General features: G+C 68.1%; 110 protein-coding genes, 2 tRNA genes and 1 pseudogene (1 of these 113 running past the window's edge). 77 read left to right on the forward strand and 36 right to left on the reverse strand.

Annotated features, from left to right (window positions below; translation table 11 throughout):
• Positions 1-1030, forward strand: the 3' portion of a protein-coding gene (locus JNX00_RS04600; RefSeq protein WP_204744251.1) for a porin. 17 nt of this gene lie to the left of the window's left edge; 1030 of the gene's 1047 nt are visible here — the last part of the coding sequence; the start codon falls outside the window, past its left edge; the stop codon is at positions 1028-1030.
• Between the two features lie 80 nt (positions 1031-1110).
• Here the strand turns inward: JNX00_RS04600 and JNX00_RS04605 are convergent, their stop codons facing one another.
• Entirely contained in the window at positions 1111-1413 is a 303-nt protein-coding gene (locus tag JNX00_RS04605; protein ID WP_070399191.1) for a helix-hairpin-helix domain-containing protein, read from the reverse strand.
• A 284-nt stretch (positions 1414-1697) separates the two neighbouring features.
• On the opposite strand from JNX00_RS04605, the gene JNX00_RS04610 reads away from it, so the two are divergent.
• The 7 genes from JNX00_RS04610 (at position 1698) to JNX00_RS04640 (ending at position 10195) form a co-directional block, all read left to right on the forward strand.
• Positions 1698-3266: an ABC transporter substrate-binding protein gene (locus JNX00_RS04610; protein WP_239478318.1), complete on the forward strand. Its 1569-nt coding sequence runs from the start codon at positions 1698-1700 to the stop codon at positions 3264-3266.
• Positions 3267-3330: 64 nt separating this feature from the next.
• On the forward strand, positions 3331-4311 hold the full coding sequence (locus tag JNX00_RS04615) for an ABC transporter permease (protein ID WP_070399189.1): 981 nt from the start codon (positions 3331-3333) through the stop codon (positions 4309-4311).
• Between the two features lies 1 nt (position 4312).
• Positions 4313-5602, forward strand: coding sequence for a M20 aminoacylase family protein (locus tag JNX00_RS04620; protein WP_204744252.1), 1290 nt, complete (start codon positions 4313-4315; stop codon positions 5600-5602).
• Positions 5599-7173 (forward strand): ABC transporter substrate-binding protein, encoded by a 1575-nt coding sequence (locus JNX00_RS04625; protein ID WP_204744253.1) that lies wholly within the window; start codon positions 5599-5601, stop codon positions 7171-7173. The genes JNX00_RS04620 and JNX00_RS04625 overlap by 4 nt, the downstream gene beginning before the upstream one ends.
• Positions 7174-7293: 120 nt before the next feature.
• A complete protein-coding gene (locus JNX00_RS04630; RefSeq protein WP_070399186.1) occupies positions 7294-8205 on the forward strand; it encodes an ABC transporter permease in 912 nt (303 codons plus the stop codon).
• Positions 8206-8207: 2 nt separating this feature from the next.
• Complete coding sequence (locus JNX00_RS04635) at positions 8208-9179, forward strand: ABC transporter ATP-binding protein (RefSeq protein ID WP_204744254.1); 972 nt, start codon at positions 8208-8210, stop codon at positions 9177-9179.
• Positions 9176-10195: a dipeptide ABC transporter ATP-binding protein gene (locus JNX00_RS04640; RefSeq protein ID WP_204744255.1), complete on the forward strand. Its 1020-nt coding sequence runs from the start codon at positions 9176-9178 to the stop codon at positions 10193-10195. Before JNX00_RS04635 ends, JNX00_RS04640 begins: the two co-directional genes overlap by 4 nt.
• 3 nt (positions 10196-10198) lie before the next feature.
• Here JNX00_RS04640 and JNX00_RS04645 read toward each other — a convergent pair whose 3' ends face one another.
• Positions 10199-11047, reverse strand: a complete 849-nt coding sequence (locus tag JNX00_RS04645) for an SIS domain-containing protein (RefSeq protein ID WP_070399183.1) — start codon at positions 11045-11047, stop codon at positions 10199-10201.
• A gap of 63 nt (positions 11048-11110) precedes the next feature.
• On the opposite strand from JNX00_RS04645, the gene tal reads away from it, so the two are divergent.
• Positions 11111-12052, forward strand: a complete 942-nt coding sequence (tal, locus tag JNX00_RS04650; RefSeq protein WP_070399182.1) for a transaldolase — start codon at positions 11111-11113, stop codon at positions 12050-12052.
• Positions 12053-12250: 198 nt separating this feature from the next.
• Here the strand turns inward: tal and groL are convergent, their stop codons facing one another.
• Positions 12251-13897 (reverse strand): chaperonin GroEL, encoded by a 1647-nt coding sequence (gene groL, locus JNX00_RS04655; RefSeq protein ID WP_070399181.1) that lies wholly within the window; start codon positions 13895-13897, stop codon positions 12251-12253.
• Positions 13898-13934: 37 nt separating this feature from the next.
• Complete coding sequence (gene groES, locus JNX00_RS04660) at positions 13935-14225, reverse strand: co-chaperone GroES (RefSeq protein WP_070399180.1); 291 nt, start codon at positions 14223-14225, stop codon at positions 13935-13937.
• A 524-nt stretch (positions 14226-14749) separates the two neighbouring features.
• On the opposite strand from groES, the gene JNX00_RS04665 reads away from it, so the two are divergent.
• Together JNX00_RS04665 and JNX00_RS04670 are read left to right on the forward strand one after the other, a co-directional pair.
• Complete coding sequence (locus tag JNX00_RS04665; RefSeq protein ID WP_204744256.1) at positions 14750-16120, forward strand: beta-propeller fold lactonase family protein; 1371 nt, start codon at positions 14750-14752, stop codon at positions 16118-16120.
• Between the two features lie 422 nt (positions 16121-16542).
• Positions 16543-18024, forward strand: a complete 1482-nt coding sequence (locus tag JNX00_RS04670; protein WP_204744257.1) for a SulP family inorganic anion transporter — start codon at positions 16543-16545, stop codon at positions 18022-18024.
• Between the two features lie 192 nt (positions 18025-18216).
• On the opposite strand, the gene JNX00_RS04675 is transcribed toward JNX00_RS04670, so the two are convergent.
• Positions 18217-19764, reverse strand: a complete 1548-nt coding sequence (locus JNX00_RS04675) for a PAS domain-containing sensor histidine kinase (RefSeq protein ID WP_175442835.1) — start codon at positions 19762-19764, stop codon at positions 18217-18219.
• 215 nt (positions 19765-19979) lie between these two features.
• Between JNX00_RS04675 and JNX00_RS04680 the strand changes: the two genes are divergently transcribed.
• A complete protein-coding gene (locus JNX00_RS04680) occupies positions 19980-20702 on the forward strand; it encodes a Crp/Fnr family transcriptional regulator (RefSeq protein ID WP_139147045.1) in 723 nt (240 codons plus the stop codon).
• Here JNX00_RS04680 and JNX00_RS04685 read toward each other — a convergent pair.
• The 4 genes from JNX00_RS04685 to metK form a co-directional block, all read right to left on the reverse strand.
• Positions 20699-22243, reverse strand: coding sequence for a PAS domain-containing methyl-accepting chemotaxis protein (locus JNX00_RS04685; protein WP_070399177.1), 1545 nt, complete (start codon positions 22241-22243; stop codon positions 20699-20701). The genes JNX00_RS04680 and JNX00_RS04685 overlap by 4 nt on opposite strands.
• Positions 22244-22393: 150 nt before the next feature.
• Positions 22394-23158 (reverse strand): SDR family oxidoreductase, encoded by a 765-nt coding sequence (locus JNX00_RS04690; protein WP_204744258.1) that lies wholly within the window; start codon positions 23156-23158, stop codon positions 22394-22396.
• A gap of 41 nt (positions 23159-23199) precedes the next feature.
• Positions 23200-25221 (reverse strand): PAS domain S-box protein, encoded by a 2022-nt coding sequence (locus JNX00_RS04695; protein WP_204744259.1) that lies wholly within the window; start codon positions 25219-25221, stop codon positions 23200-23202.
• A 230-nt stretch (positions 25222-25451) separates the two neighbouring features.
• Positions 25452-26636: a methionine adenosyltransferase gene (gene metK / locus JNX00_RS04700; RefSeq protein WP_204744260.1), complete on the reverse strand. Its 1185-nt coding sequence runs from the start codon at positions 26634-26636 to the stop codon at positions 25452-25454.
• 149 nt (positions 26637-26785) lie between these two features.
• Between metK and JNX00_RS04705 the strand changes: the two genes are divergently transcribed.
• Together JNX00_RS04705 and JNX00_RS04710 are read left to right on the forward strand one after the other, a co-directional pair.
• Positions 26786-27616: a lysophospholipid acyltransferase family protein gene (locus JNX00_RS04705; protein WP_204744261.1), complete on the forward strand. Its 831-nt coding sequence runs from the start codon at positions 26786-26788 to the stop codon at positions 27614-27616.
• The gene (locus JNX00_RS04710; protein WP_083293154.1) at positions 27616-28545 is read left to right on the forward strand and encodes a lipid A biosynthesis acyltransferase; all 930 of its coding nucleotides are present in this window, start codon (positions 27616-27618) and stop codon (positions 28543-28545) included. Before JNX00_RS04705 ends, JNX00_RS04710 begins: the two co-directional genes overlap by 1 nt.
• A 9-nt stretch (positions 28546-28554) precedes the next feature.
• Here JNX00_RS04710 and yihA read toward each other — a convergent pair whose 3' ends face one another.
• A complete protein-coding gene (gene yihA / locus JNX00_RS04715) occupies positions 28555-29259 on the reverse strand; it encodes a ribosome biogenesis GTP-binding protein YihA/YsxC (RefSeq protein WP_204744262.1) in 705 nt (234 codons plus the stop codon).
• 110 nt (positions 29260-29369) lie between these two features.
• Here yihA and JNX00_RS04720 point away from each other — a divergent pair, with 110 nt between their 5' ends.
• The 5 genes from JNX00_RS04720 (at position 29370) to JNX00_RS04740 (ending at position 35498) form a co-directional block, all read left to right on the forward strand.
• Positions 29370-29984: a c-type cytochrome gene (locus JNX00_RS04720; RefSeq protein WP_070399172.1), complete on the forward strand. Its 615-nt coding sequence runs from the start codon at positions 29370-29372 to the stop codon at positions 29982-29984.
• A gap of 181 nt (positions 29985-30165) precedes the next feature.
• Positions 30166-32340, forward strand: coding sequence for a cytochrome c biogenesis protein ResB (locus tag JNX00_RS04725; protein WP_204744263.1), 2175 nt, complete (start codon positions 30166-30168; stop codon positions 32338-32340).
• A gap of 4 nt (positions 32341-32344) precedes the next feature.
• A complete protein-coding gene (gene ccsB / locus JNX00_RS04730) occupies positions 32345-33712 on the forward strand; it encodes a c-type cytochrome biogenesis protein CcsB (protein ID WP_070399170.1) in 1368 nt (455 codons plus the stop codon).
• Between the two features lie 93 nt (positions 33713-33805).
• Positions 33806-34795, forward strand: coding sequence for a protein-methionine-sulfoxide reductase catalytic subunit MsrP (gene msrP / locus JNX00_RS04735; protein ID WP_070399169.1), 990 nt, complete (start codon positions 33806-33808; stop codon positions 34793-34795).
• 61 nt (positions 34796-34856) lie between these two features.
• Positions 34857-35498, forward strand: a complete 642-nt coding sequence (locus JNX00_RS04740; protein ID WP_204744997.1) for a protein-methionine-sulfoxide reductase heme-binding subunit MsrQ — start codon at positions 34857-34859, stop codon at positions 35496-35498.
• On the opposite strand, the gene lysA is transcribed toward JNX00_RS04740, so the two are convergent.
• Complete coding sequence (lysA, locus tag JNX00_RS04745) at positions 35468-36748, reverse strand: diaminopimelate decarboxylase (protein WP_204744264.1); 1281 nt, start codon at positions 36746-36748, stop codon at positions 35468-35470. The two genes, JNX00_RS04740 and lysA, sit on opposite strands and share 31 nt — an antisense overlap.
• Positions 36702-36905: a lipoprotein gene (locus JNX00_RS04750; RefSeq protein ID WP_083293166.1), complete on the reverse strand. Its 204-nt coding sequence runs from the start codon at positions 36903-36905 to the stop codon at positions 36702-36704. Before JNX00_RS04750 ends, lysA begins: the two co-directional genes overlap by 47 nt.
• 11 nt (positions 36906-36916) lie before the next feature.
• Between JNX00_RS04750 and cyaY the strand changes: the two genes are divergently transcribed.
• Entirely contained in the window at positions 36917-37246 is a 330-nt protein-coding gene (gene cyaY, locus JNX00_RS04755) for an iron donor protein CyaY (RefSeq protein WP_070399167.1), read from the forward strand.
• Here the strand turns inward: cyaY and JNX00_RS04760 are convergent.
• Positions 37236-39662, reverse strand: coding sequence for a penicillin-binding protein 1A (locus JNX00_RS04760; protein ID WP_070399166.1), 2427 nt, complete (start codon positions 39660-39662; stop codon positions 37236-37238). The genes cyaY and JNX00_RS04760 overlap by 11 nt on opposite strands.
• A gap of 267 nt (positions 39663-39929) precedes the next feature.
• On the opposite strand from JNX00_RS04760, the gene JNX00_RS04765 reads away from it, so the two are divergent.
• Genes JNX00_RS04765 through JNX00_RS04805 form a run of 9 tightly spaced genes read left to right on the forward strand, consistent with a single transcriptional unit; the run spans position 39930 to position 48786 of the window.
• Positions 39930-41009 carry a pilus assembly protein PilM gene (locus JNX00_RS04765; RefSeq protein WP_070399237.1) on the forward strand — a complete coding sequence of 360 codons (1080 nt, stop codon included), beginning with the start codon at positions 39930-39932 and terminating at the stop codon, positions 41007-41009.
• Positions 41006-41620, forward strand: coding sequence for a PilN domain-containing protein (locus JNX00_RS04770; protein ID WP_070399165.1), 615 nt, complete (start codon positions 41006-41008; stop codon positions 41618-41620). The genes JNX00_RS04765 and JNX00_RS04770 overlap by 4 nt, the downstream gene beginning before the upstream one ends.
• Before the next feature lie 14 nt (positions 41621-41634).
• Complete coding sequence (locus JNX00_RS04775) at positions 41635-42306, forward strand: type 4a pilus biogenesis protein PilO (protein ID WP_204744265.1); 672 nt, start codon at positions 41635-41637, stop codon at positions 42304-42306.
• The gene (locus JNX00_RS04780) at positions 42303-42845 is read left to right on the forward strand and encodes a pilus assembly protein PilP (protein ID WP_070399163.1); all 543 of its coding nucleotides are present in this window, start codon (positions 42303-42305) and stop codon (positions 42843-42845) included. Before JNX00_RS04775 ends, JNX00_RS04780 begins: the two co-directional genes overlap by 4 nt.
• 44 nt (positions 42846-42889) lie before the next feature.
• A complete protein-coding gene (locus JNX00_RS04785; RefSeq protein WP_239478320.1) occupies positions 42890-44971 on the forward strand; it encodes a type IV pilus secretin PilQ in 2082 nt (693 codons plus the stop codon).
• Positions 44972-45538, forward strand: coding sequence for a shikimate kinase (locus JNX00_RS04790; RefSeq protein ID WP_070399161.1), 567 nt, complete (start codon positions 44972-44974; stop codon positions 45536-45538).
• Between the two features lie 40 nt (positions 45539-45578).
• Complete coding sequence (gene aroB / locus JNX00_RS04795) at positions 45579-46703, forward strand: 3-dehydroquinate synthase (RefSeq protein WP_083293153.1); 1125 nt, start codon at positions 45579-45581, stop codon at positions 46701-46703.
• Entirely contained in the window at positions 46700-47857 is a 1158-nt protein-coding gene (locus JNX00_RS04800; RefSeq protein ID WP_204744267.1) for a deoxyguanosinetriphosphate triphosphohydrolase, read from the forward strand. The genes aroB and JNX00_RS04800 overlap by 4 nt, the downstream gene beginning before the upstream one ends.
• Entirely contained in the window at positions 47854-48786 is a 933-nt protein-coding gene (locus tag JNX00_RS04805; RefSeq protein WP_239478258.1) for an MFS transporter, read from the forward strand. Before JNX00_RS04800 ends, JNX00_RS04805 begins: the two co-directional genes overlap by 4 nt.
• 3 nt (positions 48787-48789) lie before the next feature.
• On the opposite strand, the gene JNX00_RS04810 is transcribed toward JNX00_RS04805, so the two are convergent.
• A protein-coding gene (locus tag JNX00_RS04810) for an IS3 family transposase (protein ID WP_239478259.1) occupies positions 48790-50012 on the reverse strand; the annotation gives its coding sequence in 2 pieces (ribosomal slippage) (positions 48790-49754 and positions 49754-50012; 1224 coding nt in all).
• Between the two features lie 66 nt (positions 50013-50078).
• Between JNX00_RS04810 and JNX00_RS04815 the strand changes: the two are divergent.
• The 28 genes and pseudogenes from JNX00_RS04815 to tatC all read left to right on the forward strand — a co-directional run.
• Positions 50079-50369: pseudogene (locus JNX00_RS04815) on the forward strand (MFS transporter); the annotation flags it as partial.
• A gap of 75 nt (positions 50370-50444) precedes the next feature.
• The gene (locus JNX00_RS04820; RefSeq protein ID WP_204744269.1) at positions 50445-51152 is read left to right on the forward strand and encodes a transposase; all 708 of its coding nucleotides are present in this window, start codon (positions 50445-50447) and stop codon (positions 51150-51152) included.
• 179 nt (positions 51153-51331) lie between these two features.
• Positions 51332-56110, forward strand: coding sequence for a glutamate synthase-related protein (locus tag JNX00_RS04825; protein WP_204744270.1), 4779 nt, complete (start codon positions 51332-51334; stop codon positions 56108-56110).
• Positions 56111-56149: 39 nt separating this feature from the next.
• Positions 56150-57616 (forward strand): glutamate synthase subunit beta, encoded by a 1467-nt coding sequence (locus JNX00_RS04830; RefSeq protein WP_204744271.1) that lies wholly within the window; start codon positions 56150-56152, stop codon positions 57614-57616.
• A 154-nt stretch (positions 57617-57770) separates the two neighbouring features.
• Positions 57771-58586 carry an ABC transporter ATP-binding protein gene (locus JNX00_RS04835; protein ID WP_204744272.1) on the forward strand — a complete coding sequence of 272 codons (816 nt, stop codon included), beginning with the start codon at positions 57771-57773 and terminating at the stop codon, positions 58584-58586.
• A complete protein-coding gene (gene mlaE, locus JNX00_RS04840) occupies positions 58586-59371 on the forward strand; it encodes a lipid asymmetry maintenance ABC transporter permease subunit MlaE (RefSeq protein ID WP_070399153.1) in 786 nt (261 codons plus the stop codon). Before JNX00_RS04835 ends, mlaE begins: the two co-directional genes overlap by 1 nt.
• A gap of 20 nt (positions 59372-59391) precedes the next feature.
• Positions 59392-59880: an outer membrane lipid asymmetry maintenance protein MlaD gene (gene mlaD, locus JNX00_RS04845; protein WP_116958372.1), complete on the forward strand. Its 489-nt coding sequence runs from the start codon at positions 59392-59394 to the stop codon at positions 59878-59880.
• Between the two features lie 30 nt (positions 59881-59910).
• Positions 59911-60636: a VacJ family lipoprotein gene (locus JNX00_RS04850; RefSeq protein WP_204744273.1), complete on the forward strand. Its 726-nt coding sequence runs from the start codon at positions 59911-59913 to the stop codon at positions 60634-60636.
• A gap of 123 nt (positions 60637-60759) precedes the next feature.
• Positions 60760-61392 carry an ABC transporter substrate-binding protein gene (locus tag JNX00_RS04855; RefSeq protein ID WP_070399150.1) on the forward strand — a complete coding sequence of 211 codons (633 nt, stop codon included), beginning with the start codon at positions 60760-60762 and terminating at the stop codon, positions 61390-61392.
• Entirely contained in the window at positions 61392-61664 is a 273-nt protein-coding gene (locus JNX00_RS04860) for an STAS domain-containing protein (RefSeq protein WP_070399149.1), read from the forward strand. Before JNX00_RS04855 ends, JNX00_RS04860 begins: the two co-directional genes overlap by 1 nt.
• A gap of 114 nt (positions 61665-61778) precedes the next feature.
• On the forward strand, positions 61779-62726 hold the full coding sequence (locus JNX00_RS04865) for an ABC transporter ATP-binding protein (protein WP_070399148.1): 948 nt from the start codon (positions 61779-61781) through the stop codon (positions 62724-62726).
• Positions 62723-63478 (forward strand): ABC transporter permease, encoded by a 756-nt coding sequence (locus JNX00_RS04870; protein ID WP_070399147.1) that lies wholly within the window; start codon positions 62723-62725, stop codon positions 63476-63478. Before JNX00_RS04865 ends, JNX00_RS04870 begins: the two co-directional genes overlap by 4 nt.
• 4 nt (positions 63479-63482) lie before the next feature.
• Positions 63483-63722 carry a BolA/IbaG family iron-sulfur metabolism protein gene (locus JNX00_RS04875; RefSeq protein WP_070399146.1) on the forward strand — a complete coding sequence of 80 codons (240 nt, stop codon included), beginning with the start codon at positions 63483-63485 and terminating at the stop codon, positions 63720-63722.
• Positions 63723-63726: 4 nt separating this feature from the next.
• Positions 63727-65007, forward strand: coding sequence for a UDP-N-acetylglucosamine 1-carboxyvinyltransferase (gene murA, locus JNX00_RS04880; protein ID WP_070399145.1), 1281 nt, complete (start codon positions 63727-63729; stop codon positions 65005-65007).
• Complete coding sequence (gene hisG, locus JNX00_RS04885; RefSeq protein ID WP_070399144.1) at positions 65004-65660, forward strand: ATP phosphoribosyltransferase; 657 nt, start codon at positions 65004-65006, stop codon at positions 65658-65660. The genes murA and hisG overlap by 4 nt, the downstream gene beginning before the upstream one ends.
• Entirely contained in the window at positions 65657-67063 is a 1407-nt protein-coding gene (gene hisD / locus JNX00_RS04890; protein WP_204744274.1) for a histidinol dehydrogenase, read from the forward strand. The genes hisG and hisD overlap by 4 nt, the downstream gene beginning before the upstream one ends.
• Positions 67060-68160, forward strand: coding sequence for a histidinol-phosphate transaminase (gene hisC, locus JNX00_RS04895; protein WP_204744275.1), 1101 nt, complete (start codon positions 67060-67062; stop codon positions 68158-68160). Before hisD ends, hisC begins: the two co-directional genes overlap by 4 nt.
• Positions 68157-68786: an imidazoleglycerol-phosphate dehydratase HisB gene (gene hisB / locus JNX00_RS04900; RefSeq protein WP_070399141.1), complete on the forward strand. Its 630-nt coding sequence runs from the start codon at positions 68157-68159 to the stop codon at positions 68784-68786. Before hisC ends, hisB begins: the two co-directional genes overlap by 4 nt.
• 19 nt (positions 68787-68805) lie before the next feature.
• Positions 68806-69465 carry an imidazole glycerol phosphate synthase subunit HisH gene (gene hisH, locus JNX00_RS04905; RefSeq protein WP_204744276.1) on the forward strand — a complete coding sequence of 220 codons (660 nt, stop codon included), beginning with the start codon at positions 68806-68808 and terminating at the stop codon, positions 69463-69465.
• Between the two features lie 27 nt (positions 69466-69492).
• Positions 69493-70233, forward strand: a complete 741-nt coding sequence (gene hisA / locus JNX00_RS04910; RefSeq protein ID WP_070399139.1) for a 1-(5-phosphoribosyl)-5-[(5-phosphoribosylamino)methylideneamino]imidazole-4-carboxamide isomerase — start codon at positions 69493-69495, stop codon at positions 70231-70233.
• Positions 70234-70239: 6 nt separating this feature from the next.
• Positions 70240-71001 (forward strand): imidazole glycerol phosphate synthase subunit HisF, encoded by a 762-nt coding sequence (hisF, locus tag JNX00_RS04915; protein WP_070399138.1) that lies wholly within the window; start codon positions 70240-70242, stop codon positions 70999-71001.
• Positions 71001-71390, forward strand: coding sequence for a phosphoribosyl-AMP cyclohydrolase (hisI, locus tag JNX00_RS04920; protein ID WP_204744277.1), 390 nt, complete (start codon positions 71001-71003; stop codon positions 71388-71390). Before hisF ends, hisI begins: the two co-directional genes overlap by 1 nt.
• Before the next feature lie 65 nt (positions 71391-71455).
• Entirely contained in the window at positions 71456-71824 is a 369-nt protein-coding gene (locus tag JNX00_RS04925; protein ID WP_175442834.1) for a phosphoribosyl-ATP diphosphatase, read from the forward strand.
• Between the two features lie 4 nt (positions 71825-71828).
• Positions 71829-72218, forward strand: a complete 390-nt coding sequence (locus JNX00_RS04930; RefSeq protein ID WP_070399136.1) for a hypothetical protein — start codon at positions 71829-71831, stop codon at positions 72216-72218.
• A 12-nt stretch (positions 72219-72230) separates the two neighbouring features.
• Positions 72231-72593 carry a histidine triad nucleotide-binding protein gene (locus JNX00_RS04935; protein ID WP_204744278.1) on the forward strand — a complete coding sequence of 121 codons (363 nt, stop codon included), beginning with the start codon at positions 72231-72233 and terminating at the stop codon, positions 72591-72593.
• 106 nt (positions 72594-72699) lie between these two features.
• On the forward strand, positions 72700-72942 hold the full coding sequence (tatA, locus tag JNX00_RS04940) for a Sec-independent protein translocase subunit TatA (RefSeq protein WP_070399134.1): 243 nt from the start codon (positions 72700-72702) through the stop codon (positions 72940-72942).
• A 79-nt stretch (positions 72943-73021) separates the two neighbouring features.
• The gene (gene tatB, locus JNX00_RS04945) at positions 73022-73522 is read left to right on the forward strand and encodes a Sec-independent protein translocase protein TatB (RefSeq protein ID WP_204744279.1); all 501 of its coding nucleotides are present in this window, start codon (positions 73022-73024) and stop codon (positions 73520-73522) included.
• Entirely contained in the window at positions 73522-74319 is a 798-nt protein-coding gene (gene tatC, locus JNX00_RS04950; RefSeq protein ID WP_204744280.1) for a twin-arginine translocase subunit TatC, read from the forward strand. Before tatB ends, tatC begins: the two co-directional genes overlap by 1 nt.
• A 27-nt stretch (positions 74320-74346) precedes the next feature.
• On the opposite strand, the gene JNX00_RS04955 is transcribed toward tatC, so the two are convergent.
• Positions 74347-75501: a Do family serine endopeptidase gene (locus JNX00_RS04955; protein ID WP_204744281.1), complete on the reverse strand. Its 1155-nt coding sequence runs from the start codon at positions 75499-75501 to the stop codon at positions 74347-74349.
• A 103-nt stretch (positions 75502-75604) separates the two neighbouring features.
• Between JNX00_RS04955 and JNX00_RS04960 the strand changes: the two genes are divergently transcribed.
• A complete protein-coding gene (locus JNX00_RS04960; RefSeq protein ID WP_204744282.1) occupies positions 75605-76360 on the forward strand; it encodes a Nif3-like dinuclear metal center hexameric protein in 756 nt (251 codons plus the stop codon).
• Positions 76360-77406, forward strand: a complete 1047-nt coding sequence (pdxA, locus tag JNX00_RS04965; RefSeq protein WP_204744283.1) for a 4-hydroxythreonine-4-phosphate dehydrogenase PdxA — start codon at positions 76360-76362, stop codon at positions 77404-77406. The genes JNX00_RS04960 and pdxA overlap by 1 nt, the downstream gene beginning before the upstream one ends.
• Here pdxA and mscL read toward each other — a convergent pair.
• Positions 77396-77827, reverse strand: coding sequence for a large conductance mechanosensitive channel protein MscL (gene mscL / locus JNX00_RS04970; protein WP_070399130.1), 432 nt, complete (start codon positions 77825-77827; stop codon positions 77396-77398). The genes pdxA and mscL overlap by 11 nt on opposite strands.
• A 162-nt stretch (positions 77828-77989) precedes the next feature.
• Here mscL and petA point away from each other — a divergent pair, with 162 nt between their 5' ends.
• The 6 genes from petA (at position 77990) to JNX00_RS05000 (ending at position 82154) form a co-directional block, all read left to right on the forward strand.
• Entirely contained in the window at positions 77990-78607 is a 618-nt protein-coding gene (petA, locus tag JNX00_RS04975; protein ID WP_070399129.1) for a ubiquinol-cytochrome c reductase iron-sulfur subunit, read from the forward strand.
• Between the two features lie 50 nt (positions 78608-78657).
• Entirely contained in the window at positions 78658-80058 is a 1401-nt protein-coding gene (locus tag JNX00_RS04980) for a cytochrome bc complex cytochrome b subunit (protein WP_204744284.1), read from the forward strand.
• Positions 80059-80090: 32 nt separating this feature from the next.
• Complete coding sequence (locus JNX00_RS04985; RefSeq protein WP_070399127.1) at positions 80091-80846, forward strand: cytochrome c1; 756 nt, start codon at positions 80091-80093, stop codon at positions 80844-80846.
• Positions 80847-80951: 105 nt separating this feature from the next.
• Positions 80952-81563 carry a glutathione S-transferase N-terminal domain-containing protein gene (locus JNX00_RS04990; RefSeq protein ID WP_070399126.1) on the forward strand — a complete coding sequence of 204 codons (612 nt, stop codon included), beginning with the start codon at positions 80952-80954 and terminating at the stop codon, positions 81561-81563.
• Positions 81564-81588: 25 nt separating this feature from the next.
• The gene (locus JNX00_RS04995) at positions 81589-82059 is read left to right on the forward strand and encodes a ClpXP protease specificity-enhancing factor (RefSeq protein WP_070399125.1); all 471 of its coding nucleotides are present in this window, start codon (positions 81589-81591) and stop codon (positions 82057-82059) included.
• 19 nt (positions 82060-82078) lie between these two features.
• A tRNA-Thr gene (locus JNX00_RS05000) sits at positions 82079-82154 on the forward strand.
• A gap of 22 nt (positions 82155-82176) precedes the next feature.
• On the opposite strand, the gene JNX00_RS05005 is transcribed toward JNX00_RS05000, so the two are convergent.
• Complete coding sequence (locus JNX00_RS05005; RefSeq protein WP_070399124.1) at positions 82177-82491, reverse strand: DciA family protein; 315 nt, start codon at positions 82489-82491, stop codon at positions 82177-82179.
• A gap of 64 nt (positions 82492-82555) precedes the next feature.
• Here JNX00_RS05005 and JNX00_RS05010 point away from each other — a divergent pair, with 64 nt between their 5' ends.
• From JNX00_RS05010 to JNX00_RS05030, 5 genes are all read left to right on the forward strand, one after another.
• Positions 82556-83509: a M23 family metallopeptidase gene (locus tag JNX00_RS05010; protein ID WP_204744285.1), complete on the forward strand. Its 954-nt coding sequence runs from the start codon at positions 82556-82558 to the stop codon at positions 83507-83509.
• A 175-nt stretch (positions 83510-83684) separates the two neighbouring features.
• Positions 83685-86438: a preprotein translocase subunit SecA gene (gene secA, locus JNX00_RS05015; protein ID WP_204744286.1), complete on the forward strand. Its 2754-nt coding sequence runs from the start codon at positions 83685-83687 to the stop codon at positions 86436-86438.
• 50 nt (positions 86439-86488) lie between these two features.
• Positions 86489-87736, forward strand: coding sequence for a bifunctional glutamate N-acetyltransferase/amino-acid acetyltransferase ArgJ (gene argJ, locus JNX00_RS05020; protein WP_204744287.1), 1248 nt, complete (start codon positions 86489-86491; stop codon positions 87734-87736).
• Entirely contained in the window at positions 87733-88617 is an 885-nt protein-coding gene (locus JNX00_RS05025) for an ATP-binding protein (protein ID WP_070399120.1), read from the forward strand. The genes argJ and JNX00_RS05025 overlap by 4 nt, the downstream gene beginning before the upstream one ends.
• Complete coding sequence (locus JNX00_RS05030) at positions 88614-89063, forward strand: (deoxy)nucleoside triphosphate pyrophosphohydrolase (protein ID WP_204744288.1); 450 nt, start codon at positions 88614-88616, stop codon at positions 89061-89063. Before JNX00_RS05025 ends, JNX00_RS05030 begins: the two co-directional genes overlap by 4 nt.
• Positions 89064-89076: 13 nt before the next feature.
• Here the strand turns inward: JNX00_RS05030 and JNX00_RS05035 are convergent, their stop codons facing one another.
• The 8 genes from JNX00_RS05035 to JNX00_RS05070 all read right to left on the reverse strand — a co-directional run bounded on the left by JNX00_RS05035 (position 89077) and on the right by JNX00_RS05070 (position 95755).
• Positions 89077-89277, reverse strand: coding sequence for a DNA gyrase inhibitor YacG (locus JNX00_RS05035; protein WP_204744289.1), 201 nt, complete (start codon positions 89275-89277; stop codon positions 89077-89079).
• Positions 89278-89281: 4 nt separating this feature from the next.
• Entirely contained in the window at positions 89282-90037 is a 756-nt protein-coding gene (gene zapD, locus JNX00_RS05040) for a cell division protein ZapD (RefSeq protein ID WP_070399233.1), read from the reverse strand.
• A 43-nt stretch (positions 90038-90080) separates the two neighbouring features.
• Positions 90081-90689, reverse strand: coding sequence for a dephospho-CoA kinase (gene coaE, locus JNX00_RS05045; RefSeq protein WP_204744290.1), 609 nt, complete (start codon positions 90687-90689; stop codon positions 90081-90083).
• On the reverse strand, positions 90686-91543 hold the full coding sequence (locus JNX00_RS05050; protein WP_204744291.1) for an A24 family peptidase: 858 nt from the start codon (positions 91541-91543) through the stop codon (positions 90686-90688). The genes coaE and JNX00_RS05050 overlap by 4 nt, the downstream gene beginning before the upstream one ends.
• Entirely contained in the window at positions 91543-92760 is a 1218-nt protein-coding gene (locus JNX00_RS05055; RefSeq protein WP_070399115.1) for a type II secretion system F family protein, read from the reverse strand. Before JNX00_RS05055 ends, JNX00_RS05050 begins: the two co-directional genes overlap by 1 nt.
• A gap of 34 nt (positions 92761-92794) precedes the next feature.
• Positions 92795-94525 carry a type IV-A pilus assembly ATPase PilB gene (pilB, locus tag JNX00_RS05060; RefSeq protein WP_070399114.1) on the reverse strand — a complete coding sequence of 577 codons (1731 nt, stop codon included), beginning with the start codon at positions 94523-94525 and terminating at the stop codon, positions 92795-92797.
• Between the two features lie 174 nt (positions 94526-94699).
• Positions 94700-94776 (reverse strand) — tRNA-Pro (locus tag JNX00_RS05065).
• 49 nt (positions 94777-94825) lie between these two features.
• Positions 94826-95755 carry a polyprenyl synthetase family protein gene (locus tag JNX00_RS05070; protein ID WP_083293165.1) on the reverse strand — a complete coding sequence of 310 codons (930 nt, stop codon included), beginning with the start codon at positions 95753-95755 and terminating at the stop codon, positions 94826-94828.
• Positions 95756-96034: 279 nt separating this feature from the next.
• Here JNX00_RS05070 and rplU point away from each other — a divergent pair, with 279 nt between their 5' ends.
• From rplU to proB, 4 genes are all read left to right on the forward strand, one after another.
• Entirely contained in the window at positions 96035-96346 is a 312-nt protein-coding gene (gene rplU, locus JNX00_RS05075; protein WP_070399112.1) for a 50S ribosomal protein L21, read from the forward strand.
• A gap of 12 nt (positions 96347-96358) precedes the next feature.
• Positions 96359-96616, forward strand: coding sequence for a 50S ribosomal protein L27 (gene rpmA, locus JNX00_RS05080; protein WP_070399111.1), 258 nt, complete (start codon positions 96359-96361; stop codon positions 96614-96616).
• 80 nt (positions 96617-96696) lie between these two features.
• A complete protein-coding gene (cgtA, locus tag JNX00_RS05085) occupies positions 96697-97791 on the forward strand; it encodes an Obg family GTPase CgtA (protein WP_204744292.1) in 1095 nt (364 codons plus the stop codon).
• On the forward strand, positions 97788-98945 hold the full coding sequence (gene proB / locus JNX00_RS05090) for a glutamate 5-kinase (protein WP_204744293.1): 1158 nt from the start codon (positions 97788-97790) through the stop codon (positions 98943-98945). The genes cgtA and proB overlap by 4 nt, the downstream gene beginning before the upstream one ends.
• A gap of 6 nt (positions 98946-98951) precedes the next feature.
• Here proB and JNX00_RS05095 read toward each other — a convergent pair whose 3' ends face one another.
• Positions 98952-99470 carry a CNP1-like family protein gene (locus tag JNX00_RS05095; RefSeq protein WP_204744294.1) on the reverse strand — a complete coding sequence of 173 codons (519 nt, stop codon included), beginning with the start codon at positions 99468-99470 and terminating at the stop codon, positions 98952-98954.
• Positions 99467-100108, reverse strand: a complete 642-nt coding sequence (locus JNX00_RS05100; protein WP_070399107.1) for an RNA pyrophosphohydrolase — start codon at positions 100106-100108, stop codon at positions 99467-99469. The genes JNX00_RS05095 and JNX00_RS05100 overlap by 4 nt, the downstream gene beginning before the upstream one ends.
• A gap of 168 nt (positions 100109-100276) precedes the next feature.
• Here JNX00_RS05100 and JNX00_RS05105 point away from each other — a divergent pair, with 168 nt between their 5' ends.
• Positions 100277-102022: a proline--tRNA ligase gene (locus JNX00_RS05105; RefSeq protein ID WP_070399106.1), complete on the forward strand. Its 1746-nt coding sequence runs from the start codon at positions 100277-100279 to the stop codon at positions 102020-102022.
• Positions 102019-102648: a lytic transglycosylase domain-containing protein gene (locus tag JNX00_RS05110; protein ID WP_204744295.1), complete on the forward strand. Its 630-nt coding sequence runs from the start codon at positions 102019-102021 to the stop codon at positions 102646-102648. Before JNX00_RS05105 ends, JNX00_RS05110 begins: the two co-directional genes overlap by 4 nt.
• 6 nt (positions 102649-102654) lie before the next feature.
• On the opposite strand, the gene JNX00_RS05115 is transcribed toward JNX00_RS05110, so the two are convergent.
• The 5 genes from JNX00_RS05115 to hemA all read right to left on the reverse strand — a co-directional run bounded on the left by JNX00_RS05115 (position 102655) and on the right by hemA (position 107465).
• Positions 102655-103662 carry an AAA family ATPase gene (locus tag JNX00_RS05115; RefSeq protein WP_204744296.1) on the reverse strand — a complete coding sequence of 336 codons (1008 nt, stop codon included), beginning with the start codon at positions 103660-103662 and terminating at the stop codon, positions 102655-102657.
• Between the two features lie 166 nt (positions 103663-103828).
• On the reverse strand, positions 103829-104152 hold the full coding sequence (grxD, locus tag JNX00_RS05120; RefSeq protein WP_070399103.1) for a Grx4 family monothiol glutaredoxin: 324 nt from the start codon (positions 104150-104152) through the stop codon (positions 103829-103831).
• A 42-nt stretch (positions 104153-104194) separates the two neighbouring features.
• Complete coding sequence (gene prmC / locus JNX00_RS05125) at positions 104195-105028, reverse strand: peptide chain release factor N(5)-glutamine methyltransferase (RefSeq protein ID WP_204744297.1); 834 nt, start codon at positions 105026-105028, stop codon at positions 104195-104197.
• Positions 105025-106110 (reverse strand): peptide chain release factor 1, encoded by a 1086-nt coding sequence (prfA, locus tag JNX00_RS05130; protein ID WP_070399101.1) that lies wholly within the window; start codon positions 106108-106110, stop codon positions 105025-105027. Before prfA ends, prmC begins: the two co-directional genes overlap by 4 nt.
• 62 nt (positions 106111-106172) lie before the next feature.
• Entirely contained in the window at positions 106173-107465 is a 1293-nt protein-coding gene (gene hemA / locus JNX00_RS05135) for a glutamyl-tRNA reductase (protein ID WP_204744298.1), read from the reverse strand.
• 61 nt (positions 107466-107526) lie between these two features.
• On the opposite strand from hemA, the gene JNX00_RS05140 reads away from it, so the two are divergent.
• Positions 107527-107775 (forward strand): hypothetical protein, encoded by a 249-nt coding sequence (locus JNX00_RS05140; RefSeq protein WP_139147043.1) that lies wholly within the window; start codon positions 107527-107529, stop codon positions 107773-107775.
• Between the two features lie 4 nt (positions 107776-107779).
• On the opposite strand, the gene ugpQ is transcribed toward JNX00_RS05140, so the two are convergent.
• From ugpQ to ugpA, 4 genes are read right to left on the reverse strand one after another with little or no spacing between them, the layout of a single operon-like run.
• Entirely contained in the window at positions 107780-108529 is a 750-nt protein-coding gene (ugpQ, locus tag JNX00_RS05145; protein ID WP_204744998.1) for a glycerophosphodiester phosphodiesterase, read from the reverse strand.
• A complete protein-coding gene (locus JNX00_RS05150; protein ID WP_204744299.1) occupies positions 108526-109536 on the reverse strand; it encodes a sn-glycerol-3-phosphate import ATP-binding protein UgpC in 1011 nt (336 codons plus the stop codon). Before JNX00_RS05150 ends, ugpQ begins: the two co-directional genes overlap by 4 nt.
• Before the next feature lie 11 nt (positions 109537-109547).
• The gene (ugpE, locus tag JNX00_RS05155; protein ID WP_070399232.1) at positions 109548-110402 is read right to left on the reverse strand and encodes a sn-glycerol-3-phosphate ABC transporter permease UgpE; all 855 of its coding nucleotides are present in this window, start codon (positions 110400-110402) and stop codon (positions 109548-109550) included.
• Between the two features lie 13 nt (positions 110403-110415).
• Positions 110416-111297: a sn-glycerol-3-phosphate ABC transporter permease UgpA gene (gene ugpA, locus JNX00_RS05160; protein WP_070399096.1), complete on the reverse strand. Its 882-nt coding sequence runs from the start codon at positions 111295-111297 to the stop codon at positions 110416-110418.
• Between the last annotated feature and the right edge of the window lie 74 nt (positions 111298-111371).

Genomic DNA, 111371 nt, shown 5'->3' on the forward strand with positions numbered 1-111371 from the left:
CGCTCTTGCCGTTCTGGGCACCTGCGGCGCCGCGATGGCTCAGTCGAGCGTGTCGCTCTACGGTATGGCCGATGTGTGGGTGGGCCGTGTCAAGACGGACATCACCGGTGTCGGTTCCGCCAGTGAGACCGTGCTGGAAAGCGGTGGCTTCAACACCAGCCGCCTGGGCTTCAAGGGCTCCGAGGATCTGGGTGGTGGTCTGAAGGCCAACTTCAACCTGGAAGGCGCGCTGGCCATGGACAACGGCACCGCCGGTGGCCTGAGCTTCAACCGCCAATCGTGGGTCGGTCTGTCGGGTGGCTTCGGTGAAGTCCAGCTGGGCAAGCCCTGGACGCCGTACGACGACACCCGCTCGATGGCCAACGACACCTTCAACGCGAACTTCGCGTCGTCGTGGACCACCTGGCTCGGCTACGAAGACAACCCGAACAACACCATCCGCTACAACTCGCCCAACTTCGGCGGTTTCTCGGGTGCTTTCGCCTACTCGCTGGGTGAAGACCGCGCCAGCTCGCCGAACAACAAGGCCAGCAACCTGGTGTCGTTCAGCCTGAACTACGCCAACGGCCCGATCGTGGCTGGCTTCGCTCACCAGAGCCAGAAAGTCGAAGGCCTGAACGGCATCGACAGCACCGGCATCCTGACCGGCCTGGCCGCCACCGGCAAGACCACCTACAACCTGCTGAACGGCTCCTACGACTTCGGCGTCGTGAAGCTGGTCGGTGGCGTGAACCAGGCCAAAGTGCAGCCGGACGGCTTTGCTGACGTGAAAGCCAACGAGTTCAACATCGGTGTGGACGTGCCCCTGGGCGCCGGCTTCGACATCGGTGTTGGCGTGGCCCGTTCCAAGCTGGAGTCTGGCGGTACGGATCTGAGCAAGACCACCGGTTTCAGCATCGGCGCCAAGTACGCGCTGTCCAAGCGCACCTTCACGTACGCTGCCTTCAACCGCACCAAAGCCGAAATCATCGGTACCGGCGCGGAAGTCAAGAACACCCTGTTCGGCGTGGGCATCCAGCACAACTTCTGATCTTCAGAAGCGCTTCGCTCAAGCAAAAACCGCCCGGCATGCCGGGCGGTTTTTTTTATGGGCGGTTCAGTGGCCGGTGTTCACTGCTTCGGTTTGGCGCCCGCTGGCGCGCTGGTCGCCTTGAAGGCCTCGCCATTGACCGTCAGGCCTTCGTGCGACAACTTCGCGGCGCGTTTGTCCCCGATGCCGGGGACCCGCGCGATGAAGTCGTTCCAGTTCTTGAAGGGGGCGGCCTTGCGCTGTTCGAGGATCTTGCCCGTGGTGCTGGGGCCAATGCCTTTGATGCTGTCGAGATCGGCTTGCGAGGCCTTGTTGACGTCGACGGCGGCGAAGCCGGTGGCGGCGCTCAGGGCAAACAAGGCGGCGACGAGGAGCTTCTTCATAGGGGACCTTCCTGATGGTTTTGGGGTTGAAATGCCTAAGTAAATGACCAATAGGCGAGCCAAATATAGCGATAAAGAATTATTTGAAATGACGGAGGAATAAAGCTTCGAGTGGTGTCCGGAAATGGCCTGTTCCGGCCGAACCGGTGGGGGGCGCGCGGTGTCGATCCGGGTGCTCATACTCGGTACGGGTAAGTCCCGTCGCTGGCGCGGGAACGCTTGTTGCATAGTCCCGGCACCTTCATTTAATTCAGGTGTCAACGATGAAATCGTTCTCCGTGCCCATGCAGGCGGTCGTGCTGGGGGCAGCCTTGGCTGTCACGACCGGCGGTCTTCAAGCGAAGACCTTCAAGTGGACGAGTGCCAGCGACATCCCGACCTGGGACATCCATTCCCAGAACAACGCGTTGGCCAATGGCATCCATGCCTCGGTCTATGAGTCGTTGGTGTACTACAACAGCCGCACCTTCAAGCCCGAGCCGCTGCTGGCCACCGGCTGGAACCAGGTCTCGCCCACTCAGCTGCGGCTGACGCTGCGGACCGGGGTGAAATTCCACGACGGGTCCGACTTCACCGCCGATGACGCCGTGTTTTCGCTGCAGCGCGCAATGGCGCCGACCTCGAACTTCACGCCCTATATCCAGGGCATCGACCGCATCGTCAAGGTCAACAACAACACCATTGACATCTTCACCAAGGGCCCCAACCCGGTGCTAGTGAACCAGCTCACCGAGCTGCGCATGATGAGCAAGGCCTGGGCGGAGAAGAACAACTCCACCGCGCCCAAGGACATCAAGACCCAGGACGAGAACTTCGCCCACCGCAATGCCATGGGCACGGGGCCCTTCGTCCTCAAGGAGTGGGCGCCCGACCAGAAGATGGTGCTCACGCGCAACCCCAACTGGTGGGGCAAGGGCGCCGAGACCAACGTCACCGAGATCGTCTACACGCCGGTGAAGGCCACGGCCACGCGCATGGCCGCGCTGCTCTCGGGCGAGGTGGATTTCGTGCTGGATCCGAGCCCGCAGGACCTGCCGCGCCTGCGCCAGGACGGCAACCTCAAGGTCATGGACGGGGTCGAGAACCGCACCATCTTCTTCGGCATGGACCAGCACCGCGACGAGCTCGTGGGCAGCAACGTCAAGGGCAAGAACCCGCTGAAGGACGTGCGCGTGCGCAAGGCGCTGTACCAGGCGATCGACATGAACGCGATCGCGCGCGTCACGCTGCGCGGCCTGGGCCAGCCCACGGGGGCGCTCATCGCGCCGCAGGTGACGGGCTGGACGGAGGGCGTGCACCAGCGCTACCCATTCGACGTGGCCGCCGCGCAGAAGCTGCTCGCGGACGCCGGCTACAAGGACGGTTTCGAGGTCGACTTCGCCTGTCCCAACAACCGCTACATCAACGACGAGGCGATCTGCCAGGCCGTGACCGCCATGTGGGCGCGCATCGGCGTCAAGGCCAAGCTGCGCACGCTGCCGCTGGCCACCTACTTCCCGATGATCCAGCGCTACGAGGCCAGCATCTACATGCTGGGCTGGGGCGTGCCCACCTTCGACGCGATGTACAGCCTGCAGTCGCTGGTGCGCAGCGTGGGGCAGGGCGGTGACGGCAACTACAACGTGGGCCGCTACAGCAACCCCAAGATGGACCAGATCATCGACCGTGCCAAGACGGAGACCGACCTGCTGATCCGCAACCGCCTGCTGACCGAGGCGCTGGAGCTGTCGAACGCCGACGTGTCGCACCTGCCGCTGCACAACCAGGTCATTCCCTGGGCGATGAAGAAGAGCATCAACGTGGTTCACCGCGCCGACAACCGCCTGGATTGGCGGCTCATCACGGTAAACTGAATCGGGTACTGACCAAAGAGGGTCGCCTCCTTCCGGGCGCGACCCTCTCTTGCTTTTTTCATCGATGTTCGCATTCATCCTCCGACGGCTCGCCCAGGCGGTGATCGTCATGGTCAGCGTGGCGCTGATCGCATTCATGCTGTTCCAGTACGTCGGGGATCCGGTGGTCTTCCTGCTCGGTCAGGACGCCACGCCGGAGCAGGTGCGCGCCCTGCGCGCCGACCTGGGCCTGGACCAGCCCTTCTTCGTCCAGTTCTGGCACTTCCTGGTCAACGCCGCGCAGGGCGAGTTCGGCCTGAGCCTGCGCCAGGGCGCCAAGGTCTCGCGCCTCATCGCCGAGCGTTTCCCGGCCACGCTGGAGCTGTCCATGGTGGCGGCGGTGCTCGCGCTGCTCGTGGGCATTCCCATGGGTGTGTACGCGGCGCTCAAGCGCGGCACCTTCCTCAGCCAGGTCTTCATGACGATCTCGCTGCTGGGGGTGTCGCTGCCCACCTTCCTGATCGGCATCCTGCTGATCCTGGTGTTCGCGGTGCACCTGGGCTGGTTCCCCAGCTTCGGCCGCGGCGATGTGGTCTCGCTGGGCTGGTGGAGCACCGGCCTGCTGACGACCAAGGGCTGGATCCACATCACCCTGCCCGCGATCACGCTGGCCATCTTCCAGCTCACCCTGATCATGCGGCTGGTGCGCGCCGAGATGCTGGAGGTGCTGCGCACCGACTACATCAAGTTCGCGCGCGCCCGCGGGCTCACCAACCGCGCGGTGCATTTCGGCCACGCGCTGAAGAACACGCTGGTGCCGGTGATGACCATCACCGGCCTGCAGCTCGGCGGCCTCATCGCCTTTGCCATCATCACCGAGACGGTGTTCCAGTGGCCGGGCATGGGCCTGCTGTTCATCCAAGCCGTGACCTTCGCCGACATCCCCGTGATGGCCGCCTACCTGTGCCTGATCGCGCTGATCTTTGTGGTGATCAACCTCATCGTCGATCTGTTGTACTTTGTGGTTGATCCGCGCCTGCGCGTGGAGAAGGCCGGAGGGCATTGACATGAGCAAGTCCCGCTACAAGGTGCATGGCCCGGCGTTCGCGCACATCGCGGCCTTTCACCCCGAACTCACGGCGTTGCGCCGCGACCTGCACGCCCACCCCGAACTCGGTTTCGAGGAGGTCTACACCGCCAAGCGCGTGGTGGAGTCGCTCAAGGTCTGCGGGGTGGACGAGGTCCACACCGGCATTGGCAAGACCGGTGTGGTGGCGGTCATCCGCGGCCGCCAGACCGGCAGCGGCCGCATGATCGGCCTGCGCGCCGACATGGACGCGTTGCCCATGACCGAGCACAACGACTTCGCCTGGAAGTCGAGCAAGCCGGGCATGATGCACGGCTGCGGCCACGACGGCCACACGGCCATGCTGGTGGGCGCGGCGCGCTACCTGGCCGAGACGCGGCAGTTCGACGGCACGGCCGTGCTCATCTTCCAACCCGGTGAGGAAGGCTTTGCCGGCGCCAAGGCCATGATCGAGGACGGACTGTTCGAGCGCTTTCCCGTGAACTCGGTGTTCGCGATGCACAACTGGCCGCAGATGCGCCCAGGCACCGTGGGCGTGAACCCGGGGCCCATGATGGCCTCGGCCGACCGCATCACCATCGAAGTCACCGGCAAGGGCGGCCATGGCGCGCACCCCTACGCCACGGTCGACCCGGTGCTGGTGGCGGCCCACATCATCACGGCGGTGCAGAGCATCGTCTCGCGCAACGTGCGCGCGATCGACAGCGCCGTGATCAGCCTGTGCTCCATGCAGGCCGGCGACCCGGGCGCCTTCAGCGTGATCCCGGGCACGGCCCGCCTGATCGGCACCGTGCGCACCTTCAACCCCGAGGTGCAGGCCATGGTCGAGAAGCGCCTGCACGAGGTGTGCTCGGGCGTGGCCTTGGGCCTGGGTGCCTCGGCCCACCTGAACTACGAACGCATCTACCCCGCCACCATCAACACGCGCGACGAGGCCCGCTTCGCGATGGAAGTGGCGCAAAAGCTGGTGGGCCACGATCACGTGGACCGCAACATGGACCCGAGCATGGGCGCGGAGGATTTCTCCTTCATGCTGCAGGTCAAGCCTGGCGCCTACCTGCGCCTGGGGCAGGGTGCCGACAACGGGCAGGGCGCCTGCTTCCTGCACAACAGCCGCTACGACTTCAACGACGAGGTGCTGCCTTTGGGCGCCGCCTTGCACGCCAGCCTCATCGAACAAGGCATGCCATTGGCCAGCGAGCCCACCACGCCGCGCCAGACCCTTTCCCAGTCCACCCCCTCACCCACCCCCGCAAGGAGCGACGCATGAACCTCAAAAAATCCTCGGCTGCCCTGCTCGTGGCCGCAGCCCTGGCGGCTGGTGCCGCCAGCGCCCAGACGGTGCGCATCGGCAACCAGGGTGATGCCCTGTCGATGGACCCGCACTCGCTCAACGAGTCGCTGCAGCTCACCGTGACGGGCAACGTCTACGAGCCGCTGGTGGCGCGCGACCGCAACCTCAAGCTGGTGCCCGGCCTGGCCACGAGCTGGAAGCAGACCTCGCCCACCGTCTGGCGCTTCGAGCTGCGCAAGGGCGTTGAATTCCACGACGGCACGCCCTTCACCGCCGACGACGTGCTGTTCACCTTCGCGCGCGCCGCCGGCGAAGGCTCGGACATGAAGAGCTACGTGAACGACGTGAAAGAGGTGCGCAAGGTCAACTCGCACACGGTCGACGTCGAAACCAAGGGCCCGTTTCCCATCCTGCCCGATGTGCTGTCGCTGCTGTACATCATGAGCAAGAAGTGGTGCGAGGACAACCAGGCCACGCGCCCGGTGGATCGCCGCAAGGGCATCGAGAACGCGGCCTCCTTCCGAGCCAACGGCACCGGCCCGTTCCGCCTGCGCGAGCGCCAGCCCAACGTGAAGACCACCTTCCAGCGCAACGGCAACTACTGGGGCAAGATCGAAGGCAACGTCGCCAACGTCGAGTACACGCCCATCGGCAACGACGCCACGCGCGTGGCCGCGCTGCTGTCGGGCCAGGTGGACGTGATCGAGCCCGTGCCGCTGCAGGACGTGGCCCGCATCAACGCCAGCGGCAAGTCCAAGGTGATGCAGGGCCCCGAGCTGCGCACCATCTTCCTGGGCATGGACCAGAAGCGCGACGAGCTGCTCTACTCCAACGTGAAGGGCAAAAACCCCTTCAAGGACAAGCGCGTGCGCCAGGCCTTCTACCAGGCCATCGACATCCAGGGCATCCAGCGCACGGTGATGCGCGGCGCCTCGGCGCCTACGGCGCTGATGGTCGGCCCTGGCATCAATGGCTTCGACCCCGCCATGAACACCCGCCTGCCCTTCGACGCCGAGGCCTCCAAAAAGCTGCTGGCCGAGGCCGGTTACCCGAATGGCTTCGAGGTGACCCTGAACTGCCCGAACGACCGCTACGTCAACGACGGCAACATCTGCCAGGCGGTGGCCGCCAACCTGGCGCGCGTGGGCGTCAAGATCAATCTGCAGGCCGAGACCAAGGGCACCTACTTCCCGAAAATCCTGCGCCGCGACACCAGCTTCTACATGCTGGGCTGGACGCCGGGCACCTACGACTCGCACAACGCGCTCAACGCGCTCATGCGCTGCGTGGACGATTCGGGGTCGGGCCAGTTCAACCTGGGCTCCTATTGCAACCCCAAGGTGGATGAGCTGACCAAGCAGATCCAGTCGGAGACCGACAAGGCCAAGCGCGACGCCATGATCCGCGAAGCCTTCAAGATCCATTCCGACGACGTCGGCCACCTGCCGCTGCACCAGCAGGCCCTGGCCTGGGGCGTGGCCAACAACGTCTCGCTGGCCCAGCTGGCGGACAACTTCATGCCGTTCCGCTACATGTCGGTGAAATGAGGCCACCCCCCGCGCCGCCTGCGGCGTCTCCCCCCAGGGGGGGCGCCAGCAGCGGCCCGGCGCAGCCGGCTCCGCGCTGGCCCTGACCTTCCGATCCGCATCTTCTTTCGGGACATTTCCTTGATCGCCCTCATTCGCCGCGCGCTCGACAGCGACGTCGGGTACAGCTTTCGCACCTCGCCCACGGCCATCGTGGCGGCGGTGATCGCGCTCATCTGCGTCGTCTGCGCGGTCTTCGCTCCGTGGATCGCGCCCCACAACCCCTTCGACCTGGCCACGCTGGACCTGATGAACGCGCGCCTGCCGCCCGTGTGGCAGGAGGGCGGCAATTCGCAGTTCTTGCTGGGCACCGACGACCAGGGCCGCGACATCCTCTCCGCGCTCATGTACGGCGCGCGCATCTCGCTCGCGGTGGGCCTGGCTTCGGTGGTGCTGTCGGTGCTCATCGGCGTGACCCTGGGCCTGCTGGCCGGCTTCGTGGGCGGCTGGCTGGATGGCTTCCTGATGCGCCTGTGCGACGTGATGCTGTCGTTCCCGCCCATCCTCATCGCGCTGCTGATCGCCGGCGTGGGCCGCGCGCTGTTCCCCAACGCGCACGAGACGCTGGCCTTCGGCGTGCTCATCATCTCCATCACCCTGGCCGGCTGGGTGCAGTACGCCCGCACGGTGCGCGGCTCCACGCTGGTGGAGCGCAGCAAGGAATACGTGCAGGCCGCGCGCGTGACCGGCGTGGCGCCGCTGCGCATCATGGGCCGCCACGTGCTGCCCAACGTCATGGGCCCGGTGCTGGTGCTGGCCACCATCCAGGTGGCCACGGCCATCATCACCGAGGCCACGCTGTCCTTCCTGGGCGTGGGTGCGCCACCCACCTCGCCCTCGCTGGGCACGCTCATCCGCGTGGGCAACGACTACCTCTTCTCCGGCGAGTGGTGGATCACCATCTTCCCCGGCCTCATGCTCATCCTCATCGCGCTCAGCGTGAACCTGCTGGGCGACTGGCTGCGCGACGCTCTCAACCCAAGGCTGCGCTGACCATGAGCCTGCTGCAAGTCAAGAACCTGGTCGTCGAGTTCCCCACGCGCCGCGGCACCCTGCGCGCGCTCGACGACATCTCCTTCGACATCGCGCCCGGCGAGATCCTGGGCGTGGTGGGCGAGTCCGGCGCGGGCAAGTCGCTCACCGGTGCGTCCATCATTGGCCTGCTGGAGCCGCCCGGGCGCATCGCCTCGGGCCAGGTCCTGCTCGAAGGCCAGCGCATCGACAACCTGCCGCACGAAAAGATGCGGCGCATCCGCGGGCGCAAGATCGGCGCCATCTTCCAGGACCCGCTGACCTCGCTGAACCCGCTGTACTCGGTGGGCCGCCAGCTGATCGAAACCATCACCACCCACCTGCCGGTGAACGCGGCCGAGGCTCGCGAGCGCGCGATCCAGCTGCTCCGGGACACCGGCATTCCGGCGGCCGAGCAGCGCATCGACCACTACCCGCACCAGTTCAGCGGCGGCATGCGCCAGCGCGTGGTCATCGCGCTGGCGCTGGCGGCCGAGCCCCAGCTCATCGTCGCCGACGAGCCCACGACCGCGCTGGACGTGTCCATCCAGGCGCAGATCATCACGTTGCTCAAGAGCATCTGCAAACAGCGCGGCGCCGCCGTCATGCTGATCACGCACGACATGGGCGTGATCGCCGAAACCTGCGACCGCGTGGCCGTGATGTATGCCGGGCGCATCGCCGAGATCGGCCCCGTGCACGAGGTGATCAACCAGCCGGCCCACCCCTATACCCGTGGCCTGATGGCCTGCATCCCCGACATGAGCCAGGAACGCGAGCGGCTGCACCAGATCGACGGCGCCATGCCGCGCCTCAACGCCATTCCCAAGGGCTGCGCCTACAACCCGCGCTGCGAGCGCGTGTTCGACCGCTGCCATGTCGAGCGTCCCGACCTCATGGACGCGGGCGCCACGCGCGCGGCCTGCTGGCTGCAGGCCTCGGGAGCCGCGGCATGAGCAGCACCGCCGTGACCACCGATGCCACCGCGCTGGTGCGCGCCACCGACCTGGCCAAGACCTTCGACGTCTCGCCACCCTGGCTCAACCGCGTGCTGGAGCGCAAGCCGCGCCAGCTGCTGCGCGCCGTCGACGGCGTGAGCTTCGACATCCCGCGCGGCCAGACGCTGGCGCTGGTGGGCGAATCCGGCTGCGGCAAGAGCACCGTGGCGCGCCTGCTGGTGGGCCTGTACGAGCCCACGCGCGGGGGCTTCCAGTTCGACAACCAGGACGCGCACGCCGCTTTCAAGACGCCCGCCGGGCGCGTGCTGCGCCGGCGCATCCAGATGATCTTCCAGGACCCGTACGCCAGCCTGAACCCGCGCTGGCGCGTGCAGGACATCATCGCCGAGCCCTTGCGCGAGCACCAGATCGAAACCGATCCGGCGACACTGCGCGACCGCGTCGATGAGCTGCTGCGCTCCGTGGGCCTGAGCCCTCACGACAGCCTGAAGTACCCGCACCAGTTCAGCGGCGGCCAGCGCCAGCGCATTTCCATCGCGCGCGCCCTGGCCACGCAGCCGGACTTCCTGGTCTGCGACGAGCCCACCAGCGCGCTGGACGTGTCGGTGCAGGCGCAGGTGCTCAACATCATGAAGGACCTGCAGCGCGAGCGCGGCCTCACCTACCTGTTCATCAGCCACAACTTGGCCGTGGTGCGCCATGTGAGCGACCAGGTGGGCGTGATGTACCTGGGCCGCCTGGTGGAGCTGGCGCCCAAGCACACGCTGTTCGAGAGCCCGCGCCACCCCTACACGCGCATGCTGCTCGACGCCATCCCCAAGATGCACGACACCGGCAAGGCGCGCACGCCGGTGCAGGGCGAGGTGCCCAACCCGCTGAACCCACCGAGCGGCTGCGCCTTCAACCCGCGCTGCCCGCACGCCAACGACCGCTGCCGCCACGAGCGCCCGGTGCTGAAGGACATCGGCGGCATCCGCATCGCCTGCCACGCGGTGGAGGAGGGGCGGATCTGACGCTCAGGCGTAGCGCTTGTTGCGCAGGTTGTTCTTCATCTCGCGCAACAGCGGCTGCAGCTTGGCGCCGCCGATGCGCAGCGCGAGGCAGGTGGCCATGATGTCGATCACCATCAGGTGCATCAGCCGCGAGGTCATGGGGCTGTAGCGGTCGTATCCCTCGGGGTGGTCGGCCGCCAGGTGGATGTGTCCGGCCTGCGCCAGGGGTGAGCCGCTGGTGGTGATGGTGATCACCGTGGCGCCGTGGCGGCGCGCGATGTCGGCCGCGTCCATCAGGTCGCGCGTGCGGCCCGAGTTCGACACGATCACCAGGCAGTCGCCCGGCCCCAGCAGCGAGGCGCCCATCACCTGCATGTGGCCGTCGCTGTAGGCCACGGCGTTGATGCCCAGGCGGAAGAACTTGTGCTGCGCGTCCTGCGCGACGATGCCCGAGTTGCCCGCGCCGTAGAACTCGATGCGCCCGCGCGCCTTGCCCGTGGCCACGAGCGCATCCACGGCGCGCTCGATCGCGTGGTGCGAGGCGTCGTTGCGGTACTTGAGAAAGGCCGCCACGGTGTTGTCGATGAGCTTGACCATCACGTCGCTGGTCTTGTCGTCGGCGTCCACGCTGCGGTGGATGAAGGGCACGCCCTCGCTCACGGTGCCTGCCAGCTTCAGCTTGAAATCCGACAGGCCGTCGTAGCCCATGCTGCGGCAGAAGCGCACCACCGTGGGCTTGCTCACGTGCGCGCGCTCGGCCAGCTCGCTCACCGGCAGGCTGGCGAAACTGCGCGGGTCTTGCAGCACGAGCTTGGCCACGCGCTGTTCGGCCGGGGCGAGCGAGGGCATCGAGGCCTTGATGCGGTCGAGCATGGCGTGTTACCAGGTGGTCCGAATGGCTGAAATTTTATTACCTGGCGGCGCCATAATCCGCCCATGAACCAGCTCGACGCCCTCAAACAGTTCACCACCGTGGTCGCCGACACCGGCGACTTTCGGCAACTGGCGGCCTACGCCCCGCGCGACGCCACCACCAACCCCTCGCTCGTACTGAAGGCGGTGCAAAAGCCCGAGTACGCGCCGCTGCTGGCCGAGGCCATTGCGCGCCACGGCGCGGCCGACAAGGTGGAGCTGATGAACCGGCTGCTGGTGCGCTTCGGCGTCGAGATCCTCCAGCTCATTCCCGGCCGCGTGTCCACCGAGGTCGATGCGCGCCTGAGCTTCGACACCGCCGCCACGCTTGAGCGCGCGCGTCGGCTGATCGCCCTGTACCGCGCCGAGGGCGTGGACAGCGAACGCGTGCTGATCAAGATCGCCGCCACCTGGGAAGGCATCCGCGCGGCCGAGCAACTGGAGCGCGAAGGCATCCACACCAACCTCACGCTGCTGTTCTCCTTCCCGCAGGCCGTGGCCTGCGGCCAGGCCGGCGTGCGCCTGATCTCGCCCTTCGTGGGCCGCATCTACGACTGGTACAAGAAACAGGCCGGCGCCCAATGGGACGAGGCCGCCAACGCCGGCGCCAACGATCCCGGCGTGCGCTCGGTGCGCCGCATCTTCGAGTTCTACAAGCGCCACGGCGTGGCCACGGAAGTGATGGGTGCGAGCTTTCGCAACGTGGGCCAGATCACTGCGCTGGCGGGTTGCGACCTGCTCACCATCAGCCCCGAGCTGCTGGCCCAGCTCGCGGCCAGCGAGGCGCCGCTGTCGCGCGCGCTCGACGCCGAGGCGGCGAAGCGCCTGGACATCGCGCCCGTGCGCTACGACGAGGCGGGCTTCCGCTACGCGCTCAACGAAGACGCCATGGCCACCGAAAAACTCGCCGAAGGCATCCGCGCCTTCGCGGCCGACACGGTCAAGCTCGAAGCCTTGATGGTCTGAGCCCCGCACCAAGCGGCGGCCCCAAAAGAAAAACCCCGCGATCGCTCGCGGGGTTTTTTTTGGCCGGCTGCTTCGAGGAACGCCAAAACGCTCCAACGACGCAGCCTGAGGGAGCAGGGCAAGGCGCAGCCGCGCTGACGGTGGCAGAGCCACGGCAAGCGGCTGCAACGCCGCCATGCGCCCTCAGGCAAGGAGCAATTACATGCCCATGCCGCCCATGTCGCCCATGCCACCCATGCCGCCACCGGGCATGGCCGGCGCGTCTTCCTTCGGCGCCTCGGCGACCATGCACTCGGTCGTGAGCATCAGCGAAGCGACGGACGCGGCGTTCTGCAGCGCGGTGCGGGTCACCTTGGTCGGGTCCAGGATGCCCATCTCGATCATGTCGCCGTAGGTGTCGTTGGCGGCGTTGAAGCCGTAGTTACCTTTGCCACCCAGCACGGCGTTGATCACCACGCTCGGCTCGCCGCCGGCGTTGGCCACGATCTCGCGCAGCGGGGCTTCGATGGCCTTGAGGATCAGCTTGATGCCGGCGTCCTGGTCGGCGTTGTCGCCCTTGATGGCGCCAGCGGCCTGGCGGGCGCGCAGCAGTGCCACGCCGCCACCGGCCACGATGCCTTCTTCCACGGCGGCACGGGTGGCGTGCAGCGCGTCTTCCACGCGGGCCTTTTTCTCCTTCATCTCGACCTCGGTGGCAGCGCCGACCTTGATCACGGCCACGCCGCCGGCCAGCTTGGCCACGCGCTCTTGCAGCTTCTCGCGGTCGTAGTCGCTGGTGGCTTCCTCGATCTGGATGCGGATCTGCTTGACGCGGGCCTCGATGTCGGCCGCGGCGCCGGCGCCGTCGATGATGGTGGTGTTTTCCTTGCCCACTTCGATGCGCTTGGCCTGGCCCAGGTCGGCCAGGGTCACCTTCTCGAGCGTCAGGCCCACTTCTTCAGCGATGACCTTGCCGCCGGTGAGGATGGCGATGTCTTCCAGCATGGCCTTGCGGCGGTCGCCGAAGCCCGGCGCCTTGACGGCCACAACCTTCAGGATGCCGCGGATGGTGTTGACCACCAGGGTCGCCAGGGCTTCGCCCTCGACTTCCTCGGCGATGATCAGCAGCGGACGGCCGGCCTTGGCGACTTGCTCCAGCACGGGCAGCAGGTCGCGGATGTTGCTGATCTTCTTGTCGAAGAGCAGAACGAAGGGGTTGTCCAGCAGGGCGGCCTGCTTCTCGGGGTTGTTGATGAAGTAGGGCGACAGGTAGCCGCGGTCGAACTGCATGCCTTCGACGACGTCGAGTTCGTTGTCCAGCGACTTGCCGTCTTCCACGGTGATCACGCCTTCCTTGCCGACCTTGTCCATGGCGTCGGCAATGATCTTGCCGATGGACTCGTCGGAGTTGGCGGAGATGGCGCCGACCTGGGCGATTTCCTTGCTGGTGGTGGTGGCCTTGGAGGCCTTCTTCAGCTGCTCGGTCAGGGCCACGACGGCCTTGTCGATGCCGCGCTTGAGGTCCATGGGGTTCATGCCGGCGGCCACGTACTTCATGCCTTCGCGCACGATGGCCTGGGCCAGCACGGTGGCGGTGGTGGTGCCGTCACCGGCGTTGTCGCTGGTCTTGGAAGCGACTTCCTTGACCATCTGCGCGCCCATGTTCTGGAGCTTGTCTTTCAGTTCGATCTCTTTGGCGACCGAGACACCGTCCTTGGTGACGGTGGGGGCGCCGAACGAGCGCTCGAGCACCACGTTGCGGCCTTTGGGGCCCAGGGTCACTTTGACGGCGTTGGCCAGGATGTTCACACCCTCGACCATGCGCGCACGGGCGTCACCGCCGAAAACCACGTCTTTTGCTGCCATGTTTGGCTCCTTCAGTACGAATCAGGGGGGAGGGGAATTACTTCACGACGACCGCGAACAGGTCGTCTTCCTTCATGACGAGCAGCTCGTCGCCGTCGACCTTGACGGTCTGGCCGCTGTACTTGCCGAACAGCACGCGGTCGCCCACCTTGACGGTCAGGGCGCGGACTTTGCCGTCGTCACCGGTCTTGCCCGGGCCCACGGCCAGGACTTCGCCCTGATCGGGCTTCTCGGCAGCGGCGTCGGGGATGACGATGCCCGAGGCGGTCTTGGTTTCGCTGTCGACGCGCTTGACGACCACGCGGTCGCCGAGAGGCTGAAGTTTCATTGCATCTCCTGAATGGAAAAGAGGGCTAGGGGAAAAAGGGGGCCCCGGCTTGGAACCGGGACACGGGCGCGGATGTTAGCACTCGGCGCCAGCGAGTGCTAATGATAAGGGCGGGCGTGACGGTTTCAAGAACCGTCCGCGCCGCCCGGGCGGCTGCGGAAACGTCACTTCGCCGCGAAGAATGACCCACGCGAGGTGCGGGCCGATCCGGGCCGACTGGACGATTCGACCCCGGTGCCAGGCTGGCGTCGACACCGCGCCTGGGCAAGGCGAGGTTCACGGACTGGGTGGCAGCACAGGCAGCGGCCTGAGCCGGGCGTTCCGAACGCGCCTACGCATCCGGCTGCGTTGCCCCGACCGCACACCTGTGCGCCGCATGGGTGCCCCCCGCTCTGACCAACGCCCTTGCCCCGCAGGGGCTTCCCGGCGATTCAAGCCCTTACACTTTGTATCTTTCTTTAGGCAAGTCGTTTCTGCGCAGGCATTAAGCGGCTCGTTCGTCCGCCCCGTCGCCGGAAACTTCAATGCCCTCACCCTCTGTCCTTTCTGGCGGCGCGCTGCCTGCGCGCGCGCCTTGGATGCCACCGTTTGCTGTGGCCATGCTGGCGCTTGCGCTCACGGCATGTGGTGGCGACAGCCGCACACCGTACCCCGCTGCGGCGCCACAGACGGTCAGGGTACAAGTGCAGGGCTTGAAAGGTTCGGGTCTCACGCTGCAGAACAACCTGGGCGATGACCTTGTCATTTCGGCAGACGGCACCACCTCGTTCTCCACGGCCGTGGCCGTGGGCGCGTCCTATCAGGTCAGCGTCAAAGCGCCGCCGGAGATGCCTCCACAGACGTGTACCGTGAGCGGCGGTGCAGGCCAGGTGGCTGATGGGGTATCGCCCACCGTTTCCGTGACGTGCAACCGGCCGCCGCACTTCGCCTTTGCCACTTTCTTGTCGGCGACCAAGGTTCTCACGGTCGATGATGTGACGGGGGATCTGACCCTGACCGGCTTTTCGGTCTCGCAAGGCGGCATATTCGGCGGCACTCTCGCACCGAGCGGTCGATTCCTTTACCTGGCGGATGTGGTCACCAATACCGTGCGCTCATACGCCATCGACATGGATACGGGCGAGCTGACGCCGTTGCCTGGCTCTCCCACCGCAACCGGGCAGTCTCAGCCTCAAGCCATGGCCATGTCGCGGAATGGGAAATATCTCTATGCGGCCAATCGAGCAAGCAACACCCTCAGCGTCTTGGCAGTGAACACCGCTACGGGCGCGCTCACGCTGCAAGGCACAGTGCCAACAGGCACGTACCCCTTGGCTGTGCAGATGACGCCGGATGGCCAGTTCATGTACGTGGCCAACTACATTGCCGGCTCCATCAGCATCTACTCGCTGAACGCCACGACCGGCGCGGCCACAGCGTTGGGGGAGACCCCTACCGTGGTCAACACCCGGTTTCTCGCCATGGATCCGTCGGGCCGCTTCCTGTACATCACGACCGGCGGCAACCAGATCAACGGCTTCGTCGTCGACCCGGCGACAGGCAATCTGACCGCCATGGCTGGGGCGCCTTTTCCGGCCGGCACCACGGCGCAAAACATGGTGATCGACGCCAGCGGCAAGTCGCTGTACGTGACCAACGAAACCAGCGCAACCGTCGGGTCTTACAGCATTGACCAAACGACGGGCGCATTGACTCTCCTCGGACAGCTCGCCACAGGCGGCTTGCCGGAAGGCATCAACACCGATCCGGTATCTGGCGCGGTGTATGTGGCCCAGCAAAGCACCAATGCTTTGGCCGTTCACACGCCAGACCCGCTAACGGGCAATCTGACCGCGCAGAGAAACGTGCCTGTGGGCGGGGCACCCGTCGGCATTACCGTGCTGGGCTTCCGGTAAATCGCGCGACCGTCGGCCCGGCATCGGCCGGGCCGTGTCTTTGCGGCGCGGCAGCGTCCGAGCCAAGGTCGAGCATGTGTTCCAAGTGATGCGGCGGCAGTTCGGATTCACGAAGGTGCGCTGTGGCGGCTGGCCGATTCGAGCGGGCGGCTGAGACCGCGCCACGCAGCGGTAGCCAGCACCGCCAATGTGGCGGATGAGGATCAAACTTATAATGTTGCGGTGCAACATGTAACACTGGTGAGCTTGGCCTCACCTGTCTTTCCGGGCTCCGGCTTGCCGCGCGGCCACTTCCGCTCCGTCAGCCCACCCTGAGGTTCCCAGCGACCGCGCCGTCGCGGCCTTCGCCGACCTGCACAGCGCAGGTCATCCCTTTCCTCCCCTCGTTCTCTGCCCCCAAACCATCGCGGGGCGGCATTGTCATGTCCCTCCAATCCTTGCGCAGCGCGTGGTTCTCCAACACGCGCAATGACTTGTTGGCCGGCCTCGTGGTGGCGCTGGCGCTCATCCCCGAAGCCATCGCCTTCTCGATCATCGCGGGCGTCGACCCGAAGGTGGGTCTCTACGCCTCGTTCTCCATCGCCACCATCATCGCGTTCGCGGGTGGACGACCGGGGATGATCTCGGCCGCCACCGGCGCAATGGCGCTTGTCATGGTCAGCCTGGTGAAAAACCACGGCTTGGACTACCTGTTGGCGGCCACCGTCCTGACGGGTGTGCTTCAGGTTTTGGCCGGCTGGGCGCGACTGGGGGCGCTGATGCGCTTTGTCTCCCGCTCGGTCGTCACCGGTTTCGTGAACGCCCTGGCCATCCTCATCTTCCTTGCCCAGCTTCCTGAGCTCATCAACGTGACGTGGCACGTCTACGCGATGACGGCGGCGGGTCTGCTCATCATCTATGGCCTGCCCTACTTCACCCGGGCGGTACCGTCCCCGCTCGTCACCATCGTCGTCCTCACGGCGGCCTCCATCGCACTGGGCCTGGACATCCGCACGGTGGGCGACATGGGCGCCTTGCCTGACAGCCTGCCGTCGTTCTTCGTTCCTGACATCCCGTGGACCTTGGAGACCTTGACCATCATCCTGCCCTACTCGCTGACGCTCATGGTGGTGGGGCTGCTGGAGTCGCTGATGACCGCCACCATCGTGGACGACATGACCGACACGCGAAGCGACAAGAACCGCGAGTGCGTGGGACAGGGCGTGGCCAACATCGCCACCGGCTTCATCGGCGGGATGGCGGGCTGCGCCATGATCGGTCAGTCCGTCATCAACGTGAAGTCCGGAGGACGCGGTCGCCTGTCCACCCTCACCGCGGGGGTCGTGCTGCTCATCCTGGTTGTGTTTCTGGGCGATTGGGTGGCGCGCATCCCGATGGCGGCATTGGTCGCGGTGATGATCATGGTGTCCATCGGTACCTTCAACTGGTCCTCGTTCAGGAACCTGCGGGATCACCCGAAGAGCTCGAGCGTCGTGATGCTGGCTACCGTGGCGGTGACCGTCTACACACACGACCTGGCGAAGGGAGTGCTGACAGGCGTGTTGCTGTCAGGCTTCTTCTTCGCGCACAAGGTCGGTCAAATCCTTCTCATCCAGGTCACTCAGGACGACGCGGGAGAGCGGCGCACATACAGCATCTACGGACAAGTGTTCTTCGCGTCCGCCGACCGATTTGTGGATGCATTCGACTTCGATGCACTACAGAAGCAGGTACGCATCGACCTAAGTCACGCGCACTTCTGGGACATCACCGCCGTGAGCGCGCTGGACAAGGTTGTCTTCAAGCTGCGCCGAAAGGGCGTGGCGGTCGAGGTTCTTGGCTTGAACGAGGCGAGCGCCACGCTGGTGGACAAGTTTGGCGTTCACGACAAGCAGTTGGCCGATGACATGCTCAAGGGTCACTGAAAGCCTCCCCAAATGCCCGCGGCTGGCCGTTGACCGCCATGCCAGCTCAGCCACGACTGCCCCTGTGAGGGGACTGCGCCAACGGCCCCGGGAGACCTGTTGACAAGGTCTTCCCTCAATGAAATCAACCAGCATTCAGCCTGGGGGAATGCCAAGAGACTTGCCGCACGGGCGGCTGTCCCGGCGCCCGGTTCAGGGTGCGGCGGGCTTGGGCAGCCAGACGTGGAAGGTCGCGCCCTCGCCCGGCGCGGATGCGCCCCACAGCCGCCCGCCGTGGCTGTCGACGATCTGCTGGGTGAGCGCCAGGCCGATGCCGTCGCCCGCGATCTCGGGGTCTTCGCAGGCGCGGCCGAACATCTGCAGGATGCGCTCGTGCTGGCTGGGGTCGAAGCCGCGCCCGTTGTCCTGGATCCAGACGTCCCAGCCCGCGGCCTCCTCGCGACAGCCGAAGGCGATGCGCGCGGGATCGCGCTGGGCGGAGTACTTCACGGCGTTGTCGATCAGATTGACCCAGACCTCGTGGATCAGCACTGGGTCGGCCATCACCACGGGCAGGCTGTCCAGGCCGCTGAACTCGATGCGCCGCCCGGGGTGCGTGGCCAGGGCCTCCGCCACCAGCGGTTCGATCGTCTGGCGCAGGGCCAGGGGCTGCTTGTCCACCGCGTGGCGGCCCAGGCGCGAGAAGCGCAGCAGCGCCTCCACCAGGGTCTGCAGGTGGCGGCCGGCGGCGCGCACCTTCTCGCCGTACAGCCGGGCCTGCTCCAGGTCGCCGGCGTCCAGCATGCTCTGCAGGATCTCGGCGAAGCTCACCATGTGGCGGATCGGCTTCTTCAAGTCGTGCGAGATGGCGTGCGAGAAGTCGGTGAGCGTGCGGTTGGCCTCCTCGAGCTGGCGCGTGCGCTCGCCGACCACGCGGTTCAAGGTTTCGTTGGTGCGCTGGCGCTCCTCCAATAGCTCGTAGTAGACGGTCACGTCCTGCACCGTCCAGGTGGCCGGCAGGCGGTAGCCCTCACCGGTGAAGTCCGGGATGCCGCGGCAGCGCACCCAGCGCCGCTGTCCCTGGGCGCTGAGCAGCGGGAACTCCTCGTCGAAGGCCTCGCCGGTGCGCAGCGATTGCGCGAGCTTGTGGCGCAGGCCCTCGCGCCGCTCAGGGGGCACGGCCTCCATCAGCTCGGCGAAGTCGTGCGGCGCGTCGTCGGGCGCGCGGTCCAGCAGCTCGAAAACCTCGTTCGACCAGCGCGTGCGCGCGCTCTCGTGGTCGTACTCCACGCGACCCAGGCGCGCGAGCTTCTGCGCCGCGTCCAGGTGGCGCTGCAGGCTGGCGTTGGCCAGCTCCAGGCGCTTGCGCTCGCTGATGTCGGTCTGGATCGAGAAGAAGGCCGCCACGTTGCCATGCCCGTCGTGGATGGGCTCGATGTTGAGCAGCACCGTGTAGGCCTGGCCGTCCCTGCGGTAGTTCACCAGTTCGACGCCCGACACCGCGCGCCCGCCCGACAGCGCGGTCTTGAGCTGCGCGGTGGCGCGCTGGCTGGTCAGCGGACCGTGCAGGAACTCGCTGGCGCGCTTGCCCTGCACCTCGTCGAGTGGCCAGCCGGTGACGGCCGAGTAGGCGCGGTTGACCCAGCGGATGCGCTGATCGCGGTCGGTGATGACGACCATGTTGGCGCTGTGTTCGACGATGCGCTGCAGCACCTGCAGCCACGAACCGAGATTCTCAAAGCCGATGTCTGATGCAAGCATGGCACCGTCCCCGCCGGGACGCCAGGTGGGCCCTCGCGGGCGGAAACCCGGCCGCGCCGCCGGCGTCAGGCCGGGTCGGCACGACCTTCCCCGGACCATCATGGCGCCAGCGGCGGCATTCATGGGGGCGATCCCGCTGCCTTAGTGATCGAACGCACACCGGGGTGCCACAAAAGTCGTAGCGCGCGTGCCGGGCCGAGTCAACAATCGCGGCCATGTCTGCCCACGCCATGACCAAGGCCGCCGCGTCCGCCGGTGGCCGCTGCGACCTTTGCTCGACGCGCCAGCGCTGCATCGTCTCCAGCCTGCCGGCCGAGCGCATCGCCGCCTTGCAAGGTCAGATCGTCGAGCGCGCCGTGCCCCTGGGCGGGCAGATCGAGGAGCAGGGCTTGCGCTCGCTCAGCGTAAAAGTGGTCAAGCTGGGCCTGTTCCAGGGCCTGCGGCGCGCGGCGCGCGGCGAGAAGCGGCCGGTCTGCCTGCTGGGCAAGGGCCATGTGGCCGGGCTCAACAACCTGTACCGCCAGCCCGCCGCGCTCACGCTGGTGGCCATCACGCCGGCGCGGGTCTGCGAGATCCCGGTGCGGCTGGTCGATGAGATCGCCATGGGCGACCGGGCTTTCCGCCGCTGCCTGTTCCAGGCCCTGGCGCGCTACGTCGACAACCTGGCCGACTGGTCGCGCGTGCCACGCGGCGGCAACGTCACGGCCCAGCTCGGCGAGGCGCTGCGCCTCATCGCGCACGAGGAAGGCCGCGCGGCCTTCCGCATCCCCAGCCACACCGAGCTGGCGCGCATGCTGGGCACGCGGCGCGAGACCATCGCGCGGCACATCGGCCTGCTGATCGAAGGCGGGCAGTTCGTGAAGATCGATCGCTGGCATGGCCGCCTGCTCGGGCCGGGCGGGCCCGAGGGGGCGGACACCCAGGCCGGCACGGCCTAGGCAAACACGCCCACGGCCGCGTCCAGGCGGCTGGCCTCGCCGCGCAGGCTGTGCGCGGCGGCCAGCAGCTCTTCCACCAGGGCGGCGTTGCGCGCGGTCAGCTGATCGAGTTCGGCCATGGCCTGGCCGACCTCGGCCACGCGGCTGGCCTGGTGCGTGGCGGCGGCGCCCATCTCGTCGATCAGCGCGTGGGCGTCGCTCACGCGCCCGCTGGTGCGCGAGATGGTCTCGCCCGCGGCGTCGACCTTGCGTACGCCCGCCTCCACCGTGTCGATGGCCTGCGCGATCAGGGCGCGGATCTCGTGCGCGGCATCGGCGCTGCGCTGGGCCAGGCCGCGCACCTCGGCGGCCACCACGGCGAAGCCGCGGCCCTGCTCGCCCGCGCGCGCCGCCTCCACGGCGGCGTTGAGCGCCAGGATGTTGGTCTGGAAGGCGATGGCGTCGATCACGCCGATGATCTCGCCCATGCGCTGGCTCGAGCGGGCGATGCCGTCCATGGTGCCGACCACGTCCTTGACCGCGTGGCCGCCCGCCAGGGCGACCTCGGACGCTTCGTGCACGCGCGCCGCGGCGAGCTGCGCGGCCCGCGTGTTGCGCTGGATGCTGTCCGAGAGCTCGTCCATGGAGGCCGCCGTCTGCCGCAGCGAGGCCGCGGCCTGGTCGGTTCGGTGGTTGAGGTCGTCGTTGCCGGTGGCGATCTGCTGGCTGGCCGCGGCCACGCGCGCGGCGCGGATGCCGACGTCGTCGACCAGGGCCTTCATGTTCTGCGCCGCCTGGTTCAGCGAGCGCTGCAGCCGGCCGATGGCGTCCAGGCGCCGCGCCGTGTGGGGCGGTGGCATCTGACCGCAGGACAGGGCCTGGGCGTACTCGCCCAGCTCGCGCAGCGGGCGCCCGAACTGCGCGCGGTACCAGGCCAGGCCCAGCGCCAGCGCACTGGCCTGCGCGGCCAGCAGGGCCAGCGCGCCCGCGCCGGCGGGGACGCCGGCCAGCAGCGGCGCCCAGCCCGCGGCGGCGCACAGCGCCAGCGGCAGCGCGGCGCGCGTGCCGGTGCCCAGCGTGCGGTCCCAGTCCAGCCAGGCCAGCGGGCCGGTGCGCACCAGCAGGCCTTGGCGAAAGCCGTGGCCCGCGGCCCGGCCCTCGCGAAAGCGGGCGTACCAGTGCTCGGCCTCGTCGATCTCGGCGCGCGAGGGCGTGGTGCGCACCGAGAGGTAACCGCTGAGCCGGCCGTCTCGGTGCAGCGGCGTGACGTTGGCGCGCACCCAGTAGTGGTCGCCGTCCTTGCGGCGGTTCTTCACCAGCGCCGACCAGGCCTGGCCCCGCCGCAGCGTGCGCCACATGTCCTCGAAGGCCTGCACCGGCATGTCGGGGTGGCGCACCAGGTTGTGCGGCTGGCCCAGCAGCTCGTCGCGCGTGAAGCCGCTGACGGTGACGAAGGCCTCGTTGACGTAGGTGATGCGGCTGTCGGTGTCGGTGGTGGACAGCAGCGTCATCCGTTCGGCGAGTGGGTACTCGCGCTGCGACACGGGGAGATTCACACGCATGGCGGCTCCTGGAAATGAAGGGAACTGTGCTGCGGAGAATCGGCCGCCGTCGAAGGGGGTGAAGGCCGGAAACGGGGGGTGGATGGCGCTGCGCGACGCCTTGGTGATCGAACGCGCGGCGCGCGTGGCGGGGCCGCCACGCGGCGGCGCTCAGAAGTGCGCGAGGTAGCCGCCGTCCACGGCCACCACCTGGCCGGTGACGTAGCTGGCGGCGTCGCAAGCCAGGAACACCGCGGCGGCGGCGATCTCCTCGGGCCGGCCCCAGCGGCCGACGGAGGTGCGCTGGCGCAGCCAGTCGGCCACGCCCGGGTCGTTCACCATGGCCGCGTTGGTTTCGGTGGCGAAGTAACCCGGGGCGATGGCGTTGGCCGTGATGCCATGCGGCCCCAGTTCGGCCGCCAGCGCGCGCGTCATGGCCTCCAGGCCGCCTTTGCTGGTGGTGTAGGCCGCGTCGCCGGCGCGCGCCAGCGGGCCGGCGATGGAGGTGATGTTGATCAGCCGCCCGTGGCCCTGCCGCCGCATGGGCTCGGCGGCCTCGCGGCACAGGTGCCAGGCGGCCACCAGGTTGGACTCGAGCATGTCGCGCAGGGCCTGGGCGGGCAAGGCCTGCAGCGGTTCGCGGCGGCGCTGGCCCACGGCGTTGACCACGATGTCCAGGCGGCCGGATTCGGCCAGCACGCGCGCCACGGCGGCGCTGGCGGCCGCGTGGTCGGACACGTCGAAGGGCAGGGCGCGGGCGTTCGGGCCGATGGCCTCGGCCGCCGCGGTCAGGGCGGCCGCGTCGCGCCCGCCCAGCCACACGCGCGCGCCGTGCGCGGCCAGGGCGCCGGCGATGGCGCGGCCCAGGCCACGCGCGGCGCCGGTGACGAGGGCCGTGCGCGCGCCGAGGTCGAACAGGGAGGGGGAAGCGGGCATGGCCGGGGATTATCCCGGCCGCTGCCCGTGGGGGCAGGCGCTCAGGCCGCCAGCGCGGCCATGGCCGAGACGGTGAACGCCGGGGCGGGCTCCGCGCCGTCGAAGGGCAGGGTGAAGTAGAAGGTGCAGCCGCGGCCCGGCGCGGTCTCGCACCAGATGCGGCCGTCGTGGCGCTCGATGATGCGCTGCGTCAATGCCAGTCCGGTGCCGTTGCCCTCGAAATCCATCGAGTGGTGCTGGCGCTGGAACATCACGAACAGGTTGTGCGCCTTTTCCAGGTCGAAGCCGGCGCCGTTGTCGCTGACGTAGAACATGTGCCCGCCCACCGGGTTGACCTTGCAGCCCACCTCGATGCGCGCTTTGGGGTGCTTGCGCGTGTACTTCACCGCGTTGTCCAGCAGGTTGCCCCAGGCCTGGGCCAGCAGCATGGCGTCGCCGCGCACCATGGGCAGATCGGGGTCGATGACCCACTCGATCTGGCGCTGCGCGTTCTCCTGGCGCAGGTGCGCCACCACGCCGTGCAGCAGCGGGCTCAGCGGCACGGGCTGCGACTCGATGGCGACGCGGCCCAGGCGCGCGTACTCCAGCAGGCCCTCGATCATCTGGCTCATGCGCTTGGTCGACTTGCCGATGGACTGCAGGCACTGCTGGACCATGGGCTCGTCGGACTCGCCGAGCTGCTCGTTGAGCAGGCTGGTGAAGCTGCTGATGTGTCGCAGCGGCGCGCGCAGGTCGTGCGAGACCATGTGCGAGAAGACGTCGAGGTCCTTGTTGGCGGCCACCAGCTGGCGCGTGCGCTCGGCCACGCGCTTTTCCAGTTCGCGGTTGAGGTCGTTCATCACGTCCTCGAGGTTCTTGGCCGCGGTCATGTCGCGCGTGATGCACGACAGGCCGCGCAGCTCGCCCTGCTGGTTGCGCAGCGCGGTGACCACGGTGTGTGCCCAGAAGCGCGAGCCGTCCGAGCGCAGCCGCCAGCCGCGCGACTCCCATTGGCCGTGCGACTTGGCCAGGCGCAGCACCTGGCCCGCGTCGACCTCGTCCTCGCCCGCGTTGTCGCTGCTCATCAGCGTGTCAAAGCGCTGGCCCAGGATCTGCGGGCGCGGGTGGCCGTGCAGGCGCTGCGCGCTTTCGGTCCATTCGGTGATGCGGCCGGCGTCGTCGATGAAGTAGATGCAGTAGTCCTGCAGCGCATCGACCATCAGGCGGTAGCGCTGCTCGCTTTCGTAGAGCTCGGTGGTGCGCTCGCGCACGCGGTCCTCGAGGTCGCGGTTGGCGTGGAGCACCAGCTCCTCGGTGCGGCGGCGCTCGCTGATGTCGTGCAGCTCGATCAGCAGGCCCTTGACCTCGTCGCCCTGCTGGTCGGGGATGTAGTGAATCTCGAAGTAGCAGCGCTGGCCGGCGGCGTCCAGGCGCTCGGCCTCGAAGCTCTGGCGTTCACCGCTGAGGGCGGCGGCCACGCGCGGCAGGATCTCGGGCAGCAGATCGGGGCGCACCACCTCGCTCAGATGCGAGCCCACCACCTGCTCGGGTCGCTTGCCATAGCGCGCCGCGTGCGCCAGGTTGGCGAAGCGGCAGATCAGGTCCTTGTCGTAGTAGGCCAGGCGCGCGGGAACGCGGTCGATGACGCCGCGCAACAGCGCCTCGGCGGGCGAGGCGGCGGCCGCGGGCGCCACGGGTTCGGGCGCGGGCATCACCAGGCTGCTGCTGTGCAGGAAATGGCCATCGGCGTCGCGCACGGCCGTGGAGCTGAGGCGGGCGCGGAACACGCTGCCGTCGGCGCGGCGCAGGCTCACGTCCAGCGTCTGCGGCTCACCCGTCTGGCGCAGCAGGTCCAGGTGCAGGCGCGCCTGCTGCTGGCTGCCGTGGTCGGCCGGTTCGAACAGCCCCGCCAGGGCCTGCGCGGGCGCGTCGGCATGGCCGAGCCAGCGCAGCAGGGTGCCATTGGCGCGCAGGCACTGCAGCTCGGCGTCCAGCGCGACGAGGCCGCACGGCGCCTGGTCGAACAGGCACTGGGCGCTGGCGCTGTCGCCGGCGGGGCCGGTGAGGGGCAGGTCGATCTCCATGAAGGCTCCGGTACGGTTGGCTCGGAAAAAAGGGGTCCTTGCCGGTGGATATCGGACGCCGAACGGAAAAATTCAGCCAGCCCGCCGAGCAATAGCGGGGTGTTTCCAGCGCATTTCCGCACGAAAAAGCCCCGCGGGCTCTCGCCGGCGGGGCTTCATATGAGGCGTTTTGGCTTACTTCAGGCCGCCGCTTCGGGGTTTTTGCTCACACCGCTGCGCGATCGCCGGGCTCACTTGAGCCCAGCCGCGGCGCGCAGCGTGGCGGCCTTGTCGGTTTTTTCCCAGGTGAACTCCGGCTCCTCGCGGCCGAAGTGACCGTAGGCGGCGGTCTTGGCGTAGATGGGGCGCAGCAGATCCAGCATCTGGATGATGCCCTTCGGGCGCAGGTCGAAATGCTCCTGCACCAGCTGGGCGATCTGCTCGTCGGGGATGACGCCGGTGCCTTCGGTGTAGACGGTCACGTTCATGGGGCGCGCCACGCCGATGGCGTAGGCGACCTGGATCTGGCACTGCTTGGCCAGGCCCGCGGCCACGATGTTCTTGGCCACGTAGCGTGCGGCGTAGGCGGCCGAGCGGTCCACCTTGGACGGGTCCTTGCCGGAGAACGCGCCACCGCCGTGCGGGCAGGCGCCGCCGTAGGTGTCGACGATGATCTTGCGGCCGGTCAGGCCGCAATCGCCCTGCGGGCCGCCGATGACGAAGCGGCCGGTGGGGTTGATCAGGTACTTGGTGTCCTTGAGCCACTCCTTGGGCAACACCGGCTTGATGATCTCCTCGATGATGGCTTCGTTGAAGCTGGCCTTCATCTTGGTGGGCGTCTCGCTCTGGTCGGGCGAGTGCTGGGTGGACAGCACCACGGTGTCGATGCTGTGCGGCTTGCCGTCCACGTAGCGCATGGTCACCTGGCTCTTGGCGTCCGGACGCAGGAAGGGCAGGCGGCCGTCCTTGCGCAGCTGCGCCTGGCGCTCGACCAGGCGGTGCGCGTAGTAGATCGGCGCGGGCATGAGCTCGGGCGTCTCGTCGCAGGCGTAGCCGAACATCAGGCCCTGGTCGCCGGCACCGATGTTGAGGTGGTCGTCGGAGGCGTGGTCCACGCCCTGGGCGATGTCGTTGGACTGCTTGTCGTAGGCCACGAGCACCGCGCAGCCCTTGTAGTCGATGCCGTATTCGGTGTTGTCGTAGCCGATGCGCTTGATGGTGTCGCGCGCGACCTGGATGTAGTCGACGTGGGCGTTGGTGGTGATCTCGCCGGCCAGCACCACGAGACCGGTGTTGGTCAGGGTCTCCGCGGCCACGCGGCTGCGCGGGTCCTGTTCGAAGATCGCGTCGAGGATGGCGTCGGAGATCTGGTCCGCCACCTTGTCGGGGTGGCCTTCGGACACGGATTCGGACGTGAAGAGGAAGTCGCTCGCCATTTAAACTCCTGAGGTTGTCGGATCGGCGTTTGCCGGTCTGTCAGAAGTCGGCGAACGCTTTAGCGGTATTTGTGAATCGCCCCGCAATCAGTTCATCAACTCGGCGATCCGGCGATTCTAGTTCAGCCGGCCCCGCTGGCGTCCCCCACTTGGTCACGCTGATCCGTCTTTTGTTTGCCTTGGGCAGCCGCCTGCCCCTGCCCCTGTTGCACGGCGCGGGGGTGGTCCTGGGCTGGCTGAGCTTCCTGCTGTCGCCGCGCTACCGCCGGCGGCTGCTGGCCAACGCCCGACAGGCGGGCATGCCGCCGGGCGTGGCGTGGCGCTCGGTGGCCGAGGCCGGCAAGCTGGTCGCCGAACTGCCCCGGCTGTGGCTGGGCGCGCCGGCGCCGGTGCGCTGGGACGGCGCCGAGCACATCGAGGCCGCGTCGGCCGCCGGGCGCGGCCTGCTGTTCCTCACCCCCCACCTGGGCTGCTTCGAGATCACCGCCCAGGCCTACGCTGCGCGCTTCGGCGCCCGCCGGCCCATGACCGTGCTGTTCCGTCCCGCGCGCCAACCCTGGCTGCGCGCGCTGGTGGACCACTCGCGCGAGCGCCCCGGCCTGCGCACGGCGCCCACCACCCTGTCGGGGGTGCGCCAGCTGGTGCAGGCGCTGAAGTCGGGCGAGGCCGTGGGCCTGTTGCCAGACCAGGTGCCGCCCAAGGGCCTGGGCACATGGGCACCGTTTTTCGGGCGCGAGGCCTACACCATGACCCTGTCGGCCCGGCTGGCGCGCTCGGGCGACACCCAGGTGCTGCTGAGCTGGGGCGAGCGCCTGCCCTGGGGCCAGGGCTACGTGGTGCACGTGCGGCCGCTGGCCGAGCCGCTGCCGGCCGACCCGCAGGCCGCGGCCGCCGCCGTCAACGCGGCCATGGAATCCCTGGTGCGAGAATCGCCCGCCCAGTACCTGTGGTCGTACGACCGCTACAAGCCACCGCGCTGATGCCGACCTCCACCCCGTCCCCCGCGCCCGCCCCCGACACCGGACCGCCGGCGCGGCTGAGCAACCGGCTGGGCCTGGGCCTCATGCGCCTGCTGGCGCGCCTGCCGCTGCACTGGGTGCGTGCCCTGGGCTGGGCGCTGGGCAGCGTGCTGCACGTGGTGGCCACGCGGCGGCGGCGCATCGCCCGCACCAACTGGGCCGCCTGCTTCCCGGACCATTCCGAGGCCGAGCGCGACGCCGCCATCCGGCGCCATTTCGTGTTCTTCGCCCAGGCCTGGCTGGACCGCGGCTGGCTGTGGGAAGCACCCGGCCACGTGGTCAAGCGCCGCCTGCTGCTGCGCGGCGACCTCGAGGCCCTGGAGGGTCAGGCGCCCACGGTGATCTTCGCGCCCCATTTCGTGGGCATGGACGCCGGCTGGACGGCACTGACCGCGCACCTGTCGCGCCGCTTCTGCGGCCTGTACGCCGAGCAGCTCAACGCCGACGTGGACCGCTGGATGGCCGAGGGCCGGCAGCGTTTCGGCAACCCGCACGTGGTGGGCAAGCGCCAGGGCCTGCGCGCCCTGGCCACGGCCCTGCGCGAGGGCCTACCGCTGTACCTGCTGCCCGACATGGACCATGGCGAGCGCGACGCGGTCTTCGTGCCCTTCTTCGGCGTGCCGGCGGCCACGCTCACCTCGCTGCCGCGTCTGGCGCGCCTGGGCGGCGCGCAGGTGGTGCCCGTGACGGCGCGGCTGGTGCCCGATGGCTACGAGGTCACGGTGCATTCGCCCTGGGCCGACTATCCCACGGGCGACGTGACCGCCGACACCGCCGAGATGAACCGCCGGCTCGAAGGCTTCATCGCCGAGGCGCCCGAGCAGTACTACTGGGTGCACAAGCGGTTCAAGACGCGCCCGCCGGGCGCGCCACCCTTCTATCTGTTCTAGTCGCGGCCTTCAGGCCACCTCGTCCGGCTCGTCGGTGTCGGCCTCGGGGGCGGCGCCGCTGGGCGGCTCATGCGTCCAGCGCCACAGCAGCATGGCCACCTCGTCCAGGCCCTGCTTCTTCAGCGCGGAGAACAGCCGCGCTTCGCCGCCGGCCGACTGCAGCTTGGCGATCGACAAGGCCTTGTTGGCCTCGGTGCGCGTGAGCTTGTCGGCCTTGGTGAGCAGCAGCAGGAACTTCAGGCCCTGCTCCACGCGCGGGCGGATGGCCTCCAGCAGGGCCTCGTCGAGTTCGGTCAGGCCCAGGCGCGGGTCCACCAGCAGCACCACCGCCACCAGGTTGGGGCGGGTGAGCAGGTAGTTGGCCATCACGCGCTGCCAGCGGATCTTGGCCTCGCGCGGCACGGCGGCGTAGCCGTAGCCGGGCAGGTCGGCCAGCACGGCGTCGGTGGCGCCCTGCTTGCCCAGGGAGAACAGGTTGATGCTCTGCGTGCGCCCAGGCGTCTTGGAGGCGAAAGCCAGGCGCTTTTGCTGGGTGAGGGTGTTGATGGCGGTGGACTTGCCCGCGTTCGAGCGCCCGACGAAGGCGATCTCCGGCACCTCGAGGGCCGGCAGATGCTCCAGTTGGGGGGCGGTGGTAAGGAAGCGGGCGGTGTGCAGCCAGCCGTTCGCCAGTCGTGGGTCGCGGCCGGGGTCCGCAGTGAGGTCGTGGGTCATTGGGAGCCAGTTTGGGAGCGCATTGTAAAATCCGCGGGTTTTGTCCAGCCGAGCGCCCCGAACGGGGTCCAGGCGCCCCACGTATTCGTCGACCGCACCGACAGCCCGACATGAAATTGCATGCCTCCCTCCTGGTCGCTGCCGCGGCCGCCGCCCTGTCCCTGAGCGCGCACGCGCAGTCGGCCAAGCCCGACCTCGCCAAGGGCTCCGCCTCTTATGGCGCCGTGTGCGTGGCCTGCCACGCGGCGGACGGCAATTCCACCACGCCGGCCAATCCCAAGCTTGCGCAGCAGCATCCCGAGTACCTCATCAAGCAGCTGCAGGAATACAAGTCCGGCAAGCGCAAGAACGCGATCATGCAGGGCATGGCGGCCTCGCTGTCCGACGACGACATGCGCAACATCGCCTATTGGCTGGCCTCGCAGAAAGCCAAGGAGGGCTTTGCCTCCGATGCCGAACTGGTGAAGCTGGGTGAGCGCATCTACCGCGGCGGCCTGGCCGACCGCGGCATCGCCGCCTGCGCGGGCTGCCACAGCCCGAACGGCGCGGGCATTCCCTCGCAGTTCCCGCACATCGCCGGCCAGCACGCCGAATACACCGAAACGCAGCTGCGCCACTTCCGCGACGGCTCGCGCGCCAACAACCCGCAAATGGCCGGCGTGGCCGCCAAGATGACCGACCGCGAGATCAAGGCGGTGTCCGACTACATCGCTGGTCTGCGCTGAAGCGCGTGGCGCGGCCCCGGCCGCGCCCCTTCGGCCCGCCTGGGATATAAGCACCAAGTGATGTTTGGCCCCACAATGCGGCCCCGTCGCTCGATGAATTGAACCGCCGGCCATGAAAGCCATCTGATAGGGCGCTGTCCGTACGGGACGCGCCTTTTTTTCTGCCCCACGTGTTTCTCCCATGACCGTCTCCACCCAAGGCCTGGAATTGCGCTCCGCCCCGCGGCGCCTGAGCGACTGGGTCGAGCTGCTGTCGTCGATGCGCTTTGCCGTGTCGCTGCTGACGGTGATCTGCATCGCCTCGGTCATCGGCACGGTGGTCAAGCAGAACGAGCCCTACAACAACTACGTCAACCAGTTCGGCCCCTTCTGGGCCGACGTGTTCGCGGCGGCCAACCTCTACACCGTCTACAGCGCCTGGTGGTTCCTGCTGATCCTGGCCTTCCTGGTGGTCAGTACCAGCCTGTGCATTGCGCGCAACACGCCCAAGATCCTGGCCGACCTCAAGGCCTACAAGGAAAACATCCGCGAGCAAAGCCTCAAGGCCTTCCCGCACAAGGCGCAGGGCGAGCTGGCCGAGGCGCCCGAGGCCGCCGCCAACCGCATGGGCCAGGCGCTGCTGGGCTCGGGCTGGAAGGTGAAACTGCAGTCGCGCGAGACGCCCCAGGGCACCGGCTGGATGCTGGCGGCCAAGGCCGGCGCCGCGAACAAGTGGGGCTACATCGCGGCGCACAGCGCCATCGTGATGGTGTGCATCGGCGGCCTGCTGGACGGTGACCTGATGGTGCGCGCCCAGACCTGGTTCAACGGCAAGCAGATCTACCAGGGCGGCGGCCTGATCGCCGACGTGCCCGAGCAGTACCGGCTGTCCACCGCCAACCCCACCTTCCGCGGCAATCTGCTGGTGACCGAAGGCACCGCGTCCAGCACGGCCATCCTCACGCAGCCCGGCGGCGTGCTGCTGCAGGAGCTGCCGTTCTCGGTGGAACTCAAGAAGTTCATCGTCGAGTACTACGAGACCGGCATGCCGCGGCTGTTCGCCAGCGAGATCGTGATCCACGACCGCGAGACCGGTGAACAGAAGAACGCCCGCGTGGAGGTGAACCACCCGGCCTTCCACCGCGGCGTGGCGATCTACCAGTCCAGCTTCGACGACGGCGGCTCTCGCGTGAAGCTCAAGGCCGTGCCCATCAATGGCCCGGGCAAACCCTTCGAGGTCGAAGGCACCATCGGCGGATCCACCGAACTGAGCAACGGCGATCAGAAGCTCTCGCTGGAGTTCACCAGCCTGCGCGTCATCAACGTGGAGAACTTCGCCGCCACCGGCAGCGGGGCCGACGTGCGCAAGGTCGACCTGCGCGAGTCCATCGAAAGCCGCCTCGGCGCCGCGCACAAGACCGTGACCGAGAAGACCCTGCGCAACGTGGGCCCCAGCGTGACCTACAAGCTGCGCGACGCGGCGGGCCAGGCGGTGGAATACCACAACTACATGCTGCCGATGGAGCTCGATGGCCAGCGCGTTTACCTGCTGGGCCTGCGCGAAACACCACAGGACAGCTTCCGCTACCTGCGCGTGCCGGCCGACGAGAACGACAGCCTGGATGGCTTCGTGCGGCTGCGCGCCGCGCTGAGCGACCCGGCGCTGCGCGCCGAGGCCGTGCGCCGCTACGCCGCGCAGTCGGTGGAGCCGGGCCGCGCGGACCTGGAGCAGGCCCTGGTGGCCTCGGCCTCGCGCGCGCTGGCGCTGTTTTCGGGCGCGGAACGCGTCACGCCGGTGGCGGACGCGGTGGCGGCGAATGGCCCGAACGGCGCGAGCGCCATGAAGGGCGCCGACGGCAGTGCCCCCCGCGAGGCGAGCGGCGGCCTGCAGGCCGTGGCCGCTTTCCTGCAGGCCAACGTGCCCGAGGCCGAGCGCGAGCGCGCCAGCGACGTGCTGGTGCGCATCCTCAACGGCACCCTGTTCGAGCTGCTGCAGCTCAGCCGCGAAAAGGCCGGCCTGGCGCCGCTGGCGCGCGACGAACCCGCCCAGCGCTTCATGACGCAGGCGGTGATCAGCCTGTCCGACACCTTTTTCTACCCGGCGCCCATGGCCTTCGAGCTGACGGACTTCACCCATGTGCAGGCCAGTGTCTTCCAGGTGGCCCGCGCCCCGGGTCAGACCGTCGTCTACCTGGGCTGCCTGTTGCTCATCATCGGCGTCTTTGCCATGCTCTACGTCCGCGAGCGCCGCCTGTGGGTCTGGCTGACGCCGAGCGGACAGGGTGCGCAGGCCAGCATGGCCCTGTCCACCAACCGCAAGACGCTGGACGCCGACCGCGAGTTCGAACAGCTCAAGACCCAATTGCTTTCCAGGTGACCGCATGAACACCACCACCGCCACGCAAACCATCACGCTCAAGAAGTCCTCGGGCGGCGCCGAACTGGCCCCTGGCTATTTCGCCCGCCGCAACCGCTGGGACTGGCTGTTCGCCGCGTTCGTGCTGGCCGGCGCCGTGCTGGCCTTCCTGCGCTATGGCGGCGCCATGGACATCTACGAGAAGTGGATCCTTGCCGGCACCGTGCCCAGCATGGTCGCCCTGGGCTGGTTCTGGCGCCCGCTGCAGAAGCTGGCGGCGGTGGTCGCGGCCTTCGCCTTGCTGGCCATCTGGCTGTACCAGGCCCCAGGCGGCGGCGCCGACCTGGCGCGCGGCGATCAGGTCTTCCTGCTCAAGTACTTCATTTCCAGCCAGTCGGCCATCCTGTGGATGAGCGTGCTGTTTTTCATGAGCACCGCCTTCTACTGGCTGGGCATGTTCACGCGCGCGGGCGATGCCCTGGAGGCGCTGGGCTCGCGCCTGGCCTGGGTGGCGGTGGGCCTGGCGCTCATCGGCTCGCTGGTGCGCTGGTACGAAAGCCACCAGATCGGCCCGGGCATCGGCCACATCCCGGTGAGCAACCTGTATGAGGTGTTCGTGCTGTTCTGCTGGATGACGGCGGCCTTCTACCTTTACTACGAGCAGCAGTACGGCACGCGCCGCATGGGTGCCTTCGCCATGCTGATCGTGAGCGCGGCCGTGGGCTTCCTGCTCTGGTACACGGTGGTGCGCGAGGCGCACGAGATCCAGCCCCTGGTGCCCGCGCTGCAGAGCTGGTGGATGAAACTGCACGTGCCGGCCAACTTCATCGGCTACGGTACCTTCGCCATCGCGGCCATGCTGGCCTTCGCCTACCTCATCAAGCAGAGCGCCGGCGAGACCCGCTGGTACAAGCTGGCGCCCCTGTGGGTGCTGGGCGTGGTGCTGTGCTTCGAACCGCTGGTGTTCCGCCAGGGCGCCACCGACAAAGGCGGCGTCTATTGGTTCATCTACTTCGGCGTGTCGGCGTTTATTGTGGGCGGCATCCTGTCGGTGCGCGGCCGCATCGCCGAGCGCCTGCCCTCGTTCGAGGTGCTGGACGACGTGATGTACAAGGCCATCGCGGTCGGCTTCGCCTTCTTTACCATCGCCACCGTGCTGGGCGCCCTGTGGGCCGCCGAGGCCTGGGGCGGCTACTGGAGCTGGGACCCGAAGGAGACCTGGGCCCTGATCGTCTGGCTCAACTACGCGGCCTGGCTGCACATGCGGCTGATGAAAGGCTTGCGCGGCACCGTGGCCGCCTGGTGGGCGCTGGTGGGCCTGGCCATCACCACCTTCGCCTTCATCGGCGTCAACATGTTCCTCTCGGGTTTGCACAGCTACGGCACCCTCTGAGCCCGGAACCGCGTAAGGTTTCGGCGGATCACACGACAGACGGGTTGGCGGGCGCGGCATTCCTCGCGTCCGCGCGCCACTGAGGACACGGCCATGATCATCCGAACCGACCGCGACGGTTTCGTCCATCCGCGCAGCAGCGAAATCACCCCGCGCCACGCCTACCTGGGGCGCCGCCAATGGCTGGCCGGCCTGGCCGCGGCGGGCGTGGCCTGGGCTTCGCGCGATGCCTGGGCCCAGGCGTCGCCGGCGCGCCCCGGCAAACTGGCCGCTCTGCCGGGCAAGATGTCCTCGGTGGCCGGGGCCACCACGGTGGAAAAGCCCACCAGCTACGAGGATGCCACCAGCTACAACAATTTCTACGAGTTCGGCACCGACAAGAGCGACCCGCTGCAGTACGCGGGCAAGCTCAGGACCCGTCCCTGGACGGTGGAGGTTGAGGGCCTGGTGAACAAGCCCGGCCGCTTCGACCTCGACGCCCTGCTCAAGCTGGCGCCCATGGAAGAGCGCCTCTACCGCCTGCGCTGCGTCGAGGGCTGGTCGATGGTGCTGCCCTGGCAAGGCTATTCGCTGGCCGAGCTCATCAAGCGCGTGGAGCCGCAGGGCAGCGCGAAGTACGTGGAGTTCGTGACGCTGGCCGACAGGCAGCAGATGCCCGGCCTGCGCGCCAACGTGCTGGAGTGGCCCTATGTGGAAGGCTTGCGCCTGGACGAGGCGCAGCACCCGCTCACGCTGCTGGCCTTCGGTCTGTACGGCGAGGTGCTGCCCAACCAGAACGGCGCGCCCGTGCGCTTGGTGGTGCCCTGGAAGTACGGCTTCAAAAGCGGCAAGTCGCTGGTGAAGATCCGCTTCGTCGAGAAGGAGCCGCGCACCTCCTGGAATCTGGCGGCGCCGCAGGAGTACGGTTTCTTCTCCAACGTGAATCCGCAGGTGGCGCACCCGCGCTGGAGCCAGGCGACCGAGCGGCGCATTGGCGAAGGCGGTGGGCTGTTCGCCAAGCGCCGCCCGACGCTGATGTTCAACGGCTACGAAGCGCAGGTGGGCCAGCTCTACGCCGGCATGGACCTGCGCAAGTTCTACTGAGGCCATGGGCTCCGCCCGGCCGCCCGAAGGGGCCCGTACCGCGTTGCCCGCGGGGCGTTGGCTGAACCGCGCCGCGGTCCAGCGGGCGCTGCTGCACCCGCTGGCCAAACCCCTGGTATTTGCCGTGTGGCTCCTGCCTTTCGCCTGGCTGTTCTGGGCCGCGGCGGCCGACCGCCTGGGCGCCAACCCCGCCGAGGCGCTGATCCGATCCCTGGGCGACTGGACCTTGCGCGCCCTGGTGCTGGTGCTGCTGGTGACGCCGCTGCGCGTCACCCTAAGCTGGCCGGCGCTGGCGCGCTTTCGGCGCATGCTGGGGCTGTTCGTGTTCTTCTACGCCACGCTGCACTGGCTGGCCTACGCCTGGTTCGACATGGGCTTCGACTGGGCCGAGGTGGTCGCCGACATCCCCAAGCGCCCCTTCATCCTCGTGGGCACGCTGGCCTGGCTGCTGCTGCTCGCGCTGGCGGCCACGTCCTTCAACCGCGCCATCCGCGCGCTGGGGGCGCCGCGCTGGCAGGCCCTGCACCGGCTGGTCTATGCGGTGGCGGCGCTGGCGGTGCTGCACTTCTTCTGGATGCGCGCGGGCAAGCACGACTTCAACGAAGTCGCGGTCTACGCGATGCTCTTTGCCGCGCTGCTGGGCTGGCGCGCCTGGCGGCGCTGGGGGGCCCCTCAGGGCAGGGGCGTTTCCAGCCGCATCTGATCGGCGGCGGTTTCGCGCTGGCGGATCACGGTGGCCCGGTTGCCATCGACCAGCACCTCGGCGGCGCGGCCGCGCGTGTTGTAGTTGCTGGCCATGCTCATGCAGTAGGCGCCGGCCGACAGCACCGCCAGCCGATCGCCGGCCTGCACCGCCAGCTCGCGGTCACGGCCCAGCCAATCGCCGCTTTCGCAGACAGGGCCGACCACGTCCCAAGTGAGCGGGGCGGTGTCGGTGCGCGCGCGCAGTGGTTCGATGCGGTGGTAGGCCTGGTACATCGCGGGGCGCGGCAAATCGTTCATGGCCGCGTCCACGATGAGGAAGTTCTTGTGCTCTCCCGGCTTGAGGTAGAGCACCTCGGTCAGGCAGACACCGGCGTTGCCCACGATGGAGCGGCCCGGCTCGATCAGGATCTGGCGGTCGCCGAAGCCGCGCGCGTCCAGGCGCTGCAGCAACTGCGCCCACAGCGCGTCGGCGGCGGGAGGCGCATCGCCGCGGTAGTCGATGCCCAGGCCACCGCCGAAGTCGATGTGGTGCAGGCGCAGGCCCAAACCGAGGCCTTCGATGGCGGCGACCAGGTCCAGCACGCGCTCCAGCGCGTCGAGGTAGGGCGCCGCTTGCGTGATCTGCGAGCCGATGTGGCAGTCGATGCCGACCACCTCAAGGCCGCTGCAGGCCGCAGCCTGCCGGTAGGTGTCCAGCACCTCGTCGTGCGCGATGCCGAACTTGTTGTCCTTCAGGCCGGTGGAGATGTAAGGGTGCGTTTGCGCGTCCACGTCGGGGTTGACGCGCACGCTCACGCGCGCGCGCCGCCCGGCGGCGCGCGCGACCTCATCGAGCACGGTCAGCTCGGCGCGGCTCTCGACGTTGAAGCAGCCGATGCCGACATCGAGCGCGCGGCGCATCTCGGCGCGGGTCTTGCCCACACCCGAAAAGATGATGCGTTCGGGCGCGCAGCCAGCGGCCAGCGCACGCTCCAGCTCACCGCCCGAGACGATGTCCAGCCCGCAGCCCGCGCGCACCAGCGTCTGCAGGATGGCCAACGAGGAGTTGGCCTTCATCGCATAGCAGATGAGGTGCGAGCGCCCGGCGAGGCCGCGCTGGTACGCGCCCAGGGCCTGCAGCATGGCGGCCTGGCTGTAGACGAAGAGTGGGGTGCCGTGGGCCCGGGCCAGGCTGTCGAGGCTCAGGTCCTCGACGTGCAGTTCACCGTGACGTTGCGTCAGGAAGGCGGGCAGGGGCGACAGGGGCATTGTTGGCGGGCTTGGGCGTGGTCTCGGGGCTCTTGGGGGGCGGCAGGTAGAGCGGACCCTTCTGGCCGCAAGCCGCCAAGCCCGACAGCAGCAGCGACAAGGCCATGACCCGAGCGGGGCCTGAACAGCGACCTAGAATGCGCAGCCACCCAAACATTCGCGCATTGTATGACCGACCTCGAATACCAGGATCGCGCCGAGGCCCTGTTGCGCGCCATCGAACTGAACTGCGACCGCATCAACGAAGACAGCGATGCGGACATCGACAACCAGCGCGTGGGCGGCATGATCACACTCACCTTTGCCAACCGCAGCCAGATCGTGATCAACCTGCAGAAGCCGCTGCACGAGGTGTGGATGGCCGCACGCGCCGGCGGCTTTCACTACAAGCACGATGGCCGCGCCTGGCAAGACACGAAGGGCAACGGCGAGTTCTTCGAGAACCTGTCGCGTTACGCGAGCGAGCAGTCGGGCGAGGCGCTGCGCTTCAGTTCCTGAACAGATCCAGGATGCTGCGCCGGTTCTCCACCGGCGGCTGCGGCGGCGGTGGCGCGATCGGCACGCCATTGGCATCGACCGCCGCGCCGGCGGGCGCGCCAGGCCAGGGGTCCGCCAGGCCCAGGCCATGCACGCCATTGCCCGGGCCGTATTCTTCGTAGTACCACTCGCCGCCGATGTTGACCACGCCGGGCGGTGCGCTATAGGTAGCCACGGGCACGTTCTTCAGCATCTCCTGCATGAAGGAAATCCAGATCGGCAGCGCCAGGCCACCGCCGGTTTCGCGGCTCCCCAGGTTGCGCGGCGTGTCGTAGCCCACCCAGGCCGCGGCGGCCAGCGTGGGCTGGTAGCCGACAAACCAGGCGTCCACCGCGTCGTTGGTGGTGCCGGTCTTGCCATACAGGTCGGGCCGCTTGAGGGTGGCCTGCGCGCGCGCCGCGGTGCCTGAGCGGGTGATCTCCTGCAGCAGGCTGTTCATGATGAAGGCGTTGCGCGGCTCGATCGCCTGCGGCGCGTTGTCCAGCGTGGTCTGGGGCGCCTCGAACAGCACGCGCCCGCGCGCGTCCGTCACGCGGGTGATCAGCAGGGGCGTCACGCGGTGGCCGCCGTTGGCGAACACCGAATAGGCCGTGACCATCTGCAGCGGCGTGACCGAACCGGCGCCCAGCGCCATGGTGAGGTAGGGCGGGTGCTTGTCGGCCTCGAAGCCGAAGCGCGTGACCCAGTTCTGCGCGTTCTGCGTGCCCACCAGCTGCAGCACGCGAATGGACACCATGTTCTTGGACTTGGCCAGCGCGCGGCGCACCGACATCGGGCCTTCGAACTGGCCGTCGTAGTTCTTCGGCTCCCAGGGCTTGCCGCCCGTATCAGCGGCGGAATAGAACAGCGGCGCGTCGTTCACCACCGTCATTGGCGTCAGGCCCTTTTCCAGCGCGGCGGAATAGATGAAGGGCTTGAAGCTGGACCCCGGCTGGCGCCAGGCCTGGGTGGCGTGGTTGAACTTGTTCTTGTTGAAGTCGAAGCCGCCGATGACGGCCGCGATGCGGCCATTGCGCGGGTCCAGCGCAATGAAGGCGGACTCGACCTCGGGCAATTGCGTCACGCGCCAGGATTTGTCGCCCACCTTGACGATGCGCACGACGGCGCCCGGGCGCAGCTTGATGTTCGGCCCGGCCTTGTCCGACAGGCCGCTTTGCACCGGCTTGAGGCCTTCACCGGTGATCTCGATCGGGTCGCCGTCCTGACGCACCACCACCACCTTGCGTGGGTCGGCCTGGAGCACCACGGCCGACAGCAGGTCCCCGTTGTCGGGGCGTTCCGCGAGGGCCTCGTCAATGGCCGTGTCGCGTTCCTGCGGGTCCTCGGGCAGGTTGATGAACAGTTCCGGGCCGCGGTAGAACTGCCGGCGCTCGTAGTCCAGCACGCCCTGGCGCACGGCGCGGTAGGCGGCTTCCTGGGCGCGCGGGTCGATGGTGGTGGACACCACCAGGCCGCGCGTGTACGCGGCCTCGCCATACTGGGCCACGATGGCCTGGCGAACCATCTCGGCGGCAAACTCCGCGCGCAGGCCGTCGTCCATCGCCCCCCGGTGGACCTTGACCTCCTGGGCTTTGGCCTCTTCGGCCTGTTGGGCGGTGATGAAGCCGTTCTCGACCATGCGGTCGATGATGTACAGCTGGCGCGTGCGGGCGCGCTTGGGATTGCGGACCGGGTTGTAGGCCGAAGGCGCCTGCGGCAGTCCCGCGAGCATGGCAGCCTCGGCGATGGTCACGTCCTTCAGCGGTTTGCCAAAGTAGATCTGCGAGGCCGACGCGAAGCCATACGCTCGCCGGCCCAGGAAGATCTGGTTCATGTAGATCTCGAGGATCTGCTCCTTGGTGAGCATGTGCTCCAGTTTGAAGGTGAGCAGCACCTCGTAGATCTTGCGCGTGTAGCTCTTTTCCGCCGACAGGTAGACGTTGCGCGCCACCTGCATGGTGATGGTGGAGGCGCCCTGGCTCTTGGCCTCGCGCAGGTTGGCCAGCGCGGCGCGCACCATGCCGCGGTAGTCCACGCCGCTGTGCTCGAAGAAGCGCGCGTCTTCGATGGCCAGCACCGCGTGCTTCATCACGTCGGGGATCTGGTCGATGGTCAGCAGGTTGCGCCGCTCTTCACCGAACTCGCCGATGAGCTGGCCATCCACGGCGAGCACGCGCAAAGGCAGCTTGGGGCGGTAGTCGGCCAGGCCCGTGACGTCGGGCAGATTGGGGTAGGCCACCGCCAGGGCGATGCCAAGGGCCATCAGCATGGCCGCAACACCTGCCGCCGCCAGTCCGGCGACAACCACCACCAAGCGACCGATCCAGATGAGCGTGCGGGGCGCCGCAGATACTGCCTTGGCAGGAGCCGCGCGAGAGGGCTGGGATTCTTGGGGCATGCGAACTCGGACTGGAAACGTGCCGCATTTTAGAAGTCGACCAAGGTGCCGACATGGAATGAACGGAACGTAGGGGTTTGGGCTTGTGGACCGGATTGTCGGTGGGCGTTCAGGCCGTCGTATCGGCCCTTCATCCCGTCGGCTTTTGACAACGTTTCGATTTGTGCGTTTGGCAAAAAATCTTTGCCGCTCAATGGGCTTACTGCTAGCATTGAAGTGAATTCTTAAGTCTGGCGTAGTACATCGCCACGCGATTTGGGGGCCATCTTGATCTCACTGGGATCGCTATTCAGCCGAGAGCCAGCGCCGTTGCTGGGCATTGACGTGAGTTCGTCGAGCGTCAAGCTTGTCGAGCTCAGCCGCAACCGCGCCGGCGAGTTCGTGCTGGAGCGCTGCGCCATGGAACCGCTGGAACGCGGCTGGATCACCGACGGCAACATCGAAAAATTCGATGAGGTGGCCGACGCGGTGCGCCGGGTGGTCCGCAAGAGCGGCAGCAAGACGAAGAACGTGGCCCTGGCGTTGCCGGCCTCGGCGGTGATCACCAAGAAAATCGTTCTGCCGGGTGGCATGAGCGACAAGGAGCTCGAGGCGCAGGTCGAGTCCGAGGCCAACCAGTACATCCCGTTCTCGCTCGACGAGGTGAGCCTCGATTTCTGCGTCGTCGGCCCCAGCGCGACGTCCGTGGGCGATGTCGAGGTGCTGATCGCCGCCTCCCGCAAGGAAAAGGTGTCCGACCGGCAAGGCCTGGCCGAAGCCGCGGGTCTCAAGCCCGTGGTCATGGACGTCGAGTCCTATGCGTCGCGGCTGGCCGCCGGCCGCGTGATCGAAACCTTGCCGAACCAGGGGGTGGACGCGCTGGTGGCGCTGTTCGAGATCGGCTCCATGACCACGAGTCTGCAGGTCATTCGCAACGACGAAGTGCTCTACGAGCGCGACCAGGCCTTTGGTGGCGGTCAGCTCACCCAGCTCATCATCCGCCAGTACGGTTTTTCGCCCGACGAGGCCGAAGCCAAGAAGCGCTCGGGTGACCTACCGGAGGACTACCAGAGCGCCGTGCTGGAGCCGTTTATTGAGAGCCTTTCCCAGGAAATCGGCCGCGCGCTGCAGTTTTTCTTCACCAGCACGCCGTACAACAAGATCGACCACATCCTGCTGGCCGGCGGCAGCGCCGCCTTGCTGGGGCTCACCGAGGCGGTGACCCACCAAACCTCGTTCGCGTGCATGCTGATCAACCCGTTCGACGCGATGGAACTGGGGGCGGGTGTTCAGGCGCGAAAGATCTCACGTGAGGCGCCGGCCTACCTGACGTCCACCGGGCTGGCGCTGCGGAGGTTCTACCAATGATCCTCATCAACCTGCTGCCCCACCGCGAGGCAGCGCGCAAGCGCCAGAAGGAACAGTTCTATACGCAGCTGGGCTTGTCGGCGCTGCTGGGGGGCATCATCGGTGGCGCCGTCTTCACGTGGTACCAGGGGCAGATCTCCATCCAGCAAGACCGCAACCAATTCCTGACCCAGGAAATCGCCAAGCTGGACGCGGAAATCAAGGACATTGCCACGCTGCAGCAGCAAATCGCGTCGCTGCGGGCGCGCCAGACGGCCGTCGAGGACCTTCAGGCGGGCCGCAACCTGCCGGTCTATCTGCTGGAGGAGCTCGTCAATCAACTGCCCAAGGGGGTTTTCCTGCGGTCGATGAAGCAGGAAAACATGAGTGTGCTGTTGACGGGCACGGCGCAGTCGCAGGAGCGGGTGTCCGAGCTGTTGCGCAATCTGTCCAACAACAGCCCCGCCTTGACGCGCCCTGAGCTGGTGGAAATCGTGTCCGCCAACGCGGCCATCAGTGGCGCCGATGCGCGGCGCGTGGCCAACTTCACCATGCGCGTGACCTTGCGCAAGCCGGCGGTCACGCCGGCGCCGGTCACGCCAGCCACCGCACCCGCGGCGGGCAAAGTCTGACCCGGGGTGGCGTGATGGCGAAGAAGTCGAGCATCAATATCGATCTGAAGGGCGTGCAGGACAAGCTGCGCGCCCAGTTCACCGGTCTCGATCCCAACGATCCGTCCTTGTGGCCGGCGCTGCCCCGAAACCTGCTGTTCGTGGCCGTGTGCTTGGGCGTCGTGGCCGCGCTGTGGTTCGTCTGGCTCAAGGGCGTCGACGAAGAGCTGGTGGCCGAGAAGGCCCGTGAAGAGCAACTGCGCACCACCTACCGCAGCAAGCTGGTGCAGGCCGTCAACCTGGACGCCCTGCGCAAGCAGCTGGAGCAGGTCCAGCAGTACGTGACGCAGCTGGAGAAGCAACTGCCCAGCAAGGCCGAAATGGACGCCTTGTTGTCCGACATCAACCAAGCCGGTCTGGGCCGCAGTCTGCAGTTTGAACTGTTCCGTCCCGGACAGGTGGTGGTCCGTGAGTACTACGCCGAGTTGCCCATCGTCATACGGGTCACGGGCAAATACCACGACGTCGGCCTGTTCGCCGCTGATATCGCCAACCTGTCGCGCATCGTCACCTTGAACAACCTCAGCCTGACGCCCATCGCCACCCGCGACGGTTACTTGACGATGGAGGGCGTGGCCAAGACCTTCCGGTACTTGGACCCCGAGGAAATCGCGGCCCAGCAAAAAGCGAAGGGGGCAAAGAAGTGAGCCGCCTCGCCCCCTATTCCTTGTTGGTCCTGGGCCTTGTGTTGGCGGGCTGTACCTCGTCCGGGCAGGACGAGCTGCGGTCCTGGATGCAGGCCGAGCGCAATTCGATCAAACCATCGGTTCAGCCGATTCCCGAACCCACGCGGTTCGAACCCCAACCCTACAGTGTCGAGCGCGAAACGCCGCCCTTCAGCACGGAAAAGCTGGCCAGCCTGCTGCGCGGCACGCAATCGGCAAGCGCCGCCAATGCCGCGCTGATCGAGCCCGAGCTGGCGCGTCGGCGACAGCCACTCGAGGCCTTCCCCCTGGACTCCATGACCATGGTCGGCAGCCTGGACCGTTCGGGGGAACTGGTGGCGCTGATCAAGGTGGACCGCCTGCTGTACCAGGTGCGTCAAGGACAGTACCTGGGACAGAACTTCGGACGCGTAACCCGCATCACCGAGACCGAAGTCGCCCTGCGCGAAATCGTGCAGGACCCGTCGGGTGAATGGATCGAGCGCCCCACGGCGCTGCAGCTAGTAGAGGACGCTAAATGAAAAAGCCAGAACAGGCGACCGCTGGAACGGCGTGGGGGCGGAGGATGGTCAAGGGGGGGCTGGTTCTCGGTCTCGTCCTGTCGGCCTGCTGGGCGCAGGCGCAGTCTGCGATCCAGTCGGTCACCGGTGGGATTCAAAGTGGTGCCGAGGTGGTCCGGATCAACCTGTCCGAACCCCTGAAGGCCACGCCGTCTAGCTTCACTGTGCAGTCGCCCGCGCGCATCGCCCTGGACTTTCCGGGCGTGGCCAATGCCATGGGGCGCAGCACCGTTGACATCAACGAAGGCAATCTCCGTTCGGCCACCGTGGTTCAGGCGGGCGAACGCACGCGGGTGGTGATCAACCTCAAGCAGCCGGCGCCGTTCCAGACGCGCGTCGAGGGCAACAGCCTGCTGGTGGTCATGGAGCGTCCCGAAGCGGTGACGGCCCAAACCAATCCGCCGACGCATTTTGCCGAGAGCCGCAACCTGGACGTCAGCTCGCTGCGCGACATCGACTTCCGCCGCGGCACGGGCAACACGGGGCGTGTCGTCGTCGAGTTGCCGAACAACCAGGTCGGTGTCGACATCCGCCAGCAAGGCACGGGCCTCGTGGTGGAGTTCCTGAAGAGTTCCCTGCCCGAGGGTTTGCGCCGCCGCCTGGATGTGACCGACTTCGGCACGCCGGTGCAGTCGGTGACGACCACGCAGACGGGTGACCGCGTGCGCATGGTGGTGGCGGCGGCGGGCAACTGGGAGCATTCCGCGTACCAGAGCGACAACCAGTTCGTGCTGGAGGTGCGCGAGCAACGCGTGGATCCCAACAAGCTCAGCCAAGGCCCGGGCTACACCGGGGAGAAGCTGTCGCTGAACTTCCAGAACATCGAAGTCCGTGCGCTGCTGCAGGTCATCGCCGACTTCACGAACTTCAACATCGTGACCTCCGACTCTGTGGCGGGTTCGGTCACCTTGCGCCTGAAGGATGTGCCCTGGGACCAGGCGCTGGACATCATCATGCAGGCCAAGGGCCTGGGCCTGCGCAAGTCGGGCAACGTGCTGTGGATCGCCCCGCGCGATGAAATCGCGGCCCGCGAGAAACAGGAGCTGGAAGCGCGCGCCACCGTGGAGAGCCTTGAGCAGGTGCGCACGCAATCGTTCCAGATGAATTACGCCAAGGCGTCCGACATCGCCACGCAACTGACGGCCGGGTCGTCGTCGACGGTCAGCAGCGGAGGCAATTCCGGCAACGCGCGCATCCTGTCCCCCCGTGGCAGCGTGATCGCCGAGCCGCGAACCAACCAGCTTTTCGTGACGGACATTCCTTCACGCCTGGCGCAGGTGCAGGAGCTGATCACCAAGCTCGATATCCCGATCCGCCAGGTGCTGATCGAGGCGCGCATCGTGGAAGCCGACGACGACTTCAGCAAATCCATCGGCGTGCGTCTGGGCGGTGGCGTGCGGGACTTCAGCGCAGGCTCGGCCAATGGCAATCCGGTGCGCGGCAACTTCGGCAGCAACTACGGGGCCGTGACCACCGGACCGTCTCTGACCTCCGCCCCCTTCGTGAACCTGCCCGCCTTGCCCCCGTCCGGTCAGGCCGCGTCCTACGCCCTGTCGCTGTTCAGCCCGAACGCCTCGCGCTTCCTGGCGCTGGAAATCTCGGCGCTGGAATCCGATGGCAAGGGCCGCGTGGTGTCCAGTCCTCGCGTGGTCACGGCCGACCAGGTGAAGGCGCTGATCGAGCAGGGCACCGAGTTCCCTTACCAGACCGCCACGTCCAGCGGCGCCACGGCCATCGCGTTCCGCAAGGCCAACCTCAAGCTGGAAGTTACGCCGCAGATCACGCCCGAGGGCAACATCATTCTCGACCTCGACGTGAACAAGGACACCCGTGGCGAAACCACCTCCGAGGGTATCGCCATCGACACCAAGCACGTGCAAACCCAGGTGCTGGTGGAGAACGGCGGCACGGTGGTGATCGGTGGCATCTTCGAGCGCACCGAGCGCAACCAGATCCAGAAGGTGCCGCTGCTGGGCGATCTGCCCGCCGTGGGCAACCTGTTCAAGTCGCGCAACCAGATCGATCAGCGTTCTGAGCTGCTGATCTTCATCACGCCGCGGGTCCTGGGGCGCACCGCCATCAACTAATTGAACCCCACGCAGTCGGTCTTCCTGGTCGGGCTGCCTGGATCGGGCAAATCCACCGTCGGGCGCCAACTGGCCCGGCGGCTGGGTTTGCCCTTTGTCGATTCCGATCACGTGATCGAGCAACGCATAGGGTCGAGCATCCGGGCGTTTTTTGATCGCGAGGGGGAGGCGGCGTTCCGGGATCTCGAGGCGCAGGTCATTGATGAAGTCACCGCCGGTCCATTGGCGGTGATCGCCACCGGCGGCGGCGCCGTGCTGCGCCCGGAGAATCGGGTACACCTGCATGAGCGTGGGCGCGTGGTCTACCTGCGATCGACGCCGGAAGATCTTTTTCGCCGTCTGCGCAACGACCGCCACCGTCCGCTGTTGCAGGTGGCCGATCCCTTGGTCCGACTCAAGGACCTGCACGCGCAGCGGCACCCGCTGTACGCCGAGACAGCGCATTTCGCGATCGACACGGGACGCCCCTCGGTGGCCACGCTGGTCAACATGATCCTGATGCAGCTGGAGTTGGCCGGGCTGGTGTCCAGCGCACCGCCTGCGGACGGGGCTGACACGCCGCGGTGAGCGCCCCAGCCGCCCAGAGGGGGCGGCATACACTCGGGGCATGTCCCCCGCCACTTCGACCACCGAGACCCAGCGCGTCGCCATCGACCTGGGCGCACGCAGCTACGACATCCACATCGGCGCCGACCTGATCGGCCGTGCCGACACCTTTGCCGGCCTGCCGACGGCGAGCACCGGCGTGATTGTCACCAACGAGGTGGTGGCGCCTCTGTACCTGGCGTCGCTGCGGGCGGCGCTGAGCGGGCGCCATGCGCGTGTGCTGGACGTGGTGCTGCCCGACGGCGAGTCCCACAAACATTGGCAGACGCTGCAGACCATCTTTGATCGCCTGCTCGAGACCGGTTGTGACCGCAAGACGGTGCTGTACGCGCTGGGCGGCGGGGTGGTGGGCGACATGACCGGCTTTGCGGCCGCTTGCTACATGCGTGGGGTGCCGTTCGTGCAAGTGCCCACCACCTTGCTGGCGCAGGTGGACTCGTCGGTGGGCGGCAAGACGGGCATCAACCACCCGCTGGGCAAGAACATGATCGGCGCCTTCCACCAGCCGCTGAGGGTGGTGTGCGACCTCGACGCGCTGCGCTCCCTGCCCGAGCGCGAGTTCAGTGCCGGCATGGCCGAGATCATCAAGTACGGGCCCATCGCCGACATGGCTTTCCTCGACTGGATCGAAGACCACATCGAGGCCCTCATGGCGCGCGATCCGGCGCATGTGGCGCATGCGGTGCGGCGCAGCTGCGAGATCAAGGCCCAGGTGGTGGGCGCCGACGAACGCGAATCGGGACTGCGCGCCATCCTGAATTTTGGCCACACCTTCGGCCATGCGATCGAGGCCGGCATGGGCTATGGCGCCTGGCTGCACGGCGAGGCCGTGGGTTGCGGCATGGTGATGGCGGCCCGCCTGTCGCAGGCGCTGGGCTTGGTGGACGAGGCGTTCGTCGAGCGCCTCAGGCGCCTGGTGGTCCGTGCCGGCCTGCCGGCGGTGGCGCCGGTGCTCGATCCCGCGCGCAATGCCGAGCGTTACCTTGAGCTGATGCGTGTCGACAAAAAGGCCGAAGCGGGGGAGATCCGCTTCGTGCTCATCGACCCACCGGGCCGGGCCTCGATGCGCCCGGCCAGCGATGCCGTCGTGGCGGGGGTGATCGCGCGAAGCTGCCAGCCGGCATGAGCCTGGCACCGTACGCCAGCGATCCGGCGCGCAGCCGTGGCCGGCGCTACCCGGAACCCCCCGCCCCCACGCGCACCGACTACCAGCGCGACCGCGACCGGGTGATCCATTCCACCGCGTTCCGTCGGCTGGTCTACAAGACGCAGGTGTTCCTCAACCATGAGGGAGATCTGTTCCGCACCCGCCTGACGCACTCGCTGGAAGTGGCCCAGCTCGGCCGCAGCATCGCGCGATCGCTGGGGCTCAACGAAGACCTGGTCGAAGCCATCGCGCTCGCGCACGACCTGGGCCACACGCCCTTCGGCCACGCCGGCCAGGACGCGCTGCACGCCGCCTTGCAGGCGCTCGGCCCCGATGGCCGCGCGCCCGACGGCTGGGGCTTCGAGCACAACCTGCAGAGCCTGCGCGTGGTGGACGAGCTCGAGGAGCGCTACCCCGCGTTCGACGGCCTGAACCTGTCCTTCGAAACGCGCGAAGGCATCCTGAAGCACTGTTCCCGGCACAACGCCGAGCGCCTGGAGCGGCTGGAGCCCGGCGGCGTGGCGGCGCGCTTCCTGCGAGGCGGCGCTCCTTCGCTCGAGGCGCAGTTGTGCAACCTGGCCGACGAGATCGCCTACAACGCGCACGACATCGACGACGGCGTGCGCTCGGGCCTGCTCTCGCTGGAGCAGCTCGAATCCGTGGAGCTGTTCGACCACTACCGCCGCCAGGCCCTGCGGGAGCACCCGCAGTTGCAGGGGCGCCGGCTGTTGTTCGAGAGCATCCGCCGCATGCTGAGCGACCAGGTCTACGACGTGATCGCCGCCACGCGCGAGCGCCTGCGACACTCGGGCGTCGCCTCGGCCGACGAGGCGCGCACCCAGGCGGCCCTGGTGGCTTTCTCCGACCCGATGCGCGAGCGCAGCCGCGCGCTCAAGGCCTTCCTGTTTCGCAACCTCTACCGCCACCCGCAGGTGGTCGAGACCACCGGCCGCGCACGCCAGGTGATCGGCGATCTCTTCGGGCGCTACCTGGCCGAGCCCGGCGAGATGCCCGAAGCCCATGGTCAACGCCGGCACATCGAGCGCGCGGTGGCCGACTACATCGCTGGCATGACCGATCGTTTCGCCATCCGCGAGCACGAGCGCCTGTTCGGCTCGGTACTGTTTCCATGACTGCCACACCACCGCCCGAGTCCCATCCCGTTCGTGCCGCCGCTCTGGTCGTGGCGGTGGGCGTCACCTGCGCCCTGCACATCGGCAAGCTGCCCGTCGCCATTCCTGCGTTGCAGGCCGGGCTGGGCGTGAGCCTGGTGCAGGCGGGCTTCCTGCTTTCGCTCGTGCAATTGGCCGGCATGGCGCTGGGCCTGTTCGTGGGCTTGGCGGCCGACCGCATCGGGCCGCGCCGGATCATGCTGGTCGGCCTGGTGGCCCTGGCCCTGGGCAGCGCCTGGGGCGCGACGGCCGGTTCGCCGGCCGACCTGCTGGCCTCGCGCGCATTGGAAGGCCTGGGGTTCCTGCTCGCCGTGCTGCCGGCGCCGGGCCTGATCCGCCGCCACGTGGCCGAGCCGCGCCTGCTGGCCAAGGCCTTGGGCTGGTGGGGTGCCTACATGCCACTGGGCACGGCCCTGGCCTTGCTGTTCGGCGCGCCGGTCATCGAGTGGCTCGGGTGGCGCGCCGTCTGGTTGGGTCTGACAGCCTGCTCGCTGCTGGCGCTGGTGGCCCTGTGGCGCGGCTTGCCGTCCGACGCGGCACTGGCGGGGCAGGGCGCGCCGCTGGGCCCGCGCCTGCGCCGCACGCTGGGTGCGCCTGGGCCCTGGCTGGTGGCCGTGGCGTTCTTCCTCTACTCGGGGCAGTGGCTGGCGGTTGTGGGCTTCCTGCCCACCATCCTGGCCCAGGCCGGCGTGAGTGGTTTGCTGGCGGGCCTGCTCAGCGCGGCCGCGGCGGCGGTGAACATGGGCGGCAACATCGGTGCTGGCCGCTGGATCGCGCGCGGCGGCCGCCCCCGCTTTGTGATGGGCTTTGCCTACCTGGCCATGGGCCTGGGGGCCCTGTTGGCCTTTGGCTTGGAGTTGACCCGGTCCGGTGGACGGTTTCCGGTTTGATTCTCAAACCATCTGAGGTGTCCCGTCAGCATGCTGTGGTTCATGCTCGGGGGCATTGAATCGGGTCTGTTGGCTCCTTTCAAAGTTCAGGGGTGAGAGGTAGCCCAGGCCGCTGTGGCGGCGCCTGGGGTTGTACCAACCCTCAATCCAGGTGAAGACGGCCATGCGGGCCTGCGCTTTGGACTCGAAGCTGTGGCGCTCAATGAGCTCAGCCTCCAGGCTGGCGAAGAAGCTCTCGGCCATCGCGTTGTCGTAGGCATCGCCCACGGTTCCCATCGAAGGGCGAACGCCCATCTGACGGCAGCGCTCGCCGAAGGCCAGGCTGGTGTACTGGCTGCCTTGGTCGCTGTGGTGGATGACGTCTTGCGGCTTGCGCTGGGTCAGCGCCATGTTGAGCGCCGAGAGCACCAGGTCGGCCGTCATGCGCTCGCCCATGGACCAACCCACCACACGCCGGCTCCACACGTCGATGACCACCGCCAGGTACAGGAACCCCGTCCAGGTGGGCACGTAGGTCATGTCGGCCACCCAGAGCTGATTGGGGCCGCTGGCCCGGAACTGGCGCTTGACCAGGTCGTGGGCGAGTGAGTCGCGTTTGTCGCGGCGCGTGGTCACGGTGAAGCCCCGGCGGCGGCTGATGCCCCGGATGCCCGCTGTGCGCATGAGACGCGCCACACGCTGGCGGCTGATGCACACGCCTTGCTCGATGAGCTCGGCCCGCACGCGTGGCATGCCGTAGGACTCGTAGGAGTCCTTGTGAATCTGGCGAATGCGCTCGGTCATCACCGCGTTGGAGATGCTGCGCTGAGAAGGAGCGCGCTCGCGCCAGGCGTAGAAGCCGCTGGCGGAGACGCCCAGAACACGGCACATGGTGCGCACGGGGAAGTCGGCCTGGTTCGCCATCACGAGTCCGAAGACTTCGTCGAAGTCGCATCGCTGCGACCGGCAAACCAGGCCGTAGCCTTTGCCAGGATGTCGCGCTCCTGCTGCAGTTGGCGAACCTGGCGACGCAGCCGGCTGAGCTCCTCGCGCTCAGCCGTGCTCAAGCCTTCCTTGCCGGGCAACGGCTTGCCACTGTCGATAGCGGCCTGGCCGACCCAGTTGGTGATGGACTGCGCGGTGACGTTGAACTCGCGCGAGAGCTCGGCCGGCGTGCGCCCGGCACGCACCAGCTCGACCATCTGCTGTCTGAATTCCGCCGGGTACGGCGGTCTGACCTTGGACATTTGCGGCTCCTTGAACACAAAGAATGATGTGTCCACGGAACCGGGTCAACTCCAGGCTTGAAGGGCGCACCTGTGGTGCAGTACCTCGCTGTGCTGGCCTTCTCGGGCCTGGGCGGGCTCATTCCAGGCACCCTGTTCGGCTTGGCGGTGCGCCTGGCGCCGGGTGAAGACACCATCTCCACGACGGTGGGCTGGATGCAGCAGCTTTCGGCGCTGGGGCAGTTTGTCGGACCGCCGTTCGTGGCCTGGGTGGCCACGCAGGTGGGCGGGTGGCAGCTCACCTGGGTCGTCACCGGCGCGGCTTCTCTGCTGGGTCTCTGGGTGGCGCACCGCATCCAGCGCACGCTCCCGGCTTGACGGTGGCTGGCCCGCGGGGCCCGGCCCCGCATGCTTTAATTGGGGTCAGATTCCAATTGCAAGTAGTTGAGCGCCATGGCCCGATTGCCCCGTTTGACCGTCGCTGGCTACCCGCACCACATCATCCAGCGAGGCAACAACCGCCAGGTCATCGTGCGCGACGACGAAGACCGGGACGCCCTGCTCGAACTGATCACGGCCCGCGCTCGCCAACACGGCGTGGCGCTGCACGCCTGGGTGCTGATGGACAACCACTTCCACCTGCTGGCCACACCGGAAACGGTGGAGGGAGTCCCCCGCTGGATGCAGGACGTTGGCCGCAGTTACGTGCGCCGCTTCAACGATCGCCACCAGCGCACGGGGACTCTGTGGGAAGGGCGCTACAAATCCACGCTGGTTCAGACCGAGCGCTACCTCCTGGCCTGCATGGCCTACATCGAGCTCAATCCAGTGCGCGCCGGCATGGTCGCGGAGCCGCGGCAGTACCCCTGGTCCAGCCACCTGCACCACATTGGGCAGCGCGTGGACCGTCAACTCACGCCGCACCCCGTCTACTGGGCCCTGGGCAACACGCCTTTCGCGCGGGAGGCCGCGTACGCCGAGTGGGTGCGGACAGGCCTCGGTGCGCAGCAGCAAAAGGCCATCACCGACGCCTCTTTGCATGGTTGGGCCTTGGGTGACGAGCGCTTCACCGAGGAATTGCAGAAGCAGACGGCCCGCCGGGTGTCGCGCGCGGCGCGGGGTCGCCCGCCGGGGGCGCCTGCACCCCAGACCGAGGGCTGATCGCGCGCGAGAGAGTGTCGCTATCGGCTCTTCTAATGTGTCCCCAATTATTTTTGAGGATCATTGATCGGCTGATTAATTGGAATCTGACCCCATTTAAAATGCTTGGCACGCATGGTGCAATGCAATAAGCTCCGCGGTCCCACGGATTCGCCCCACAGACGAAAAGGAAGCGCGCCATGAACACGGCTGCCGAGAAAGCGCATTTGCAACAGCACGGTCTCTATGACCCGGCGAACGAGCACGACGCCTGCGGCGTCGGTTTCGTGGCCCACATCAAGGGCGAAAAGAGCCACGCCATCGTCGAGCAGGCGCTCAAGATCTTGGAGAACCTGGACCACCGCGGCGCGGTGGGCGCCGACAAGCTGATGGGCGATGGTGCGGGCCTGCTGATCCAGATGCCCGATGCGCTGTACCGGGCCGAGATGGCCGCGCAGGGCGTGACGCTGCCGCCCGCTGGCGAGTACGGCGTGGGCATGATCTTCATGCCCAAGGAACACGCCAGCCGCCTGGCCTGCGAACAGGAGATGGAGCGCGCCATCGCCGCCGAAGGCCAGGTGCTGCTGGGCTGGCGCGAGGTGCCCGTGAACGCCGACATGCCCATGTCGCCCACGGTGCGCGCCAAGGAGCCGATCATTCGCCAGGTTTTCATCGGCCGTGGCAACGACGTCATCGTGCAGGACGCGCTGGAGCGCAAGCTGTACGTGATCCGCAAGACCGCCAGTGCCGCCATCCAGCGCCTCAAGCTCACGCACTCCAAGGAGTACTACGTGGTGAGCATGAGCAGCCGCACCGTGGTCTACAAGGGCCTGCTGCTGGCCGATCAGGTGGGCACCTACTTCAAGGACCTGCAGGACCCGCGCTGCGTGTCGGCCCTGGGCCTGGTGCACCAGCGCTTCTCCACCAACACCTTCCCCGAGTGGCCGCTGGCCCACCCGTACCGCTACGTCGCGCACAACGGCGAGATCAACACGGTCAAGGGCAACTACAACTGGATGAAGGCGCGCGAGGGCGTGATGAGCTCGCCCGTGCTCGGCGCCGACCTGCACAAGCTCTACCCGATCAGCTTCGCGCACCAGTCTGACACCGCCACGTTCGACAACTGCCTCGAGCTGCTGACCATGGCGGGCTATCCGCTGTCGCAGGCCGTGATGATGATGATCCCGGAGCCCTGGGAGCAGCACACCACCATGGACCCGCGCCGCCGCGCGTTCTACGAGTACCACGCGGCCATGCTGGAGCCCTGGGACGGCCCCGCCTCCATCGTGTTCACCGACGGCCGCCAGATCGGCGCCACCCTGGATCGCAACGGCCTGCGCCCCTCGCGCTACTGCGTCACCGACGACGACCTGGTCATCATGGCCTCGGAATCCGGCGTGCTGCCCGTGCCCGAGAACAAGATCGTGCGCAAGTGGCGCCTGCAGCCCGGCAAGATGTTCCTCATCGACCTTGAACAGGGCCGCATGATCGACGACGAGGAGCTCAAGGCCAACCTCGCCAACAGCAAGCCCTACAAGCAGTGGATCGACAACCTGCGCATTCGCCTGGACGACGTCGAGCACCCGGTGGCCGGCGAGGCCGCGCAGGAGTTGCCCGTGGCGCAGACGGAACCCCAAGCCGCTGGCGTGGAGCGCGTGTCGCCCGAGCTGCTGGACCGCCAGCAGGCCTTCGGCTATACGCAGGAGGACATCAAGTTCCTCATGAGCCCCATGGCCGCCAACGGCGAGGAGGGCATCGGCTCCATGGGCAACGACAGCCCGCTGGCCGTGCTGTCGAGCAAGAACAAGCCGCTCTACAACTACTTCAAGCAGCTGTTCGCGCAGGTCACGAACCCGCCGATCGACCCGATCCGCGAAGCGATCGTGATGTCGCTGGTGTCCTTCATCGGCCCCAAACCCAACCTGCTCGACATCAACCAGGTCAACCCGCCCATGCGCCTGGAGGTGAGCCAGCCCGTGCTGGACTTCGCCGACATGGCCAAGCTGCGCAACATCGACGCCGTGACGCAGGGCAAATTCCGCAGCGTCACGCTGGACATCACCTACCCCGCGAGCTGGGGCCGCGAGGGCGTGGAGGCCAAGTTGGCCTCGCTGTGTGCGGCCGCGGTGGACGCGATCAAGGGTGGCAAGAACATCCTCATCATCAGCGACCGCGGCATCGGCCCGGCGCAGGTGGCCATTCCCGCGCTGCTGGCGCTCTCGGCCATCCACCAGCACCTGGTGCGTGAAGGCCTGCGCACCAGCGCTGGCCTGGTGGTGGAAACCGGCACCGCGCGCGAGGTGCACCACTTCGCCGTGCTCGCCGGCTACGGTGCCGAGGCCGTGCACCCCTACCTGGCGATGGAGACCTTGGTGGCCATCCACAAGGACCTGCCGGGCGATCTGAGCGCCGACAAGGCCATCTACAACTACACCAAGGCGATCGGCAAGGGTCTGTCCAAGATCATGTCCAAGATGGGCGTGAGCACCTACATGAGCTACTGCGGCGCCCAGCTGTTCGAGGCCATTGGCCTCAACAGCGACACCGTGGCCAAGTACTTCACCGGCACCGCCAGCCGCGTGGAAGGCATCGGGGTGTTCGAGATCGCCGAGGAAGCCATCCGCATGCACAAGGCCGCCTTCGGCGACGACCCGGTTCTGGCCACCATGCTGGACGCCGGCGGCGAGTACGCCTGGCGCACGCGCGGCGAAGAGCACATGTGGTCGCCCGACGCCATCGCCAAGCTGCAGCACAGCACGCGCGCCAACAGCTGGAACACCTACAAGGAATACGCCCAGCTCATCAACGACCAGAGCCGCCGCCAGATGACGCTGCGAGGCCTGTTCGAATTCAAGCTGGACCCGAGCAAGGCCATCCCGCTGGACGAGGTCGAGCCCGCCAAGGAGATCGTCAAGCGCTTTGCCACCGGCGCCATGTCGCTGGGCTCCATCAGCACCGAGGCGCACGCCACCCTTGCCGTGGCCATGAACCGCATCGGCGGCAAGAGCAACACCGGCGAAGGCGGCGAGGACGAGCGCCGCTACCGCAACGAGCTCAAGGGCATCAAGATCACCAAGGGTGAGACGCTCAAGTCCATCATCGGTGAGGACGTGGTCGAGGTCGACTTGCCGCTGGAAGACGGCGACAGCCTGCGCTCCAAGATCAAGCAGGTGGCCTCGGGCCGTTTCGGCGTCACCGCCGAGTACCTGCAGAGCGCGGACCAGGTGCAGATCAAGATGGCCCAGGGCGCCAAGCCCGGCGAGGGCGGCCAACTGCCCGGCGGCAAGGTGTCCGAGTACATCGGCAAGCTGCGCTACTCGGTGCCGGGCGTGGGCCTGATCAGCCCGCCGCCGCACCACGACATCTACTCCATCGAAGACCTGGCTCAGCTCATCCACGACCTGAAGAACGTGGCGCCGCACGCCAGTATCAGCGTCAAGCTGGTGTCGGAAGTGGGCGTGGGCACCATCGCCGCGGGCGTGGCCAAGTGCAAGGCCGATCACGTGGTGATCGCCGGCCACGACGGTGGCACCGGCGCCTCGCCCTGGTCGTCCATCAAGCACGCGGGCAGCCCCTGGGAGATCGGCCTGGCCGAGACCCAGCAGACCCTGGTGCTCAACCGCCTGCGCAGCCGCATCCGCGTGCAGGCCGACGGCCAGATGAAGACCGGCCGCGACGTGGTCATCGGCGCCATGCTGGGCGCGGACGAATTCGGCTTCGCCACCGCGCCGCTGGTGGTCGAGGGCTGCATCATGATGCGCAAGTGCCACCTCAACACCTGCCCGGTGGGCGTGGCCACGCAGGACCCGGTGCTGCGCAAGAAGTTCTCGGGCAAGCCCGAGCACGTCGTCAACTACTTCTTCTTCGTCGCCGAGGAAGCGCGCCAGATCATGGCGCAGCTGGGCATCCGCACCTTTGACGAGCTGATCGGCCGCGCCGACCTGCTCGACACGCGCGCCGGCATCGCCCACTGGAAGGCGCGCGGCCTGGACTTCAGCCGCCTGCTGGCCTTGCCCGCCGTGCCGGCCGACGTGCCGCGCCTGCACACCGAGCAGCAGGACCACGGCCTGCACAAGGCGCTGGACAAGGTGCTGATCGAAAAATGCCGCCCCGCCATCGAGAAGGGCGAGCGCGTGCAGTTCATCGAGGTCGCGCGCAACGTGAACCGCTCGGTGGGCGCCATGCTCTCGGGCGAGCTCACCAAGCACCACCCGGAAGGCCTGCCGGACGATTCCATCCGCATCCAGCTGGAAGGCACGGGTGGCCAGTCCTTCGGTGCGTTCCTGGCCAAGGGCATCACGATGTACCTGATCGGCGACGCCAACGACTACACCGGCAAAGGCCTGTCGGGCGGCCGCGTGGTGGTGCGTCCCAGCATCGACTTCCGCGGCGAGGCCACGCGCAACATCATCGTGGGCAATACCGTGCTCTACGGCGCCACCACGGGCGAGGCCTTCTTCGCCGGCGTGGCCGGCGAGCGCTTCGCGGTGCGCCTGTCGGGCGCCACCGCGGTGGTGGAGGGCACCGGCGACCACGGCTGCGAGTACATGACCGGCGGCACCGTGGTGGTGCTGGGCAAGACCGGCCGCAACTTCGCGGCCGGCATGAGCGGCGGCGTGGCCTACGTCTACGACGAGGATGGCCGCTTCGCCGAGCGCTGCAACACCGCCATGGTGAGCCTGGAGCCCGTGCCCACGGCCAAGGAACAGGAGGCCGCGTCCAGCGCCGGCGCCTGGCACCGCGGCCAGACCGACGAGGCCTTGCTGAAGAAACTGCTGGAAGACCACAACCGCTGGACCGGCAGCAAGCGCGCGCGCGAACTGCTCGACAACTGGGCCACGGCGCGGGGCAAGTTCCTCAAGGTCTTCCCGAACGAGTACAAGCGCGCGCTCGGCGAGATGGCCGCGAAGCAGACGGCCGCCGCCGCGACCACCAAGGCGCAAGGCTCGGCCAAGAAGGCCACCGCGCCCGCGAAGTAAGCCCACGAGATACAGCCCCACGAGATACAGGACAGCACCATGGGAAAAGTCACCGGCTTCATGGAATACGAGCGCATCGAGGAGGGCTACGCGCCCGTGCCCGATCGACTGAAGCACTACAAGGAGTTCGTTGTCGGGCTCGATGACGCGCAGGCCAAGGTCCAGGGCGCTCGCTGCATGGACTGCGGCACGCCGTTCTGCAACAGCGGCTGCCCGGTCAACAACATCATTCCGGACTTCAACGATCTCGTGTACCAGGGCGACTGGAAGAACGCGATCACGGTGCTGCACAGCACCAACAACTTTCCCGAGTTCACCGGCCGCATCTGCCCCGCGCCCTGCGAGGCCGCCTGCGTGCTCAACGTGAACGACGACCCGGTGGGCATCAAGTCCATCGAGCACGCCATCATCGACCGCGCCTGGGCCGAAGGCTGGGTGGCGCCGCAGCCGGCCAAGCACAAGACCGGCAAGAAGGTGGCCGTGGTGGGTTCTGGCCCCGCCGGCCTGGCGGCCGCGCAGCAGTTGGCGCGTGCCGGCCACGACGTGACCGTGTTCGAGAAGAACGACCGCGTCGGCGGCCTGCTGCGCTACGGCATCCCCGACTTCAAGATGGAGAAGTCGCACATCGACCGACGCGTCGAGCAAATGCAGGCCGAGGGCGTGGTCTTTCGCACCGGCGTGCTGGTGGGTGCTCTGCCCGAAGGCAGCAAGGTCACCAACTGGGCCAAGGAAACCGTCAGCGCCGAGCAGCTCAAGGCCGAGTTCGACGCCGTGCTGCTCACCGGCGGCGCCGAGCAGAGCCGCGACCTGCCCGTGCCGGGCCGCGAGCTGGACGGCATCCATTTCGCCATGGAGTTCCTGCCCCAGCAGAACAAGGTCAACGCGGGCGACAAACTCAAGGGTCAGCTGCGTGCCGACGGCAAGAAGGTCATCGTCATCGGCGGCGGCGACACCGGCTCCGACTGCGTGGGCACCAGCAACCGCCACGGCGCCACCAGCGTGACCCAGTTCGAGCTCATGCCCCAGCCGCCCGAGCAGGAGAACAAGCCCCTGGTCTGGCCCTACTGGCCGCTCAAGCTGCGCACCAGCTCCAGCCACGAAGAGGGCTGCGCGCGCGAGTTCGCTATCTCCACCAAGGAGTTCATCGGCAAGAACGGCAAGCTCACGGGCCTGAAGACCGTGCACGTGGAGTTCAAGGACGGCAAGTTCGTCGAGGTGCCGGGCACCGAGAAGGAATACAAGGCCGACCTGGTGCTGCTCGCCATGGGCTTCACCAACCCCGTGGCCACCGTGCTCGAGGCCTTTGGCGTCGACAAGGATGCGCGCGGCAACGCCAAGGCCACGACCGACTTCACGGGGGGCTACGCGACCAACGTGCCCAAGGTGTTCGCCGCCGGCGACATGCGCCGGGGACAGTCGCTGGTGGTCTGGGCCATCCGCGAGGGCCGTCAGGCGGCCCGTTCGGTGGATGAGTTCCTGATGGGCTATTCCGACCTGCCCCGCTGACCTCCAGCGGCGCGTCGCGCCGCACCTTCGGGAGGCCAACACCCGCGGCCAGGCGACGCCGGTTGCGCGGTGTTACGGGGTGCAAGAGGCGCCAGTCCGCCCCATGCGAATCCCGTATCATGCGGCGGCCGGGTTTCCACCCGGCTTTTGCTTGATGAGCACCACACCCTCCGCCCCCCTCGTCGAACTGCGCGACCTCACCTTCGGCTATGGCCCGCGGGTGATCCTCGACAACATCTCGATGACCGTGCCGCGCGGCAAGGTCACCGCGCTCATGGGCGCCTCGGGTGGCGGAAAAACCACGGTACTGCGCCTGATCGGCGGCCAGATCCGCGCCCAGCGCGGCCAGACGCTGTTCGATGGCGTCGACGTCACCACCATGGACCAGGGCGCGCTGTACGCCGCGCGCCGGCGCATGGGCATGCTGTTCCAGTTTGGCGCGCTGTTCACCGACATGAGCGTGTTCGACAACGTGGCCTTTCCGCTGCGCGAGCACACAAAGCTGCCCGAGGTGCTGGTGCGCGACATCGTGCTGCTCAAGCTCAATGCCGTGGGCCTGCGCGGCGCGCGCGACCTGATGCCCAGCGAGCTGTCGGGTGGCATGGCGCGGCGCGTGGCCCTGGCGCGCGCCATCGCGCTCGACCCCGAGCTCGTGATGTACGACGAGCCCTTCGCCGGCCTGGACCCGATTTCTCTGGGCACCGCCGCGCGCCTGATCCGCGAGCTCAACGGCGCGCTGGGCCTGACCAGCATCGTGGTCTCGCACGACCTGGACGAGACCTTCGGCATCGCCGACCAGGTCATCGTGCTGGCCAACGGCAAGATCGCCGCCCAGGGCACGCCCGACGAGGTGCGCCACAGCACCGACCCGCTGGTGGCGCAGTTCGTCAACGCCCGGGCCGACGGCCCCGTGCGCTTCCACCACCCCGCGCCCGCGCTGGCCGAGGACTTCGGCGCCGGAGCCGCCTGATGCTCAAGGCCCTGCACCCCGCCCATGTCGGCCGCGCCGTGCGCCAGCACATCATCGCGCTGGGCCATGGCGCGCGGCTGTTCCTGCGCCTGCTGCTCCTGGGCGGGGCGGCGCTGCGCCGCTTCGGCCTGGTGCGCGACCAGATCCACTTCCTGGGCAACCACTCGCTGTCCATCATTGGCGTCTCGGGCCTGTTCGTGGGCTTCGTGCTGGGCCTGCAGGGCTACTACACGCTGCGCATCTACGGCGCCACCGAGGCCCTGGGCCTGCTGGTGGCGCTGTCGCTGGTGCGCGAACTGGGCCCGGTGGTGAGCGCGCTGCTGTTCGCTGGCCGCGCGGGCACCTCGCTCACGGCCGAGATCGGCCTCATGAAGGCCGGCGAACAGCTCAGCGCCATGGAGATGATGGCCGTGGACCCGGTGCGCCGCGTGCTCGCGCCGCGTTTCTGGGCCGGTGTCATCACCATGCCCTTGCTGGCGGCCGTGTTCAGTGCGGTCGGCGTGATCGGCGGCTGGGTCGTCGGCGTGGGCCTCATCGGCCTGGACGGCGGCGCTTTCTGGAGCCAGATGCAGGGTGGGGTGGACGTCTGGGACGACGTTGGCAATGGCGTCATCAAGAGCGCCGTGTTCGGCTTCGCCGTTACCTTCATCGCGCTGCTGCAGGGCTACCTGGCCCAGCCCACGCCCGAGGGCGTATCGCGCGCCACCACCCGCACGGTGGTCATGGCCTCTCTCACGGTGCTGGGCCTCGATTTCGTGCTTACCGCCATGATGTTCAGCATCTGAGGATGCGTCGGAGAAAGACCATGACCTCTTCCAAGAACGATTTCTGGGTTGGCCTGTTCGTGCTCATTGGCGGCGCGGCCATCCTGTTTCTCGCGCTGCAGTCGGCCAACCTGCTGCAGATCAGCTTCGAGCCCACCTACCGCGTCACGGCGCGTTTTGACAACGCGGGCGGCTTGAAGACCGGCGCGGCCGTGCGCTCGGCCGGGGTGGTGGTGGGGCGGGTCGAGACCATCGGCTTCGACGACAAGACCTTCCAGGCCAGCGTCGGGCTGACGCTGCAGAAGCGCTACGCCTTCCCGCGCGACAGCTCCATGAAGATCCTCACCAGTGGCCTGCTCGGCGAGCAGTACGTGGGCATCGAGCCCGGCGGCGACCCGGAGAACTTGGCCGATGGCGCCCTGGTCACGCAGACGCAGTCGGCCCTGGTGCTGGAAAACCTGATCGGCCAGTTCCTGTTCAGTCGGGCGGCCGAAGGTGGCGAAAAGAAATCCGAACCCGGCGCCCAATAAACAAAGAGCAGTCCACGACTGGGAGACCCGATGACCCCCGCACGTTCCACCCCCCGCCCCGCGCTGGCGGTGGCCGCCGCCCTGGTGCTGCTGGCCGGCTGCGCCACCGGCCCCGACGCCGACCCGAAGGACCCACTGGAGCCCTTGAACCGCGGCGTCTACCGCTTCAACGACGCGATCGACACGGCGGTGCTCAAGCCCGTGGCCACGGCCTACGTCGACATCACGCCCAGCCCGGTGCGCACCGGGGTCAACAACTTCTTCAGCAACCTGGGCGACCTATGGTCCGCCGTCAACGCCGGCTTGCAGCTGCGCCCGCGCGAAACCGCCGACAACCTGCTGCGTTTCGGCGTCAACACCGTGCTGGGCTTCGGTGGTTTGCTCGACATCGCCGGCGAGGCCGGCATTCCGCGCACGCGCATCGACTTCGGCCAGACCCTGGGCCGCTGGGGCGTGCCGTCGGGCGCCTATGTGGTGTTGCCGTTCTTTGGCCCGTCCACCGTGCGCGACACCGGTGGCCTGGTGGTGGACTGGGAGGGCGATCTGGTGGACCATGTCAACCACATTCCCACACGCAATTCCCTCTATGCCTTGCGCGTGGTGGACACGCGGGCCGGCCTGCTGCGCGCCGGCGAGTTGTTCGAGGGCGCCGCGCTCGACAAGTACAGCCTCATGCGCGATTTCTACCTGGGCCGCCGCCAGCGCCAGATCGACGACATGATCGACAAAGGCATTGGCACGGGCGATGGGGAGTAAGGCGATAGTGGGTGCTCGCTGCTGAAACGCCTCGTCACGATCCCTCGCGAACCCGTCACATTCGAGGTGCACCGCCTGGCCACAATGCGGTCACTCAGGCCACGAGCCTTGGAAAGGACTTTCATGATTTTTCTGCACCGACGTTCCTGGCTGGCCGGCATCGCGCTGGCCCTGACCGCCTTCACCTTGCCCGCCCGCGCCGCCGAGGCCCCCGACGCCATGGTCAAGCGCCTGTCCACCGAGGTGCTCGACCTGATCAAGGCCGATCCCGCCATCAAGGCCGGCAACATCGACCGCATCATGGCCGTGGTGGACGAAAAGATCATGCCGAACGTGAATTTCACGCGCATGACCGCCTCCGCCGTGGGTCGCCACTGGCGCCAGGCCACGCCCGAGCAGCAGCAGCGCCTGCAGGCCGAATTCAAGTCCCTGCTGGTGCGCACCTACTCCGGGGCCCTGAGCGAGGTGCGCGACCAGACCCTCAGCTTCAAGCCTCTGCGCATGCAGCCCGGTGATACCGAGGTGGTGGTGCGATCCGAGGTGCGTGGCCGCGGCGAGCCCATCCAGCTCGACTACCGCATGGAAAAAGCCGGCGACGGCTGGAAGATCTACGACCTCAACGTACTGGGCCTGTGGCTGGTGGAGACCTACCGCACCCAGTTCGCCCAGGAGATCAACGCCAAGGGCATCGACGGCCTGATCCAGACCCTGGCGCAGCGCAACAAGGCCGGCGGCGCCACCGCCAAAACCAACTGATGGGCGAGGCCCGCCTGCCCGAGCGGCTGACGACAGCGGAGGCCGCGGCCACGCTGGACAGCCTGCGCCGCGCGCTGGCCGCGCAGCCGGGCGGCGCCTTCACGGTCGACGCCGGCGGGCTGCGCAGCTTCGACTCGTCCGCGGTGGCCCTGCTGCTGGAGCTGCGGCGCGAGGCCCAGCGCGCCGGGCGCTCGCTGAGCGTGACCCACTGGCCGCCGCGCCTGCGCGACCTGGTCGCCGCCTACGGCGTGCAGGAACTGCTGCCCGCCTGAACCTGGGCCGGGGCAGCCCTTCGCCAGCGCGGGCAAGGGGCCAGCCGTAGAATCCCCGGTTCTCCGCCCGCCACGGATGTCCCGTGCCTCGGGCCGGATTCGCGGTAGCTGCGCATGCCAGCCGTCTCATTCCAGAACGTCTCCAAAACCTACGCCACCTCGCGTGGCGACCTGCACGCCCTGCGCTCGGTCAGTTTCGACATCGAGCCGGGTGAATTCTTCGGTCTGCTCGGCCCCAACGGCGCGGGCAAGACCACGCTCATCAGCATCCTGGCCGGCCTGGCGCGCGCCACGGAGGGCCGCATCACCGTGCACGGCCACGACGTGCAGACCGACTACCAGGCCGCGCGCCGCCAGCTCGGCGTCGTGCCGCAGGAGCTGGTGTTCGACCCCTTCTTCAATGTGCGCGAGGCGCTGCGCATCCAGTCGGGCTATTTCGGCATCCGCCGCAACGACGACTGGATCGACGAGTTGCTCAGTGGCCTCGGACTGGCCGACAAGGCCACGGCCAACATGCGCCAGCTGTCGGGTGGCATGAAGCGGCGCGTGCTGATCGCCCAGGCGCTGGTGCACAAGCCGTCCGTCATCGTGCTCGACGAGCCCACCGCCGGTGTGGACGTGGAACTGCGCCAGACGCTGTGGCAGTTCGTCTCGGGCCTGAACAAGCGCCTGGGCAGCACCGTGCTGCTGACCACCCACTACCTGGAAGAGGCCGAGGCCCTGTGCAGTCGCATCGCCATGCTCAAGCTGGGGCAGGTGGTGGCGCTGGAGTCCACCTCGGCCCTGCTGGCGCGCGCGGCGGCCAACGTGCTGCGCTTTAAGACCGACACAGCCTTGCCGGCCGACATCGCGGCGCAGGCGCGCATCACCGGCCGCGTGGTGCAACTGCCCGCGCTGGACGCGCGTGCCGTGGAGCATGTGCTGTCGCGCCTGCGCGAGGCCGGCGTCATGCCCGAGGACATCGAGGTGCGCAAGGCCGACCTGGAGGACGTGTTCCTCGATCTCACGGGCAGTGGCGCATCGGCGATCCCCGCCCATCAGCCGCTGAAGGCATCGGTATGACGGGCTGGCAAACGCTTTTCTACAAAGAGGTGCTGCGCTTCTGGAAGGTCGCCTTCCAGACCGTGGCCGCACCCGTCATCACCGCCTTGCTGTACCTGGCGGTGTTCGCGCACGTGCTCGAGGGCCGGGCCGTGGTTTACGGCGAGGTGAGCTACACCGCCTTCCTGGTGCCGGGCCTGGTGATGATGAGCGTGCTGCAGAACGCCTTCGCCAACAGCAGTTCGTCGCTCATCCAGAGCAAGATCATGGGCAGCCTGGTGTTCCTGCTGCTCACGCCGCTGTCGCACCGCGCCTGGTTCGTGGCCTACGTGGGCTCATCGATGGTGCGTGGCCTCGCCGTGGGCCTGGGCGTGCTGATCGTGGCCTGGTTGTTCGCGCAGCCCGGTTTCGTGGCGCCGCTGTGGATCCTGGTGTTCGGCGTGCTGGGTGCCGCGCTGATGGGCACGCTGGGGCTGATCGCTGGCCTGTGGGCCGAGAAGTTCGACCAGATGGCCGCGTTCCAGAACTTCATCATCATGCCCATGACCTTCCTGTCGGGCGTGTTCTACTCGATTCATTCCCTGCCGGCGTTCTGGCAGAGCGTGAGCCACCTCAATCCCTTCTTCTACATGATCGACGGCTTTCGCTACGGCTTCTTCGGTCGCAGCGACGTCTCGCCCTGGCTGAGCCTGGCGTTGGTGGGCGGTGCCCTGCTGGCGGTCAGTGCCTTGGCCCTGCACCTGCTCAAGACCGGCTACAAGGTCCGCCACTGATCCCATGACCGCCGAACAACTGCAATCCCTCATCGCCGGGGGCCTGGCCTGCCATCACATCGAGGTGACGGGCGACGGCCGCCACTGGTCCGCGGTCATCGTGTCGCCGGCCTTCGAAGGCAAGCGCCTGATCCAGCGCCACCAGGCCGTCTACGCCACGCTGGGCCAGCGCATGCACACCGACGAAGTGCACGCCCTGTCGATGCAGACCCTCACCCCCGCCGAATGGGCGGCCCAACACTGACACCATGGACAAACTGCTGATCCGCGGCGGCCGCAAGCTCAGCGGCGAGGTGCCGATTTCCGGTGCCAAGAACGCCGCGCTGCCCGAGCTGTGCGCCGCCCTGCTCACCGACGAGGCGGTGACGCTGACCAACGTGCCGCGCCTGCGCGACGTGGCCACCATGCGCCAGCTGCTCAACAACATGGGCGTGCGCACCGACACGCTGGGCGAGCGCGGCGGCATCCGGCTGCAGGCGCCGGATGGCCTGAATCCCGAGGCGCCGTACGACCTGGTGAAGACCATGCGCGCCTCGGTGCTGGTGCTGGGGCCGCTGCTGGCGCGCTTCGGGCGCGCGCGCGTGTCGCTGCCTGGTGGCTGCGCCATCGGCTCGCGCCCGGTGGACCAGCACATCAAGGGCATGCAGGCCATGGGCGCCGAGATCGTGGTCGAGCACGGCTACATGGTGGCGCGCCTGCCCCAGGGCCGCGCGCGCCTGCACGGCGCGCGCATCGCCACCGACATGGTCACCGTCACCGGCACCGAGAACTTCCTGATGGCCGCGGCCCTGGCCGAGGGCGAGACCCTGCTGGAGAACGCCGCCCAGGAGCCCGAGGTGACCGACCTCGCCGAGATGCTGATCCGCATGGGCGCGAAGATCGAAGGCCACGGCACCAGCCGCATCCACGTCCAGGGCGTGGACCGCCTGGGCGGCTGCGACCACCAGGTGGTGGCCGACCGCATCGAAGCCGGCACCTTCCTGTGCGCCGTGGCCGCCACCGGCGGCGACGTGCTGCTGCGCTGCGGTCGCGCCGACCACCTGGACGCGGTGATCGACAAGCTCACCGAGGCGGGCGCGGAGATCGAGGCCGGCGCCAACGCGGCCGGGCCTTTCATCCGCATCCGCGCCTCGGGCCGTATGAAGGCGCAGAGCTTCCGCACCACCGAGTACCCGGGCTTTCCCACCGACATGCAGGCGCAGTTCATGACCGTCAACTGCATCGCCGAGGGCGCCAGCAAGGTGACCGAAACCATTTTCGAAAACCGCTTCATGCACGTGAACGAGCTGGTGCGCCTCGGCGCGCGCATCCAGACCGAGGGCAAGGTGGCGATGGTGGAGGGGGTGCCGCGCCTGTCCGGCGCCACCGTGATGGCCACCGACCTGCGCGCCTCGGCCAGCCTGGTGATCGCCGGCCTGGTGGCCGAGGGCGAGACCACCGTCGACCGCATCTACCACCTGGACCGCGGTTACGACCAGATGGAAGTGAAGCTGCGCGCCATCGGCGCCGACATCGAGCGCGTCAAATGAGCCCGTCCATCACGCTTGCCCTGTCCAAGGGCCGCATCTTCGACGAGACCCTGCCGCTGCTGCGCGCGGCCGGCATCGAGGTGCTCGAAGATCCCGAGAAGTCGCGCAAGCTCATCCTGCCCACCAGCCAGGAAGACGTTCGCGTGGTGCTGGTGCGCGCCACCGACGTGCCCACCTACGTGGAGCACGGCGGCGCCGACCTCGGCGTGACCGGCAAGGACACGCTGATCGAGCACGGCGGCCAGGGCCTGTACCAGCCGCTGGACCTCAACATCGCGCGTTGCCGCGTCAGCGTGGCCGTGCGGGCCGACTTCGACTACGCCTCGGCCGTGCGCCAGGGCTCGCGCCTGCGCGTGGCCACCAAGTACACGGCCATCGCGCGCGAGTTCTTCGCCAGCAAGGGCGTGCACGTGGACCTGATCAAGCTCTACGGCAGCATGGAACTGGCCCCGCTCACCGGTCTGGCCGACGCCATCGTGGACCTGGTGTCCACCGGCAACACGCTCAAGGCCAACAACCTGATCGAGGTCGAACGCATCATGGACATCAGCTCGCGCCTGGTGGTCAACCAGGCCGCGCTCAAGCTCAAGCAGGCGCGGCTGCGCCCGCTCATCGACGCCTTCGCCCGGGCCGTGGAGCCCGCCACCGCATGACCCTGACCGCCCAGCCCCTTCGCCTGTCCACCGCCCAGCCCGATTTCGAGGCGCGCTTTGCCGAGCGCCTGCATTGGTCGAGCGAGACGGACCACGCGATCGAGCAGCGGGTGGCCGATATCCTGGCCGATGTGCGCCAGCGCGGCGACGCCGCCGTGCTGGAGTACACGGCGCGCTTCGACGGCCTGCGGGCCACTGGCGTGGCCGAGCTCGAACTCAGCCAGGCCGATTTCAAGGCCGCCTTCGACGCCTTGCCCGCCGCCCAGCGCGAAGCCCTGCAGTCCGCGGCCGCGCGCGTGCGGCGCTACCACGAGGCGCAGAAGAAGGCCAACGGCGAGAGCTGGAGCTACCGCGACGAGGACGGCACCCTGCTCGGCCAGAAGGTCACGCCACTGGACCGCGTGGGCATCTACGTGCCCGGCGGCAAGGCGGCCTATCCGTCCAGCCTGATCATGAACGCCGTGCCCGCGCACGTGGCCGGTGTGCCCGAGATCGTCATGGTGGTGCCCACGCCCGTGCGCGGCAGCGTGGCGACCGGTGGCGTGGAAGGCGGCAGCGGCGCCGCCACCGCCACGCGCGGCGAGCGCAACGAGCTCGTGCTCGCGGCGGCCCACGTGGCCGGTGTCACGCGCGCCTTCACCATCGGTGGCGCCCAGGCCGTGGCCGCGCTGGCCTATGGCACGGCCACCGTGCCCAAGGTCGACAAGATCACCGGCCCGGGCAACGCCTACGTGGCCAGCGCCAAGAAGCGCGTCTTCGGCACCGTGGGCATCGACATGATCGCGGGCCCGAGCGAGATTCTGGTGCTGGCCGACGGCAGCACGCCGGCCGACTGGGTGGCCATGGACCTGTTCAGCCAGGCCGAGCACGACGAGCTCGCGCAGAGCATCCTGCTGTGCCCCGACGCGGCCTACATCGAGGCCGTGCAGGCCGCGATCCACCGCCTGCTGCCCACCATGCCGCGCGCGGCCATCATCGCCAAAAGCCTCAACGACCGCGGCGCGCTCATCCTCACGCGCGACATGGACGAGGCCTGCGCCATCAGCAACCGCATCGCGCCCGAGCACCTGGAGGTCTCCAGCGCCGAGCCGCACCGCTGGGAACCGCTGCTCAAGCACGCGGGCGCCATCTTCCTGGGTGCCTACACCAGCGAAAGCCTGGGTGACTACTGCGCCGGCCCCAACCACGTGCTGCCCACCAGCGGCACCGCGCGGTTTTCCTCGCCGCTGGGTGTCTACGACTTCCAGAAGCGCAGCAGCCTGATCGAGGTGAGCGAGCGGGGCGCGCAGACCCTGGGCGCCGTGGCCGCCGAACTGGCCTACGGCGAAGGCCTGCAGGCGCACGCGCGCGCCGCCGAACTGCGCCTGCCCACCGTGCCCCCGATGCGAGGCGATGCCCGATGAACAGCCCCGTGAACCCCAACCCGCTCGCGCGCATCCGCCAGGACATCCAGTCCATGCAGGCCTACGCCATCCAGGAATCGGCCGGCCTGGTCAAGCTGGACGCGATGGAGAACCCCTTCCCGCTGCCGCTCGAGCTGCAGGCCGAGCTGGGCCGGCGCCTGGGCGCCGTGGCCATCAACCGCTACCCTGGCGCGCGCATCGACGAACTCAAGCGCGCGCTGGAGCGTTACGTTGACCTGCCCGCCGGCCACGCGCTGATGCTGGGCAACGGTTCCGACGAACTGATCTCCCTGCTGGCCATGGGCTGCGACCTGCCCGGCGCCAGCCTGCTGGCCCCGCTGCCCGGCTTCGTGATGTACGCCATGAGCGCGCAATTGCAGGGCCTGGCCTTCCACGGCGTGCCGCTCACCGCCGACTTCGCGCTCGACGAGGCCGCCATGCGGGCCGCGATGCGCGCGCACCAGCCCGCCATCACCTACCTGGCCTACCCGAACAATCCTACGGCCAACCGCTTCGACCCGGACGTCATGCGCCGCCTCATCGCCGAGGCCGCCCGCTTCGGCGGGCTGGTGGTGGTGGACGAGGCCTACCAGCCCTTCTCCAGCCACACCTGGTTGGACGAGATGCGCGCCCATCCCGAGGCCAACGCGCACGTGCTGCTCATGCGCACGCTCTCCAAGTTCGGTCTGGCCGGCGTGCGCATCGGCTACCTGCTGGGCCCGGCGGCCCTGGTGCACGAGTTCGACAAGCTGCGCCCGCCTTACAACGTGAGCGTGCTCAACGCGGAGTGCGCGCTGTTCGCGCTGGAGCACGCCGAGGTGTTCGCCCAGCAGGCGGGCGTGATCCGCGAGCAGCGCGAGGCGCTGATGGCCGCGCTGGCCCGCCTGCCCGGCGTCCGGGCCTTCGCCAGCGAGGCCAACATGGTGCTGGTGCGCGTGCCCGACGCGCAGCGCGCCTTCGACGGCCTCAAGGCACGCGGTTTGCTCGTGAAGAATGTTTCTAAAATGCACCCGCTGCTGGCCCAGTGCCTGCGGCTCACCGTGGGTACCCCCGACGAGAATGCCCGGCTCATCCAGGCCCTGCAGACCGCCATATGACTTCCACCACGCCCACTTTTCCCCCGCCGGGTCCGAATGACCGCGCCGCCCAGGTGCAGCGCAACACCAACGAAACGCAGATCGGCGTGCGCATCAACCTGGACGGCAGCGGCGTCGCCGTGCTGTCCACCGGCATTGGTTTCTTCGACCACATGCTCGACCAGATCGCGCGCCACGGCCTGATCGATCTGGAGATCATCGCCAAGGGCGACCTGCACATCGATGGCCACCACACCGTGGAGGACGTGGGCATCAGCCTGGGTCAGGCCTTCGCCAAGGCCGTGGGCGACAAGAAGGGCATTCGCCGCTACGGTCACGCCTACGTGCCGCTCGACGAGGCGCTCTCGCGCGTGGTGATCGACTTCTCCGGCCGCCCCGGCCTGCACATGCGCGTGCCCTTCAAGGCCGGCATGATCGGCGCCTTCGACACCCAGCTCACCTACGAGTTCTTCCAGGGCTTCGTCAACCACGCCGGTGTCACGCTGCACGTGGACAACCTGCACGGTGAGAACGCGCACCACCAGGCCGAGACGGTGTTCAAGGCCTTCGCGCGCGCCGTGCGTTTCGCCCTCGAGCGCGATCCCCGCCTGGGCGACGTGATCCCCTCCACCAAAGGTTCGCTCTGAACCCGTTCCTTTCCCCGTGATGAAAGCCAGGACGGTCGCCGTCGTCGACTACGAGAGCGGCAATCTGCGTTCGGTCTCGCAGGCCGTGCTGCATGCCGCGCGCGGCAGCGGCGTGGAAGTGGTCGTGACCCAGCGCCCCGAAGACGTGATGGCCGCCGAGCGCGTGGTGCTGCCTGGCCAGGGCCACATGGGCGACTGCATGCGCGCGCTCGCGGCCTCGGGCCTGAAGGACGCGGTGCTGCACGCCTGCGCGCACAAACCCCTGTTCGGCGTCTGCGTGGGCATGCAGATGCTGCTGGACCGCAGCGACGAAGGGCCCACCGACGGCCTGGGCCTGATTCCCGGCCGGGTGGTGCGCTTCGAGCTGGAAGGCCAGCGCCAGCCCGACGGCAGCCGCTACAAGGTGCCGCAGATGGGCTGGAACCAGGTCTTCCACGACCTGGGTCGCGGCGTGCACCCCTTGTGGGCGGGCATCGCCGACGGGGCCTACTTCTATTTCGTGCACAGCTACTACGCGCGGCCCGAGCGGCCCGAGCACGTGGTCGGCGAAGCGGACTACGGCGGCCGCTTTGCAGCCGCGGTGTCGCGCGCTAACATTTTTGCGACCCAGTTCCACCCCGAAAAGAGCGCGGACCAAGGCCTCGCGCTCTACCGCAACTTCCTCCACTGGAACCCCTGAGCCGCGCACCCGCGCCTGCCCAAGACCATGCTGCTGATTCCCGCCATCGACCTCAAGGACGGCCACTGCGTTCGCCTCAAACAGGGCGACATGGACCAATCCACGGTGTTCAGTGACGACCCGGCCGCCATGGCGCGCAACTGGGTCGACAAGGGCGCGCGCCGCGTGCACCTGGTCGACCTGAACGGCGCCTTCGCGGGCAAGCCGAAGAACGAGCAGGCCATCCGTGCCATCCTCAAAGAGATCGGCAGCGAGGTGGATGTGCAGCTCGGCGGCGGCATCCGCGACCTCGACACCATCGAGCGCTACCTGGACGCCGGTCTGCGCTACGTGATCATCGGCACCGCGGCGGTGAAGAACCCCGGCTTCCTGCAGGACGCCTGCACGGCCTTCGGCGGCCACATCATCGTGGGCCTGGACGCCAAGGACGGCAAGGTCGCCACCGACGGCTGGAGCAAGCTCACCGGCCACGAGGTGGTCGACCTGGCGAAGAAGTTCGAAGACTACGGCGTCGAATCCGTCATCTACACCGACATCGGGCGCGATGGCATGCTCAGCGGCATCAACATCGAGGCCACGGTCAAGCTGGCGCAGTCCCTGTCCATCCCGGTTATCGCCTCGGGTGGCCTGTCCAAGCTCGACGACATCCGCCAGCTCTGCGCGGTGGAAGACGAGGGCGTGGAGGGCGTGATCTGCGGCCGCTCCATCTACAGCGGGGACCTCGATTTCGAGGCCGCGCAGAAGCTCGCGGACGAATTGAATGGCTGAGACCTGATGCTTGCCAAACGCATCATCCCCTGCCTGGACGTCACCGGTGGCCGCGTCGTCAAGGGCGTGAACTTCGTCGAACTGCGCGACGCGGGCGACCCGGTGGAAATCGCGGCGCGCTACAACGAGCAGGGCGCCGACGAGCTCACCTTCCTCGACATCACCGCCACCAGCGACGGCCGCGACCTGATCCTGCCCATCATCGAGGCCGTGGCCTCGCAGGTCTTCATCCCGCTCACCGTGGGCGGCGGTGTGCGCACCGTGGAAGACGTGCGCCGCCTGCTCAACGCGGGCGCCGACAAGACCAGCTTCAATTCGGCGGCCATCGCCAACCCGCAGGTCATCCGCGACGCCTCCGACAAGTACGGCGCGCAGTGCATCGTGGTCGCCATCGACGCCAAGCGCCGTGCCGACGGCCAGGGCTGGGACGTCTACAGCCACGGCGGGCGCAAGAACACCGGGCTCGACGCCGTGGCCTGGGCCAGGCAGATGGCCGATTTCGGCGCCGGCGAGATCCTGCTCACCAGCATGGACCGCGACGGCACCAAGTCGGGTTTCGATCTGGCGCTCACGCGCGCCGTGGCCGACGCGGTGAGCGTGCCCGTCATCGCCTCCGGCGGCGTGGGCAACCTGGACCATCTGGCCGACGGCGTGCAGCAAGGCGGCGCCGACGCGGTGCTGGCCGCCAGTATCTTCCACTACGGTGAATACACGGTCGCGCAGGCCAAGGCCCGCATGGCCGAGCGCGGCATTCCGGTGAGGTTGTGATGGACTGGCTCGACGCCGTGAAATGGGACGAGCAGGGCCTGGTGCCCGTGATCGCGCAGGAAGCCGCCTCCGGCGATGTGCTGATGTTCGCCTGGATGAACCGCGAGGCGCTGCACAAGACCGCCGAACTGGGCCGGGCGGTGTACTACAGCCGCTCGCGCCGCAAGCTCTGGTTCAAGGGCGAGGAGTCCGGCCACGTGCAGACCGTGCACGACATCCGCCTGGACTGCGACAACGACGTGGTGTTGCTCAAGGTCACGCAGCTCGGTCACGAGCCGGGCATCGCCTGCCACACCGGCCGGCACAGCTGTTTCTTCCAGCGCCACGAGAACGGCCAATGGGTCACCGTGGAACCGGTCTTGAAAGACCCGGAATCCATCTACAAATAGGCCATGAGCGACGCACGGCCGCCCGAAGTCGCTCGCACCGCAGCGCGCTGCGCGGAGGTATCCAATTGACCAGCACCGACGACCTGGCCCGTCTGGCCGCCGTGATCGAGAGCCGCAAGCCCGCGAACGGTGGCGATCCCGAGAAAAGCTACGTCGCGCGCCTGCTGCACAAGGGCCCCGAGGCCTTCCTCAAGAAAATCGGCGAGGAAGCGACCGAGGCCGTGATGGCCGCCAAGGACCTGGAGCACGGCGGCGGCGACCGCCAGAAGCTGGTGAACGAAACCGCCGACCTCTGGTTTCACAGCATGATCGCCCTGGCCCATTTCGGGCTCGGGCCGTCCGACGTGGTGGCCGAGCTGGTGCGCCGCGAAGGCCTGAGCGGCCTGGAAGAGAAAGCCCTGCGCAAGGTGCGCGAACGCGAAGCGAAGGAGTGATGCCGTGAGCGACGTGATCGACGTGGAAACCACCGACAGCGAGAAAGCCCAGTCGCTCAAGAGCGTGGGCTGGCTCAGCTACATCCTGCACCTCATCGTGGCGGTGGGCGCGGTGCTGCCCTCGGCGCAGCCGGGCATCGCGCTGCTCATCGTGGCGCTGATCATCGACCTGGTGAAGCAGGGCGAGGCCGCCGGCACCTGGCAGGCCAGTCACTTCTCCTGGCGCATCCGCTCGGTCATCTGGGCGGCCATCCTGTACGTGGTGACGATCCCGCTCTGGCTGCTGCTCTTCGTGCCCGGCTGGATCGCCTGGTGCTTGATCTCGATCTGGTTCCTCTACCGCATCGTCAAGGGCATGGTGAACATGAATGCCAACCGCCCCATGCCGCAATAAGGCCAACGACACATGAGCGCACACGACCCGAACTGCATCTTCTGCAAGATCGTCGCCGGCCAGATCCCGTCCCGCAAGGTCTACGAGGACGAGGAGGTGTTCGCCTTCCACGACATCAATCCCTGGGCGCCGGTGCACTTTCTCATGGTGCCCAAGGCGCACATCCCGTCCATGGCCCAGGTCGGGCCCGAGCATGAGCGCCTGATGGGCCGCCTGCTCACCCTGGCCCCCAGGCTGGCGATGGAGCAGGGCTGCAACCCCTATCCCGAAGGCGGATTCCGCATCGTGTGCAACACGGGCCAGGAGGGTGGCCAGGAAGTCCACCACCTGCACCTGCACGTGATCGGCGGTCCCCGCCCCTGGGTCCGGGGCTGATCCCTGCGGCCGGCTGTGTCATGCCGGGACGGCCGGTTGAACCCCGGGTGGCGGCTTAGAATCCCAGGATTGCGCGCGCGCTCACCCCACCTCTCTGGAGATTGACATGGGTACGTTTTCCATCTGGCACTGGCTCATCGTGCTGCTCATCGTGGTCATGGTGTTCGGGACCAAGAAACTCAAGAACATCGGCTCCGACCTCGGTGGCGCCGTCAAGGGCTTCAAGGACGGCATGAAGGAAGGTGGCCAGAACGCCGCCGACACCACCGCCGCGCCCACGGCCCAGGTCACGCAGAACAGCTCTGCGGACAAGGGCACCATCGACGTCGAAGCCAAGCAAAAGAGCTGAGGCGCCTCGCCTGCGCCCCTTCCTGGCCCGTGATCCCCGCGGGCGTTCCGGGCGGGGCCGCTGGCGCAGCGGCTGATCCATGATCGACCTCGGCATATCCAAGCTCGCGCTCATCGGCGCGGTGGCGCTCATCGTCATCGGCCCCGAGAAGCTGCCGCGCGTGGCGCGCACCGTGGGCGCCCTGCTGGGCAAGGCCCAGCGCTACGTGGCGGACGTCAAGGCCGAGGTCAGCCGGTCCATGGAGCTCGAAGAGCTCAAGAAGATGAAGGACTCGGTGGAGACCGCGGCGCGCGACGTGCAGTCCTCCGTGGAGTCCGGCGCCAGCGATTTCGAGAAATCCTGGTCGGACGCCACCGCCGGCCTCGACAACGAACCCCTGCGAGAGCCCACCGAGGCGGACGCCATGAACGCCATCGGGCAAGGGGTGTACCCGGTCTACCGGCACCCGAAGAAGAACTTTCGCCTGAAGCAGAAGGCCGTGCCGCAGTGGTTCAAGGCGCGCACGGGCGTGCGCACCCGCACCCAGTCGGGCGCCGCGCGCGTGGCGCGTTTCCGGCCCCGCCCGTCCAGCAAGCCCTGATGTCCAACAAGCCCGATTCCGACGACGAGCTGGCCGGTACCGAACAGCCTTTCGTGCAGCACCTGATGGAGCTGCGCGACCGCATGATCTACAGCATCATCGGTCTGGCCGTGTGCATGGCCGCACTGGCCCTGTGGCCCGGCCCCAGCGGTCTCATCGACCTGATCGCCATTCCCATCCGCGCCCACATGCCGCCCGAAGCGCGACTGATCGCCGTGGGCGTGTTCTCGCCCTTCTTCGTGCCGTTGAAGGTGCTGGCCATGGCGGCGGTGCTGCTGTCGCTGCCCTGGTGGATGTACCAGCTCTGGTCCTTCATCGCGCCGGGCCTGTACAGCCACGAGAAGCGGTTCGCCGTGCCGCTGATCATCCTGGGCAGCCTGCTGGCCTACGCGGGCATCGCGTTCGTGCAGTTCTTCGTGCTCGACAAGATGTTCGGCTTCATCCAGAAGTTCACGCCCGCCAGCGTGGCCGCCACGCCCGACATCGCCTCCTACGTGGAGGCGATCCTGGGCCTGTACCTGGCTTTCGGCCTGGCGTTCCAGGTGCCCATCGTGGTGGTGCTGCTGGTGAAGATGGGCATGGTGTCGGTGCAGAAGCTGCGGGACTTCCGCGGCTATTTCATCGTCATCGCCTTCATCGTCGCCGCAATCGTCACGCCGCCCGACGTGATCTCGCAACTGGCGCTGGCGGTGCCCATGATCGTGCTCTATGAAGCCGGCATCTGGGGCGCGCAGGTGTTCGTCAAGCGCACACAGGCCGAGGGCGAAGAAGCCAGCGACGAGAAGACCGCCTCCTGACGGCGGACGCGGCGCAGGCCACGGGCCTCAGCGGCGGTTGATGGTCTGCTGCGCGATGTTGCGCCGGCCTGGCGTCACCTCGATCTGCATCGAGGCCTCGCGGCGCAGCACGTCGAGGCGGGCCTTCTCGCCCGGCGGCAGCGCCGCCACGGCGGCCAGTAGCTGCGGCACGTTCTTCACTTCCTGGCCCTTCACGGCCGTGATCACGTCGCCCGGGCGAATGCCGGCCTGGGCCGCCGGGCCGTTCTGCAGCACACCGGTGATGATGACGCCGCTGCGCCGGCCCACGCCGAAGCTCTCGGCGAGTTCGGGCGTGAGGTCCTGCGGCTCCACGCCGATCCAGCCGCGCGTGACCTTGCCCTCCTTGACGATGGCCTCCATCACGCTGCGCGCGGTGGACGTGGGGATGGCGAAGCCGATGCCCATGGAGCCGCCCGAGCGCGAGTAGATGGCGGTGTTGATGCCCATCAGGTGCCCTTGCACGTCGACCAGGGCGCCGCCCGAGTTGCCCGGGTTGATGGCCGCGTCGGTCTGGATGAAGTTCTCGAAGGTGTTGATGCCGAGCTGGGTGCGGCCTAGGGCGCTGACGATGCCGCTGGTGACGGTCTGGCCCACGCCGAAGGGGTTGCCGATCGCCAGCACCGGGTCGCCGACCTGCAGGGCGTCGGAGTTGCCCAGGGTGATGACCGGGAGGTCGGTCAGCTCGATCTTGAGCACGGCGAGATCGGTCTCGGGGTCGGTGCCGATCACCTTGGCGGCGGCCTGACGGCCGTCGTTCAGGCTCACCTGAATCTCGTCGGCTTCTTCGACCACGTGGTTGTTGGTGAGCACGTAGCCGGCGGGGCTGACGATCACGCCCGAGCCCAGGCCGGTCTGCGGTTGGCTGTTGGCCTGGTCGCCGAAGAAGAAGCGGAACCAGGGGTCGACGCTGTGCGGGTTGTTGGCGGGCGCCTTGCTGGTGTTGATGCTCACCACCGGCGGCGAGGCGGTCTTGGCGGCGGCGCGCAGGCTCACGGTGCCCGGGTCGGCCGCGGCGGGCGCGCTGGACGGCGCCTCGAACACCGGCACCACCGAGGGCAGCGAGCGCCGGCCCAACCACTGCGGCTGCAGCGTGGCCACCACGAAGAACACCGCCACCAGCACGGTGACGGTTTGGGCAAACACGAGCCAGAGTCGTTTCATGGAAAAGTCGGCGGAGGAAAGAGCGGAATTGTCCCGCATTCGGCTGAGGGATATGTGGCTGTCAGAATGCCGCATTTCAAGCCGCCGCGCGCAGGCTTTCCCCATGAGCACCTCCCGAGACACCCTGGTTCACGCCTTCGACGCCTTGCTGCAGCCCGCGCCGTTCAAGGACTACGGGCCCAATGGCCTGCAGGTGGAGGGGCGGGCGCAGGTTCGCCGGCTGATCAGCGGCGTCACCGCCAGCCTGGCGCTGATCGAGGCCGCGATCGAGATGCAAGCCGACGCCATCTTCGTGCACCACGGGCTGTTCTGGCGCGGCCAGGACGGGCGGGTCACCGGCTGGATGAAGCAGCGCCTGTCGCGCCTGCTGGCGCATGACATCAACCTGATCGCCTACCACCTGCCGCTGGACGCCCACCCCACGCTGGGCAACAACGCGCAACTCGCCCGGGTGCTGGACATCGCGCTGGAGGACGGTGTGCGCTTCGGCGACCAATCGCTGGGCTTCATGGGGCAGCGCCCCGCGGCGCCGGCCGAGGCGCTGGCGGCCCATGTGGAACAGGCCCTGGGCCGGCCGGTGACGCTGGTGGCGCCGCCGGGCCACACGGTGCGCCGCATCGGGCTGTGCACGGGCGGGGCTCAGGGCTATTTCGAGGCCGCCATCGCGGCCGGCGCCGACGCCTTCATCACCGGCGAGATCTCCGAGCCCCAGGCCCACTACGCCCGCGAATGCGGCGTGGCCTACCTGGCCTGCGGTCACCACGCCAGCGAGCGCTACGGCGCCCCCGCCGTCGCCGCCCACGTGGCCTCGGCGCTGGGTCTCGAGCACCGCTTCATCGACATTCCCAACCCCGCGTGATGGCGAAGCGCCCGGTCCTGATCAGCATGGGCGATCCCGCGGGCATCGGCCCCGAGATCGTGTGGCGCGCCTTGCGCGAGCGGCCCGCGCTGCGGCGCGAGGTGGTGGTGGTGGGCGACATGGCCTGTCTGCGGCGCGCGGCGCGGCTGGGCGTGGTGCCCGACTCGGCCGAGGGCGGCCTGGTGCTGGCCGAGCTGGAAGAACCCGCCCAATGGGCCGGACTGCCGCCCGGCGCCGTGGGCGTGTGGCAGGCGGGCGACGCCCTGGCGCCACCCGCCTGGGGCCAGGTGAGCGCGGCGGCGGGCCGGGCGGCGGCGGCGGCCATTCGCCAGGGGGCCCAGGCGGCGCTGGACGGCCGGGCGCGCGCCCTGGTCACGGCACCGATCCACAAGGAGGCACTGGCGGCGGCCGGCGAACCCTACCCCGGCCACACCGAGTTGCTGCAGGCCCTCGCGGCGCGGCACCAGGGCGTGCCCGTGGCGGCATTGCCGGTGCGCATGATGCTCAGCGCGCCTGGCCTGGCCACGGTGCTGGTGAGCATCCACGTCTCGCTGCGCGATGCCCTGGCCGCGGTGACGACCGAGGGTGTGCTGGAGACGATCCGCACCACCGACGCCCATTTCCGCCGCGCCGGCCTGGCGCAGCCCCGCATTGCAGTGGCTGGGCTGAACCCGCACGCGGGAGAGGGTGGGCTGTTCGGGCGCGAGGAGATCGAAGCGATCGAACCCGCTGTGCGGGCGGCGCGCGACCTGGGCATCGCGGCCAGCGGGCCGCATCCGCCGGACACCGTGTTCATGCGGGCGCGCCAGGGCGCCTTCGACGTGGTCGTGGCGATGTACCACGACCAGGGGCTCATTCCCGTGAAGCTGCTGGGCCTGGAGCACGGCGTGAACACCACCCTGGGCCTGCCGTTCGTGCGCACCAGCCCGGACCATGGCACGGCGTTCGACATCGCCGGCAGCGGGCGCGCCAGCGCTGACAGCCTGCTGGCGGCCATCGACGCCGCGATGGCCGCGGCCCCGGAGGGTGCCGGCCTTACTTCTTGAGGCTGTCGCGGATCTCGCGCAGCAGGACGATGTCCTCGGGCGGCGCGGCGGGCGGTGCCGGGGGGGCCGGCGGGGTCTCGCGCTTGAGGCGGTTGACCTGCTTGATCATCAGGAAAATGATGAACGCCAGGATGAAGAAGTTGATGGCCACGGTGATGAAGCTGCCATAGGCCAGCACCGGCACGCCGGCCTGTTTCATGGCCGCCAGGGTGCGGGCCGTGCCCTCCGGTGCCGTGCCCAGCACCAGGAACAGGTTGCTGAAGTCAAGCTTGCCGAACACCAGGCCCACCACCGGCATGATCACGTCGTCCACCAGCGAGCCGACGATCTTGCCGAAGGCGCCGCCGATGATCACGCCCACGGCCAGATCGATGACATTGCCCTTGACGGCGAATTCCTTGAACTCCTGCATCATGCCCATGTGCCTTCTCCGGGGGGTAGTGGTCGGGCGCGCATTGTCACACGCGAATTCCGGCGCGCCCCGGTGGCGGGCCCCGGGCAAAACCTGGCTGGACCCTTGACATGGTCCAGTACAATGCCGGGTTGTCCCTGATTCCCCTCCCGCAAGACGAGAAAGTCCCCCATGAGTGAAGCTCCCGCCAACCAAGGCAAGGCCGCTGTGGACAACAGTCGCCGGACCTGGCTGATCACCTCCTGCGCCATGGGTGGCGTGGGTGCCGCGGCTGTCGCCGTGCCCTTCGTGAGTTCCTTCCAGCCCTCCGAGCGCGCCAAGGCTGCAGGCGCGGCGGTTCAGGTGGACGTCTCCACCATCGCCCCGGGCGAGAAGCGCATCGTGGAATGGCGCGGCAAGCCGGTGTGGGTGATGCGCCGCACGCCCGAGCAGCTGGCGACGCTGGAGAAGGACGAGGCCCAGCTGGCCGACCCGAAGTCCGAGCGCACCGCGTTCCCCACGCCCGAGTACGCGAAGAACCGCACCCGCTCGATCAAGCCCGAAATCCTCGTGGCCATCGGCATCTGCACCCATCTGGGCTGCTCGCCTGGCGACAAGTTCACGCCCGGCCCGCAGCCCTCGCTGCCGGACAACTGGCTGGGTGGCTTCCTCTGCGCCTGCCACGGCTCGACCTTCGACCTGGCCGGCCGCGTGTTCCAGAACAAGCCCGCGCCCGACAACCTCGAGATCCCGCCGCATTACTACGTCTCCGACAACATGCTGCTGATCGGCGAGGAAAAGCCGGCCTGAGGCCGCGCCATCGAGCCTGAACACCCACGGAACATCGAGGCACGCAAGCCATGGCCGAATTCAAAGAAATCTCCCCCGACGCACCGCTGAGCCAGAAGGCGCTGAACTGGGTCGACAACCGGTTCCCGCTCTCCAAGCTCTACAACGAGCACCTCGCCGAGTACTACGCGCCGAAGAACTTCAACTTCTGGTACTTCTTCGGTTCGCTGGCGCTGCTGGTGCTGGTCATCCAGATCGTCACCGGCATCTTCCTGGTGATGCACTACAAGCCCGACGCGAACGTGGCCTTCGCCTCGGTCGAGTACATCATGCGCGACGTGCCCTGGGGCTGGCTGATCCGCTACATGCACTCCACCGGCGCCTCGGCGTTCTTCGTGGTGGTCTACCTGCACATGTTCCGCGGCCTGCTGTACGGCAGCTACCGCAAGCCGCGCGAGCTGGTCTGGGTGTTCGGCTGCGCGATTTTCCTGTGCCTGATGGCCGAGGCCTTCATGGGCTACCTGCTGCCCTGGGGCCAGATGTCCTACTGGGGCGCCCAGGTGATCGTGAACCTGTTTTCCGCCATTCCCTACATCGGTCCTGACCTGGCCCTGCTGATCCGCGGCGACTACGTGGTGGGCGACGCCACGCTGAACCGCTTCTTCAGCTTTCACGTCATCGCGGTGCCGCTGGTGCTGCTGGGCCTGGTGGTGGCGCACATCATCGCCCTGCACGAAGTGGGCTCCAACAACCCCGACGGCGTGGAGATCAAGGCCAACAAGGACGCGTCGGGCAAGCCGGTCGACGGCATCCCCTTCCACCCCTACTACACCGTGCACGACATCCTGGGCGTGGCGGTCTTCCTGATGGTGTTCTCGGCCGTGGTGTTCTTCGCGCCCGAGTTCGGCGGCTACTTCCTGGAGTTCAACAACTTCATCCCGGCCGACCCGCTGACCACGCCGCTGCACATCGCGCCGGTCTGGTACTTCACGCCGTTCTATTCGATGCTGCGCGCCATCACCGCCGAGTTCATGTACGTGCTGGTCGCCTGCGTGGTGCTGGCCGCCGTGTTCGGCCTGATCAAGGCCCGCGTCAACGCGGCGCTCAAAGGCGTGATCGTGGTCGCCGCCCTGCTGGTGTCGGCGGCCATGCTGACCTACGACGCCAAGTTCTGGGGCGTGATCGTCATGGGCGCCGCCGTGATCATCCTGTTCTTCCTGCCCTGGCTCGACAACAGCCCGGTCAAGTCGATCCGCTACCGCCCGAGCTGGAACAAGTGGCTCTACACCGTGTTCGTCATCAACTTCTTCGTGCTGGGCTACCTGGGCATCCAGGCGCCCTCGCCGATCGGCGAGCGCGTGTCGCAGGTGGGCACCCTGTTCTACTTCGGCTTCTTCCTGCTGATGCCGTGGTGGAGCCGCCTGGGCGAGTTCAAGCCGGTCCCCGACCGGGTGACCTTCCAGCCGCACTGAGCCAACGCGACGACATCCGGAGAGCGAACGTTATGAAAAAGATTCTTCTGGGCATCGCGTTGTCCCTGGGCCTGAGCGGCGCCGCCCTGGCCGCCGGCGCTGGCATCCCGCTGGACCGTGCCCCGCAACGCACCAACGACATGGCCGCGCTGCAGAACGGCGCCAAGCTGTTCGTCAACTACTGCCTGAACTGCCACTCGGCGGCCTTCATGCGCTACAACCGCCTGCGCGACATTGGCCTGAACGACAAGCAGATCGCCGAAAACCTCACCTTCGCCACCGACAAGATCGGCGACACCATGAAGGCGGCCATCGACCCCAAGATGGCCAAGGACTGGTTCGGCAAGGTGCCGCCCGACCTGACCCTGGTGGCCCGTTCGCGCGCCAGCTCGGCCGGCAGCGGCCCTGACTACCTCTACACCCTGCTGCGCACCTACTACCGCGACGACACCAAGCCCACCGGCTGGAACAACAAAGCCTTCCCCAACATCGGCATGCCGCACCCGCTGTGGGAGCTGCAGGGCGAGCGCAAGCCCGTCTACGACAAGGTGGAGAGCCACGGCCACGAAGTCGAGGTGCTGCGCGGCTGGGAACAGGTCAAGCCGGGCACCATGACCCAGGCCCAGTACGACCAGAACGTCGGCGACCTGGTGGCCTACCTCCAGTGGATGGCCGAGCCCGCCGCGAAGAACCGCGTGCGCATCGGCGTGTGGGTGCTGATCTTCCTCGGCTTCTTCACCGTCGTCGCCTGGCGCCTCAACGCCGCGTACTGGAAAGACGTCAAATAAGCCTTCGTCTCGGGGTGCAACCCACCCCTTGTCGCCCACAGTGGCTTGCGGTGCCCAAGCGGCACAATCGCAAGCCACTGTTTTCTGTTTCAGGAGACGCCAACCATGATGGTTTTGTACTCGGGCACCACCTGCCCCTATTCGCACCGCTGCCGCTTCGTGCTGTTCGAAAAGGGCATGGACTTCGAGATCCGCGACGTCGACTTGTACAACAAGCCCGAAGACATCGCCGTGATGAACCCGTACGGCCAGGTGCCGATCCTGGTCGAGCGCGACCTGATCCTGTACGAGTCGAACATCATCAACGAGTACATCGACGAGCGCTTCCCGCACCCGCAGCTCATGCCGGGCGACCCGGTGGACCGCGCACGCGTGCGCCTGTTCCTGCTCAACTTCGAGAAGGAACTGTTCACGCACGTGTCGGTGCTCGAATCGCGCACCAGCAAGGGCAACGACAAGGCGCTGGAAAAGGCCCGCTCGCACATCCGCGACCGCCTCACGCAGCTCGCGCCCGTGTTCATGAAGAACAAGTTCATGCTGGGCGACAACTTCTCCATGCTCGATGTGGCGATTGCGCCGCTGCTGTGGCGCCTGGACTTCTACGGCATCGAGCTCAGCAAGAACGCCGCGCCGCTGCTGAAGTACGCGGAGCGCATCTTCTCGCGCCCGGCCTACATCGAGGCGCTGACGCCGTCCGAGAAGGTCATGCGCAAGTAAGGCGCGCCCGTTCCGCCGCAGCGCCATGACCCAGGCAGAGCCACCGGTCCCGTCGACCCGCCCCTACCTCATCCGGGCGCTGTACGAATGGTGCAGCGACAACGGGTACTCGCCTTACATCGCCGTGCACGTGGATGCCTCGGTGCAGGTGCCGATGGAGTTCGTGCGCAACGGCGAGATCGTGCTCAACGTGAGCATGGAGGCCACCAAGGACCTGCGCCTGGACAACGAGTACATCACCTTCAAGGCGCGTTTCGGCGGCGTGTCGCGGGAGATCGTGGTGCCGATCACCCACGTCATCGCGATCTACGCGCGCGAGAACGGGCAGGGCATGGCCTTTCCCGCGCCGGCGCCCTCGCAGCCGCCGGCGGCTGCGGAACCTGCCCCGCCGTCCTCGCTGCGGGCTGTCACGCCCGACGACCCGACCCCGCCCGAGCCGGGCGGTGATGGCCCTGGCCGTCCGGGTGGCCGGCCGCAGCTCAAGCGAGTGAAGTGAACCTAGAATCGCTGCCCCGGCCGCTTTAGCTCAGTTGGTAGAGCAATCGCCTTGTAAGCGATAGGTCGTCCGTTCGAGTCGGACAAGCGGCACCACCCGGTCTCCCGGCGGGCGCGCTCATCGGCCTGGCGTTTGGACTTTGATGCGGATTGCGCTAACCTGCGCCCCGCTTTCGTGCAATGCGTCACGCAGCGCGGGCAGCAGCTGCCGCAATTTGGCCGCCGCCGCGCTGCTGCGAACCAGCAGGCACCACTCGGCGTCCTGCAGGGGCCCGGCGGTGACCTGGGTGCGCAGGGCATGGGGAATGCGCTCCCGAACAAGATCGAGACAGCGCTGCGACTGGCGGATCCTGGCCTGCAGTTCGGCCAGGCCAGGCGCGGCGCCAACGGCCTCCTGCAGGCTGAAGACGGAGGGGGATTGTCGGGTCGGCATGCGGTCATTCTGACCGAGTCGGTCGTGCCGCGTCGAGCGGGTCGCTCAGCAAAGGAACAGAGCCGTGCACATCATCATCACCGACGCTTGGCTCGCCCGCCGCCAGGCCCTGCACCTGAACGGCTGGAAGCTGATCGCCGTGGCCGTGCTGGCCGTGCTGGGCCTCATGTTCGGCGCGGTGGCCACCTACCACTGGGTGTTCCTGGAGGGCATTCGCCAGGGCTGGCCCGGCTTCGCTTCCGTGGCGCGCCTGGTGCACCGCGATGACCCCGGCCAACGCGACGCCTACCTGCGCGCCAACCTCGACGCGATGGCGCGCAAGCTCGGCGAGATGCAAGCGCGCATGATGCAGATCGACTCGCTCGGTGAGCGCGTCGCCGGCCTGGCCGGCCTGGAGCCCGCGCAGGCGCGGCCGCCCCTGCCCGGTTCGGGCGGTGTGCTGGTCTCCAACCGCTCGCTCACGCTGGAGGAGCTCGCGCGCGAGATGGAGGCGGCGGACGCCGGCAGCGGCGCCCGCGTGGACTGGCTCACCGCGATCGAGTCGCGCCTCTTCGACCAGAAGATCCAGAGCACCCTGATACCGACGGAAAAGCCTGTGGTGGACGGGCGGGTGGGCTCGGGCTTCGGCTTCCGCATCGACCCGATCAACGGCCAGTCGGCCCTGCACACGGGCCTGGACTTTCCCGCGGAGACGGGCACGCCCATCGTGGCCGCCGCCGGTGGCGTGGTCATCGCGCAGGAGTACCACGCCGCCTATGGCAACCTGGTGGAGATCGACCACGGCAACGACCTGGTGACGCGCTACGCCCACACCTCCAAGGTCTTCGTGAAGAAGGGCGACATCGTCAAACGCGGCCAGAAGATCGCCGAGGTCGGCTCGACCGGGCGCTCCACCGGCCCGCACCTGCACTTCGAGGTGTGGGTGGCGGGCGTGCCGCAGAACCCGCAGAAATTCCTGCAGGCCGGCGAAACCCTGGCCCGCTCGCCGCCCGGGCCGAACGCCCCACGCACGCGCTGAAGCGCACCGGGGCCGGCCGCTAAAATGCCGGTTTCGCGCTTGAAAGCCGCGTGTTCGCCGGCATGTAGAGGCCTTGTGCCCCGTTGTCGCAGGCCGTGGGCGCGCAAGCGTCCTTCCGATCGATCCTTGCTGTCCACGCCAGGGCCTCGCGGCCTGGCCTCCCGGACGCCCTCATATGGCCACCAATTTCCTCACCAAGCTCTTCGGAAGCCGTAACGACCGCCTGCTCAAGCAGTTCCGCAAAACGGTCGAGCGCATCAATGCCCTGGAGCCGCAGTTCGAGAAGCTCGGCGACGACGAACTCAAGGCCAAGACCGAGGTCTTCCGCCAGCGCCTGGCGCAGGGCGAGACGCTGGATGCCCTCCTGCCCGAGGCCTTCGCGGTCGTGCGCGAGGCCAGCAAGCGCGTCATGAAGATGCGCCACTTCGACGTGCAGCTCATGGGCGGCATCGCCCTGCACAGCGGCAAGATCGCCGAGATGCGCACCGGCGAGGGCAAGACGCTCACGGCCACGCTGCCGGTCTACCTGAACGCGCTGGCCGGCCAGGGCGTGCACGTGGTGACGGTCAACGACTACCTGGCCAACCGCGACGCCCAGTGGATGGGCAAGCTCTACAACTTCCTCGGCCTGACGGTGGGCGTGAACCTGCCGCAGATGCAGCGCGAGGAGAAGCAGGCCGCCTACCGCGCCGACATCACCTACGGCACCAACAACGAGTACGGCTTCGACTACCTGCGCGACAACATGGTCTATGAGGCCGCGGACCGCGTGCAGCGCCCCTTGCACTACGCGATCGTCGACGAGGTGGACTCCATCCTGATCGACGAGGCCCGCACGCCGCTGATCATCAGCGGCCAGGCCGAGGACCAGACGGCCGTCTATGTGGCCATCAACCGCCTGGTGCCGCACCTCAGCCGCCAGGAAGGCGAGGCCGATCCGCGCACCGGCGAGGGCGTGATCAAACCGGGCGACTTCACGCTCGACGAGAAGGCGCGCTCGGTGCACCTCACCGAACAGGGTCACGAGAACGCCGAGGCCCTGCTGTCCAAGGCCGGCCTGTTGCCCGAAGGCGCCTCGCTGTACGACCCCTCGAACATCGCGCTGCTGCACCACCTGGTGACCTCGCTCAAGGCGCACCACCTGTTCCACCGCGACCAGCACTACGTGAACCAGAACGGCGAGATCGTCATCGTCGACGAGTTCACCGGCCGCCTGATGGCCGGCCGCCGCTGGAGCGACGGCCTGCACCAGGCGGTGGAGGCGAAGGAGGGCGTGGGCATCCAGCCCGAGAACCAGACCCTGGCCTCCATCACGTTCCAGAACTACTTCCGCCTGTACGGCAAGCTCTCGGGCATGACCGGCACGGCCGACACCGAGGCCTACGAATTCCAGGAGATCTACGGCCTGGAGACGGTGGTGATTCCGCCCAACCGCGTCAGCAAGCGCCAGGACCAGCTCGACCGCGTCTACAAGACCACCAAGGAAAAGTACGACGCTGCGATCGCCGACATCCGCGAGTGCCACGAGCGCGGCCAGCCGGTGTTGGTGGGCACCTCGTCGATCGAAAACTCCGAGATCATTGCCCAGTTGCTCGAAGCGGCGAAGCTGCCGCACCAGGTGCTCAACGCCAAGCAGCACGCGCGCGAGGCGGACATCATCGCGCAGGCCGGCCGGCCGGGCGCCATCACCATCGCCACCAACATGGCGGGCCGCGGCACCGACATCGTGCTCGGCGGCAACCTCGAGAAGATGGTCGAGGCCGTGATGGCCGATCCCTCGCTGGATGAGGCCACCCGCGCCGCGCGCGCCGAGGCGCTGCGCGCGCAGTGGCAGGCCGACCACGAAAAGGTGGTGGCACTGGGTGGCCTGCGCATCATCGCCACCGAACGCCACGAGTCGCGCCGCATCGACAACCAGCTGCGCGGCCGCTCGGGCCGCCAGGGCGACCCGGGGTCCAGCCGCTTCTACCTGAGCCTGGACGATCCGCTGATGCGCATCTTCGCGGGCGACCGCGTGCGCGCCATCATGGACCGCCTGAAGATGCCCGAGGGCGAGGCCATCGAGGCCGGCATCGTCACGCGCAGCATCGAAAGCGCGCAGCGCAAGGTGGAAGCGCGCAACTTCGACATCCGCAAGCAACTGCTGGAGTACGACGACGTCGCCAACGACCAGCGCAAGGTCATCTACCAGCAGCGCAACGACATCCTCGACGCGCAGGACCTGCGCGCGCAGATCGACGCGCTGCGCAACGGCGCCATGACCGACCTGGTGCAACAGTACGTGCCCGAGGAAAGCGTGGAAGAGCAGTGGGACCTGCCCGGCCTGGAGAAGGCGCTGCGCGAGGAGTGGGCGGTGGACGTGCCGCTCGCGAGTTGGGTGGCCGGGGCGGAGGCGGTCGAGGCCGAGAACATCGCCGAGCGCGTGCGCGAGGCCGCGAAGGCGGTGTTCGAGTCCAAGGTCGACCAGGTCGGTGAGCAGAACTTCACCTCGTTCGAGCGCGTGGTGCTGCTGCAGACCATCGATTCGCAGTGGCGCGAGCACATCGCCGCGCTGGACTACCTGCGCCAGGGCATCCACCTGCGCGGCTACGCGCAGAAGCAGCCCAAGCAGGAATACAAGCGCGAGGCCTTCCTGTTGTTCGGCCAGCTGCTCGACTCGGTGAAGAACGACGTCACCCGCATCCTCATGAACGTGCGCGTTCAATCGGCCGAGCAGATCTCGCAGGCGGCCGAGCAGATGGAAGAGCGCGCCGAGGCCATCAGCAACGTCACCTACACGGCGCCCACCGAGACCGGTGAGGCCGAGACCCGCCCCGAGGCCGCCGTCGCCCAGGCGATGGCGGGCGAGGTGCCGCGCGTGGGGCGCAACGATCCTTGCCCCTGCGGCAGCGGCAAGAAGTACAAGCACTGCCACGGCCGACTCGACTGAGCGGCTGGCGCCCTGGCCAGCCGTCCCCTTCCCGATCCGAGAACCCCTCCATGCCTGTCCAGCTCTCCAGTCCCGACGTGGCCGATCTGCTGCCCATCGCGGGCGTGCGCATCGGTGTCGCCGAAGCCGGCATCCGCAAAGCCAACCGCAAGGACCTCACCGTGTTCCTGCTCGATGAGGGCAGCGCGGTGGGCGCGGTGTTCACGCGCAACCGCTACGCGGCGGCACCGGTGCAGGTGTGCCGCGAGCACCTGGCCAGTGGCCAGGGCGTGCGCGCGCTGGTGATCAATACGGGCAATGCGAACGCGGGCACGGGCGAGAGCGGCCTGGCCGACGCGCGCCAGACCTGCACCGCGCTGGCGCGCTCGCTGGGCCTGCACCACGAGCAGGTGCTGCCGTTCTCCACCGGCGTGATCATGGAGCCCCTGCCCATGGACCGCCTGCTCGGTGGCCTGCCGGCGGCGCTGACCAGCGCCTGCTTGGCGCAGCACGACTCCGGCGCCCAGTGGCTGGCCGCGGCCCAGGGCATCATGACCACGGACACCCTGCCCAAGGCCGCCAGCGTGTCCTTCGAGCTGGAGGGCCGCGCGCTGCGCGCCACCGGCATCGCCAAGGGCGCCGGCATGATCCGGCCCAACATGGCCACCATGCTGGGCTTCCTGGCCACCGACGCGGCGGTGGCGCCCGAACTCATGAACGAACTGGCCCGGCGCCTGGCCGACGCCTCGTTCAACCGGGTCACGGTCGACGGCGACACCAGCACCAACGATTCCTTCGTGGTCATCGCCACCGGCCAGGCAGGCCATCCGCCGGTGACCGACCTGTCCAGCCCGTCGGGCCGCGCCCTGCTGGACGCGCTCACGCCCCTGGCCCAGCGCCTGGCGCACGCCATCGTGCGCGATGGCGAGGGCGCCACCAAGTTCATCACCATCCGCGTGGAGGGCGGCCGCGACACGGCGGAGTGCCTGCGCGCGGCCTATTCGGTGGCGCATTCGCCGCTGGTCAAGACGGCCTTTTTCGCCAGCGACCCCAACCTGGGCCGCATCCTGGCGGCGGTGGGCTATGCGGGCATCGACGACCTGGACGTGGGCGGCATCGACCTGTGGCTGGGCGATGTCCATGTGGTGACGCGCGGCGGCCGCCACCCCCAATACCGTGAAGAAGACGGCCAGCGCGTGATGAAGCCGGCGGAGATCGAGGTGCGCATCGGCCTGGGCCGCGGCACGGCCAGCGACACCGTCTGGACCTGCGACTTCAGCCACGAGTACGTCACCATCAACGCCGACTACCGCTCATGAACCCCTCGTTCGAGCGCCTGATGCAGCGCGCCGAAGCCCTGATCGACCGCATCGAATCCGTGCTGCCGCGGCCCCTGTCGGCGCCGGACTGGTCGGCGTCCCATGCCTTTCGTTACCGCAAGCGCAGCAGCGGCCATGGCCTGCTGGAGCCCGTGCGCCACGTCGCCAGCATCGCGCTGGACGACCTGAAGGAAGTGGAGCCGCAGAAGGAGCGCATCCAGCGCAACACCGAGCACTTCGTGAAAGGCCTGCCGGCCAACAACGTGCTGCTGACGGGCGCGCGCGGCACGGGCAAATCCTCGCTGGTCAAGGCCTGCCTCAACGCGTACGCGGCGCAAGGCCTGCGGCTGATCGAGGTCGACAAGAGCGACCTGGTCGACCTGCCCGACATCGTCGAGGTGGTGGCCGGCCGGCCCGAGAAATTCATCGTCTATTGCGACGACCTCAGCTTCGAAGACGGCGAGCCCGGCTACAAGGCGCTCAAGTCCATCCTCGACGGCTCGGTCTCGGCGTCCAGCGCCAACGTGCTGATTTACGCCACCAGCAACCGCCGCCACCTGCTGCCCGAGTACATGAAGGAGAACCTCACGTACACGCACACGGCGGACGGCGAGGTGCACCCCGGTGAGGTGGTGGAAGAGAAGATCTCGCTGTCCGAGCGCTTCGGCCTGTGGATCAGCTTCTACCCCTTCAGCCAGGACGAGTACCTGGCCATCGTCGCGCAGTGGCTGTCGTCCTTCGGCGTGGCGGCCGGGGCGATCGAGGCGGCGCGGCCGCAGGCCCTGGTGTGGGCGCTGGAGCGGGGCTCGCGCAGCGGCCGCGTGGCCTACCAGTTCGCGCGCGACTACGCCGGCTCGCACGGCGCCGAGGCCGGGGCATGAGCGCCGAGGTGCTGGTCGTCGACGGGGGGCGCGAGGCCGTCGCCGCCCAGGGCGCGACGGACGTGGCCGTCGGCGTTCTCATCGACGATCAGGGGCGCTTCCTGCTCACCTCGCGCCCCGCGGGCAAGGTCTACGCGGGCTACTGGGAATTCCCGGGTGGCAAGCTCGAGGCCGGCGAGACCGTGGAACAGGCGCTGCGGCGCGAGCTGCAGGAAGAGATCGGCCTGACCATCGGGCCGGCGAACGTCTGGCGCGTCCAGCTGGTGGACTACCCCCACGGGCTTGTGCGCCTGCACTTCTGCAAGGTGTTCCAGTGGTCCGGCGAGCTGCAGATGCACGAGGGCCAGGACAGCCGCTGGGAGCGCCTGCCGGTGGGCTGCGAACCCGTGTTGCCCGGCACGGTGCCGGTGCTGCGCTGGCTGCAGGAAGAGGCCGACGCCGCCTGAGGCGCGGCGCGGTTCAGCGCGGCGACTCGGCGTCCCAGTCGTTCACCGGCGTGCCCTTGTCGGGCAGGGCGTACTGCTCGCTGGCCCAGGCGCCCAGGTCGCCTTGCTTGCAGCGTTCGCTGCAGAACGGGCGCCAGCGGTTGCAGGGGGCGTAGACGCTGTCGCCGCCGCAGGCCGGGCAGCGCACGATGCGGGGCTCGACCGGCTCGGCCATGGCCTCAGGCGCACAAGGCGAGTTCGAAGCTCGCGTCCTCGCCCGCGGGGTGCAGGCGGTGGTCCTCGCCCAGGCGCATGAGGCGCACCGAGAACATCAGCCGGTTGCCGCTGATTTCGGGGACCAGGCCGGACGAGGGGTCGATGCGCAAGCGCAGCAACTGGAAGGTGCGCCCCTGGGGCAGGTTTTGCTGAAACTGCCCGCCGCTGGACACCACCTTCTGCGGCGCGCCGGTCTCGCGCATCATCTTCAGCAACAGCACCACGGCCTCGGCCAGCGGCGCCAGCGTGCGCGACCAGGCGCTCAGGTCGGCCTGGCGCTGGTCGGTGGCCAGGTGCTGCCAGTGGTAGTAGGCCGGCAGGTCGAATTCGCAGGTGCCGCCGGGGATGCCGATGCGGCTGCGAATGGCCATCAGCCAATCGTTCTCGGTGAGCGCCTGGCCCGGTTTGCCGGGCACGTCGGCGATCTGCGAAAAGCAGGTGTCGAGCTGGGCAATGGCGGTTTCCAGCGCCGACTCGGAAATGGCGGGATTGCCTCGAAAGCCCGCCAGCGCCTGTTTCTGCCGGTCGAGGTCTTTGAGCACGTCCGATTTCATGTCGGCGCGCGAGGCCACGTCCATGATCTCGAACAGCGTCTGGATCGCGTAGTGGTGATCCAGCGGGTGGTCGCGTGGCACGAGCGCGGCGAGGCGCTTGAACAGCTGCTCGAGCCGCAGGTAGGTGCGGATGCGTTCGTTGAAAGGGTATTCGTAGAGGATCACGGGCTCGCGGCGCGTGGGGCCGTGTTGGCCGCGCATGGGCGGATCATAGCCCGAAGCTTACCGATAGCCGGTCCACCAACCCATGCAAACGGTCGAGATCGTCCTCGTCGTTGAAGATCACCGCGTCGGCCACCGCCAGGCGCAGGGCCCGGGGGCTCTGGCTGCGCAGCACGCCATCGATCACCGCGTCGTCCCAGCCGCTGCGGGCGCGCACGCGGCGGCGCTGCGTGGCCTCGCTGCAGTCGATCACGAGCACTCGGTCGAGTTGGGGCCGCCAGCGCGGCGACTCGGCGAGCAAGGGCACGTCGAACACGACGCAAGCTTTGTTGCTTTGGGTCACGCGGATGGCGATCTCGCGCGCGACGATGGGATGAACGATGGCCTCGAGCCGTTGGCGGGCGCCGGGGTCGGCGAACACCAGCTCGCGCATGCGGGCGCGGTGCAGCGCGCCGTCGCTGTCGATGAAATCCGGGCCGAAGCCGTCGCGCACCGCGGGAATGGCCGCGCCCCCGGCCGCCGTGCTGGCGCGGGAGATGGCGTCCGCGTCGATGAGCTCCGCACCGAGCGATTGCAGCCGGGCGCCGACCGTGCTTTTGCCGCTGCCAATGCCGCCCGTGAGGCCGATCCGCCAGGCCGGTCGCGCGGCGCTCACAGGCCGACGGCGGCCAGGATGGCCGAGGGACCGAACACCATGGCGGTGAGCCCCCCCAGCGCGAGGAAGGGGCCGAAGGGCACATACCCACCTTCGCGCAGGCGACCCACCAGCTTGATGCCAATGCCGACGACCGCACCGATCACCGAGGCCATGAGGATGATGGGCACCAGCGCTTGCCAGCCGAACCAGGCGCCGAAGGCCGCGAACAGCTTGAAGTCGCCGTAGCCCATGCCTTCCTTGCCGGTGAGCAGCTTGAAGGCCCAGTAGACGAGCCACAAGGACAGGTAGCCGCCGACCGCCCCCCAGACGGCATCGGCCAGGTGGGTGGGCGTAACGCCGAGTGCCGCGGCGACCAGGCCCGCCCACAGCAGGGGCAGCGTGATGTCGTCGGGCAGCAGGGTGGTGTCCCAGTCGATGCAGGCCAGCGCGACCACGGCCGCGGCGAACCCGCACCAGGCCAGGCCGGCGGTGTTGAGGCCCCAGTGCCAGCCTGCCCAGGCAAACAGCGCACCGGTGGCCGCTTCCACCAGGGGATAGCGTGGCCCGATGCCCGCGCCGCACTGGCTGCACCGGCCCCGCAGCGCGAGGTAGCTCAGCACGGGGATGTTCTCGTACCAGCGGATGGGGTGGCCGCAATGCGGGCAGGCCGAGCGCGGCACCAGGAGGTTGTAGCGGTCTGCCGGTGCCTGGGCCTCTTGCGCCGTGCCTTGCAACTCCGCGCATTCGGCGGCCCATTGCCGCTCCATCATCTTGGGCAGGCGGTGGATAACCACGTTCAGAAAGCTGCCCACGAGCAGGCCGAGCAAGCCCAACAGCGCCGCGGCGGGCGCACCGGTGGCCAACTCCGCCATCAGACCACCTGGCCGAGCTTGAAGATGGGCAGGTACATCGAGACGACGATGCCGCCGATCACCGTGCCGAGCACCACGATGATGATCGGCTCCATCAGGCTGGAGATGCCGGCCACCATGTCATCGACCTCGGCCTCGTAGAAGTCGGCGGCCTTGCCCAGCATGTGGTCGATGGAGCCCGATTCCTCGCCGATCGCGCACATCTGCAGCACCATCGAGGGAAAAATGTTCGCGTTGGTCATCGCGGCCGTGAGGCTGGTGCCGGTCGACACCTCCTGCTGGATCTTTTCGGTGGCGATGGCATAGACCGAGTTGCCCGACGCACCGCCCACGGAGTCGAGCGCTTCGACCAGCGGCACGCCCGCGCCGAACATAGTGGCCAGCGTGCGCGTCCAGCGCGCCACCACCGATTTCTCAATCATGTCGCCGAAGATGGGCAGCTTGAGCAGCAGGCGGTCCATGAAGCGCTGGACCTTTTCGTTGCGCTTCCAGGCTTGCAGGAAGAAGTAGATGCCGCCGCCGAGACCGCCGAAGATCAGCCACCAGTACTGGACGAAGAACTCGCTCATGGCGATGACGAACAGCGTGGGCGCGGGCAGGTCGGCGCCGAACGAGGTGAACACCTCCTTGAAGGAGGGGATCACGAAAATCATGATGACGGCCACCACCACGAAGGCCACGATGATCACGGCCGTGGGGTACATCAGGGCCGACTTGATCTTCGACTTCAGCGCCTCGGTTTTCTCCATGTACGTGGCGAGGCGGTCGAGCAGGTCTTCCAGGATACCGGCCGCTTCGCCCGCCTCGATCAGGTTGCAGTAGAGGCTGTCGAAGTACATCGGGTGCTTGCGGAAGGCCGCGCTCAGCGAGGTACCGGTTTCCACGTCGGCGCGGATGTCGTTGAGCAGCCGCGTGACGTTCGGGTTGGGGTTGCCGCGGCCCACGATGTCGAAGGACTGCAGCAGCGGCACACCGGCCTTCATCATGGTGGCCAACTGGCGCGTGAAGATCGCGATGTCCTTCGGCTTGATGCGCTTGCCCGAAGACGTGCGGCGCTTCTTGATCTTGACCGGGATGATGCCTTGCCGGCGCAGCGTGGCCGTCACCTGGTTCTCACCCTGGGCGCGCGTTTCTCCGCGCACCGCCTTGCCGTTGCGGTCCTTGCCCTCCCATTCGAACACGAAGTCCTTGACGCTCTTGCTTGCGACGGTGGCCATGGAATTCCTCAGGGGGCTGTGGGTGAGCGGTGGGTCATTCGTTCGTCACGCTGAGGACTTCCTCAAGCGAGGTCTGTCCCAGCTTGACCTTGAGCAAGCCGGACTCCCGCAGCGAGCGAACGCCTTCCTTGCTGGCCTGCTGCGCGATGTCCAGTGAGGTGCCGCCGCGCAGGATGATGCGCTGGATCTCTTCGGAGATCGGCATCACCTGGTAGATGCCGACGCGCCCCTTGTAGCCGTTGTTGCAGGCCGAGCAGCCCACCGGCTTGTAGGGCGTCCAGGTGCCGTCAAGCTCCTCGGGCTTGTAGCCGGCCTCGAGCAAGGCCTTGCGGGGAACGTCCAGCGGCGCCTTGCAGTTGGGGCACAGGCGGCGCGCCAGGCGCTGGGCGGTGATGAGGATCACGCTGGAGGCGATGTTGAACGTGGGAATGCCCATGTTCATCATCCGCGTGAGTGTCGTCGGCGCGTCGTTGGTGTGCAGCGTCGACATGACCATGTGACCGGTCTGCGCGGCCTTGATCGCGATGTCGGCGGTTTCCAGGTCGCGGATCTCGCCGACCATGATCACGTCCGGGTCCTGGCGCAGGAAGGCCTTGAGCGCGACGGCAAAGGTCAGGCCCGCCTTCTCGTTCATGTTCACCTGGTTCACGCCGGGCAGGTTGATTTCGGACGGGTCTTCGGCCGTCGAAATGTTTACGCCGGGCTTGTTCAGGATGTTCAGACAGGTGTAGAGCGAGACCGTCTTGCCGGAGCCCGTGGGACCGGTGACCAGCACCATGCCGTAGGGGCGCTGGATGGCCTCCAGCAGACGCTCTTTCTCTTCCGGCTCATAGCCCAGGGCGTCGATACCCATCTTGGCCTGGCTTGGGTCGAGGATGCGGATCACGATCTTCTCGCCAAACAGCGTGGGCAGTGTGCTGACACGGAAGTCGATGACGCGATCGGGCCCGACCTTGAGCTTCATCCGGCCGTCTTGCGGGACGCGCTTCTCGGAAATATCCATCCGCGAGATGACCTTGATGCGCGAGGCCAGCTTTTCCTTGATGGCGACCGGGGGTGAGGCAATCTCGCGCAGTTCACCGTCGATGCGGAAGCGCACGCGGTACTGGTGTTCGTAGGGCTCGAAGTGCAGGTCGGAAGCGCGCATGTTGAACGCGTCGATCAGCATCTTGTGCAGGAACTTGACGACCGGGGCATCGTCGACTTCGCTGGCCTTTTCGGCGGCATCGGCGGTGGTGGTTTCGGCAGCCAGCTCATCGAACTCGACGTCGCCGACGATGTTCTCCATCGCCTCGGTGACCGATTTGGTCTGCGCTTCGACCAGGCGGCTGAGTTTGTCGAACTCCGCGATGACCCAGTCCACGCCCATCTGCGTGGCGAACTTGATCTTTTCGGCCGCCTGCTGGTCGGACGGATCCGCCGTCGCGACGATCAGGCGGTTGTTGCGTTTGCTAAGGACGACGATGCGGAAGTCGGCGCAGATCTTGGCGTCCAGCAAGCCGGCAGGCAGCCGCTGCACATCGATGGCATCGAGGTCGAGCAGGGGGGCCGCGAAAGCCACCGACATGGTGTGCGCCAGGTCCGTGGGCGACACCGCGCCGGAGCCGGTCAACTCGGCAATAAAGCTGGTTCGGCTGCTTTGGGCCTTGCGGTAAAGGTCCTCGGCCGCGCGCTGGTTGAGCTTGCCCGCGGACACGAGCGCGCGCCCAAGCCCCGGAAGGGCCATGGACGGACTGTCCTGGTTCACCGAATCAACTGACGCCATATGCCCGTAATCTAACGGAAATCAACAACTTGGACGTCACAATTGACGCCAGTTATCCGGAAAACAGGGACTCACGTCGATTGACGTTGTATCTGCGTTGCGTCGGGCGAGCCGCCAGCTGGGGGCCTTGGAGCGCTACTGGGCCGCGCAGCGGTCGTTGATGTGACCAGATGATGGTCGGGGTGAGAGGATTCGAACCTCCGGCCTCTACGTCCCGAACGTAGCGCTCTACCAGGCTAAGCTACACCCCGTGTGGATCAGCGGATCCTTTGGCTGATGACGGTGCCAGAACCGTGAACTTCAGGAGCGACGCTCCAGCAGTGCAGCCGCCAATTGTAGCAAAGCCTCTTGGTGCGGATTCGACGGCAGCGTGGCCGCGGCGTCGAGCGCGCGCTGCGCCTCGGCGTGCGCCGCCGCCCGTGCGGTGTCCAGGGCGCCGGTGCCCAGGATGATGCGCTGGATGTCCGGCAGGTTCTCGATGCGGCCGTGTTCGATCGCGTCGCGGATCAGCGCCCGCTGGGCGTCATTCCCCGCTCGCAAGGCGCAGATGATGGGCAGCGTGACCTTGCCCTCGCGCAGGTCGTCGCCCAGGTTCTTGCCGAGTTCGTCGGCGCTGCCCTCGTAGTCGAGCACGTCGTCGATGACCTGGAAGGCCGTGCCCAGGGCCTGGCCATAGGTGGCGCAGGCGTGTTCGACGGCCGGGTCCGCCTGCGCCAGGATGGGGGCGAGCCGCGCGCTGGCCTCGAACAGCTTGGCCGTCTTGGAGCGGATCACGCGCAGGTAGGACGCCTCGTCGATCGAGGCGTCGCGCATGTTCATGAGCTGCAGCACCTCACCCTCGGCGATCACGTTGGTGGCGTCCGACAGGACCTCCATCACGCGCATCTGATTCACGTCGACCATCATCTGGAAGGCGCGCGAGTAGAGGAAATCGCCTACCAGCACGCTGGCGGCGTTGCCGAAGGTCTGGTTGGCCGTGGCACGGCCCCGGCGCAGCGTTGATTCGTCGACCACGTCGTCGTGCAGCAGGGTGGCGGTGTGGATGAACTCCACCACGGCCGCCAGCGTGTGCCGGTGCGGGTGCTCGCAGGCCAGGGCGCCGCTGACCAGCAGCAGCAGGGCCGGGCGCAGACGCTTGCCGCCGGCCGAGATGATGTACTGGGCCACCTCCCGCACAAGGGGTACGTCGGTGGTCAGGCGTTCGTGGATCACCCGGTCAACCGCGGCCATGTCGGCGCGGATCAGTTCGAGCGGGTTGTTCGTCGACAAGGCAAGGGACAAGTGAGGGGCCCGTGGTTGGGTGGCGTTGGGCGGCGCTGGATTATAGGAAGCCCGTCCGACGGCCCTCGGGCCCTGGGCCTGCCCTGGCGGTACGGACCGGCCGGTTTGCCTGGTGGTTCGCCGAAGGCTATAATTCGCAGTTCGGCGGAAATCCGTCTGCCGATGCCTTCGTGGTCAGCCGGCTGTCTTGGCCGGGCTCTGCGGGAAGGCCAACTTCAAGAGGTTCCTATGTACGCGGTCATAAAAACCGGTGGCAAGCAGTATCGCGTGGCTGCCGGCGAAAAAATTAAAGTAGAACAGATTGCTGCGGACGTGGGCCAAGAGATTGTGTTCGATGAGGTTCTGGCGGTCGGCAACGGCACCGAGCTGAAAGTGGGCACTCCCTTGGTCTCCGGCGCATCGGTCACGGTCAAGGTGGTGGCGCACGGTCGTCACGACAAAGTGCGCATCTTCAAGCTGCGCCGTCGCAAGCACTACCAGAAGCGCCAGGGTCACCGGCAGAATTTCACCGAGATCGAAATCGCTTCGATTTCGGCCTAAGGAGCAGGCAAGATGGCACAGAAAAAAGGCGGCGGCTCTACACGCAACGGGCGCGATTCCAAGCCCAAGATGCTGGGCGTCAAGGCGTTCGGCGGCGAGCTGATCACGGCTGGCTCGATCATCGTGCGCCAGCGCGGCACCAAGTTCCACCCCGGCACCAATGTCGGCGTCGGCAAGGACCACACCCTGTTCGCCACCGTGGACGGCCATGTGCAGTTTGCGGTCAAGGGTGCTCTGGGTCGTCACGTGGTCAGCGTCACCCCGGCCTGATCCTGCACGATCCTCGCGCAAGGGGCCCGCGCTTGCGGGCCTTTTTGTTGTCTTCGAGCTAGCATTCGCATCCAACTCCCATGAAGTTCGTTGATGAAGCCACCATCGACGTCGCCGCTGGCGATGGGGGGAATGGGTGCGCGTCGTTCCGGCACGAGAAGTACAAGGAGTTCGGCGGCCCCGATGGCGGGGACGGCGGGCGAGGTGGCCACGTATTCATGCTGGCTGATCCGAGCCTGAATACCCTGGTCGATTTCCGCTACACCCGCCGCTTCGAGGCACAGCGTGGTGAACACGGTAAGGGCTCCGACATGTTCGGTGTCAAGGGCGACGACGTGGTGCTCAAGGTGCCGGTCGGCACCATCGTGTCCGACGCCGAGTCGGGCCAGGTGCTATGCGAACTGCTGCAAGCCGGTGAGCAGGTGATGATTGCCAAGGGCGGCGATGGCGGCTTTGGCAACATGCACTACAAGAGTTCCACCAACCGCGCGCCGCGTCAGAAGACGCCCGGCTGGCCGGGCGAACGCAAGGCGCTCAAGCTGGAGCTCAAAGTATTGGCCGACGTGGGCCTGCTGGGCATGCCCAACGCGGGCAAATCCACCCTGATCGCGGCCATCTCCAACGCCCGACCCAAGATCGCCGACTACCCCTTCACCACCCTGCACCCCAACCTGGGCGTGGTGCGGGTGGGGCCCGAAAAGAGCTTCGTGGTGGCCGACGTGCCCGGCCTGATCGAGGGCGCGTCCGAGGGCGCGGGGCTGGGCCACCAGTTCCTGCGCCACCTGCAGCGCACGCGGCTGCTGCTGCACCTGGTGGACGCGGCGCCGTTCGACGAGGCCGTCGACCCGGTGGCGCAGGCCAAGGCGATCGTGGCCGAACTCAAGAAATTCGACCCCGAGCTGCACGCCAAGCCCCGCTGGCTGGTGCTCAACAAGGTGGACATGCTGCCGCCCGAAGAGCGCGGGGCCCGCGTCAAGGACATCGTCAAACGCCTGCGCTACAAGGGCCCGGTGTTCGAGATCTCGGCGCTGACGCGCGAGGGCTGCGAGCGGCTGGTGCAGAAGGCCTACGAACACATCGAGGCGCAGCGGCAACAGGCCATCGGGCCCGTCGAGATCGACCCCCGTTTCGCGCCGGGCGGCGGCGACGACGGATCCGGATCCATCACACCATGAGCCAGGTCATCGACAGCACGGCCAGCGAAGCGGCCGACCTCGTGCGCCACGCGCGGCGCATCGTCGTCAAGGTGGGCTCCAGCCTGGTCACCAACGAAGGCCGAGGCCTGGACGAAGGGGCCATCGGCCACTGGAGCCAGCAGCTCGCGGCCCTGGTCCAGCAGGGGCGCGAGCTCATCATGGTGAGCAGCGGTGCCATCGCCGAGGGCATGAAGCGCCTGGGCTGGAGCAAACGGCCGCACGAGATCAACGAGCTGCAGGCCGCCGCCGCCGTGGGCCAGATGGGCCTGGTGCAGATGTATGAGACGCAGTTGCGCGCCTGCGGCGTCGGCAGTGCGCAGGTGCTGCTGACCCACGCCGACCTGGCCGACCGCGAACGCTACCTCAACGCCCGCTCGACCCTGCTGACGCTGCTGCAGCTCGGCGTCGTGCCCGTGATCAACGAGAACGACACGGTGGTCAACGACGAGATCAAGTTCGGCGACAACGACACGCTGGGCGCGCTCGTGGCCAATCTGGTCGAGGCCGACGTGCTGGTCATCCTCACCGACCAGAAGGGCCTCTACACCGCCGACCCGCGGCGCGACCCCGGGGCGCGCTTCGTGCACGTGGCGCGCGCGGGCGATCCGGCGCTGGAGGCCATGGCCGGTGGCGCGGGCAGCGGCATCGGCAAGGGCGGCATGATCACCAAGATCCTGGCCGCCAAGCGCGCGGCGGCGTCGGGCGCTTCCACGGTCATCGCCTGGGGGCGTGAGCCCGACGTGCTGCTGCGCCTGTGCGCCGGCGAGGCCATCGGCACGGCCCTGGTCGCGCAGACGGCCAAGCACCAGGCGCGCAAGCGCTGGATCTCGGACCACCTGCAGCTGCGCGGCGCCGTGGTGGTGGACGACGGCGCGGCGGCCAAGATCGCGGGCGAGGGCAAGAGCCTGTTGCCGATCGGCATGACCGCCGTGGAAGGCGACTTCTCGCGCGGCGACGTGATCGCGGTGCGCGACGCTCGCGGCCAGGAAGTGGCGCGCGGGCTGGCGAACTACGCCAGCTCGGAAGCGCGCCTGCTGTGCCGCAAGTCCTCGGCCGATTTCGAGCGCCTGCTGGGCTACGCCGCCGAGCCCGAGATGATCCACCGCGACAACCTGGTGCTCAGCCGCGGCTGAGCCGGCTCAGCGCAAACGGTAGGGGTGCTCGCCCCGCAGCGTCTGGAGGATCTGGCGCGGCGACCCGTTCGGGGCTTTCCCGTCGCACAGGCCGGACTGCGCGAGCTTCAGCGCGCGCCGGGTGCTGCCCCGCGTGTCCATTGGCTGCCAGTCGTCCGAGGCGCTGGTGCGCCAGCTCGCGCTGTCCGGGTCCCAACGGCCGTAGACCTTGACCTCGGCCGCGTTGCACCGCACCCCCTCGTAGAGCGCATTGAGGGCCCCGCTGCGGCTGCGCGCCACGAAGACGTAGCGCACCACGCCATCGGCGCCGACGCTCAGCGTGTCCGGGTCGATGCCGTATTCGAAGGACGAGCGGTCTTCGATCTCGACAGTGACGAGCCGGTCGGTGCTGAAGCGCGCCGGCAGCGCCACCTCGCCTTCCTTCCAGGTCTCGGGTTCGCGGTACGGGTACTGCGCCCAGAGCGGGCCGCCCATGGAGGCCAGCGCGACGGCACAGGCCGCCGCGCGGAAGAACCGGTTGTTCATTTGGAGACGGCGCCCTCGGGGCGAATGCTGGGTTGGGGCCCGGGGTCGAAGCTGGCGCCGGGGGGCAGTTCCAGGCCGGGCGGCGCCTCGGCGGCGGGAAAGCCATCAACCGGGCGATAGCCGCGCCCCGGGTGGTGGCGCGGGTAGCGGCCGCGGCCGCCGTCCTGGCGCGGGACGTAACGCGCCAACTCGGTCAAGGCCATCTCGTAGACGCCGCGCTTGAATTCGACGACCACGTCTAGCGGCACCCAGTAGTCGTTCCAGCGCCAGGCGTCGAACTCCGGGTGGCTGGTGGCGCGCAGGTTCAGGTGCCAGTCCTGCGCGACGAGGCGCAGCAGGTACCAGATCTGCTTCTGCCCCTTGTAGTGGCCGCGGGCATCCCGCCGGATGAAGCGGTCAGGCACTTCGTAGCGCAACCAGTCCTTCGTGCGGGCCACGATGGCCACGTGCTCGGGGCGCAGTCCGACTTCCTCGTGCAGTTCGCGGAACATCGCCTGTTCGGGCGTTTCACCGCGGTCGATGCCCCCTTGCGGGAACTGCCAGGAATGGGAGCGGATGCGCTTGCCCCAGAACACCTGGTTTTTCTGGTTGAGCAGAATGATGCCGACATTGGGCCTGAAGCCCTCTCTGTCAAGCATAATCAACCTCGATTTTTGAACTGCGACCATTATGCATCGCACCCCGCGCCCAGCGAAGTGATCGCACACCGCACGGCCCCGCGTCCCGCCTAGGGATATACCCGCAAGCGGTGCCGGCGCCACCCCTCCTGAACCCCCTTTCGCGCACCTCCCGGTGCAGGCCCCTTCATGAAAGCCAGCCAGTTCCTGATCACGACGCTCAAGGAAGCGCCTGCCGACGCCGAGGTGGTGAGCCACCGCCTCATGACCCGCGCCGGCATGATTCGCAAGTTGGGGGCGGGCATCTACAACTACATGCCCATGGGGCTGCGCGTGATCCGCAAGGTCGAGCGGATCGTGCGCGAGGAGATGAACCGCGCCGGTGCCGTGGAGCTCACCATGCCCGTGGTGCAGCCGGCCGAGTTCTGGCAGGAAAGTGGCCGTTTCGAGAAGATGGGCCCCGAGCTGATGCGCGTGAAGGACCGCCACGACCGCGACTTCGTGGTGCAGCCCACGAGCGAGGAGGTGGTGACCGACATCGCTCGCCAGGAGCTGCGCAGTTACAAGCAGCTGCCCAAGAACCTGTACCAGATCCAGACCAAGTTCCGCGACGAACGCCGGCCGCGCTTCGGACTCATGCGCGGGCGCGAGTTCATCATGAAGGACGCCTACAGCTTCGACCGCGACGAAGCCAGCGCCAAGCGCAGCTACGAGGTGATGGCCCAGGCCTACCGGCGCATCTTCGACCGCTTCGGCCTGAAGTACCGCGCGGTCGCGGCCGACAGCGGCGCCATCGGCGGTGACCTGAGCGAGGAGTTCCAGGTGATCGCCGCCACGGGCGAGGACGCCATCGTCTATTGCCCTGGCAGCGATTACGCCGCCAACTTGGAAAAGGCCGAGGCGCTGGCGCCTCAGGGGCCGCGTCCCGCGCCGGCCAACCCCCTGGCGCGCACGCCCACCCCCGGCAAGAGCACCTGCGCCGACGTGGCGCAGTTCCTGGGCGTTCCGCTGGCCACCACGGTCAAGTCCATCGTGCTGGCCACCGACACGCTCGACGACGCCGGGGCGGTGAAGGCCTCCAAGGTGTGGCTGCTGCTGCTGCGCGGTGACCACGACATGAACGAAGTCAAGGTGGGCAAGGTGCCCGGCCTCGACCAGGGCTGGCGCTTTGCCACCCCGCCCGAGATCGAGTCGCACTTCGGCTGCCGGCCGGGCTACCTGGGCCCCATCGGGCTCAAGCAGCCGGTGGAACTGGTGGTGGACCGGGAGGTCGCCGTCATGGCCGACTGGGTCTGTGGCGGCAATGAGGCCGACGTGCACCTCACCGGCGTGAACTGGGGCCGCGACCTGCCCGAACCCACGCGCGTGGCCGACATCCGCAACATCGTCGAGGGCGACGCCTCGCCCGACGGCAAGGGCGTGCTGGCGATCGAGCGCGGCATCGAGATCGGCCACGTGTTCTACCTGGGCACCAAGTACAGCCGCTCGATGGCCGCCACCTTCCTCGACGAGGACGGCAAGCCCAAGCATTTCGAGATGGGTTGCTACGGCATTGGCATTACGCGCCTGCCGGCGGCGGCGATTGAACAGAACCACGACGAGCGCGGAATCATCTGGCCGGACGCGATCGCGCCGTTCACCGTGGTGGTGTGCCCGATCGGCATGGACCGCAGCCCGGAAGTCAAGGCGGCGGCGGACAATCTCTACTCCCAGTTGCTGGAGCAAGGCGTGGATGTGATCCTGGACGACCGTGGAGAACGACCCGGGGCGATGTTCGCCGACTGGGAGCTCATCGGCGTGCCCCACCGCATCACCCTGGGCGACCGGGGCGTGAAGGCCGGTCAGGCCGAATACCAGCACCGGCGGGACAGTGCGGCCACGGCCGTGCCACTGGCGGAAGTGGCGGCCCACGTAAAGGCCCGCCTCACGGCATGAACGCGGGCGGCTGGACCCGGCGCGACGGGCTGGCCGCCATGGCCGCTCTGGTGGGCGGGGCTTGGCTGCCGCCAGCGGCGCGGGCTGGCCAGCTGGAGGAGCCCCTGGCCGATTCCGTGCGCACGGCGCTGAGCGCGGCCATCGCCAACGACACGCCTCCGGTACCCGAGTTCTTCGACACCGAGCGCCGGCTGGCCTATCTGCGCTGGCTGGGCGCTAACAGCGAGCGCCTGCGCCGGCGCAAGCCCGACTTCCAGACCCGCATCGAGTTCCTGCAGACCGTGTGGTACGAGACCCGCCGCGCGGGGCTGGACACCACCATGGTGCTGGGCCTGATCCAGGTGGAGAGCGGTTTCCGCAAGTTCGCCATCTCCAGCGTGGGCGCGCGCGGCTACATGCAGATCATGCCGTTCTGGGCGCGCCTCATCGGCGACGGCGACGTGGGCGGCCTGTTCCACATGCAGACCAACCTGCGCTTCGGCTGCGTGATCCTGCGGCACTACCTGGACCGCGAGCGCGGCAACGCCTTCATGGCCCTGGGCCGCTACAACGGCAGCCGCGGTCGCAGCGAGTACCCGAACGCCGTGCAGGCGGCGGCGCGCCAGTGGGCGCACCCCGACGCCTGAAACCCCTTACTGAAGGAAGCCGAGGCGGCCCTTGGCCGGCCCGCCGCGTGGCAGGTCCTCGGGTTCGAGGCGGTAGCGCTGGTCCAGGCGTGCGTTGCCGAAGGCGGTGACGAGCGCGCGGCGCATCTCGCGCGGTGGCAGGCCGCCGAGCACGTCCAGCACGTCGGCGGGCACATCGGGGTCGAAACGCTGGCCCCAGTCGTGTTCGCCGCGGATGCCCCGGTACAGGTTGGCCGCGATCTTGCGCGCCGCTTCGGGTGAGGGCGGCTGAATCTCGAACACGTTCATTCGGTTGAGGATGGGCTCGGGAATGGCGCGCTCGTCGTTCGCCGTGGTGACCCAGATCACCTGGCTGGCGTCGATCGCCACCTCGGCGAACTCGTCGACGAAGTGCTGCGCGGTGTCGTGTTCGAGCAGGCTGTAGAGCGCGCCCAGCGGGTCGTACTGGGCGTCGGCGCTGGCCTTGTCGATCTCGTCCACCACGATCACGGGGTTGGCGTACTGGCCGTCCACCAGCGACTCGAACACCTTGCCGGGGCGGGCGCCCTTCCATTGGGACGAGGACCCCGACAGCAGCCAGCCGGCGGTCATGCTGCTCATGGGCACCAGGTTCATGCTGGTGCCCAGCAGGTCGGCGAGCTGGCGCGCGAAGTGCGTCTTGCCCACGCCGGGCGGGCCCAGCAGCAGCATCGGCGTCACCTCCAGGCTGTCGCGGCTGTCCTGGCTCAGGGCCACGTGGCGTTTGACGTCGTCCAGGGCCTCGCCGAAGTTGGGCATGAGTTCATAGAGCGGCGCCATGTCGGGCAGGCCGGAGGGCTTGACGGCGAAGCGCTGCGGGCCGCGCTCGAGCATGCGCTGCCAGGTGTTGCGCAGGCCTTCGTGTTCGCGTTCGTTGCCGCTGGCCTGAAGCTTGGCCAGCTTGCGCTCGACTTCGTCCGTGTTGAACACGCTGCGCATCTGGGCGATGGGCAGGCCCAGGGGGGATGGCGCGACCAGGCTGCGTGAGCTGCTCATGGAACTCTCCTTCGAACGCGGCAGTGAGCATATTCAAGCACGGTGCGTGCCATTCCGGCTCCCTGATAAGGACCGGAAAAGGCCCGCTGGCGTTCACTTTCGTGCAGAGCGTGCCAAAAGCACGAAGCCGCCCGGTGGGCGGCTTCGGTGGCGATACGGATGGGGTTCAGTTCTGCGCGCTGAGTACCTGCTGAAGCTCACCCGACTGGTACATCTCCATCATGATGTCCGAGCCGCCGATGAACTCACCCTTGACGTAGAGCTGCGGGATGGTGGGCCAGTTGCTGTAGTCCTTGATGCCCTGGCGGATGGCGTCGTCCTCGAGCACGTTCACCGTGAACAGGCTGCGCGGGTCGACCCCGCTGGCCTTGAGGATCTGGATCGCGCGGCCCGAGAAACCGCACATGGGAAAGCTCGCACTCCCCTTCATGAAGAGCACGATGTCGTGGGATTTGACCAGTTGGTCGATGCGGGTCTGGGTGTCGCTCATGTCGTGGTCCTGCTGGCGGGGCGCGCCCCGAAAGAACGGGAATTATCGCGCCGCCGGCCAGCGCCCGCCGCTGCAGCGCACGATGCCCGCCAGGTCGGTGCGGCCACCCACGGCCTCGAAGCCGGCGGCGCGCAGCAGGGCCTGCACCGCCTCGGCCTGGTCGTGGCCGTGTTCGAGCAGCAGCCAGCCGTCCGGCGCCAGGGCGCTGGGGGCCTGGGCCACGATGGTGCGGATGTCGTCCAGCCCGTCGGCGCCCGAGACCAGGGCCGAGAGCGGCTCGTGGCGCAGGGCCGCCAGGTGCGGGTCGCCAGCGGCGATGTAGGGCGGGTTGCTGACGATGAGCTCGAAACGCTCGCCAGGCACGGCGGCCAGCCAGGCGCCGGCCGCGAAGCGCGGGCTCAGGCCCAGGCGCTGGGCGTTGTCGCGCGCCAGGGACAGGGCGGCCTCGCTGGCGTCGGTGGCGGTCAGGCGCAGGTCCGGCGCGGCGTGCAGCAGCGCCAGAGCGATGGCGCCGCTGCCGGTGCCCAGGTCGATGGCGCGCGCATCGGGTGGCAGGTCGGCCAGTACCTCCAGGGCCCAGTCGACCAGGGTTTCCGTGTCGGGCCGCGGCGCCAGCGCGCGCGCATCCGTGCGCAGCACCAGCCCATGAAAGCCTTGCTCGCCACGCAGATAGGCCATGGGCTCGCCTTCGCGGTGGCGCTGCGCCAGGGCGGTCAGGCGGATGCCGGCCGCGTCGTCCAGGGCCAGATCGTCGTGCGCCGTGAGCCAGGCGCGCGCCTGGGGGTCGCGGCCCAGGGCCAGCAGCAGCAGTTGCTGCGCCTCCAGCCGCGGCACGCCATCGGCCAGGAGGGCGCGCAGGGTCTCGGCGAGCGTCATGCCGCCGCCTGTTCCAGTTCGGCCAGCAGCTCGGCGCCGCGCGCCACCTGCAGGGCGTGCACCACCTCGTCGAGTTCGCCTTCCAGCACGCTGGCGAGCTGGTAGAGCGTGAGGTTGATGCGGTGGTCGGTGAGCCGTCCCTGTGGGAAGTTGTAGGTGCGGATGCGGTCGCTGCGGTCACCGCTGCCGATGAGGCCCTTGCGCGTGGCGGCCTCCTTGGCGGCGCGTTCGGCGCGGTCCTTCTCGCGCAGGCGGGCGGCCAGCACCTGCAGGGCCTTGGCCTTGTTGCTGTGCTGGCTGCGGCCATCCTGGCATTCGGCGGTGATGCCCGTGGGCAGGTGCGTCACGCGCACGGCCGAGTCGGTTTTGTTGATGTGCTGGCCGCCCGCGCCGCTGGCGCGGAAGGTGTCGATGCGCAGCTCGGCCGGGTTGAGCTCGATGGTTGCGGCTTCGTCGGGCTCGGGCATGACGGCCACGGTGGCGGCGCTGGTGTGGATGCGGCCCTGGCTTTCGGTGGCGGGCACGCGCTGCACGCGGTGGCCGCCCGATTCGAAGCGCAGCCGGCCGTAGGCGCCGTCGCCGTCGATGCGCAGCACCACCTCCTTGTAGCCGCCCAGTTCGCTGGGCGATTCGCTCATGAGCTCGACGCGCCAGCCCTGGCGCTCGGCGTAGCGGCTGTACATGCGGGCCAGGTCGCCGGCGAACAGGGCCGATTCGTCACCGCCAGCGCCGGCCCGGATCTCCAGGAAGGCCGGCCGGGCGTCGTCGGGGTCGCGCGGCAGCAGCAGGGTCTGCAACTGCCCGTCCAGCGCCGCCAGGTCGGCGGCGCAGGCGGCGATCTCCTCTTGCGCCATGGCGGCCATCTCGGGGTCGCGCAGCAGGTCGCGCGCGGCCTGCTCGTCGGCTTCGCGGGCCAGGAAGCGGTCGAACACGGCCACCACCTCGCTGGCCTCGGCGTGCTCCCGGCTCAGGGAACGAAAGCGCGCGATGTCCTCCACCACGTCGGGCGCCGAGAGCAGGGCGTCGAGTTCGTGGAGGCGGGCGCGCTGTTTCAGCAGGGCGTGGCGGACGAAGGGTTTCATGGGCGGTGCCTGGCCGAGGCGCCCGTGGCTGGACGCGCCACGGCCACCGCGCGCCGGGCGGGCTAGGAGCGGGGGTCTTGGGGCGGCCGGCCGTCGCGCAGGAACAGGCGCGAGACGGTTTCGGCCGTGGCCGCGCGCGCGGCGGCGTCGCCGCTGTGCAGCTCGGCCAGGGTGCCGTGCAGCATCTTCTGGGTGAGGCCTTTGGAGAGCGCTTCCAGCACGGCCTCCACGGGCTCGCCGCGCGCCAACAAGCGTCTGGCGCGGCCGAGTTCGTGGGCGCGCCAGGCGTCGGCCTGGGCGTTGATCTGCTGGATCAGCGGCACCACGCCGTTGGCGGGGTCGCGCCGCTCCATCCAGTGCATGAAGCTCAGCACGCCGGCGTCGATGATGGCCTCGGCCTGCGCCACGGCGGCCAGGCGGTTGTCCTTGCCGGTCTGCACCACGGTGGCGAGGTCGTCCACGGTGTAGAGGTAAACGTCGTCCAGCGCCTTCACCTCGGCCTCGATGTCGCGCGGCACCGCCAGGTCGACCATGAACATGGGGCGGTGCTTGCGCTTCTTGAGCGCGCGCTCCACCGCGCCCAGGCCGATCAGCGGCAGGGTGCTGGCGGTGCAGCTCACCACCACGTCGAATTGGTGCAGTTGCTCGGGCAGGTCGGCCAGGCGCATCACCTGGGCGCCGAAGCGCTGGGCCAGCTTCTCGCCGCGCTCCATGCTGCGGTTGGCGATGGCCATGGCCTTGGGCGTCTTGGCCGCGAAGTGCGTGGCGGCGAGCTCGATCATCTCGCCCGCGCCGACGAACAGCACGCGCACCTCGCGCAGGTCCTCGAACAGCTGCGAGGCCAGTCGCACGGCGGCGGCCGTCATGCTGATGGAGTGGGCGCCGATTTCGGTGGAGCTGCGCACCTGCTTGGCCACTGCGAAGGAGCGCTGGAACAGCTGGTGCAGGGTGGTGCCCAGGGCGCCGGCCTCGTCAGCGGCGCGGACCGCGTCTTTCATCTGGCCCAGGATCTGGGCCTCGCCCAGCACCATGCTGTCCAGGCCGCTGGCGACGCGAAAGGCGTGGCGCGCGGCCTGGTCGTCGCGCAGCACGTAGGCGTGGTCGCGCAGCACCTGAGGGCTGACGCCGCCGGCGCCGGCCAGCCAGTCCAGCGTGGGGTCCAGCACCGCCGGGTCGCCCGCGCCGTAGAGCTCGGTGCGGTTGCAGGTGGACAGCAGGGTGGCCTCGGGCTGGCGCGGCAGGGCGCTGCGCAGGGTGTGCAGGGTGGGCTGGATCTGGTCGAGCGCGAACGCAAAACGGCCCCGCAGGTCGAGCGGGGCCGTCTGGTGGTTGATGCCGAGCGTCCAGACAGACATAACCCAGATTATAAAATTTGCCGCTTATGGACGGCCTTGATCCTTCTCAATGACCGCGGTATTGCTCCTTGAGCATGTGCTGGCCTTCATCGCGCCTGCCGTGGGCGTGGCTCTGGTGCTCGCCTTGGGCCTGCGCTTGCGCCGGGCGGGGCGCTTCGGACGCGGCACCCAGTTGGCCGTCCTGGTCACCGGTGGGGTGCTGGTGCTGCTGGCCGGGCTGATCGCCTTCGGCCGCGACGGCCGGGTGGCGACCTACGCGGCCCTGGTGCTGGTGCAGGGCAGCTTGGCCTGGTGGCTGCGGGGCCGTTAAGCGCTCAGCCGGCGGGGGAAAACAGGTCCACCCGGTCCGTGATGATCCCGTCCAGCCCCAGGTCGATCAGCCGCTGCGCGGCCCATTCGTCGTTCACCGTGTAGGCCAGGGCGCGCCAGCCCTGGTCGCGCGCGAGGTCCACCAGGGCCCGGTCCCACAGGGCGTGGTTGCACACCAGGGCCACGCAGCCCAGCTCGCGTGCCACCCGCTGCCAGCCGTCCCAGGGGGCGTCCATCAGCAGGCCGCGCGGCAGTTCGGGGGCCGTCTCCCGCGCACCTTGCAGGGCTTCGGGGCGGAAAGAGCTCAGCAGCGGCGGATCGCCCGGTTGGGCGGTCCACAGGCGCCGCGCCTCGGCGGCCACGGCGCGGCCGGTGGCCAGCTCCAGCCCGGGCGTGGGCTTGATTTCGATGTTGAGCCAGTGCCGCTGCGCCTGGCAGTGTCGCGCCAGGGTCTCCAGCGTGCAGGGTGGCTCCCCCGCGAAGGCGCGCGAGTGCCAGCCACCGGCGTCGAGCCGGCTCAGCTCGCTCCAGGGGCGCTCGCCGGCCACGCCGTGGCCGTTGGTGGTGCGCTCCAGCGTGGCGTCGTGCAGCAGGAAGACCACGCCGTCGGCGCTGAGCTTGGCGTCGCACTCATACATGCGGTAGCCGTGCGCCGCGCCCAGGCGAAAGGCGGCCAGGGTGTTTTCCGGCGCCAGCTTGCCGGCGCCGCGGTGCGCGATCCAGCGCGGGTAGGGCCAGGGGGTGGCCACGCTCAGACCTCGACCCGCTGGCCGGAGGCCGCGTCGAACCAGTGCAGCCGGTCCTCGCGCGGGCGGGCGTGGATGGTGCTGCCCACGGCCGGAGCGCCTTCGTCCTCGTGGGTGCGGATGATCACCGCTTCCTCGCCCAGGCGGCAGTGCACCAGGCGCTCGGCGCCCAGCAGCTCCACCGTCTCCACCTGCAGCGCCCAGCCCTCGGGGCCGATGTCCAGGTGCTCGGGGCGGATGCCCAGGAGGCGGCCTTCGCGCCCGCCCGGGGCCTGCTTGAGCAGGTTCATGGGCGGCGAGCCGATGAAGCTGGCCACGAAGGTGGTGGCCGGGCGGTTGTAGACCTCTTCCGGCGTGCCGAACTGCTCCATGTGGCCGGCGTTCATCACGATCATGCGCTGCGCCAGCGTCATGGCCTCGACCTGGTCGTGCGTGACGAACAGGCTGGTGATGCCCAGCTCGCGGTGCAGCTTCTGGATCTCGATGCGCGTCTGCGCGCGCAGCTTGGCGTCCAGGTTGGACAGGGGTTCGTCGAACAGGAAGACCTGCGGCTGGCGCACGATGGCGCGGCCCATGGCCACGCGCTGGCGCTGCCCGCCCGAGAGCTGGCGCGGCTTGCGCTCCAGCAGATGGCCCAGTTCCAGGATCTGGGCGGCCTTGTCCACGCGCGCCTTGATTTCGTCCTTGGGCACCTTGGCGATCTTCAGGCCGTAGGCCATGTTGTCGAACACGCTCATGTGCGGGTAGAGCGCGTAGTTCTGGAACACCATGGCGATGTCGCGCTCGGCCGGCTCCAGTTCGTTGACCACGCGCGGGCCGATGCAGATTTCGCCGCCCGTGACCTCCTCCAGGCCGGCGACCATGCGCAGCAGCGTGCTCTTGCCGCAGCCCGAGGGGCCGACGATGACGATGAACTCGCCGTCGGCGATGTCGGCGCTCACGCCGTGGATCACCTGCAGGGACTGCTTGCCCTGGCGGTATTGCTTGATGACGTTCTTGAATTGCAGCGTTGCCATGGAGCGTCTCTTTATTTCTCGGTGTCGACCAGGCCCTTGACGAACCATTTCTGCATGAGCATGACCACGATGGCCGGCGGCAGCATGGCCAGGATGGCCGTGGCCATGACCACGTTCCACTCCACGTAGACCTCGCCGAAGATGGCGCGCTTGATGCCCAGCACCACGGGGTACATGTCCTCGCTGGTGGTCACCAGCAGCGGCCAGAGGTACTGGTTCCAGCCGTAGATGAACTGGATGACGAACAGCGCCGCGATGCTGGTGCGCGACAGCGGCAGCAGCACGTCCCAGAAGAAGCGCATGGGCCCGGCGCCGTCCATGCGCGCGGCCTCCACCAGCTCGTCGGGCACGGTGAGGAAGAACTGGCGGAACAGGAAGGTGGCGGTGGCCGAGGCGATCAGCGGCACCGTGAGGCCGGCGTAGCTGTTGAGCATGCCCAGGTCCGACACCACCTCGTAGGTGGGGCCGATGCGCACCTCCACCGGCAGCATCAGGGTGACGAAGATCATCCAGAACACCAGGCCGCGCGCCGGAAAGCGGAAGTAGACGATGGCGAAGGCCGAGAGCAGCGAGATCGCGATCTTGCCGATGGCGATGACCATGGCGCAGACGAAGCTGACCCACAGCATGGGCGCCACCGGCGCGATGGTGGAGCCGCTGTAGGTCTTGCCGCCGAACAGCGCGAGCCGGTAGGTTTCCAGGAAGTGGCTGCCGGGCACCAGCGACAGCGGGTTGCTGCTGGCGATCTGCTCGGCCGTCTGGGTGGAGCCGACGAAGGTGATGTAGACCGGAAAGGCCACCACCAGCACGCCGATCAGCAGGATCAGGTGCGAGACGGCGGTGAGGACGGGGCGTCGTTCGATCATCATGGCCGGCTCCTCAGTATTGGACTTTCTTCTCGACGAAGCGGAACTGCAGCACCGTCAGCGCGATGACGATGCCCATGAGGATCACCGACTGCGCCGCCGAGCCCCCCATGTCCAGGGCCTTGAAGCCGTCGTAGTAGACCTTGTAGACCAGGATCGCCGTGTCCTTGCCCGGGCCGCCGTGCGTGGTGGCGTCCACGATGGCGAAGGTGTCGAAGAAGGCGTAGACGACGTTGATCACCAGCAGGAAGAAGGTGGTGGGCGACAGCAGGGGAAAGACGATGGTCCAGAAGCGCCGCCAGGGCGAGGCGCCGTCGATGGTGGCGGCCTCGATCAGCGACTGCGGGATGGACTGCAGGCCGGCCAGGAAGAACAGGAAGTTGTAGGAGATCTGCTTCCACACGGCGGCCATCACGATCAGGGCCAGGGCGTGGTCGGCGTTGAGCAGGTGGTTCCAGTCCATGCCCAGCCAGCGCAGCGCGTGGGCCACCACCCCATAGGGCGAGGCGAACATGAACAGCCACAGCACGCCGGCCACCACCGGCGCCACGGCGTAGGGCCAGATCAGCAGGGTCTTGTAGACCGAGGCGCCGCGCAGCACGCGGTTGGCCATCACGGCCAGCAGCAGGGCGATCACCAGGCCGAAGCCGGCCACCATCGCCGAGAACAGGGCCGTTACCTTGAACGAGGCCAGGTAGCCCGGGTCGTCGAACAGGCGCTGGAAGTTGGCCAGGCCCACGTACTCGGTGGAGATGCCAAAGGCGTCCTGCTGAAGCACGCTCTGGTAGAGCGCCTGGGCGGCGGGCCAGAAGAAGAACACCAGCACCACCGCCATTTGCGGGGCCACCAGCAGCCAGGGCAGCCAGGCGGATCGGAACCGGACGCGTTTTTCCATGGGGGTTTCGCGGACTTGGGGAGGGGCGACGCTACAACAAAAACCGCCCCGCCCGGGTCGCGCCGGTGCGGGGC

Origin of the sequence: Hydrogenophaga sp. YM1 (genome assembly GCF_016903055.1) — a bacterium.
GTDB classification, from domain to species: Bacteria; Pseudomonadota; Gammaproteobacteria; order Burkholderiales; family Burkholderiaceae_C; genus Hydrogenophaga; species Hydrogenophaga borbori.

Excerpts from the sequence above, each read along its gene's own strand:
- JNX00_RS04605 (WP_070399191.1), bottom strand. The coding sequence starts at position 1,413 with ATGAAGAAGCTCCTCGTCGCCGCCTTGTTTGCCCTGAGCGCCGCCACC.
- JNX00_RS04610 (WP_239478318.1), top strand. The coding sequence starts at position 1,698 with ATGCAGGCGGTCGTGCTGGGGGCAGCCTTGGCTGTCACGACCGGCGGT.
- JNX00_RS04615 (WP_070399189.1), top strand. The coding sequence starts at position 3,331 with ATGTTCGCATTCATCCTCCGACGGCTCGCCCAGGCGGTGATCGTCATG.
- JNX00_RS04620 (WP_204744252.1), top strand. The coding sequence starts at position 4,313 with ATGAGCAAGTCCCGCTACAAGGTGCATGGCCCGGCGTTCGCGCACATC.
- JNX00_RS04625 (WP_204744253.1), top strand. The coding sequence starts at position 5,599 with ATGAACCTCAAAAAATCCTCGGCTGCCCTGCTCGTGGCCGCAGCCCTG.
- JNX00_RS04635 (WP_204744254.1), top strand. The coding sequence starts at position 8,208 with ATGAGCCTGCTGCAAGTCAAGAACCTGGTCGTCGAGTTCCCCACGCGC.
- JNX00_RS04640 (WP_204744255.1), top strand. The coding sequence starts at position 9,176 with ATGAGCAGCACCGCCGTGACCACCGATGCCACCGCGCTGGTGCGCGCC.
- JNX00_RS04645 (WP_070399183.1), bottom strand. The coding sequence starts at position 11,047 with ATGCTCGACCGCATCAAGGCCTCGATGCCCTCGCTCGCCCCGGCCGAA.
- tal (WP_070399182.1), top strand. The coding sequence starts at position 11,111 with ATGAACCAGCTCGACGCCCTCAAACAGTTCACCACCGTGGTCGCCGAC.
- groL (WP_070399181.1), bottom strand. The coding sequence starts at position 13,897 with ATGGCAGCAAAAGACGTGGTTTTCGGCGGTGACGCCCGTGCGCGCATG.
- groES (WP_070399180.1), bottom strand. The coding sequence starts at position 14,225 with ATGAAACTTCAGCCTCTCGGCGACCGCGTGGTCGTCAAGCGCGTCGAC.
- JNX00_RS04665 (WP_204744256.1), top strand. The coding sequence starts at position 14,750 with ATGCCCTCACCCTCTGTCCTTTCTGGCGGCGCGCTGCCTGCGCGCGCG.
- JNX00_RS04670 (WP_204744257.1), top strand. The coding sequence starts at position 16,543 with ATGTCCCTCCAATCCTTGCGCAGCGCGTGGTTCTCCAACACGCGCAAT.
- JNX00_RS04675 (WP_175442835.1), bottom strand. The coding sequence starts at position 19,764 with ATGCTTGCATCAGACATCGGCTTTGAGAATCTCGGTTCGTGGCTGCAG.
- JNX00_RS04680 (WP_139147045.1), top strand. The coding sequence starts at position 19,980 with ATGTCTGCCCACGCCATGACCAAGGCCGCCGCGTCCGCCGGTGGCCGC.
- JNX00_RS04685 (WP_070399177.1), bottom strand. The coding sequence starts at position 22,243 with ATGCGTGTGAATCTCCCCGTGTCGCAGCGCGAGTACCCACTCGCCGAA.
- JNX00_RS04690 (WP_204744258.1), bottom strand. The coding sequence starts at position 23,158 with ATGCCCGCTTCCCCCTCCCTGTTCGACCTCGGCGCGCGCACGGCCCTC.
- JNX00_RS04695 (WP_204744259.1), bottom strand. The coding sequence starts at position 25,221 with ATGGAGATCGACCTGCCCCTCACCGGCCCCGCCGGCGACAGCGCCAGC.
- metK (WP_204744260.1), bottom strand. The coding sequence starts at position 26,636 with ATGGCGAGCGACTTCCTCTTCACGTCCGAATCCGTGTCCGAAGGCCAC.
- JNX00_RS04710 (WP_083293154.1), top strand. The coding sequence starts at position 27,616 with ATGCCGACCTCCACCCCGTCCCCCGCGCCCGCCCCCGACACCGGACCG.
- yihA (WP_204744262.1), bottom strand. The coding sequence starts at position 29,259 with ATGACCCACGACCTCACTGCGGACCCCGGCCGCGACCCACGACTGGCG.
- JNX00_RS04720 (WP_070399172.1), top strand. The coding sequence starts at position 29,370 with ATGAAATTGCATGCCTCCCTCCTGGTCGCTGCCGCGGCCGCCGCCCTG.
- JNX00_RS04725 (WP_204744263.1), top strand. The coding sequence starts at position 30,166 with ATGACCGTCTCCACCCAAGGCCTGGAATTGCGCTCCGCCCCGCGGCGC.
- ccsB (WP_070399170.1), top strand. The coding sequence starts at position 32,345 with ATGAACACCACCACCGCCACGCAAACCATCACGCTCAAGAAGTCCTCG.
- msrP (WP_070399169.1), top strand. The coding sequence starts at position 33,806 with ATGATCATCCGAACCGACCGCGACGGTTTCGTCCATCCGCGCAGCAGC.
- lysA (WP_204744264.1), bottom strand. The coding sequence starts at position 36,748 with ATGCCCCTGTCGCCCCTGCCCGCCTTCCTGACGCAACGTCACGGTGAA.
- JNX00_RS04750 (WP_083293166.1), bottom strand. The coding sequence starts at position 36,905 with ATGTTTGGGTGGCTGCGCATTCTAGGTCGCTGTTCAGGCCCCGCTCGG.
- cyaY (WP_070399167.1), top strand. The coding sequence starts at position 36,917 with ATGACCGACCTCGAATACCAGGATCGCGCCGAGGCCCTGTTGCGCGCC.
- JNX00_RS04760 (WP_070399166.1), bottom strand. The coding sequence starts at position 39,662 with ATGCCCCAAGAATCCCAGCCCTCTCGCGCGGCTCCTGCCAAGGCAGTA.
- JNX00_RS04770 (WP_070399165.1), top strand. The coding sequence starts at position 41,006 with ATGATCCTCATCAACCTGCTGCCCCACCGCGAGGCAGCGCGCAAGCGC.
- JNX00_RS04775 (WP_204744265.1), top strand. The coding sequence starts at position 41,635 with ATGGCGAAGAAGTCGAGCATCAATATCGATCTGAAGGGCGTGCAGGAC.
- JNX00_RS04785 (WP_239478320.1), top strand. The coding sequence starts at position 42,890 with ATGGTCAAGGGGGGGCTGGTTCTCGGTCTCGTCCTGTCGGCCTGCTGG.
- aroB (WP_083293153.1), top strand. The coding sequence starts at position 45,579 with ATGTCCCCCGCCACTTCGACCACCGAGACCCAGCGCGTCGCCATCGAC.
- JNX00_RS04800 (WP_204744267.1), top strand. The coding sequence starts at position 46,700 with ATGAGCCTGGCACCGTACGCCAGCGATCCGGCGCGCAGCCGTGGCCGG.
- JNX00_RS04805 (WP_239478258.1), top strand. The coding sequence starts at position 47,854 with ATGACTGCCACACCACCGCCCGAGTCCCATCCCGTTCGTGCCGCCGCT.
- JNX00_RS04820 (WP_204744269.1), top strand. The coding sequence starts at position 50,445 with ATGGCCCGATTGCCCCGTTTGACCGTCGCTGGCTACCCGCACCACATC.
- JNX00_RS04825 (WP_204744270.1), top strand. The coding sequence starts at position 51,332 with ATGAACACGGCTGCCGAGAAAGCGCATTTGCAACAGCACGGTCTCTAT.
- JNX00_RS04830 (WP_204744271.1), top strand. The coding sequence starts at position 56,150 with ATGGGAAAAGTCACCGGCTTCATGGAATACGAGCGCATCGAGGAGGGC.
- JNX00_RS04835 (WP_204744272.1), top strand. The coding sequence starts at position 57,771 with ATGAGCACCACACCCTCCGCCCCCCTCGTCGAACTGCGCGACCTCACC.
- mlaE (WP_070399153.1), top strand. The coding sequence starts at position 58,586 with ATGCTCAAGGCCCTGCACCCCGCCCATGTCGGCCGCGCCGTGCGCCAG.
- mlaD (WP_116958372.1), top strand. The coding sequence starts at position 59,392 with ATGACCTCTTCCAAGAACGATTTCTGGGTTGGCCTGTTCGTGCTCATT.
- JNX00_RS04850 (WP_204744273.1), top strand. The coding sequence starts at position 59,911 with ATGACCCCCGCACGTTCCACCCCCCGCCCCGCGCTGGCGGTGGCCGCC.
- JNX00_RS04855 (WP_070399150.1), top strand. The coding sequence starts at position 60,760 with ATGATTTTTCTGCACCGACGTTCCTGGCTGGCCGGCATCGCGCTGGCC.
- JNX00_RS04860 (WP_070399149.1), top strand. The coding sequence starts at position 61,392 with ATGGGCGAGGCCCGCCTGCCCGAGCGGCTGACGACAGCGGAGGCCGCG.
- JNX00_RS04865 (WP_070399148.1), top strand. The coding sequence starts at position 61,779 with ATGCCAGCCGTCTCATTCCAGAACGTCTCCAAAACCTACGCCACCTCG.
- JNX00_RS04870 (WP_070399147.1), top strand. The coding sequence starts at position 62,723 with ATGACGGGCTGGCAAACGCTTTTCTACAAAGAGGTGCTGCGCTTCTGG.
- JNX00_RS04875 (WP_070399146.1), top strand. The coding sequence starts at position 63,483 with ATGACCGCCGAACAACTGCAATCCCTCATCGCCGGGGGCCTGGCCTGC.
- murA (WP_070399145.1), top strand. The coding sequence starts at position 63,727 with ATGGACAAACTGCTGATCCGCGGCGGCCGCAAGCTCAGCGGCGAGGTG.
- hisG (WP_070399144.1), top strand. The coding sequence starts at position 65,004 with ATGAGCCCGTCCATCACGCTTGCCCTGTCCAAGGGCCGCATCTTCGAC.
- hisD (WP_204744274.1), top strand. The coding sequence starts at position 65,657 with ATGACCCTGACCGCCCAGCCCCTTCGCCTGTCCACCGCCCAGCCCGAT.
- hisC (WP_204744275.1), top strand. The coding sequence starts at position 67,060 with ATGAACAGCCCCGTGAACCCCAACCCGCTCGCGCGCATCCGCCAGGAC.
- hisB (WP_070399141.1), top strand. The coding sequence starts at position 68,157 with ATGACTTCCACCACGCCCACTTTTCCCCCGCCGGGTCCGAATGACCGC.
- hisH (WP_204744276.1), top strand. The coding sequence starts at position 68,806 with ATGAAAGCCAGGACGGTCGCCGTCGTCGACTACGAGAGCGGCAATCTG.
- hisA (WP_070399139.1), top strand. The coding sequence starts at position 69,493 with ATGCTGCTGATTCCCGCCATCGACCTCAAGGACGGCCACTGCGTTCGC.
- hisF (WP_070399138.1), top strand. The coding sequence starts at position 70,240 with ATGCTTGCCAAACGCATCATCCCCTGCCTGGACGTCACCGGTGGCCGC.
- hisI (WP_204744277.1), top strand. The coding sequence starts at position 71,001 with ATGGACTGGCTCGACGCCGTGAAATGGGACGAGCAGGGCCTGGTGCCC.
- JNX00_RS04935 (WP_204744278.1), top strand. The coding sequence starts at position 72,231 with ATGAGCGCACACGACCCGAACTGCATCTTCTGCAAGATCGTCGCCGGC.
- tatA (WP_070399134.1), top strand. The coding sequence starts at position 72,700 with ATGGGTACGTTTTCCATCTGGCACTGGCTCATCGTGCTGCTCATCGTG.
- tatB (WP_204744279.1), top strand. The coding sequence starts at position 73,022 with ATGATCGACCTCGGCATATCCAAGCTCGCGCTCATCGGCGCGGTGGCG.
- tatC (WP_204744280.1), top strand. The coding sequence starts at position 73,522 with ATGTCCAACAAGCCCGATTCCGACGACGAGCTGGCCGGTACCGAACAG.
- JNX00_RS04955 (WP_204744281.1), bottom strand. The coding sequence starts at position 75,501 with ATGAAACGACTCTGGCTCGTGTTTGCCCAAACCGTCACCGTGCTGGTG.
- JNX00_RS04960 (WP_204744282.1), top strand. The coding sequence starts at position 75,605 with ATGAGCACCTCCCGAGACACCCTGGTTCACGCCTTCGACGCCTTGCTG.
- pdxA (WP_204744283.1), top strand. The coding sequence starts at position 76,360 with ATGGCGAAGCGCCCGGTCCTGATCAGCATGGGCGATCCCGCGGGCATC.
- mscL (WP_070399130.1), bottom strand. The coding sequence starts at position 77,827 with ATGGGCATGATGCAGGAGTTCAAGGAATTCGCCGTCAAGGGCAATGTC.
- petA (WP_070399129.1), top strand. The coding sequence starts at position 77,990 with ATGAGTGAAGCTCCCGCCAACCAAGGCAAGGCCGCTGTGGACAACAGT.
- JNX00_RS04980 (WP_204744284.1), top strand. The coding sequence starts at position 78,658 with ATGGCCGAATTCAAAGAAATCTCCCCCGACGCACCGCTGAGCCAGAAG.
- JNX00_RS04985 (WP_070399127.1), top strand. The coding sequence starts at position 80,091 with ATGAAAAAGATTCTTCTGGGCATCGCGTTGTCCCTGGGCCTGAGCGGC.
- JNX00_RS04990 (WP_070399126.1), top strand. The coding sequence starts at position 80,952 with ATGATGGTTTTGTACTCGGGCACCACCTGCCCCTATTCGCACCGCTGC.
- JNX00_RS04995 (WP_070399125.1), top strand. The coding sequence starts at position 81,589 with ATGACCCAGGCAGAGCCACCGGTCCCGTCGACCCGCCCCTACCTCATC.
- JNX00_RS05005 (WP_070399124.1), bottom strand. The coding sequence starts at position 82,491 with ATGCCGACCCGACAATCCCCCTCCGTCTTCAGCCTGCAGGAGGCCGTT.
- secA (WP_204744286.1), top strand. The coding sequence starts at position 83,685 with ATGGCCACCAATTTCCTCACCAAGCTCTTCGGAAGCCGTAACGACCGC.
- argJ (WP_204744287.1), top strand. The coding sequence starts at position 86,489 with ATGCCTGTCCAGCTCTCCAGTCCCGACGTGGCCGATCTGCTGCCCATC.
- JNX00_RS05025 (WP_070399120.1), top strand. The coding sequence starts at position 87,733 with ATGAACCCCTCGTTCGAGCGCCTGATGCAGCGCGCCGAAGCCCTGATC.
- JNX00_RS05030 (WP_204744288.1), top strand. The coding sequence starts at position 88,614 with ATGAGCGCCGAGGTGCTGGTCGTCGACGGGGGGCGCGAGGCCGTCGCC.
- JNX00_RS05035 (WP_204744289.1), bottom strand. The coding sequence starts at position 89,277 with ATGGCCGAGCCGGTCGAGCCCCGCATCGTGCGCTGCCCGGCCTGCGGC.
- JNX00_RS05050 (WP_204744291.1), bottom strand. The coding sequence starts at position 91,543 with ATGGCGGAGTTGGCCACCGGTGCGCCCGCCGCGGCGCTGTTGGGCTTG.
- JNX00_RS05055 (WP_070399115.1), bottom strand. The coding sequence starts at position 92,760 with ATGGCCACCGTCGCAAGCAAGAGCGTCAAGGACTTCGTGTTCGAATGG.
- pilB (WP_070399114.1), bottom strand. The coding sequence starts at position 94,525 with ATGGCGTCAGTTGATTCGGTGAACCAGGACAGTCCGTCCATGGCCCTT.
- JNX00_RS05070 (WP_083293165.1), bottom strand. The coding sequence starts at position 95,755 with ATGGCCGCGGTTGACCGGGTGATCCACGAACGCCTGACCACCGACGTA.
- rplU (WP_070399112.1), top strand. The coding sequence starts at position 96,035 with ATGTACGCGGTCATAAAAACCGGTGGCAAGCAGTATCGCGTGGCTGCC.
- rpmA (WP_070399111.1), top strand. The coding sequence starts at position 96,359 with ATGGCACAGAAAAAAGGCGGCGGCTCTACACGCAACGGGCGCGATTCC.
- cgtA (WP_204744292.1), top strand. The coding sequence starts at position 96,697 with ATGAAGTTCGTTGATGAAGCCACCATCGACGTCGCCGCTGGCGATGGG.
- proB (WP_204744293.1), top strand. The coding sequence starts at position 97,788 with ATGAGCCAGGTCATCGACAGCACGGCCAGCGAAGCGGCCGACCTCGTG.
- JNX00_RS05095 (WP_204744294.1), bottom strand. The coding sequence starts at position 99,470 with ATGAACAACCGGTTCTTCCGCGCGGCGGCCTGTGCCGTCGCGCTGGCC.
- JNX00_RS05100 (WP_070399107.1), bottom strand. The coding sequence starts at position 100,108 with ATGCTTGACAGAGAGGGCTTCAGGCCCAATGTCGGCATCATTCTGCTC.
- JNX00_RS05105 (WP_070399106.1), top strand. The coding sequence starts at position 100,277 with ATGAAAGCCAGCCAGTTCCTGATCACGACGCTCAAGGAAGCGCCTGCC.
- JNX00_RS05110 (WP_204744295.1), top strand. The coding sequence starts at position 102,019 with ATGAACGCGGGCGGCTGGACCCGGCGCGACGGGCTGGCCGCCATGGCC.
- JNX00_RS05115 (WP_204744296.1), bottom strand. The coding sequence starts at position 103,662 with ATGAGCAGCTCACGCAGCCTGGTCGCGCCATCCCCCCTGGGCCTGCCC.
- grxD (WP_070399103.1), bottom strand. The coding sequence starts at position 104,152 with ATGAGCGACACCCAGACCCGCATCGACCAACTGGTCAAATCCCACGAC.
- prmC (WP_204744297.1), bottom strand. The coding sequence starts at position 105,028 with ATGACGCTCGCCGAGACCCTGCGCGCCCTCCTGGCCGATGGCGTGCCG.
- prfA (WP_070399101.1), bottom strand. The coding sequence starts at position 106,110 with ATGAAACCCTTCGTCCGCCACGCCCTGCTGAAACAGCGCGCCCGCCTC.
- hemA (WP_204744298.1), bottom strand. The coding sequence starts at position 107,465 with ATGTCTGTCTGGACGCTCGGCATCAACCACCAGACGGCCCCGCTCGAC.
- JNX00_RS05150 (WP_204744299.1), bottom strand. The coding sequence starts at position 109,536 with ATGGCAACGCTGCAATTCAAGAACGTCATCAAGCAATACCGCCAGGGC.
- ugpE (WP_070399232.1), bottom strand. The coding sequence starts at position 110,402 with ATGATCGAACGACGCCCCGTCCTCACCGCCGTCTCGCACCTGATCCTG.
- ugpA (WP_070399096.1), bottom strand. The coding sequence starts at position 111,297 with ATGGAAAAACGCGTCCGGTTCCGATCCGCCTGGCTGCCCTGGCTGCTG.